Annotated in this window: 99 protein-coding genes, 3 tRNA genes and 1 pseudogene; 52 read left to right on the forward strand and 51 right to left on the reverse strand. The window is 72.4% G+C overall.

What is annotated here, in order from left to right:
• Positions 1-378 precede the first annotated feature (378 nt).
• Entirely contained in the window at positions 379-1,413 is a 1,035-nt protein-coding gene (locus ACFV9O_RS11220) for an ArsR/SmtB family transcription factor (RefSeq protein WP_385415419.1), read from the forward strand.
• On the opposite strand, the gene ACFV9O_RS11225 is transcribed toward ACFV9O_RS11220, so the two are convergent.
• Together ACFV9O_RS11225 and ACFV9O_RS11230 are read right to left on the reverse strand one after the other, a co-directional pair.
• Positions 1,379-2,536, reverse strand: a complete 1,158-nt coding sequence (locus ACFV9O_RS11225) for an alkaline phosphatase PhoX (protein ID WP_385415422.1) — start codon at positions 2,534-2,536, stop codon at positions 1,379-1,381. The two genes, ACFV9O_RS11220 and ACFV9O_RS11225, sit on opposite strands and share 35 nt — an antisense overlap.
• A gap of 309 nt (positions 2,537-2,845) precedes the next feature.
• Entirely contained in the window at positions 2,846-3,409 is a 564-nt protein-coding gene (locus ACFV9O_RS11230; protein ID WP_385415424.1) for a hypothetical protein, read from the reverse strand.
• Positions 3,410-3,537: 128 nt separating this feature from the next.
• On the opposite strand from ACFV9O_RS11230, the gene ACFV9O_RS11235 reads away from it, so the two are divergent.
• Positions 3,538-3,945 carry a VOC family protein gene (locus ACFV9O_RS11235; protein ID WP_385415426.1) on the forward strand — a complete coding sequence of 136 codons (408 nt, stop codon included), beginning with the start codon at positions 3,538-3,540 and terminating at the stop codon, positions 3,943-3,945.
• Between the two features lie 4 nt (positions 3,946-3,949).
• Here ACFV9O_RS11235 and ACFV9O_RS11240 read toward each other — a convergent pair whose 3' ends face one another.
• Complete coding sequence (locus ACFV9O_RS11240) at positions 3,950-4,897, reverse strand: oxidoreductase (protein WP_385415428.1); 948 nt, start codon at positions 4,895-4,897, stop codon at positions 3,950-3,952.
• A gap of 125 nt (positions 4,898-5,022) precedes the next feature.
• Entirely contained in the window at positions 5,023-5,802 is a 780-nt protein-coding gene (locus ACFV9O_RS11245) for an AraC family transcriptional regulator (RefSeq protein WP_385415700.1), read from the reverse strand.
• A 232-nt stretch (positions 5,803-6,034) separates the two neighbouring features.
• On the opposite strand from ACFV9O_RS11245, the gene ACFV9O_RS11250 reads away from it, so the two are divergent.
• Together ACFV9O_RS11250 and ACFV9O_RS11255 are read left to right on the forward strand one after the other, a co-directional pair.
• Positions 6,035-6,532, forward strand: coding sequence for a pyridoxamine 5'-phosphate oxidase family protein (locus ACFV9O_RS11250; protein ID WP_385415431.1), 498 nt, complete (start codon positions 6,035-6,037; stop codon positions 6,530-6,532).
• A gap of 2 nt (positions 6,533-6,534) precedes the next feature.
• Complete coding sequence (locus ACFV9O_RS11255) at positions 6,535-7,230, forward strand: alpha/beta fold hydrolase (RefSeq protein WP_385415703.1); 696 nt, start codon at positions 6,535-6,537, stop codon at positions 7,228-7,230.
• Here the strand turns inward: ACFV9O_RS11255 and ACFV9O_RS11260 are convergent.
• The 4 genes from ACFV9O_RS11260 to ACFV9O_RS11275 are packed head-to-tail and all read right to left on the reverse strand — an operon-like array spanning position 7,224 to position 12,117.
• The gene (locus ACFV9O_RS11260; protein WP_385415433.1) at positions 7,224-7,748 is read right to left on the reverse strand and encodes a DinB family protein; all 525 of its coding nucleotides are present in this window, start codon (positions 7,746-7,748) and stop codon (positions 7,224-7,226) included. The genes ACFV9O_RS11255 and ACFV9O_RS11260 overlap by 7 nt on opposite strands.
• 43 nt (positions 7,749-7,791) lie before the next feature.
• Entirely contained in the window at positions 7,792-8,130 is a 339-nt protein-coding gene (gene nirD, locus ACFV9O_RS11265) for a nitrite reductase small subunit NirD (RefSeq protein WP_385415435.1), read from the reverse strand.
• Positions 8,127-10,637 (reverse strand): nitrite reductase large subunit NirB, encoded by a 2,511-nt coding sequence (nirB, locus tag ACFV9O_RS11270; protein WP_385415437.1) that lies wholly within the window; start codon positions 10,635-10,637, stop codon positions 8,127-8,129. The genes nirD and nirB overlap by 4 nt, the downstream gene beginning before the upstream one ends.
• Position 10,638: 1 nt before the next feature.
• Positions 10,639-12,117, reverse strand: coding sequence for an FAD-dependent oxidoreductase (locus tag ACFV9O_RS11275; RefSeq protein ID WP_385415439.1), 1,479 nt, complete (start codon positions 12,115-12,117; stop codon positions 10,639-10,641).
• A 234-nt stretch (positions 12,118-12,351) separates the two neighbouring features.
• On the opposite strand from ACFV9O_RS11275, the gene ACFV9O_RS11280 reads away from it, so the two are divergent.
• Both ACFV9O_RS11280 and ACFV9O_RS11285 read left to right on the forward strand, forming a co-directional pair.
• Positions 12,352-12,483: a hypothetical protein gene (locus ACFV9O_RS11280; RefSeq protein WP_385415441.1), complete on the forward strand. Its 132-nt coding sequence runs from the start codon at positions 12,352-12,354 to the stop codon at positions 12,481-12,483.
• Between the two features lie 168 nt (positions 12,484-12,651).
• The gene (locus ACFV9O_RS11285; RefSeq protein WP_385415444.1) at positions 12,652-13,431 is read left to right on the forward strand and encodes a sulfite exporter TauE/SafE family protein; all 780 of its coding nucleotides are present in this window, start codon (positions 12,652-12,654) and stop codon (positions 13,429-13,431) included.
• A gap of 47 nt (positions 13,432-13,478) precedes the next feature.
• Here ACFV9O_RS11285 and ACFV9O_RS11290 read toward each other — a convergent pair whose 3' ends face one another.
• The 4 genes from ACFV9O_RS11290 to soxR all read right to left on the reverse strand — a co-directional run bounded on the left by ACFV9O_RS11290 (position 13,479) and on the right by soxR (position 16,394).
• Positions 13,479-14,129, reverse strand: a complete 651-nt coding sequence (locus ACFV9O_RS11290; RefSeq protein ID WP_385415446.1) for a class F sortase — start codon at positions 14,127-14,129, stop codon at positions 13,479-13,481.
• A 139-nt stretch (positions 14,130-14,268) separates the two neighbouring features.
• Positions 14,269-14,796 carry a hypothetical protein gene (locus tag ACFV9O_RS11295; RefSeq protein ID WP_385415447.1) on the reverse strand — a complete coding sequence of 176 codons (528 nt, stop codon included), beginning with the start codon at positions 14,794-14,796 and terminating at the stop codon, positions 14,269-14,271.
• Between the two features lie 260 nt (positions 14,797-15,056).
• Positions 15,057-15,818 carry an aminotransferase class IV gene (locus tag ACFV9O_RS11300; RefSeq protein WP_385415450.1) on the reverse strand — a complete coding sequence of 254 codons (762 nt, stop codon included), beginning with the start codon at positions 15,816-15,818 and terminating at the stop codon, positions 15,057-15,059.
• A gap of 120 nt (positions 15,819-15,938) precedes the next feature.
• Positions 15,939-16,394 (reverse strand): redox-sensitive transcriptional activator SoxR, encoded by a 456-nt coding sequence (gene soxR / locus ACFV9O_RS11305; protein WP_385415453.1) that lies wholly within the window; start codon positions 16,392-16,394, stop codon positions 15,939-15,941.
• Between the two features lie 54 nt (positions 16,395-16,448).
• On the opposite strand from soxR, the gene ACFV9O_RS11310 reads away from it, so the two are divergent.
• The 4 genes from ACFV9O_RS11310 (at position 16,449) to ACFV9O_RS11325 (ending at position 18,867) form a co-directional block, all read left to right on the forward strand.
• Positions 16,449-17,060 carry an NADPH-dependent FMN reductase gene (locus tag ACFV9O_RS11310; RefSeq protein WP_385415456.1) on the forward strand — a complete coding sequence of 204 codons (612 nt, stop codon included), beginning with the start codon at positions 16,449-16,451 and terminating at the stop codon, positions 17,058-17,060.
• Between the two features lie 228 nt (positions 17,061-17,288).
• Positions 17,289-18,053: a class I SAM-dependent methyltransferase gene (locus ACFV9O_RS11315; RefSeq protein WP_385415459.1), complete on the forward strand. Its 765-nt coding sequence runs from the start codon at positions 17,289-17,291 to the stop codon at positions 18,051-18,053.
• A gap of 47 nt (positions 18,054-18,100) precedes the next feature.
• Complete coding sequence (gene cutA, locus ACFV9O_RS11320; protein WP_385415706.1) at positions 18,101-18,442, forward strand: divalent-cation tolerance protein CutA; 342 nt, start codon at positions 18,101-18,103, stop codon at positions 18,440-18,442.
• Positions 18,439-18,867 carry a gamma-glutamylcyclotransferase gene (locus ACFV9O_RS11325; protein ID WP_385415461.1) on the forward strand — a complete coding sequence of 143 codons (429 nt, stop codon included), beginning with the start codon at positions 18,439-18,441 and terminating at the stop codon, positions 18,865-18,867. The genes cutA and ACFV9O_RS11325 overlap by 4 nt, the downstream gene beginning before the upstream one ends.
• Positions 18,868-18,905: 38 nt before the next feature.
• Here ACFV9O_RS11325 and ACFV9O_RS11330 read toward each other — a convergent pair whose 3' ends face one another.
• Positions 18,906-21,056: a molybdopterin oxidoreductase family protein gene (locus ACFV9O_RS11330; RefSeq protein ID WP_385415463.1), complete on the reverse strand. Its 2,151-nt coding sequence runs from the start codon at positions 21,054-21,056 to the stop codon at positions 18,906-18,908.
• Positions 21,057-21,186: 130 nt separating this feature from the next.
• Positions 21,187-21,903, reverse strand: a complete 717-nt coding sequence (locus ACFV9O_RS11335; RefSeq protein WP_385415465.1) for a vancomycin high temperature exclusion protein — start codon at positions 21,901-21,903, stop codon at positions 21,187-21,189.
• 247 nt (positions 21,904-22,150) lie between these two features.
• Here ACFV9O_RS11335 and ACFV9O_RS11340 point away from each other — a divergent pair, with 247 nt between their 5' ends.
• The 5 genes from ACFV9O_RS11340 to dnaG all read left to right on the forward strand — a co-directional run bounded on the left by ACFV9O_RS11340 (position 22,151) and on the right by dnaG (position 28,975).
• Positions 22,151-22,852 carry a hypothetical protein gene (locus ACFV9O_RS11340; RefSeq protein WP_385415468.1) on the forward strand — a complete coding sequence of 234 codons (702 nt, stop codon included), beginning with the start codon at positions 22,151-22,153 and terminating at the stop codon, positions 22,850-22,852.
• A 163-nt stretch (positions 22,853-23,015) separates the two neighbouring features.
• Entirely contained in the window at positions 23,016-23,981 is a 966-nt protein-coding gene (locus tag ACFV9O_RS11345) for a sirohydrochlorin chelatase (RefSeq protein WP_385415471.1), read from the forward strand.
• Between the two features lie 36 nt (positions 23,982-24,017).
• The gene (locus ACFV9O_RS11350; RefSeq protein WP_385415473.1) at positions 24,018-25,376 is read left to right on the forward strand and encodes a deoxyguanosinetriphosphate triphosphohydrolase; all 1,359 of its coding nucleotides are present in this window, start codon (positions 24,018-24,020) and stop codon (positions 25,374-25,376) included.
• Positions 25,377-25,792: 416 nt separating this feature from the next.
• Entirely contained in the window at positions 25,793-27,061 is a 1,269-nt protein-coding gene (locus ACFV9O_RS11355) for an NAD(P)/FAD-dependent oxidoreductase (protein WP_385415476.1), read from the forward strand.
• Between the two features lie 9 nt (positions 27,062-27,070).
• Positions 27,071-28,975 (forward strand): DNA primase, encoded by a 1,905-nt coding sequence (dnaG, locus tag ACFV9O_RS11360; RefSeq protein ID WP_385415479.1) that lies wholly within the window; start codon positions 27,071-27,073, stop codon positions 28,973-28,975.
• A 4-nt stretch (positions 28,976-28,979) separates the two neighbouring features.
• On the opposite strand, the gene ACFV9O_RS11365 is transcribed toward dnaG, so the two are convergent.
• On the reverse strand, positions 28,980-29,969 hold the full coding sequence (locus ACFV9O_RS11365; protein WP_385415482.1) for a nucleotidyl transferase AbiEii/AbiGii toxin family protein: 990 nt from the start codon (positions 29,967-29,969) through the stop codon (positions 28,980-28,982).
• Between the two features lie 241 nt (positions 29,970-30,210).
• Between ACFV9O_RS11365 and ACFV9O_RS11370 the strand changes: the two genes are divergently transcribed.
• A complete protein-coding gene (locus ACFV9O_RS11370; RefSeq protein ID WP_385415485.1) occupies positions 30,211-31,461 on the forward strand; it encodes an RNA polymerase sigma factor in 1,251 nt (416 codons plus the stop codon).
• On the opposite strand, the gene ACFV9O_RS11375 is transcribed toward ACFV9O_RS11370, so the two are convergent.
• From ACFV9O_RS11375 to ACFV9O_RS11395, 5 genes are all read right to left on the reverse strand, one after another.
• Complete coding sequence (locus tag ACFV9O_RS11375; RefSeq protein WP_385415488.1) at positions 31,449-31,739, reverse strand: hypothetical protein; 291 nt, start codon at positions 31,737-31,739, stop codon at positions 31,449-31,451. The two genes, ACFV9O_RS11370 and ACFV9O_RS11375, sit on opposite strands and share 13 nt — an antisense overlap.
• A 78-nt stretch (positions 31,740-31,817) precedes the next feature.
• Positions 31,818-33,743 carry an ABC transporter ATP-binding protein gene (locus ACFV9O_RS11380; protein ID WP_385415492.1) on the reverse strand — a complete coding sequence of 642 codons (1,926 nt, stop codon included), beginning with the start codon at positions 33,741-33,743 and terminating at the stop codon, positions 31,818-31,820.
• Positions 33,743-35,476 carry an ABC transporter ATP-binding protein gene (locus ACFV9O_RS11385; protein ID WP_385415493.1) on the reverse strand — a complete coding sequence of 578 codons (1,734 nt, stop codon included), beginning with the start codon at positions 35,474-35,476 and terminating at the stop codon, positions 33,743-33,745. The genes ACFV9O_RS11380 and ACFV9O_RS11385 overlap by 1 nt, the downstream gene beginning before the upstream one ends.
• A gap of 162 nt (positions 35,477-35,638) precedes the next feature.
• A complete protein-coding gene (locus ACFV9O_RS11390; RefSeq protein ID WP_385415496.1) occupies positions 35,639-37,078 on the reverse strand; it encodes an FGGY family carbohydrate kinase in 1,440 nt (479 codons plus the stop codon).
• Positions 37,079-37,253: 175 nt separating this feature from the next.
• On the reverse strand, positions 37,254-37,556 hold the full coding sequence (locus tag ACFV9O_RS11395) for a YtxH domain-containing protein (protein WP_385415498.1): 303 nt from the start codon (positions 37,554-37,556) through the stop codon (positions 37,254-37,256).
• Positions 37,557-37,725: 169 nt separating this feature from the next.
• Here ACFV9O_RS11395 and ACFV9O_RS11400 point away from each other — a divergent pair.
• The 16 genes from ACFV9O_RS11400 (at position 37,726) to ACFV9O_RS11475 (ending at position 59,365) form a co-directional block, all read left to right on the forward strand.
• Positions 37,726-37,798 (forward strand) — tRNA-Asn (locus tag ACFV9O_RS11400).
• Positions 37,799-37,803: 5 nt separating this feature from the next.
• Positions 37,804-37,876, forward strand: a tRNA-Asn gene (locus ACFV9O_RS11405).
• A 177-nt stretch (positions 37,877-38,053) separates the two neighbouring features.
• Positions 38,054-38,130: transfer RNA gene (locus ACFV9O_RS11410), tRNA-Ile, on the forward strand.
• Between the two features lie 730 nt (positions 38,131-38,860).
• Entirely contained in the window at positions 38,861-39,391 is a 531-nt protein-coding gene (locus tag ACFV9O_RS11415; protein ID WP_385415500.1) for a hypothetical protein, read from the forward strand.
• Positions 39,391-40,422, forward strand: a complete 1,032-nt coding sequence (pstC, locus tag ACFV9O_RS11420) for a phosphate ABC transporter permease subunit PstC (RefSeq protein ID WP_385415502.1) — start codon at positions 39,391-39,393, stop codon at positions 40,420-40,422. Before ACFV9O_RS11415 ends, pstC begins: the two co-directional genes overlap by 1 nt.
• Before the next feature lies 1 nt (position 40,423).
• A complete protein-coding gene (gene pstA / locus ACFV9O_RS11425) occupies positions 40,424-41,707 on the forward strand; it encodes a phosphate ABC transporter permease PstA (RefSeq protein ID WP_385415504.1) in 1,284 nt (427 codons plus the stop codon).
• A 127-nt stretch (positions 41,708-41,834) separates the two neighbouring features.
• Positions 41,835-43,556 carry a phosphate ABC transporter substrate-binding protein PstS gene (gene pstS, locus ACFV9O_RS11430; protein ID WP_385415507.1) on the forward strand — a complete coding sequence of 574 codons (1,722 nt, stop codon included), beginning with the start codon at positions 41,835-41,837 and terminating at the stop codon, positions 43,554-43,556.
• Positions 43,553-46,123 (forward strand): hypothetical protein, encoded by a 2,571-nt coding sequence (locus tag ACFV9O_RS11435; RefSeq protein WP_385415509.1) that lies wholly within the window; start codon positions 43,553-43,555, stop codon positions 46,121-46,123. The genes pstS and ACFV9O_RS11435 overlap by 4 nt, the downstream gene beginning before the upstream one ends.
• A 96-nt stretch (positions 46,124-46,219) precedes the next feature.
• Entirely contained in the window at positions 46,220-47,218 is a 999-nt protein-coding gene (locus ACFV9O_RS11440; protein WP_385415512.1) for a hypothetical protein, read from the forward strand.
• 133 nt (positions 47,219-47,351) lie between these two features.
• Positions 47,352-48,926, forward strand: a complete 1,575-nt coding sequence (locus ACFV9O_RS11445) for an Ig-like domain repeat protein (protein ID WP_385415514.1) — start codon at positions 47,352-47,354, stop codon at positions 48,924-48,926.
• A gap of 125 nt (positions 48,927-49,051) precedes the next feature.
• A complete protein-coding gene (locus ACFV9O_RS11450; RefSeq protein WP_385415516.1) occupies positions 49,052-50,980 on the forward strand; it encodes a WxL protein peptidoglycan domain-containing protein in 1,929 nt (642 codons plus the stop codon).
• A 51-nt stretch (positions 50,981-51,031) separates the two neighbouring features.
• On the forward strand, positions 51,032-51,925 hold the full coding sequence (locus tag ACFV9O_RS11455; RefSeq protein ID WP_385415519.1) for a hypothetical protein: 894 nt from the start codon (positions 51,032-51,034) through the stop codon (positions 51,923-51,925).
• A 109-nt stretch (positions 51,926-52,034) separates the two neighbouring features.
• The gene (locus ACFV9O_RS11460; RefSeq protein ID WP_385415522.1) at positions 52,035-53,015 is read left to right on the forward strand and encodes a sortase domain-bontaining protein; all 981 of its coding nucleotides are present in this window, start codon (positions 52,035-52,037) and stop codon (positions 53,013-53,015) included.
• A gap of 62 nt (positions 53,016-53,077) precedes the next feature.
• Positions 53,078-53,899 (forward strand): phosphate ABC transporter ATP-binding protein, encoded by an 822-nt coding sequence (locus ACFV9O_RS11465; protein WP_385415709.1) that lies wholly within the window; start codon positions 53,078-53,080, stop codon positions 53,897-53,899.
• Positions 53,900-54,196: 297 nt separating this feature from the next.
• Positions 54,197-55,498 carry an MFS transporter gene (locus tag ACFV9O_RS11470; protein ID WP_385415523.1) on the forward strand — a complete coding sequence of 434 codons (1,302 nt, stop codon included), beginning with the start codon at positions 54,197-54,199 and terminating at the stop codon, positions 55,496-55,498.
• Between the two features lie 186 nt (positions 55,499-55,684).
• Complete coding sequence (locus ACFV9O_RS11475; protein ID WP_385415525.1) at positions 55,685-59,365, forward strand: S8 family serine peptidase; 3,681 nt, start codon at positions 55,685-55,687, stop codon at positions 59,363-59,365.
• Between the two features lie 73 nt (positions 59,366-59,438).
• Here ACFV9O_RS11475 and ACFV9O_RS11480 read toward each other — a convergent pair whose 3' ends face one another.
• From ACFV9O_RS11480 to ACFV9O_RS11495, 4 genes are all read right to left on the reverse strand, one after another.
• On the reverse strand, positions 59,439-59,684 hold the full coding sequence (locus ACFV9O_RS11480) for a hypothetical protein (RefSeq protein WP_385415528.1): 246 nt from the start codon (positions 59,682-59,684) through the stop codon (positions 59,439-59,441).
• Complete coding sequence (locus ACFV9O_RS11485) at positions 59,668-59,919, reverse strand: DUF6400 family protein (protein ID WP_385415531.1); 252 nt, start codon at positions 59,917-59,919, stop codon at positions 59,668-59,670. The genes ACFV9O_RS11480 and ACFV9O_RS11485 overlap by 17 nt, the downstream gene beginning before the upstream one ends.
• 111 nt (positions 59,920-60,030) lie before the next feature.
• Positions 60,031-61,590, reverse strand: coding sequence for a carboxyl transferase domain-containing protein (locus ACFV9O_RS11490; protein ID WP_385415533.1), 1,560 nt, complete (start codon positions 61,588-61,590; stop codon positions 60,031-60,033).
• On the reverse strand, positions 61,583-63,055 hold the full coding sequence (locus ACFV9O_RS11495; RefSeq protein ID WP_385415535.1) for an acyl-CoA synthetase: 1,473 nt from the start codon (positions 63,053-63,055) through the stop codon (positions 61,583-61,585). Before ACFV9O_RS11495 ends, ACFV9O_RS11490 begins: the two co-directional genes overlap by 8 nt.
• Before the next feature lie 336 nt (positions 63,056-63,391).
• Between ACFV9O_RS11495 and ACFV9O_RS11500 the strand changes: the two genes are divergently transcribed.
• On the forward strand, positions 63,392-63,661 hold the full coding sequence (locus ACFV9O_RS11500; RefSeq protein WP_385415538.1) for a hypothetical protein: 270 nt from the start codon (positions 63,392-63,394) through the stop codon (positions 63,659-63,661).
• Here ACFV9O_RS11500 and ACFV9O_RS11505 read toward each other — a convergent pair.
• Positions 63,658-64,881 (reverse strand): nitrate/nitrite transporter, encoded by a 1,224-nt coding sequence (locus ACFV9O_RS11505; RefSeq protein ID WP_385415540.1) that lies wholly within the window; start codon positions 64,879-64,881, stop codon positions 63,658-63,660. The genes ACFV9O_RS11500 and ACFV9O_RS11505 overlap by 4 nt on opposite strands.
• Positions 64,882-64,936: 55 nt before the next feature.
• Entirely contained in the window at positions 64,937-65,569 is a 633-nt protein-coding gene (locus ACFV9O_RS11510) for a hypothetical protein (protein WP_385415541.1), read from the reverse strand.
• A 70-nt stretch (positions 65,570-65,639) separates the two neighbouring features.
• Between ACFV9O_RS11510 and ACFV9O_RS11515 the strand changes: the two genes are divergently transcribed.
• Positions 65,640-66,068: an Lrp/AsnC family transcriptional regulator gene (locus tag ACFV9O_RS11515; RefSeq protein ID WP_385415544.1), complete on the forward strand. Its 429-nt coding sequence runs from the start codon at positions 65,640-65,642 to the stop codon at positions 66,066-66,068.
• Between the two features lie 248 nt (positions 66,069-66,316).
• Here ACFV9O_RS11515 and ACFV9O_RS11520 read toward each other — a convergent pair whose 3' ends face one another.
• The 3 genes from ACFV9O_RS11520 to ACFV9O_RS11530 form a co-directional block, all read right to left on the reverse strand.
• Entirely contained in the window at positions 66,317-67,849 is a 1,533-nt protein-coding gene (locus ACFV9O_RS11520) for a GAF domain-containing protein (RefSeq protein ID WP_385415546.1), read from the reverse strand.
• A 73-nt stretch (positions 67,850-67,922) separates the two neighbouring features.
• Positions 67,923-68,960: a rod shape-determining protein gene (locus ACFV9O_RS11525; protein WP_385415549.1), complete on the reverse strand. Its 1,038-nt coding sequence runs from the start codon at positions 68,958-68,960 to the stop codon at positions 67,923-67,925.
• Between the two features lie 284 nt (positions 68,961-69,244).
• Complete coding sequence (locus tag ACFV9O_RS11530) at positions 69,245-69,793, reverse strand: hypothetical protein (protein WP_385415552.1); 549 nt, start codon at positions 69,791-69,793, stop codon at positions 69,245-69,247.
• Between the two features lie 174 nt (positions 69,794-69,967).
• Between ACFV9O_RS11530 and ACFV9O_RS11535 the strand changes: the two genes are divergently transcribed.
• On the forward strand, positions 69,968-70,681 hold the full coding sequence (locus ACFV9O_RS11535; RefSeq protein ID WP_385415554.1) for a hypothetical protein: 714 nt from the start codon (positions 69,968-69,970) through the stop codon (positions 70,679-70,681).
• A gap of 500 nt (positions 70,682-71,181) precedes the next feature.
• On the opposite strand, the gene ACFV9O_RS11540 is transcribed toward ACFV9O_RS11535, so the two are convergent.
• Entirely contained in the window at positions 71,182-71,625 is a 444-nt protein-coding gene (locus ACFV9O_RS11540; protein WP_385415557.1) for a MarR family winged helix-turn-helix transcriptional regulator, read from the reverse strand.
• 91 nt (positions 71,626-71,716) lie between these two features.
• On the opposite strand from ACFV9O_RS11540, the gene ACFV9O_RS11545 reads away from it, so the two are divergent.
• From ACFV9O_RS11545 to ACFV9O_RS11560, 4 genes are all read left to right on the forward strand, one after another.
• Positions 71,717-72,742, forward strand: coding sequence for an NADP-dependent oxidoreductase (locus ACFV9O_RS11545; protein ID WP_385415559.1), 1,026 nt, complete (start codon positions 71,717-71,719; stop codon positions 72,740-72,742).
• Positions 72,743-72,805: 63 nt separating this feature from the next.
• Positions 72,806-73,228, forward strand: coding sequence for an organic hydroperoxide resistance protein (locus tag ACFV9O_RS11550; RefSeq protein ID WP_385415562.1), 423 nt, complete (start codon positions 72,806-72,808; stop codon positions 73,226-73,228).
• Between the two features lie 492 nt (positions 73,229-73,720).
• Complete coding sequence (locus ACFV9O_RS11555; RefSeq protein WP_385415565.1) at positions 73,721-74,575, forward strand: EI24 domain-containing protein; 855 nt, start codon at positions 73,721-73,723, stop codon at positions 74,573-74,575.
• A gap of 23 nt (positions 74,576-74,598) precedes the next feature.
• Positions 74,599-74,847: a hypothetical protein gene (locus tag ACFV9O_RS11560; protein ID WP_385415566.1), complete on the forward strand. Its 249-nt coding sequence runs from the start codon at positions 74,599-74,601 to the stop codon at positions 74,845-74,847.
• Here ACFV9O_RS11560 and ACFV9O_RS11565 read toward each other — a convergent pair.
• From ACFV9O_RS11565 to ACFV9O_RS11575, 3 genes and pseudogenes are all read right to left on the reverse strand, one after another.
• Complete coding sequence (locus ACFV9O_RS11565) at positions 74,813-75,784, reverse strand: carbon-nitrogen hydrolase family protein (RefSeq protein ID WP_385415569.1); 972 nt, start codon at positions 75,782-75,784, stop codon at positions 74,813-74,815. The two genes, ACFV9O_RS11560 and ACFV9O_RS11565, sit on opposite strands and share 35 nt — an antisense overlap.
• A 23-nt stretch (positions 75,785-75,807) precedes the next feature.
• Positions 75,808-77,016 (reverse strand): pyroglutamyl peptidase, encoded by a 1,209-nt coding sequence (locus ACFV9O_RS11570; RefSeq protein WP_385415712.1) that lies wholly within the window; start codon positions 77,014-77,016, stop codon positions 75,808-75,810.
• Between the two features lie 121 nt (positions 77,017-77,137).
• Positions 77,138-77,703: pseudogene (locus tag ACFV9O_RS11575) on the reverse strand (TetR/AcrR family transcriptional regulator).
• Positions 77,704-77,734: 31 nt separating this feature from the next.
• On the opposite strand from ACFV9O_RS11575, the gene ACFV9O_RS11580 reads away from it, so the two are divergent.
• The gene (locus ACFV9O_RS11580; RefSeq protein WP_385415572.1) at positions 77,735-78,085 is read left to right on the forward strand and encodes a fibronectin type III-like domain-contianing protein; all 351 of its coding nucleotides are present in this window, start codon (positions 77,735-77,737) and stop codon (positions 78,083-78,085) included.
• Positions 78,086-78,171: 86 nt separating this feature from the next.
• Here the strand turns inward: ACFV9O_RS11580 and ACFV9O_RS11585 are convergent, their stop codons facing one another.
• Positions 78,172-79,092, reverse strand: coding sequence for an SGNH/GDSL hydrolase family protein (locus ACFV9O_RS11585; protein WP_385415575.1), 921 nt, complete (start codon positions 79,090-79,092; stop codon positions 78,172-78,174).
• A gap of 248 nt (positions 79,093-79,340) precedes the next feature.
• Between ACFV9O_RS11585 and ACFV9O_RS11590 the strand changes: the two genes are divergently transcribed.
• On the forward strand, positions 79,341-79,835 hold the full coding sequence (locus ACFV9O_RS11590; RefSeq protein WP_385415578.1) for a DUF3145 domain-containing protein: 495 nt from the start codon (positions 79,341-79,343) through the stop codon (positions 79,833-79,835).
• A gap of 290 nt (positions 79,836-80,125) precedes the next feature.
• On the opposite strand, the gene ACFV9O_RS11595 is transcribed toward ACFV9O_RS11590, so the two are convergent.
• The 6 genes from ACFV9O_RS11595 to ACFV9O_RS11620 all read right to left on the reverse strand — a co-directional run bounded on the left by ACFV9O_RS11595 (position 80,126) and on the right by ACFV9O_RS11620 (position 85,425).
• Positions 80,126-80,398 carry a hypothetical protein gene (locus tag ACFV9O_RS11595; protein ID WP_385415580.1) on the reverse strand — a complete coding sequence of 91 codons (273 nt, stop codon included), beginning with the start codon at positions 80,396-80,398 and terminating at the stop codon, positions 80,126-80,128.
• A gap of 88 nt (positions 80,399-80,486) precedes the next feature.
• Positions 80,487-81,749: a beta-ketoacyl-ACP synthase II gene (gene fabF / locus ACFV9O_RS11600; protein ID WP_385415583.1), complete on the reverse strand. Its 1,263-nt coding sequence runs from the start codon at positions 81,747-81,749 to the stop codon at positions 80,487-80,489.
• 80 nt (positions 81,750-81,829) lie between these two features.
• Positions 81,830-82,078 (reverse strand): acyl carrier protein, encoded by a 249-nt coding sequence (locus ACFV9O_RS11605; protein ID WP_018103325.1) that lies wholly within the window; start codon positions 82,076-82,078, stop codon positions 81,830-81,832.
• 95 nt (positions 82,079-82,173) lie between these two features.
• Positions 82,174-83,205, reverse strand: coding sequence for a ketoacyl-ACP synthase III (locus tag ACFV9O_RS11610; protein ID WP_385415586.1), 1,032 nt, complete (start codon positions 83,203-83,205; stop codon positions 82,174-82,176).
• A gap of 16 nt (positions 83,206-83,221) precedes the next feature.
• On the reverse strand, positions 83,222-84,139 hold the full coding sequence (locus tag ACFV9O_RS11615; RefSeq protein WP_385415589.1) for an ACP S-malonyltransferase: 918 nt from the start codon (positions 84,137-84,139) through the stop codon (positions 83,222-83,224).
• Between the two features lie 89 nt (positions 84,140-84,228).
• Complete coding sequence (locus ACFV9O_RS11620; RefSeq protein ID WP_385415592.1) at positions 84,229-85,425, reverse strand: PucR family transcriptional regulator; 1,197 nt, start codon at positions 85,423-85,425, stop codon at positions 84,229-84,231.
• Positions 85,426-86,019: 594 nt separating this feature from the next.
• On the opposite strand from ACFV9O_RS11620, the gene ACFV9O_RS11625 reads away from it, so the two are divergent.
• The 6 genes from ACFV9O_RS11625 to ACFV9O_RS11650 all read left to right on the forward strand — a co-directional run bounded on the left by ACFV9O_RS11625 (position 86,020) and on the right by ACFV9O_RS11650 (position 92,325).
• Positions 86,020-86,676 carry a pirin family protein gene (locus ACFV9O_RS11625; RefSeq protein WP_385415595.1) on the forward strand — a complete coding sequence of 219 codons (657 nt, stop codon included), beginning with the start codon at positions 86,020-86,022 and terminating at the stop codon, positions 86,674-86,676.
• A 77-nt stretch (positions 86,677-86,753) separates the two neighbouring features.
• Positions 86,754-87,908, forward strand: coding sequence for a lipid II:glycine glycyltransferase FemX (locus ACFV9O_RS11630; RefSeq protein ID WP_385415598.1), 1,155 nt, complete (start codon positions 86,754-86,756; stop codon positions 87,906-87,908).
• The gene (gene murJ, locus ACFV9O_RS11635) at positions 87,905-89,530 is read left to right on the forward strand and encodes a murein biosynthesis integral membrane protein MurJ (RefSeq protein WP_385415600.1); all 1,626 of its coding nucleotides are present in this window, start codon (positions 87,905-87,907) and stop codon (positions 89,528-89,530) included. The genes ACFV9O_RS11630 and murJ overlap by 4 nt, the downstream gene beginning before the upstream one ends.
• A 25-nt stretch (positions 89,531-89,555) precedes the next feature.
• Complete coding sequence (locus ACFV9O_RS11640) at positions 89,556-90,239, forward strand: response regulator (protein ID WP_385415603.1); 684 nt, start codon at positions 89,556-89,558, stop codon at positions 90,237-90,239.
• Complete coding sequence (locus tag ACFV9O_RS11645; protein ID WP_385415606.1) at positions 90,236-91,711, forward strand: sensor histidine kinase; 1,476 nt, start codon at positions 90,236-90,238, stop codon at positions 91,709-91,711. The genes ACFV9O_RS11640 and ACFV9O_RS11645 overlap by 4 nt, the downstream gene beginning before the upstream one ends.
• A complete protein-coding gene (locus ACFV9O_RS11650) occupies positions 91,708-92,325 on the forward strand; it encodes a hypothetical protein (protein WP_385415609.1) in 618 nt (205 codons plus the stop codon). The genes ACFV9O_RS11645 and ACFV9O_RS11650 overlap by 4 nt, the downstream gene beginning before the upstream one ends.
• A 272-nt stretch (positions 92,326-92,597) precedes the next feature.
• Here the strand turns inward: ACFV9O_RS11650 and ACFV9O_RS11655 are convergent, their stop codons facing one another.
• Both ACFV9O_RS11655 and ACFV9O_RS11660 read right to left on the reverse strand, forming a co-directional pair.
• Positions 92,598-93,419 (reverse strand): serine hydrolase domain-containing protein, encoded by an 822-nt coding sequence (locus ACFV9O_RS11655; RefSeq protein WP_385415612.1) that lies wholly within the window; start codon positions 93,417-93,419, stop codon positions 92,598-92,600.
• A 10-nt stretch (positions 93,420-93,429) separates the two neighbouring features.
• Positions 93,430-93,894 carry a GNAT family N-acetyltransferase gene (locus tag ACFV9O_RS11660; protein WP_385415615.1) on the reverse strand — a complete coding sequence of 155 codons (465 nt, stop codon included), beginning with the start codon at positions 93,892-93,894 and terminating at the stop codon, positions 93,430-93,432.
• Between the two features lie 84 nt (positions 93,895-93,978).
• Between ACFV9O_RS11660 and ACFV9O_RS11665 the strand changes: the two genes are divergently transcribed.
• On the forward strand, positions 93,979-94,434 hold the full coding sequence (locus tag ACFV9O_RS11665; protein WP_385415618.1) for a MerR family transcriptional regulator: 456 nt from the start codon (positions 93,979-93,981) through the stop codon (positions 94,432-94,434).
• A 5-nt stretch (positions 94,435-94,439) separates the two neighbouring features.
• The gene (locus tag ACFV9O_RS11670) at positions 94,440-95,480 is read left to right on the forward strand and encodes an aldo/keto reductase (protein WP_385415621.1); all 1,041 of its coding nucleotides are present in this window, start codon (positions 94,440-94,442) and stop codon (positions 95,478-95,480) included.
• A gap of 148 nt (positions 95,481-95,628) precedes the next feature.
• Here ACFV9O_RS11670 and ACFV9O_RS11675 read toward each other — a convergent pair whose 3' ends face one another.
• The 7 genes from ACFV9O_RS11675 to ACFV9O_RS11705 all read right to left on the reverse strand — a co-directional run bounded on the left by ACFV9O_RS11675 (position 95,629) and on the right by ACFV9O_RS11705 (position 103,143).
• A complete protein-coding gene (locus ACFV9O_RS11675; RefSeq protein ID WP_385415623.1) occupies positions 95,629-96,831 on the reverse strand; it encodes an acyltransferase in 1,203 nt (400 codons plus the stop codon).
• A complete protein-coding gene (locus tag ACFV9O_RS11680; RefSeq protein WP_385415626.1) occupies positions 96,828-97,823 on the reverse strand; it encodes an alpha/beta hydrolase in 996 nt (331 codons plus the stop codon). Before ACFV9O_RS11680 ends, ACFV9O_RS11675 begins: the two co-directional genes overlap by 4 nt.
• 104 nt (positions 97,824-97,927) lie before the next feature.
• Complete coding sequence (locus ACFV9O_RS11685) at positions 97,928-98,608, reverse strand: response regulator (RefSeq protein ID WP_385415629.1); 681 nt, start codon at positions 98,606-98,608, stop codon at positions 97,928-97,930.
• A complete protein-coding gene (locus tag ACFV9O_RS11690) occupies positions 98,605-99,885 on the reverse strand; it encodes a sensor histidine kinase (protein ID WP_385415632.1) in 1,281 nt (426 codons plus the stop codon). Before ACFV9O_RS11690 ends, ACFV9O_RS11685 begins: the two co-directional genes overlap by 4 nt.
• A gap of 190 nt (positions 99,886-100,075) precedes the next feature.
• Complete coding sequence (locus ACFV9O_RS11695; protein ID WP_385415635.1) at positions 100,076-100,954, reverse strand: DUF4429 domain-containing protein; 879 nt, start codon at positions 100,952-100,954, stop codon at positions 100,076-100,078.
• Positions 100,955-101,046: 92 nt separating this feature from the next.
• Positions 101,047-102,258 carry an alpha/beta hydrolase gene (locus tag ACFV9O_RS11700; RefSeq protein WP_385415638.1) on the reverse strand — a complete coding sequence of 404 codons (1,212 nt, stop codon included), beginning with the start codon at positions 102,256-102,258 and terminating at the stop codon, positions 101,047-101,049.
• Positions 102,259-102,387: 129 nt separating this feature from the next.
• A complete protein-coding gene (locus ACFV9O_RS11705; RefSeq protein WP_385415641.1) occupies positions 102,388-103,143 on the reverse strand; it encodes a TetR/AcrR family transcriptional regulator in 756 nt (251 codons plus the stop codon).
• A 127-nt stretch (positions 103,144-103,270) separates the two neighbouring features.
• On the opposite strand from ACFV9O_RS11705, the gene ACFV9O_RS11710 reads away from it, so the two are divergent.
• A complete protein-coding gene (locus ACFV9O_RS11710) occupies positions 103,271-104,875 on the forward strand; it encodes an MFS transporter (RefSeq protein ID WP_385415644.1) in 1,605 nt (534 codons plus the stop codon).
• 190 nt (positions 104,876-105,065) lie between these two features.
• A complete protein-coding gene (locus ACFV9O_RS11715; RefSeq protein WP_385415647.1) occupies positions 105,066-105,431 on the forward strand; it encodes a peptidase inhibitor family I36 protein in 366 nt (121 codons plus the stop codon).
• Here the strand turns inward: ACFV9O_RS11715 and ACFV9O_RS11720 are convergent.
• Both ACFV9O_RS11720 and aceE read right to left on the reverse strand, forming a co-directional pair.
• Positions 105,412-106,197 carry a potassium channel family protein gene (locus ACFV9O_RS11720; RefSeq protein ID WP_385415650.1) on the reverse strand — a complete coding sequence of 262 codons (786 nt, stop codon included), beginning with the start codon at positions 106,195-106,197 and terminating at the stop codon, positions 105,412-105,414. The genes ACFV9O_RS11715 and ACFV9O_RS11720 overlap by 20 nt on opposite strands.
• Before the next feature lie 37 nt (positions 106,198-106,234).
• Entirely contained in the window at positions 106,235-108,982 is a 2,748-nt protein-coding gene (gene aceE / locus ACFV9O_RS11725; protein ID WP_385415653.1) for a pyruvate dehydrogenase (acetyl-transferring), homodimeric type, read from the reverse strand.
• Positions 108,983-109,338: 356 nt separating this feature from the next.
• On the opposite strand from aceE, the gene ACFV9O_RS11730 reads away from it, so the two are divergent.
• Entirely contained in the window at positions 109,339-109,776 is a 438-nt protein-coding gene (locus ACFV9O_RS11730; RefSeq protein WP_385415660.1) for a DUF3052 domain-containing protein, read from the forward strand.
• Positions 109,777-109,919 lie beyond the last annotated feature (143 nt).

A 109,919-nucleotide genomic window follows, 5' to 3' on the forward strand; every position in this document is an offset into this window, starting at 1 on the left:
CACGGATGGCCTACATGTTCGACCGTTATCCCTCTGAGGACTCCCCGCGGCTCGGGGGGGGGGGAGCGGGTCTCCCCCGGGAGGGCAGGCTTCCCGACCCCCCCCGGCTCCCCCCCCCCCCCCCGCCCCCGCCCCATTACCGATGCCGGACACGGAGCCGCAACCTCCGCCGACCGCCGCCGGGCGTGGAAAGCCCCCCACGGTCTTTACCTCGCCCCTCGGTACCCGAAGGTTTCGTGCCCGACGTCGTACAGCTTTTCGGTTCGCTGTGGTCCTCCGCACTGCGTTTCAACTGTGGCTGAAACTCCGTGGTGACGGCCTGTGATTGCGTGCATACTCAGGGACCGGGACGATTGCGGATGCAACAGTGGGGGTTCCGTGCTGCGTATCCATTTCACCGGCGAGGACCTTGCGAGGGTACGGATGGCGGCAAGACCGGACGTTTTGTGGGAGACCATTCTCAGTTTTCACCGTTTACGGGACCGGCGCGGTGCCACGGTCTACGGGGAATGGCGCACGGAAACCCGCGCCCGGTTGAACGGTGAAACACGCCTGCTGGCCGCGCTGGTGCCGCCGCGCGGCTATTTCCCGGACTTTCTGACCCCGCCCGAGGGACTCGACGGCCTCGACGAGGGCCTCGAAGCGGTGCGTACGACACCCGCGCGGCGGCTGCGCGCCGAGCTCGCGCTGCTCGCCGCCGACAGCCCGCACCCCGGGCTGCCGGGCCGGCTCGCCGGGCTCGACGAGGGGGCGGCCGAGCCGATGGCACGGCTCGTCGGTGCCCTGCGCAGCTACCACCGGGCCGCCGTGGAGCCGTACTGGACGCAGATCCAGGCCGCGGTGGAGGCCGACCGGGCGGCCCGCGGCCGGGCGCTGCTCGACGGCGGGGCGGACGAACTGCTCGACTCGCTGCCGCCGATGCTGCGCTGGCGTGCGCCGGTCCTGGAGGCGGACTACCCCGTCGACCGGGACGTCCGTCTGGAGGGGCGCGGGCTGCTGCTGCAGCCGTCGTACTTCTGCCGCGGCACGCCGGTCGTGCGGCGGGACCCGGAGCTGCCGCCCGTGCTGGTCTATCCCGTCACGCACACGGGCGCCCCGCCGGCCGCCGACGCCGAGCGCGACCAGGTCTCGCTCGGACGGCTCGTCGGCCACACCCGCTCGGCGGTCCTGCGGTCGATAGGCAACGGCTGTACGACGAGCGAACTCGCCCGCAGGGCCGGGGTGTCGCTGGCCTCCGCCAGCCAGCACGCCTGCGTCCTGCGGGAGGCCGGTCTTGTGGTCACCCTGCGGAACGGCAACGCCGTGCTGCACACGATGACCCCGCTGGGCACCGCCCTGCTCAGGGGCGGCGCCCAGCGGGACCGGGAGCCCGTGGCGCTTATGCGCGGAACGGCCCCGTCACCTCGTAGGTGATGCCGCCCGACGAACTGCCGCTCGTGCCGCGCTGGCTGGAGAAGTACAGCCGCTGCCCGTTCGGGGAGAAGGCCGGTCCGGTGATCTCGGAGCCGGACTGGCCGGTGATCCGCAGGAACGGCGCGACGACGTCGTCCGGGGTGATGATGCAGATCTCCATGTTGCCGCCGTCCTCGGCGACGTACAGGTCACCGGAGGAGGCGCCGGTGATGTTGTCCACGCCGGTCAGCGGGGCACCGCCACCGGGGACCAGGGAGTCGTCGTAGGCCAGTTCGTAGGTGCTGTTGGAGAGGTTGAGCTGCCAGACGCGGTTGTCGCCCTTGGTCGTGAACCAGACGGTGTTGTTGGCGTAGTGGCAGCCCTCGCCGCCGTTGAACTTCTTCGAGCCGGAGACCTGGCTGCGGGTCGCCGTCGGGGAGCCGTCCGGATCGGGCACGTTCTGCCAGGTGAACGAGCCGGAGGTGCCGGTCCCGGCGACCATCACCTGCAGGGTGCCGGAGGAGAGGTTGCCCCAGGTGGTGGGGATGAACCGGTAGAAGCAGCCGTTGGACTCGTCCTCGGTCAGGTAGATCACCTGCCGCACCGGGTCGGCGGCCGCCGCCTCGTGCTTGAACCTGCCCATGGCGTCGCGGCGCGTGGCGGTGCCGCCCCACGGGTTGGTCTCGTAGACGTAGCCGAGGCTGACCTCCTCGCACGACAGCCAGGTGTTCCACGGAGTGGCGCCGCCGGCACAGTTCTGCCGGGTGTTGGACAGGATGCGGTAGGCACCGGTGACGGTGCCGGACGAGTTGAACTTCACGGCACTGGCGCCGCCGCCGGGGTTGATCTCCGAGTTGGACACATAGATCCAGCCCGTGCCGTCGGCGAAACAGGCGCCGCCGTCAGGGGCGTTGTGCCAGGTGTAGGAGCTGCCGGACACCGTCTGACCGGAGCGGGCGATCACTCGGCTGGTGAAGCCGCTGGGCAGCATGATGCCGTTCGCGTCCGCCGCGCCGAGCGGCCCGTAGGGGCTCGGGCCCGGCTGCGCCGGGGCCGCGTAGGCCGCCCCCTGCATCAGCGTTCCGCCGAAGGCGGCGGCCGTGCCGCCGATGACCGCACCGCGTAGGAAGCTGCGTCGTTCCACTGTCACTCCAGGGGTGTCGTGACCGTCCCGCCCGCCGGCCGGCGAGCGGGGCCGCGCGCCAACGGACCCTAGGAGTACGGAATTGACAGGGCCTCAACGAACGATGAAGCGGAAACGTCCGGTGGGCCAGGGGAGCGGGCCGGGAGGGCTGCCGGGGCGTGGCCGGTGGAGGTGCCGGCTCGACCGCATGCCGATCACCACATCGGCCGCCGCTCATCTCGGGTGGCGACGTTCCCGTCCCCCTGGCCGGGGTGGGACCGCGGGGTGCGTTCGGTGATCCCGGACCGCTCGTTGCCCCGGACGGCGCGGTCAGCTCTCCAGTTGCTTCTTGAGGTCCGCGAGGCGTTCCTTCCAGAACGCCTTGTACGCCGCCACCGCGTCGGCGTCCGGCAGCTTGGTGTGGCCCAGGCCGATCTGGGTCTTCTGCTCGCCCTTCGCCGTCAGATAGACCGAGATCCGGCTGGTGCCGCCGTCCCAGTCCGCCGTCACGGACCTGCCCGGGCGGTGGGTGCGGAGGGCGAACTCGCCGTCGGGGAGCCAGCGGGCGCGCAGGGCGTCGTCGACGAACCAGTCGGTGACGCGCTCCGCGGGGGCGTTGACCGTCTTGCTGCCCGAGGCCTGCCAGTCGCCGTCGCAGGCCTGGCCGACGGCGCGCATGCCGCGCTCCTGCTCGTAGCCGACGATGATCGACTGGGCGTACCAGCCGGGCACGCCATGGGTCTCGACGAGATGCCGGGCGATGGCGGTGTGGCCGTGCGCGGTGGCTCCCCAGGCGTCGAGCAGGGCGAACCAGCCGTCCCAGTCCTTGCCGGTGGACGTGCGCAGCGCCTCGCCCGACAGCTTCTCGGTGATCTTCCTGCCCGCACCGCTCATGGACCGACGGTACCTCGCGGGCCGAGTGATGAGGCGAGCGATGAGCAGCGATGAGTTCCGGGCGGCTCGTCGGTCTACCCCACGACAAGCGACGCCCCACGCACGACGACGAGAGAAGAGAACGCGAAATGCCCCAGATGATCTTCGTGAACCTGCCGGTGAAGGACCTCGAGAAGTCGAAGACCTTCTGGACCAGGCTCGGCTACTCCTTCAGCCCGCAGTTCACCGACGAGAACGCCGCCTGTCTGGTGTTCAGCGACACCATTTTCGCCATGCTCCACACCGGGCCCCACTTCAAGGAGTTCACCAGGAAGGACGTCGCGGACGCCTCCGCCACCACCGAGGTGATCATCGCGCTCAGCGCCGGGAGCCGGGAGAAGGTCGACGAGCTGGCCGACGGGGCCCTCGAGGCCGGCGGGTCGCCGGCCAACGAGACCCAGGACTACGGCTTCATGTACCTCCGCTCCTTCCAGGACCCGGACGACCACATCTGGGAGGTCACGTGGATGGACCCGAAGGCCGTCGAGGGCCAGTAGGGCGTCAGCCCTTGAGCGCGTCGTACGTGACACCGGTGAGCTGCTCGGACGCCACCCAGAGCCGCTCGCCGGCCACGTCGTTCAGGGTCCACTTGGCCCGCCAGGACGGGGCGGGTGCGCCCCGCCAGCCCTGGAAGCGCGGCCCGGTGAACGAGTCGGGCCGCACACCGGGCGCGGTCGCGGCGTACAGGGTGGGCAGCGCGCCCATCTCGGCGGACTGGGCGAAGACCCGGTTGCCGAGTTCGGCGAGCCGCTCGGCGACCCGTCGGCCCTCCATCCTGACTCCCGCGGTCTGGAGGTTCGTCGCCGCGTAGCCCGGGTGCGCGGCCGCGGCGACGACGTCCGAGCCCGCGGCCTTCAGCCGCCGCGCCAGCTCGTGGATGAACAGCAGGTTCGCCGACTTCGAGCGCCCGTACGCCACCCAGCGGCGGTAGCGGCGCTCGCTGTTGAGGTCCCCCATGTCGATGTTGGCCAGCGCGTGCATCCCGCTGGAGACGGTCACGACGCGGGCTCCCGGCGTGTTCAGCAGCGCGGGCAGCAGAAGTCCGGTGAGGGCGAAGTGCCCCAGGTGGTTGACCCCGAACTGGGTCTCGAAGCCGTCGGCGGTCGTGCTGTACGGCAGCGCCATCACGCCCGCGTTGTTGACGAGCAGGTCCAGCGTGTCCTGCTCGTACGACTCCGCGAACCGCCGTACGGAGGCGAGGTCGGCCAGGTCCAGCTGCCGGCACTCCACGTCCGCGCCGGGCACCTGCCGCTCGATGAGCGTCTCGGCCTCCTTGCCGCGGGCCTCGCTGCGGCACGCGAGGACCACCCGCGCGCCGCGGCGGGCCAGTTCGCGGGCCGTGACGAGTCCGATGCCGCTGTTGGCCCCCGTGACCACGGCGGTGCGCCCGCTCTGGTCCGGGATGTCCTGCGTCGTCCAGCCGGTCGTCCTCGAGGTCGTCGTCGGCATGCGGTGCTCCTCCGCCACTCGTCCGTACTCGTCCCGTACTCATCGGTAGACGTGTTCCCGCCAGCGTACGCCCGACCGTACGTATGCGTATGGTTGAGTCCGGGTCCGAGTCCGGGGCGGGGCGATCAACGAGTCCGTGCCGCGCGCTGATACGTCCCCGGCGTCACGCCGTAGTACCGCACGAACCACCGGTGGAAGTGCGACTGGTCCGCGAACCCCGCCTCGGCCGCCGCCTGTGCCGCCGTCACCCCGCCCGCCAGCAGCTCCCGGCCCCGCCGCAGCCGCAGCAGCCGCTGGTAGTCGCCCGGCGTCATCCCGTACTCGGCGCGGAACGCCCGGTACAGCGCGAACCGGCTCAGCCCCGCAGCGCCGGCCAGCTCCTGCGCGGGGACCTGCTCCCCGAACCGCTCCCGCAGCAGGTCGCGGGCCCGGCGCGCGGCGCGAGCGCGGGCACCGCCCGGCGCATCGGCGGCGACCCGGACCGGCCCGGAGGCGCCGCGGCGCACCATCGCCGTCACGGCGGCCGTCAGCCGCTCGTCCCGCACGAGCGGATCCGCCCCGCCGGCCAGTGCGGTGTGCAGCCGCAGCAGCGTGCCGCGCAGCACCGGATCGTGCAGCACCGGGTCCGCGAACAGCGGCATCGACCCCCGCCCGCCGGTCGCGTCCGCGAGCACCTCGCGCACCAGCTGCGGTCCGATGTGCACCATCCGGTACTGGTAGCCGAGGTCGGCCGCGGCCCGCCCGTCGTGCGGGTCGTCGGGGTTGAACGCCATCAGCAGCCCTGCGGCGCTGGTGTGCGCGCCGCCGCGGCAGCTGAACTGCTGGGCGCCGGCCTCGGTGAGGCCGAAGGAGTAGGCGTCGTGGCTGTGCCGCGCGTACACGTGCGCGGAGAAGTGCGCGTGCATGGCTTCCAGCGGGCGGTCCGGGTCCCGCCAGTAGCGAGCCCAGTCGCCATGCGCTCCGGTCGTCACGCTTCCAGTGTCCCCGGACTCGGGTGTCGCTGTTCTGCGGTGTTCCCGCACTCCGGTGTCCCTCGGTCCTCCGGCGTTCCCGGATGGTCCTCCGGTGTTCCCGGACCCGGCGAGGCCGGGGGCCCGGGCCTAGGATCTGTGGGAGCGGGGGACGAGGGAGGCTGACATGGCCGGCACCGGCCCGACGGACCTGCCGCAGGGCGACGTACGACTGCTCCACAGCGACATGGCCCGGCACCTGCTCGCCTCCACCGAGCTGGCCCGCTTCGCCTACGTGGCACGGGACGGGACGCCGCGCGTCATGCCGATGATGTTCCACTGGACGGGCGAGGAACTCGTCTTCGCGACCTTCGCCGGCGCCCACAAGATCGTCTCCCTGCGGGCCCGCCCCGCCGTCGCCGTCACCATCGACACCCCTGGGCCGCCGCCCGAGGTACTGCTCCTGCGCGGGCCGGTGGAGGTCACCGAGGTGGACGGGATCGTGCCGGAGTACGCGCTGGCGCACAGCCGCTACTACGGCCCCGAGCAGGGCGCGCGCAACGTCGCCGAGGTCGACGTCCCGGGCGTGCGCATGGCGCGCATCGCGCTGCGGCCCACCTGGGTGGGAGTCCTCGACTTCGTCCGGCGCCTCCCCGCCGCGGCCCCGGGCAGTGACCAGCGGTGACCATGTCCACCTTCGTGCTGATCCCCGGCGCCGACGGCCGGGCCTGGTACTGGCATCGCGTCGTCCCCGAGCTGCGGGCCCGGGGCCATGAGGCGATCACCGTCGACCTGCCGGCACAGGACTCGGCGGGCCTGGCCGAGCACGCCGACGCCGTGGCCGAGGCGATCGGCGGGCGGGCGCCCGGGACGGACGCAGGGGCCGGAGTCGTCCTGGTGGCCCAGTCCCTGGCCGGCTTCATCGCGCCGCTGGTCTGCGAACGGGTGCCGGTGGACCGGCTGGTGCTGCTCAACGCCATGGTCCCGGCGCCGGGCGAGTCGGCGGCGGAGTGGTGGGCCGCCACCGGCCACGCCGAGGCCAGGGCCGACCTCCTGACCCGCATGGGCCGCGGCGCGGACGCCGGCTTCGACGTACGGACGGACTTCTTCCACGACGTGCCGCCCGAGATCACCGAAGAGGCCCTGTCGGCGGACGAAGCCGGGCCGCCCGCCGCCCTGTTCAGCCGGCCCTGGCCCCTGAAGCGGTGGCCCGACGTCCCCACCCGCTTCCTGCAGGGTCGCGACGACCGGTTCTTCCCGGTCGGCTTCCAGCGCCGCGTCGTCCGCGAACGCCTCGGCCTCGGCATCGAGGAGATCCCCGGCGGCCACCTCGTCGCCCTCAGCCGGCCGGTGGAACTCGTCCGCGCCCTGCTGGGTCAGTAGTAGCCCTTCTCGCCGTCGAGCAGCTCCCGGATCGAGTCCATGTGCCCCGCGTGCCGGGCGGTCTCCTCGACCATGTGGAGGAGCATCCAGCGCAGCGACGCGGCAGCGGAGTCGAAGTCCGGGTGCTTGCCCACCTCGTCCAGGGAGTGGGACGCGATGATCTTGTCCGACACCGCGCACTGACGCGCGTACTCCTCAAGGAGCTGCGCGAGCGGAACGTCCTCGACCATCATGTCGGCGTCCTCGGGACCGTCACCCCGCCGCTCGGCGAACTGCGGCCCGTCGGCGGGCCGGCCGAGGAACAGCACCTCGAACCAGGTCTGCTCGGTCCAGCGCAGATGGGAGACGATGCCCGCCATCGTCATCAGCGGCGAGTCCGGAAGCACCGACCGGTGCGCGTCCGCCTCGGAGAGGCCTTCGCACTTCCAGTGGACGATCGCGCGCTGCATGTCGAGCCAGCCCAGAAGCTGCGTCCGCTCGTCGGCCGTGAAAGGAGGGCGTATGCGGGGAGGCGTCATGGGCGCCGACCGTAGCGGAGCCCGGCGCGCGGACGCATGGCATTTACGCGGCCACCCGTTCCGTACACCGGATCGGATACGCCCGCACCGACACCTCGTCGTCGTCCAGGCACCGGCCCGTCTCCAGGTCGAAGCGCTGCTTCAGCAGCGGCGACGCGACGAAGGGCCGGCCCGAGACGGAGCCCAGCAGCCCCCGGGAGAGCACCTGGGCGCCGGTGAACGGGTCGCGGTTGTCGATCGCGTACGGGCGGCCCGAGCGGTCCAGGAAGACAGCGGCCTGGCGGCCGTCGGGAAGCAGTGCCGCAAGGCCCCGGCCGGGGGTGAGCCGGGAGAGCTCGCAGACCGGGAACCAGGTTCCCGCCAGCTCGAGTTGGAGCGTCATCGCGTCAGGGTCCCTTCCAGGGTCAGAACGGTCAGGTCCGGCTTGATCTGGTCCCGCTCGGGGACGAACTTCACGGACGGGTCCGGCGCGTCCGGCGCGTTCACGAACGACACGAAGCGGCGCAGCCGGTCCGGGTCGTCGAGGGTCTCGGCCCACTCGTCGCGGTAGCCGGCCACGTGCTCGGCCATGAGCGCCTCCAGCTCGTCGCACAGTCCGAGCGAGTCGTGCACGACGACGTCCCTGAGGTGATCGAGCCCGCCCTCCAGGCGCTCCAGCCACACCGAGGTGCGCTCCAGCCGGTCCGCCGTGCGGATGTAGAACATCAGGAAACGGTCGATGAGGCGGACGAGTTCGGCGTCCGACAGGTCCTGGGCGAGCAGGTCCGCGTGCCGGGGCGTGGCGCCGCCGTTGCCGCCGACGTACAGGTTCCAGCCGCTCGCGGTGGCGATCACGCCGAAGTCCTTCGACTGCGCCTCCGCGCATTCGCGGGCACAGCCGGAGACCGCCGACTTCAGCTTGTGCGGGGCGCGCAGGCCCCGGTAGCGCAGCTCCAGGTCGATGGCCATGCGGACGCTGTCCTGGACGCCGTAGCGGCACCAGGTCTGCCCCACACAGGACTTGACCGTGCGCAGCGCCTTCCCGTACGCGTGCCCCGACTCGAAGCCCGCGTCGACCAGACGCGTCCAGATCGCCGGGAGCTGCTCCACGCGGGCGCCGAACATGTCGATCCGCTGGCCGCCCGTGATCTTCGTGTAGAGGCCGAAGTCCCGTGCCACCTCCCCGATCACGATCAGCTTGTCGGGCGTGATCTCACCGCCGGGGATGCGGGGCACGATCGAGTACGAGCCGTTGCGCTGCAGGTTCGCCAGGAAGTGGTCGTTGGTGTCCTGCAGGGCGGCCTGCTCGCCGTCGAGGATGTAGCCGTTGCCCAGGCTGGCCAGGATCGAGCCCACAGCCGGCTTGCAGACCTCGCAGCCGTCGCCGCCGCGCGCCTCCTCGCGGCCGTGGGAGTCGAGCAGTTCCGCGTACGAGGTCAGACGCAGGGTGCGGATGATCTCGTACAGCTCACTGCGGGTGAACGGGAAGCAGCCGCACAGTCCCTTGTCCGTGGACTGCGGCAGCAACTGGCCGATGACCTTGACGCAACTGCCGCAGCCCGTCCCGGCCTTGGTGCACTTCTTCACCTCGGGGAGCGAGGTGTGCTCGCAGATCGCGCCCTTGGTGACGTTGTGGCAGGAGCAGATGACGGCGTCGTCGGGGAGGGCGGACGGGCCGAGCGCGACGGGCGCGCCCGCGCCGGCGGGCAGCACGAGCTGCTCGGGCGGGACCGGCGGGACGGAGCCGGTGAGCGGGCGGAGCATCCCGTACGCGTCGGCGTCGCCGACCAGGACGCCGCCGAGCAGGGCGCCCTCCGGGCTGACGACCAGCTTCTTGTAGACGCCGGCGCGGGAGTCGGAGTAGACGACGTCCAGGCAGCCCTCGGCCGTGCCGTGCGCGTCGCCGAACGACGCCACGTCCACACCGAGGAGCTTCAGCTTCGTCGACATGTCGGCACCGGTGAAGGAGCTTTCGGCGGTCTCGCCGGCGAGGGCGTCGGCGACGGTCCTCGCCATCTCGTAGCCGGGCGCGACCAGCCCGTACACCCGGCCGTCCGCCGCGAGCGCGCACTCGCCGATCGCGTACACGTCCGGGTCGGACGTACGGCACCGTTCGTCGACCACGATCCCGCCGCGCTCGCCGACCGCCAGGCCCATGTCGCGGGCGAGCTGGTCACGCGGGCGCACCCCGGCCGAGAAGACGACGAGGTCGGTGGAGAGCGTGGAGCCGTCGGAGAGCTTCATGCCGGTGACGACGGAGTCGGTGGTGACGATCTCCTGGGTGCCGACGCCCGTGTGCACGGTCAGCCCCATGCCCGCGATGGTGCGCAGCAGTGCCGCGCCGCCGCCGTCGTCGACCTGCACCGGCATCAGCCGGGGCGCGAACTCCACGATGTGCGTGTCCAGTCCGATGCCCTTGAGCGCGCCCGCCGCCTCCAGCCCGAGCAGCCCGCCGCCCACCACGACTCCGGTGCGGGAGGTCTTCGCGTACTCCTCGATCGCGAGCAGGTCCTCGATCGTCCGGTACACGAAGCAGCCCTCGGCGTCCCGGCCGGGCACGGGCGGCACGAACGGGTACGAGCCGGTGGCGAGCACGAGCGTGTCGTACGTGAACGTCCGCCCGGTGCGCGACGTGACCGTGCGGGCGGCGCGGTCGATGCGCTCGGCCGGGTCGTCGAGATGGAGCTCGATGCCGTGCCGGTCCATGAAGCCGTCCTCGACGAGGGAGAGCTCGTCCGGGGTGCGGCCCGAGAAGTACGAGGTGAGCTGGACCCGGTCGTACGCCGGCCGCGGCTCCTCGCACAGCACGACGACCCGCGCGCGCTGCGTGACGCCCTGCTCGGCGAGGGCCTCCAGGAAGCGCTGGCCGACCATCCCGTGGCCGACGAGCACGATCGTGGGGGTGGTCATCTCAGAGTCCTCCATCGGTGGTGAGCAGGTGGAGCAGTGGTGCGTCCGGAAGGGGGTCGTCGCCCTCCCAGGCCAGGGCGAGCGCGCCGACGGTGGCGAGATCCCCGAGGAGTACGCCGCCGACGAGCCGGTCTCCGCGGACGACGACCTTGCGGTACGCGCCGCGGGTGGCGTCGGCCAGTTGCACGACGTCGTCGCCGGGCTGCGGGGACGGGTCGCCGAACGCGGCGACGTCGAAGGTGCCGGCGCCGGAGAGGGTGAGGCGGGTGAGGGCGCGGGTGCCGGTGTAGCGGGGGCCTTGCGGGGCCCCGGGTCCCGGGGTTGCTCCCGGCTCGTGCCCGGTGCCCGGCTGCCCGTCGGGCGTGGGGGTGTCGGGGAGTGGCGGTACCGCCGGGTGGGTCGGTGCAGGGGCTTCGGAGCGGCCTGGTACCGCCGGGTGGGGCGGTGTGTCCGTCCTCGAACGCCGGACGGGCTCCGAGAAGCCGGTGCCGGACGTGGCCAAGGTCGTGTGCCCGGAACCGGGCGACGGGAACCGGCCGGAGCCGGGACTGGGGGCGGTCGGCGTCGCGGGGACGAGCTCCGAGGTCAGGACCGCCGCCAGGACGTCGGCCTGTTCCACGGCCGCGGTGGCCAGGCCGTAGACGGTGCCCGCGTGTTCGGCGCAGTCGCCGATGGCGTGGATGTACGGGTCCGACGTACGCAGCAGGTCGTCGACGACGATCCCCTGGCGCACCTCCAGGCCCGCGTCCACCGCGAGCCCGGTGCGGGGACGGACCCCGCAGGCGAGGACCACGCACTCCGCGTCGAGGACGAAGCCGTCGGCGAGTTCGACGCCCGTGACCGCTCCGTCGTGCTGGCGCAGACCCCGGACGCGGCACTCCGTGTGGACCTCCACGCCCAGGTCCTCCAGATGCCGCCGGACCAGGGCGCCCGCCGCCGGGTCGAGGTGGCGGTCCATCAGGTCGGTGCCCTGGTGGGCCATGACCACGTCCGCGCCGCGCTCCGCCAGGGCCCGGGCCGCCGAGACACCGAGCAGGCCACCGCCGACGACCACGGCACGGGTGCCGGGGCGGGCCGCGGCCGCGAGGGCCAGACAGTCGTCGAGGGTGCGGAACGGGTGGACGCCGTCCGGCAGTTCCCGGCCGACGCCGCGCAGGGGCGGCAGCACCGGGTTCGAGCCGGTCGCCAGGACCAGCCGGTCGTATGCCACCGATGTGCCGTCCGCGCAGTGCACCACCCGCCGCACCCGGTCGATCGAGGCGGCCCGCACCCCGCGCCGCACCTCGCCGCCGCCGTGCACGGGCGGCAGGGCGATCACCTCGGGTGCGTACCGCCCGGCGAGGACATCGGCGAGCAGCACCCGGTTGTAGGGGGTGTGCGGCTCCTCGCCGAGCAGCGTGACATCGCTCGCCGGGGCCAGTCGGCGCGCCAGCCGCGCGCCCGCCAGGCCGGCGCCGATCACCACGATCCTCGAATCCATGTACGCAGCCTGTGGCCTGGGTGTTACCCGATGGCATCCCGGTTGTTTCCCGTGCGGAACACTGCCCTCAGCGCACGGCCGGCCGATGTGTGAGGGGTGCGGTCGTCCGCATGGCTTTTAACCCGTGGTCAGGCCTTCCTCGAGGCCGCCTCAAGGATCTCCTCGACCCCGCTGAACAGGCCCTTTTCCGTTCCTGCCTTCGACCCGCCGGCTCCGCGGGCGCTGCGCAGTCTCGTGCCCGGACTCGCCGACCACGACGTGTATCTGTGCGGGCCGCCCGGGATGACGGACGCGGCGACGGCGGCGCTGGTGCGGGCGGGGGTGCCGGAGAGCCACATCCATAGGGAGTGCTTCAGCTTCGCGTAGCTGCCTGGTCGCGCACTCGCGCGGGGGCCGGTGTGTCCCGCCCGCCCCGCCGCGGGTCCCGCGCCCCGCCCGCCCCCGACCGGCTGCCCGTCGGCGGAACCTCAGACGTGGCTCAACTCTCCCGGGAATGATGGACGGCGCACGCATCTGATCCGTAGGGTCGCGGGCATGCCCGACATATCGCTGACCACGCTCGTCTTCCTGTGCCTCGCCGCCGCGGCGGCCGGCTGGATCGATGCGGTGGTCGGCGGCGGAGGGCTGCTGCTCCTGCCCGCGCTGCTGCTCGGGATGCCGCACGTGCCCGCCGCGCACATCCTCGGCACCAACAAGGCAGTGGCCATCGTCGGCACCACGGGTGCGGCGGTGACGTACGTCCGCAAGGCTCCGGTCCAGGTGAAGACCGCGGTACGGATCGGGCTCGCCGCCCTCGCCGGCTCCATGGCCGGGGCCTTCTTCGCGGCGGGCATCAGCAGCGAGGTGCTCCGCCCGGTGATCATGGTGGTGCTGCTGGCCGTCGCGGCGTTCGTGATGCTGCGCCCGTCCTTCGGCTCCGACCAGGACCGCGGCCCGGTCACCCGCGCGCGGATCGTCACCGCGATCGTCCTCGTCGGCGGCGGGATCGGCTTCTACGACGGGCTGTTCGGCCCCGGCACGGGCACGTTCCTGGTGCTGGCGCTCACCGCGGTGCTCCACCTGGACCTGGTCACGGCCTCCGCGACCGCAAAGATCGTCAACGTCTGCACCAACGCCGGGGCGCTCGCGATGTTCGCGTACCAGGGCAGTGTGCTGTGGAAGCCGGCCGTGCTGATGGCGGTGTTCAATCTGGCGGGCGGCATGGTCGGCGCGCGGATGGCCCTCAGGAACGGGTCGGAGTTCGTCCGCCGGGTGCTGCTGGTGGTCGTCTTCTCCCTGGTCGCGAAGCTCGCCTTCGACCAGTGGTCCGGCTAGGGCCTGTCCTTCGGATCGGGCACTGGCGGAGGCGTTGCCCGACGCGCTCAGCCGCGCCGCTCGCGGACACCGATGAGATGCGCGTACGCCACGACGTTCCCCCGGTATCCGGACCTGCTGTCGAAGCCGCCGCCGCAGGTGATCACGCGGAGCTCGGCGCGGTCCGCGGGGCCGTACACCTTGCCGTCCGGGAAGTCCTCGTTCTCGTACACCTCGACGGCGTCGACCGTGAACACCGCGGTGCGGCCGTCCTTGCGGAGGACCTCGATCCGGTGGCCCCTCTGCAGCGTGCCCAGGTCGTAGAAGACCGCCGGGCCCCGGTCGTTGTCGACGTGCCCGGCCACGATCGCGGCGCCGCGCGCGCCCGGGGACGTGCCGCCCCGGTACCAGCCGGCCAGGTTGGACTTACCCGCGGGCGGCACCTCGAGGCTGTCGTCGGGGGAGAGGCCGAGCGGCATGACCGGGGCGTCCACGCGTATGCGGGGGATACGGAAGCGGACCGGCTCGGACGGCGGCAGCGGGTCGGCCGCCGCGTCCGTGTGCTGACCGGCGGCGAAGGCCTGGGCGGCGGACGGCACGGGCGGGGTGACGGTCGTCCGGGCGCCGTTCTGGACCAGCCAGGTGCCGACGCACACGGCGACGACCAGCAGCAAGCCCGTTCCCTTTCGCCTGCCCCGGCTCGCGCTCCTGTCCTGCATCAGAAGTCCTTCGATCGCGGATTCCGGATGCCGGTCCGGATTCCGGATCCGGACCGGGAGATGGTTCCCCGCCCCCGTCAGCCGGACGCATGACGGGGGCGGGGACGGCGGTCACGAGGACGGTGGAGGCCGAGCCTCGTCAGCTCACCTGCGCGCCGCTCGCCCGACGGCGCAGGCGCCAGGTCCCGCCGGCGGCGGCTGCGGCCAGAACGGCCACCCCCGCCGCGATCTGGGTGGTGTCGGGCCCGACGCTGCCGCCGGTACCCGTCTTCACATGGCCGGTCGGCTGCTGCCCGTGGGACTGGACGACCAGGTCCCCGGTGGCCTCCTTGCCGTTGTCGCACAGAACGCCGATGCCGTAGTTGCCGGGCTTCGCGTTCTTCGGCACTTTGAACCGGCCGACCACGACCTCCTTGTGGGTTCCGGGTGCCGCCTTGAAGCCACCCGCGCCGAGCGACTGGGCGTCACCCGTGCCGTGGCCGTCCTTGCCGCAAGCGGCGCTGCTCACGGTGACGGTTGCGCCGGGCGACACGATCGAGGGCGTGATCTCCAAGGGCTCGAAGCTGTCCGCGTACGCCGACGGGGCGGCGGCGAGCGCGCCGAGACAGACGGCGGCTGCCAGCACGGGGCCGGACAGGCCGGCCGGCGGGCGGGCAGTGGTGCGCATGTCGTCCTCCGGGAGCGATGGCGTCCTCTTCATCTCCGAGGTAACGGCCAGCCCGCCGCCCACGCCTGCTGATGGACGATCAGATTCGCCCGCACATCACCGCGTGTCGCCCTTGCCGCGGGGCGTCGCCGCAGGTCACGGCCGGTGCGCTGGGCCATTGGCTGCGCCGTACGGGCGGCCGCGCCGAAAGGGTGACGGCCGACACGCCGGGCGGGCCCGAGGTGGCGTCGCGGCGTGTCGCCCCGCGTGTCGCGCGGCTGTCAGATCGCGTCCCAGGGGACCCCTTCGAACGCCTCCCGCACCCGCTTCATCAGCGATTCCTCCACCGCGAACTCCGTCGAGTCGATCCGCCGCACCGGCGCGAAACCCTGCGAGTTCATGTGGAAGGCCGCTTCGTACGACGGGAGGTCCGCCAGCCGCACCTCGCGCCGCACCGACGGCAGCCGCGGCTCCAGCAGCGCCATCGTGATCCCGCGCAGCGCGGGCGCGTCCGGCCAGACCACCGAAGCGCCGTCCCAGAAGGCCACATTGGTGATGGCGCCCTCCGAGATCACGCCGCCGGGACCGGTCAGCAGGGCCTCGTCGAAGCCCGCGCGGGCAGCCGCTTCCCTGTAGTACCCCTGCGCGAAGCCGCCGAGGTGCTTGATGTGGGCGACGGGCCGCTGGTACGGGACCGACATCAGGCTCCGCGGCGTCTCGGCCATCGTCTGCGGATCGCGGACGGTCACCGCGACGGCCGTCTCGTAGACGTAGACACGCACGGAGGCGTCGCGCCGGCCGGTCGCGGCGAGGGCCTGACGTACGAGCGCACGGACGCGGTCCCCGTCCAGCTCCCTCTCGAACAGCTCCCGCGTCGCGCCGTCCAGCCGCTCCAGATGCAGCGCGAGCCCACGCACCCGCCCCTCGCGCACCTGCATCGCGGTGAAGTGGCCGTAGCCGCTCTGGAGCACGGAAAGCCCGGCGGGGTCCGCCTCGGTGGCCGGGCGTCCGTCGATCTCGATGTATGGGCCGGTCGGAGTCATGTGCCCAACGGTAGGCGGGATCGGCGGCCCGTAAGGCGGAAGGGCCGGAGACGGTGCTGTGGAGCCGCGGAACCGGCGCGACGGAGCGGCGGTGGCGGCGCGACGGAACAGCGGCGGCGATCAGTCCTCGATCAGGCGGCGCGGCCCCGGACCGTGCGACGACAGCTCGTCGCCCGGGTTGGACAGGACGCACCGGTCCAGCGAGAGACAGCCGCAGCCGATGCACTCGGTGAGGTTGTCCCGGAGCCGCTGGAGCGTACGGATCCGCAGATCGAGGTCGTCGCGCCAGCACTCCGAGATCCGCGCCCAGTCCTCCCGCGTGGGCGTACGGTCCTCCGGCAGCAGCCCGAGCACCTCGCGGATCGTGGCGAGCGGGATGCCGAGCCGCTGCGAGGTCCGGATGAACGCGACGCGGCGCAGCGTGTCCCGGCCGTAGCGCCGCTGGTTGCCGGTCGTGCGGCGGCTCCTGATCAGCCCCTCGCGTTCGTAGAAGCGCAGCGCGGAGGGGGCGACGCCGCTGCGCTCCGCCAGCTCACCGATGGTGGCTTCCTTGGCGTCCCAGGCGAGATGGGTCATGCCCTCCAGCGTAGCGCTTGACCTCAACCATGGTTTAAGTACCAGGCTCGGGGCATGGACCTCACCACACCTGCGCAGACCGTCCCGGCCGGGCCCCTCGGGCTCGCCGTCGTCATCGGCAGCAACCGCGAAGGCCGCTTCGGCCCCGTCGTCGCCGACTGGTTCCTGTCCCGGGCCGCCGATCGCGACGACTTCACCGTCGAGGTCGTCGACCTCGCCGACGTCGATCTGCCCACGTCCTTGTCGTACGCCCCCGACGACCGCGTCAAGGCCGAACTCGCGAAGGTCACGCCCCGGCTCGCCGACGCGGACGCCTTCATCGTGGTCACCCCCGAGTACAACCACTCCTTCCCCGCGGCCCTCAAGAACCTCGTCGACTGGCACTACACCCAGTGGCAGGCCAAGCCCGTCGGCTTCGTCTCGTACGGCGGCATGTCGGGCGGACTGCGCGCGGTGGAACAACTGCGGCAGGTCTTCGCCGAGATGCACGCCGTCACCGTCCGCGACACCGTCTCCTTCCACAACGCCCGCATCCACTTCGACGACGAAGGACGCCACAAGGACCCCACCGGACCCGACGCGGCCGCGAAGACGATGCTCGACCAGCTCGCCTGGTGGGGCACCGCACTGCGGGACGCCAGGACCCGGCACCCCTACGCGGGCTGAGGACCTCCGGAAAGTCGCCTCGGAGGAGGCGGGAACGCCCCCGGGACGGCCTTCGAAGGGTGCCTGGAGGGTCATGTCCCGGCACGTGCGGGTGCCGGGATTCCCGCCCTCCCACCACGCCCTCAGGCGCCTGCCGACGCCCGCCGGCGCACCCCCGCCAACCCCTCCTGAGCTGGGCTTTCGTGTCACGCGGACCTACCATCTCCCCATCGGGAAGAGGGGACTTGGATGAACCGCGACATACGCACGGTAGACGACGTACTGAGGCTCCTGGACGGCTTGTTCGCGCCGGAGGCCGACCGCTGGACCGCAGGCGCGGCCTCCTGGTGGGACGGCTTCTACGCGGACCGTTCCAAGCCGGTGCCGTTCTTCGTGGCGAAGCCGGACGAGAACCTGGCCTCGTACGCGGAGCGCAGCCTGATCACCCCGGGCCGCGCCCTCGACCTGGGCTGCGGCCCGGGCCGCAACGCGCTCCACCTCGCCTCCCTCGGCTTCGACGTGGACGCCGTCGACCTCTCCCCGGCGGCCATCGCCTGGGCCGGCGACCGGGCGCGCGAGGCGGGGGCCGACGGCGTCCGCTTCCACTGCGGCGACGCCTTCGAGCTGACCGCGGCCGAACTCTGCGGTCCGTACGACCTGATCTACGACTCCGGCTGCTTCCACCATCTGCCGCCGCACCGCCGCATCAGCTACCTCGCCCTCATCGAGCGGGTCCTCGCGCCCGGCGGCCACTTCGCCCTGACCTGCTTCGCGGCCGGCGCGATGGGCTCCGAACTCCCCGACTCCGACTTCTACCGCGAGTCCCGCCTCCACGGCGGACTCGCCTACACGGCGGAGTCCTTGCGCCGGATCTTCTCCGACCTGACGGAGGTCGAACTGCGCCGCATGCACGACGAACAAGACGAGTCCCCGCACTTCGGCGAGCCCTTCCTCTGGACGGCCCTGTTCCGCCGGGCCGCCCCCGAGACGGAGCCGGTCGCCCAGGTGTATTGATCACGAGCGTTGTTGACATTCACAGAGAGGAGTTGCTCGTGACCCTGATGACCCGGGCCCTGACGGTCCTGACCACCACCGACAGCGCGGCGAAGGCCGAGGAGCTGGCGCGCGGCGCGGTGGAGGCGCGGCTGGCCGCCTGCGCGCAGATCTCCGCGCCCGTCACGTCCGTCTACCGCTGGCAGAACGCCATCGAGACGAGTGAGGAGTGGCAGATCCTCTTCAAGACGACGGAGGCCCGCTACGACGCGCTCGAGGCGCATCTCCGGGACCGGCACGACTACGAGACCCCGGAGATCATCGCCACGCCGGTGGTGCGGGGGAGTGCCGCGTACCTGGAGTGGATCGAGGCGGAGACGACCGCACCGACATCACCGGAGGGGGCGTGAGGGAGCCGGCGGGCGGGCAGTTGCCGTTCTTCGTCTACGGCACGCTGCGCGCGGGCGAGCACAACCACGACCTCTTCCTGCGCGGCCGCACCTCTTCGGAGGAGCCCGCCGTGCTGCGGGGTGCGCTGCTGTACGAGGGGCCCGGGTACCCGTACGCCGTCGAGGGCGGCGACGGCACCGTCACCGGCGAGCTCGTCACGGCGGCGCCGGGGCACTACCGGGAGCTGACAGCGGTACTGGACCACCTGGAGGAGTACGTCGGGCCGGGAGACCCGCGGAACCTGTACGTCCGGGTCGAGCGCGACGTCCACACGGCGAAGGGCGCGGTGCGGGCGTGGGTGTACGTGGCGGCGGAGAGGGTGGCCGCCGGGCTGCGGGCACACGGGACGGTGATCCCGGGGGGCGACTGGTCGGCGGTGCGCTGAGGTGACCGGTACCGTCCGGTCGGCCCGTGTGTCCGTCCTCAATCGCCGGACGGGCTCGGAAGGAGGCCCGCCCGCTCCAGTCGCACCGCGCACACCTTGAACTCCGGCATCCGCGACACCGGGTCGAGCGCCGGATTGGTCAGCGTGTTCGCCCGTCCGGCGCCCGCCCAGTGGAACGGCATGAACACCGTGTCCGGCCGGATCGTGTCCGTCACCCGGGCCGGTGCCACCGCCCGCCCCCGTCGCGACACCACCACGACCGGCTCGCCGTCCGCCACCCCCACCCGCGCCGCGAGATGCGGATGCAGCTCGACGAACGGCCCCGGCGCGGCGGCGTTCAGCTCGGCGACGCGGCGGGTCTGCGCCCCGGACTGGTACTGCGCCACGACCCGCCCGGTCGTCAGCACGACGGGGAAGTCCGCGTCCGTCTCCTCCCCGGCCTCCCGGTGCACGACGGGCACGAACCGCGCCCGCCCGTCCGGTGTCGCGAACCGTTCCAGGAACAGCCGCGGGGTCCCCGGATGCGGCTCCCGTACGGGGCCGCTCGCCGGCGCCGCGTCCGGGCACGGCCAGAAGACGCCGTTCTCCTCCTCCAACCGCCGGTAGCTGATGCCCGAGTAGTCCGCGGGCCCACCCGCCGAGGCCCGGCGCAGCTCCCCGAACACCTCCTCCGGGTCCGTCGGGAACCCCTTCTCGTGCCCCAGCAGCCCGGCCAGCCCGTGCAGGAGCTCCAGGTCGCTGCGTACCCCCTCCGGAGGCGTGATCGCGCGCCGTCGCAGCAGCACCCGGCCCTCCAGGTTCGTCGTGGTCCCCGTCTCCTCCGCCCACTGGGTCACCGGGAACACCACGTCCGCCAGTTCCGCCGTCTCCGACAGCACCACGTCCGCGACGGCGAGGAAGTCGAGCGCGCGGATGCGCTCCTCCACATGCGCGGCGCGCGGCGCGGACACCACCGGGTTGGAGCCCATCAGGAGCAGCGCCTTCACGTCCCGGCCCAGTGCGTCGAGGAGTTCGTACGCACTGCGCCCCGGGCCCGGCAGCGAGTCGGGGTCGACGCCCCACACCCCTGCGACGTGGGCCCGCGCCGCCGGGTCGTCGAGTTTGCGGTAGCCGGGCAACTGGTCGGCCTTCTGGCCGTGCTCGCGCCCGCCCTGCCCGTTGCCCTGCCCGGTGAGGCAGCCGTATCCGGCCAGCGGCCTGCCCGCGTTCCCGGTCGCGAGGGCGAGGTTGATCCAGGCGCCGACCGTGTCCGTGCCCTTCGACTGCTGCTCGGGGCCGCGGGCCGTGAGCACCATCGCCGTGGGTGCGTCGCAGAACATGCCCACGGCGGCGCGCAGTTGCGGCACCCCGACGCCGGTGATCCGTTCGACCAGCTCGGGCCAGTGGGCCATCGCGGCCGCCCTGGCCTCCTCCCAGCCCGTCGTGCGCTCCCGGATGAACTCCTCGTCCGTCCGCCCCTGCGCCACCACCAGGTGCAGCAGCCCGAGCGCGAGCGCGAGATCGGTGCCGGGGCGCGGCGCGAGATGGAGGTCGGCCTGCTCGGCCGTCTTCGTACGGCGCGGGTCGACGACGATCAGCGTGCCGCCGTTCTCCTTCAGCTCCCTGAGGTAGCGCAGCGCCGGCGGCATCGTCTCGGCGAGGTTGGAGCCGACGAGGATGACGCAGCCGGTGCGCGGGACGTCCTCCAGCGGGAACGGCAGCCCCCGGTCGAGTCCGAACGCCCTGTGGTGTGCGGCGGCGGCCGACGACATGCAGAAGCGGCCGTTGTAGTCGATCTGCGAGGTGCCGAGCACGACCCGGGCGAACTTCCCGAGCGCGTACGCCTTCTCGTTGGTCAGACCGCCGCCGCCGAACACGCCGACGGCGTCGGCGCCGTGGACCGTGCGGGTCCGCCGGAGCCCTTCGGCGGTGACGCGGAGGGCCTCCTCCCAGGTGGCCGGTTCGAGCCTGCCTGTGGCGGGGCGTCGGACCAGGGGCCCGGTCAGCCGTACCCGGGAGGAGAGCACCGCGGGTGCCGTACGTCCCTTGCCGCACAGGGCGCCCCGGTTCACGGGGAAGTCGTCGCGCTCGACGACCTCGACCGTGGTCCCGGTTCCGCGCAGGTTCATGCCGCACTGCAGAGAGCAGTACGGGCAGTGGGTGGGGACGAGCGCGGGGGCGACGGCGGCGGGGGCTGGTGCTCGGGACATGGCACTCAGCGTGCGTCGTCCGTGTTACGGCGGTGGTCGCCTCCTATTACGGCTCCGGTACGCGGCCCTCCGCCCGGACCGCGGTCCGGGGTGAGCCGGCCGGCGCGGACCGCGGTGCTGGCGGAGCTGCTCAGCGTGCGGCGGCCGAGGCGAGCGCCTCCGTGACGCCCCGCTCCTGCTGCCCGAGGAACCGCGGGTCCGGCTCAAAGGCCGCGTCCAGTGCCGCCTTGCCCGCCGCGAACATCTCCCGCGCCCCGCCGTAGTACCAGGTCGCGTCGTGCGGCTCGGCGACCCCGACGCCGTACGACTCCACTCCCGCCGCGTCGCACAGGGCGATCGCCCGCCTGATGTGGAAGCCCTGCGTCACGAGCACCGCCCGGTCGACCCCGAAGATCTTCTTGGCGCGCACGCACGAGTCCCAGGTGTCGAAGCCCGCGTAGTCGCTGACGATGCGCCCGTCCGGGACGCCCCGCTCGGTGAGGTAGGCGCGCATGGCGTCGGGCTCGTCGTACTCGGCCCGGCTGTTGTCCCCGGTCACGAGCACGACCTTGACCTTCCCGGTCCGGTACAGCTCGGCGGCCGTGTCGAGCCGGTGCGCGAGGTACGGGGTCGGGCGGCCCTTCCACAGCCCGGCGCCGAAGACGACGGCCACGTCGCGCGCGGGCACGCCGTCGACGGTGCGGATGCGGCTGTCGGCGACCGCGTGCGTCCAGGTCGCCGGTGCCAGGGCGAGCACGCACCCGAGCATCACGGCCTGCACGGCGCGCCGCTGCCCGCGCCTGCTGCCCGGCAGGAGCGAGAGCTTCCGCAGCCTCGGCGGCTTCAGCGGCTTCTGCGGCTTGCGCATCGAATGTGACCCCCTGGCCCGGTGGTTGTGCCCCGACTCACCTCATCCGACGCCGCGGCGGGCGGAACGGTTCAGCGCTGCACATGGATGTGATCAAGAGAACTGCTCCGACGGCGCGGCCACGTTTCATGTCACCCCTTCGAGGGGTACTTCGGTGGCGCGGACACGCGGAACCACCCTGTGTCCGGGCCGCCTTGGGCTGCGGAATCGGTGCGAAGGGGACCGGCAGATCCGGCATCATTGGCTCATGATCACTGCGTCTGCCCGGAACAACGCCGAATGGTGCGACGCGATGTGCCGCGCGCACGGGACCCCGGGGGTGTTCGGTGAGCGCGCCTGGACCAGCGAGCGGCGCACCCCGCCGCTGTACCCGGACGCCGTGACCCTGTCGCCGTACGCCACGGCCCGCGAGGTGCTGGACGAGATCGATCGCGAGGCGCCCGGCTGCTCGGTCAAGGACAGCTTCGGGCGCCTCGATCTGTCGGCCGACGGCTTCGAGGTGCTCTTCGAGGCACGCTGGATCCACCGCCCCGCCACCCTCGCGGCCCCCGTCGCCCCGGATGACGTCCACTGGCGGCCGGTCCGCAGCGCCCGCGGTCTGGCCGCCTGGGAGGAGGCGTGGTCCGGCGGCGACGAGAGCCTCGCCGGCCTCTTCCGCCCCGAACTCCTCGCCGACCGCGCCACGACGGTCCTCGCCGGTACGACGGACGACGGGGCCCGTACCGTCGCCGGAGCCGTGGTGAGCCGCAGCGACTCCGTCATCGGCGTCTCCAACGTCTTCGCCGCCGACGACGACCTCGACCGCGCCTGGTCCGGCTGCCTCGCCACCGTCGCCCGCCTCTGGCCGGGCCTCCCGCTCGTCGGCTACGAACACGGCGACGCCCTCGACGCGGCGTCCCGGCAGGGCTGCGTGCCGGGCGCGACCCTGCAGGTCTGGCTGGCGAGCTGACGCGGGCGGGCGCGCGGGCGCGGGCGCTCACGCGGGCGCACGCGGGGGCCGGGTCCGACGGCCGGGCCGCCTGACAACGCCGGCGCCGGGCCGGTGAGGCCATGGAAAACACCCGTCACCCCGGCGCAACGACCTGGCAACCTCCGCCCGCCAGGATCGGTCCATGACGGAGTCGGCACACCCTCGCGAGTCCCTGGCCCCGAACCCGCTGCCCCTCGACAGCACGACACAGCTGCTCGGCCGCATCACGGCACAGCTCGGGGCACAGCTCAGTCATGTCCAGCTCAATGGAGTGCGCAGACCCATGAGTTCTCCGAGTACGACCACCGACGACCTGCTCATATCCGGGACCCGGGAACCGGCCGCCCCCGCCCGGTCCGCCGCCCCCGCCCTCGTCGCCGTCGCGCACGGCAGCCGCGACCCGCGTGCCCCGCGCACCGTGACCCGGCTGCTCGACCGCGTACGCGAGCTGCGTCCCGGCCTCGACGTCCGCCTCGGGCACATCGAGCTCGACGAGCCGCTGCTCCCCGACACCCTCGCCGCCCTCACCGCACACGGCGACCGCGAGGCCGTCCTCGTACCGCTGCTGCTCGGCCGCGGCTACCACGTGAAGCGGGACATCCCCGCCGCCGTCGCCGCCGCACCACGGCTGCACGCCCGGATCGCGCGGCCGCTCGGCCCGCACCCCCTGCTCGCCGAGGCGCTGTACTCCAGGCTCGCCGAGGCCGGATGGCGCAGCGCGGACAACGGCAGCCGCAGCGCCGGAGTGGTGCTTGCCGCGGCCGGTTCCCGCGACCCCGAGTCGGCCGCCGACGCCCGCCGCACCGCCGCCCTGCTGAGCGAACGCCTCGGCGGGGTGCCCGTCGTCCCCGCGTACGCCTCCGCCGTCTCGCCCACCGTCTCCGACGCGGTGCGCGCGCTGGCGGCCCGGGGCCGCCACCGTGTCGCCGTCGCCTCCTACTTCACCGCGCCCGGACGGTTCGCGTCGGCGGCCGCGGCCGCCGCCCCCTGGACCTCGGCCGCCCCGCTCGGCGCGCACCCCGCGATGGCGCGGCTCGTGCTGCAGCGGTACGACGAGACCGCCGCCACGCCGTCCGTGACGAACCGGCGCCAACTGGTCACCGCCTGAGCGACGCTGTCGGCGTCTGCGGTTACCGTCGGGTGCATGGAAGGCACCACGGGCAGCAGCACCCATCCCGACAACCACGGCATCCACGGCGTCGAGCAGTTCTACGACGCCGCGGCCACCGCGCGCTGGGCCGCCGAGCCCGACAAACGGCCGGGGCGCACCGCCTTCCAGCGCGACCGCGCGCGCGTGGTGCACTCCGGGGCGCTCCGCCGCCTGGCCGGCAAGACCCAGGTGGTGACCCCCGGCTCGCGCAGCGCGGCCTGGGACCCGAGCGCCCGCACGCGCCTGACGCACTCCCTGGAATGCGCCCAGGTCGGCCGTGAGCTGGGTGCGGCGCTCGGCTGCGACCCCGACCTGGTGGAGGCCGCGTGCCTCGCGCATGACATGGGCCATCCGCCCTTCGGGCACAACGGCGAGCAGGCGCTCAACGACGTGGCCAAGGACTGCGGCGGCTTCGAGGGCAACGCCCAGTCCCTGCGGCTGCTCACCCGTATCGAGCCCAAGCGCTTCGTCCGCGCCCCCGCTGTGACATCAGCCGCTGCCGCGGCGGGGGACGAGCTGGTCAGCGTCGGCCTGAACCTCACCCGCGCGGTGCTCGACGCCGCCACCAAGTACCCGTGGGCGCGCGGCGGCCACCCCACCGACCCGGCCTCGCCGAAGTTCGGGGTGTACGAGGACGACATCCCCGTCTTCGCCTGGGTGCGGGAAGGCGCCCCGGCCCACCGCAAGTGCTTCGAGGCGCAGGTCATGGACTGGTCGGACGACGTGGCCTATTCGGTCCACGACTTCGAGGACGGCCTCCACGCCGGGCACATCGATCCGAACGCGCTGCTGTCCGAGCACGAGCGCCGGGAGATCTGGGCGGTGGCCATCGGCCGCTACGTGTCCGAGGACACCGATCCGCAGGCGCTCGCCGATGCCCTCGACCGTCTCGTCGACGAGGAGTGGTGGCCGCACGGCTACGACGGCTCGGCCGTCGCCCAGGCCCGCCTCAAGGACGCGACGAGCCAGCTGATCGGCCGGTTCTGCCTGGCGGCCGAGGGTGCGACCCGTCAGGCGTACGGGACGGGCCGGCTCACCCGGTACGCCGCGGAGCTGGTCGTCCCGGAGGAGGCCCACCTCGAGTGCGCCGTCCTCAAGGCGGTCGCCGACCGCTACGTCATGCAGCGCGCGGAGCAGGAGGCGCTCCGCGCCGAGCAGCGCATCGTCGTCGCCGAGCTCGCTGACGCCCTGGTCACCCGCGCCCCGGAGGGCCTGGACCCGCAGTTCCGAGCGCTGTTCGACGCGGCGGCCGACGACCGGGCACGCAAGCGGGTGATCGTCGACCAGATCGCCTCGCTCACGGACGCCTCGGCCCGCACGCTCCACGCCCGCCTGACCTCGCACCGGCCCTAGCCGGGGGGTGTCTTGTGGATCTTGCCGGGCGCGCGCGCCCTGGCACGCACTCCCCCAGAGCTTCGCCTGGGGGTACCCCCAGCTGCGTTGTCGTAGGTCACCGACTCACCCGTAGCCCTTCGGGCACGGGAGGTGCCCCCACCGCGTCGATTTCTCCCCCTTCCTTCGGCGGGGGGACCCCCACCTCCGCCTTGCGATCGCACGCACCGGACCCCGCTCCCTGATCCGGCCTGATCCACAAGACACCCCCTGGCCCCCGGACCGCCCCGGGCGTGCCGCGCACGCCGGTTGCGTGAGATGGCCGGAACCGACACGCCCACCCGGACACCCCCTCTTCCCCCATCACGCTCCGTGCGGGAGGCTCCCAGAAGGCGGCGTAGCGTGCAGGAGAAGCGGAAACCAAGAGGAGGCATCACGTGGTCGACGCGCATCGGACATTCGTCATCGTGGGCGGGGGACTCGCCGGGGCCAAGGCCGCGGAAACCCTCCGCGCCGAGGGATTCACCGGCAGGGTGATCCTGATCGGCGACGAACGCGACCACCCGTACGAGCGCCCGCCGCTCTCCAAGGGCTATCTGACCGGGAAGGAGGAGCGCGACAGCGTCTTCGTCCACGAGCCGGCCTGGTACGCCCAGAACGACGTCGAGCTGCACCTCGGCCAGCCCGTCACCTCCATCGACCGCGAGAGCCGGTCCGTACGGCTCGGTGACGGCACCACCGTCCGCTACGACAAGCTGCTGCTCGCCACCGGCGCCGAGCCCCGGCGCCTCGACGTCCCCGGCACCGGACTGGCCGGCGTCCACCATCTGCGGCGCCTCGCCCACGCCGACCGGCTGCGGCAGGTCCTCGCCGGCCTCGGTCGTGACAACGGCCATCTGGTGATCGCCGGAGCCGGCTGGATCGGCCTGGAGGTCGCCGCCGCCGCCCGTGGCTACGGCGCGGAGGTCACCATCATCGAGCCCGAGCCCACCCCGCTCCACCAGGTCATCGGCCCCGAGCTGGGCCAGATCTTCGCCGACCTCCACCGGGAGCACGGCGTCCGCTTCCGCTTCGGCGTCCGCCTCACCGAGATCGTCGGCCAGGACGGCATGGTCCTCGCCGCCCGCACCGACGACGGCGAGGAGCACCCCGCCCACAGCGTCCTCGCCGCCATCGGAGCCGCCCCGCGCACCGGCCTCGCCGAATCCGCCGGACTCGCCCTCGTCGACCGCGCCCACGGCGGCGGCGTCGCCGTCGACGCCTCCCTGCGCACCTCCGACCCCGAGATCTACGCGGCCGGTGACGTCGCCGCCGTGCACCACCCGCTCCTCGACATCCGGCTCCGCGTCGAGCACTGGGCGAACGCACTGAACGGCGGCCCCGCCGCCGCCCGCGCGATGCTCGGCCAGGACGTCTCGTACGACCGGATCCCGTACTTCTTCTCCGACCAGTACGACCTCGGCATGGAGTACTCGGGCTGGGCGCCGCCCGGCTCGTACGACCAGGTCGTGCTCCGCGGCGACGTCGGCAAGCGGCAGTTCATCGCCTTCTGGCTCAAGGACCGCAAGGTTCTCGCCGGAATGAACGTCAACGTGTGGGACGTCACGGAGACCGTCCAGGAGCTCATCCGCTCCGGGGCGCCCGTGGACACCGAAGCACTGGCGAACCCCGCCACTGCGCTCAGTGCTGTCACTCCCGCCCCGTAGAATCGGCTCGTGGCAGGCAGGATCAACGATGACGACGTGAAGGCGGTACGGGACGCGGTCCCGATCGACTCCGTCGTGTCCGAGTACCTCCAGCTGCGCAACGCGGGCGGTGGCAACCTCAAGGGCCTGTGCCCCTTCCACGACGAGAAGTCCCCCTCCTTCCAGGTCAGTCCGAGCAAGGGTCTCTTCCACTGCTTCGGCTGCCAGGAGGGCGGGGACACCATCACGTTCGTGATGAAGGTCGACCACCTGTCGTTCTCCGAGGCGGTCGAGCGGCTCGCGGCCAAGGCCGGCATCACGCTGCGCTACGAGGAGGGCGGGTACAACCCGAGCCACCAGCGGGGCGAGCGGATCCGCCTGATCGAGGCCCACCAGATGGCGGCCCAGTTCTACATCGAGCAGCTGGAGACCGGTGCGGAGGCCGAGATCGGCCGGAAGTTCCTCGCCGAGCGCGGCTTCGACCAGGCGGCGGCCCAGCACTTCGGCGTCGGCTACAGCCCGGCGGGCTGGGACCACCTCACCCGCCATCTGCGCGGGAAGGGCTTCTCCGACAAGGAGCTCGTCCTGTCCGGGCTCTCCCAGGACGGCCGCCGCGGCCCCATCGACCGCTTCCGCGGCCGGCTGATGTGGCCCATCCGCGACATCTCCGGCGATGTCGTCGGCTTCGGCGCGCGCAAGCTCCGCGACGACGACAACGGCCCGAAGTACCTGAACACCCCCGACACGGCGATCTACAAGAAGTCCCAGGTGCTGTACGGCATCGACCTGGCGAAGAAGGAGATCGCCAAGTCCAGCCGGGCCGTCGTCGTCGAGGGCTACACCGACGTCATGGCCTGCCACCTCGCCGGGGTGACCACGGCGATCGCGACCTGCGGCACCGCCTTCGGCACCGATCACATCAAGATCCTCCGCAGGCTGCTGATGGACAACGGCAGCGCGAAGGTGATCTTCACCTTCGACGGTGACGCGGCCGGCCAGAAGGCCGCCCTGCGCGCCTTCGAGGACGACCAGAAGTTCGCCGCCGAGACCTTCATCGCCGTCGCGCCCGACGGCATGGACCCGTGCGAGCTGCGCCTCGCCAAGGGCGACGAGGCGGTGCGGGAGCTGGCCGAGCCGCGCAACCAGCTCTTCGAGTTCGCGATCCGGCAGATCGTGAAGAACTACGACCTGGAGACCCCGGTCGGCCGGGCCGCCGCGCTCGACGAGGCCGCGCCGATCGTCGCCCGGATCAAGAACAGCGCCTCGCAGCACGAGGTCGCCGTCCAGCTCGCGGGCCTCCTCGGCATCCTCGACACCCAGTTCGTGGTGAAGCGGGTCGCCCAGCTGGCGAGGTGGGCCCGCGACCGCGGCGGCCAGGGCCCGGCGCCCGCGCGCCAGGCGCCTGCGTACGACACCCGGAGCCCCGCCGCCGCGCAGCCCAGCGGCCCCGCGATCAACCTCCGCAGCCCCGCCCACCGCACCGAGCGCGAGCTGCTCAAGCTCGCCCTCCAGCACCCCGAGCTGGTCTCCCCGGCCTTCGACGCGTACGGGGCCGACGAGTTCACCGCCCCGCCCTACGCCGCCGTGCGCCAGGCCGTCGCCGACGCGGGCGGCGCCGAGCAGGGCGTCCCCGACGCGCCGGCCTACCTCGCCCGGGTCCGCGACGCCGCACCCAACGACACGGTCCGCGCGATGATCACCGAGCTCGCCGTGGAGGCCGTCCACGCCCGGACGGTCGACGAGACCTACGCGGGCGTCCAGCTCGTCCAGGTCCGCCTCCGCGCGGTCGACCGCCGCATCCGCGACGTCCAGGGCACCCTCGCCCGCCTCGGCACCCACGCGGACCCGGAGCACGCCGCGGCCGTGCAGAACGAACTGTGGGTGCTCCAGCAGTACGGGCAGTCGCTGCGGAACAGGGGCGCGGAAGCCCTCTGAGGCCTCAGCGGCCTTCGAAGGTCGGGCCCAGCGCCGCGATCAGCCGGTCGTGGTGCGCCCGGCAGTCACCGGCGAGGTGAGGGTACTCGGCGCGGAAGTCTGCCCACTCGCTCTCGCAGTCGAGGTCCCGGAAGTGGCTCAGCGCCACGGGATTCGAGGCGTACCAGGCCGCGTCGTAGGGCTTGAAGACCGCCTCCAGCAGCTCGTACCGCAAGGGGTGACGCTCGGCGAGCAGCACCGCGTCGTACAGGTCCTTGCCCTGCGGATGGAGGTCGGTGAACAGCCAGAGCAGCTTCCAGGCCAGTGACAGCTCCGGCGTGGCCGCCCACAGCAGGGACCCTGACCCCACGTCGGTGGGCTCCGGCGGGACCGGCATCAACTCGTTGAAGACGAAGTCCAGTTGCACGAGGCCGCCGGGCACGCCGGGTGCCGTCCAGGGCAGCACCATGCGGCGGCCCGGCACCCGGTCGTACGTCCAGATGTACTCGGACCGTGCACCGCGCGCGGAGATCCGGACCCGGCCGCCGCGGTGCTCCGCCGTACGCTCGGCAGCCTCCGCGATCGCGTCGAGCATCCGCTGCGTACGGCCCTGCTCGATGCGCCAGTCCGGCGGTACGACCACGAAGTCCAGATCGCCCGGCTCCCGGGCGGCGTCGCCGAACCAGGCATCGAGCAGCACGCTGCCGCGCAGCACCAGGCAGTCGACCCACCCCGAGGCCGCGATCGCGGCCAGCACCGAGTGCAGCGCCTCACGGCGGGCCGTCCGCCAGGCGGTGGCCCCGGGGCGGCCGTCGAAGGTCGGCTCCGACGCCCGGTAGGCATCGCTGAAGTGCAGGAGCGCCGGATCAAAGATCCGTTCCTGTTGCATGCCCTGCCCGGTGAACGTCATGAGCGTGCTGGGTGGTTCCAGCCTGCGCCGCCGACGCTCCGCCTCCGGCTCCTCCGGGTCGTTCGGACCCCTGGGAATGTCGCGCCGCTCCCATGCCGTGCTCATGGCCCACCCCCTGGGGCCGATCGTCCCAGACCGCCGCCGCACCGCGCACGCGAGTAACCGCCACCCACGCGTGGGGCGACCCCGGCCCCGTGACCACCCGGTCATGGACCGGCCTCGCTGTGCTGTTCCGGGGGCGACCCCCGGACTCCCGGCCCCGTAACCACCCGGTCACGGACCGGACTCAAAAAGTCACCGCACGCCCCTCGTGGCAGTGATGTGTCGTACCCCACACTGGGGTGCGGTGCCTGAGTCCTCGGAGCGCGGCCGGCCCACGGAAGGTGGGCCACTCACCCCCGCGGATCCGCTCATCGTGTACGGGACGGACAGCGGCCCGGCCGCCGTCCCCGTCCCGCTGCCGCCTGCCCCCCAACCGGCAGCGCTCACCCTGGAGGTCGCCACCGTGCAGACCCAGACCCTGACAGAAGCAGATGCGGTCACGGCCGTTCCGCCGCAGAGCCGGGCCGCGCACCATCCCGAGAACGAGCCGCCATCGACGCCGGAGGCCGAGGCGGTGCCGGATCTGTCCGAGGTGCCCGACCTTCCCGAGCCGCCGCGGGGCGGCCGTGCGGAGGCCGGTTCGGGTCCCTCGTCGGATCTCTTCCGGCAGTACCTCCGCGAGATCGGCCGGATTCCGCTCCTCACCGCCGTCGAGGAAGTGGAGCTCGCCCGCCGTGTCGAGGCCGGCCTGTTCGCCGAGGAGAAGCTCACCTGCACCCCGGACCTCGACTCACAGCTCGCCGTCGACCTCGACAAGCTCGTCGTCATGGGCCGGATGGCCAAGCGCCGGCTCATCGAGGCCAATCTCCGCCTCGTCGTCTCCGTCGCCAAGCGGTACGTGGGCCGCGGGCTGACCATGCTCGACCTCGTCCAGGAGGGCAACCTCGGGCTGATCCGGGCCGTGGAGAAGTTCGACTACGCGCGCGGCTACAAGTTCTCGACGTACGCGACCTGGTGGATCCGCCAGGCCATGTCGCGGGCCCTCGCCGACCAGGCCCGGACCATCCGCGTCCCCGTCCATGTCGTCGAGCTCATCAACCGTGTCGTGCGTGTCCAGCGCCGCATGCTCCAGGAGCGCGGCTACGAGCCGACGCCCGAAGAGGTCGCCGCCCAGCTCGACCTGGCGCCCGAGCGGGTCGGCGAAGTCCTGCGCCTCGCCCAGGAGCCGGTGTCGCTGCACGCGCCCGTCGGTGAGGAGGACGACGTCGCGCTCGGCGACCTCATCGAGGACGGCGACGCCGCGTCGCCCGTCGAGTCCGCGGCGTTCCTCCTGCTGCGCGAGCACCTCGAAGCGGTTCTCTCCACCCTCGGCGAGCGCGAGCGCAAGGTGGTCCAGCTCCGGTACGGGCTGGCCGACGGGCGGCCCCGCACCCTGGAGGAGATCGGACGGATCTTCGGCGTGACACGCGAACGCATCCGCCAGATCGAGTCCAAGACCCTCAGCAAGCTGCGGGACCACGCCTTCGCGGACCAGCTGCGCGGCTACCTGGACTGAGTGTCGCCGCCGCCCGGGGCCCCGGGCGACCCCGGCGTCTCCCCCTGCCGCCGCCGGCGCGCGTCGACGCTCGCGCCGAAGGCGGCGCCGAGGGCCATGCCGATCGCGATGCCCGCCGCGAGGTTGTCCATCAGCATCCCGAGGGAGACGCCGAAGGCCACGCCCAGGGACATCCCCAGCCCCATCGCCCGGCTTCCTCCGCCGCGTCCCCCGTTGCCGCTGTCGCCCGTGCTGCCGCCGTCATCCGCGTCGGCCGCGTTGCCCACGTCCTTGTCCATGCTCCGGTCTTCCCCGTTGTCCCCGTTACCCGGAGCGGGCCCGGCGGCGTGTCCGCCGGGCCCGAACTCCCCTGCATCTCAGTCGACTTCGACCACGGCCTGCGCGAACTGCGCCGCGTACAGCCGGGCGTACGCGCCCTCCGCCGCCAGCAGCTCCTCGTGCATGCCCTGTTCGACGATCGACCCGTTCTCCATCACCAGGATCACATCCGCGTCCCGGATGGTGGAGAGCCGGTGCGCGATCACGAAGCTCGTCCTGCCGTGGGCGAGGCGCGCCATCGCCTTCTGGATCAGCACCTCGGTACGGGTGTCGACCGAGCTCGTCGCCTCGTCGAGCACCAGGATCACCGGGTCGGACAGGAACGCCCGCGCAATGGTGATGAGCTGCTTCTCGCCGGCGCTGACGCCCGAGCCCTCGTCGTCGATGACGGTGTCGTAGCCGTCGGGCAGGGTACGGATGAAGCGGTCGGCGTGCGCCGCCAGCGCCGCCTCCTCGATCTGCTCCCGCGTGACCTTGCCCTGCACGCCGTACGCGATGTTCTCGGCGATCGTGCCGCCGAACAGCCAGGTGTCCTGCAGCACCATGCCGATCCCGGCACGCAGGTCGTCCCGCGACATGGTCGCGATGTCGATCCCGTCGAGGGTGACCCGGCCCCCCGTGACCTCGTAGAACCGCATCAGCAGATTCACGAGCGTGGTCTTGCCGGCGCCCGTCGGGCCGACGATCGCGACCGTGTGACCCGGCTCGACCTTCAGGGACAGATCCTCGATGAGCGGCTTCTCCGGGTCGTAGCGGAACGCCACCTTCTCCAGCGCGACCGCGCCCCGCAGCTTCTCCGGGCGGACCGCACCCACCGGGTCGGGCTCCTGCTCGTCCGCGTCCAGCAGCTCGAAGATCCGCTCGGCCGACGCGACACCGGACTGCACGAGGTTCGCCATCGACGCGACCTGCGTCAGCGGCATCGAGAACTGCCGCGAGTACTGGATGAAGGCCTGCACATCACCGATCGACAGCGTGCCCGACGCGACCCGGAGACCGCCGACCACGGCCACGAGCACATAGTTGATGTTCGAGATGAAGAACATCACGGGCTGCATGATCCCGCTGTTGAACTGCGCCCGGAACCCGGCCTCGTAGAGGGCGTCGTTCTGCTCGGCGAAGTCCTTCGCGGACTCCTCCTGACGTCCGAAGACCTTCACCAGCGCATGGCCGGTGTACATCTCCTCGATGTGCGCGTTGAGCCGTCCCGTGGACTTCCACTGCTGCACGAACTGCGGCTGCGAGCGCTTGCCGACCTTCGCCGCGACGAACATGGACAGCGGCACCGTCACCAGCGCGACCAGCGCCAGCAGCGGTGAGATCCAGAACATCATCGCCAGCACGCCCACGATGGTCAGCAGCGAGTTGATCAGCTGGCCCATCGACTGCTGCATGGTCTGCGAGATGTTGTCGATGTCGTTCGTCGCGCGGCTCAGCACCTCACCGCGCTTGGCCTTGTCGAAGTACGACAGCGGCAGCCGTGACAGCTTCGTCTGTACGTCCTCGCGCATCCGGTACACGGTCCGGTTGATCACCCGGATCGACGCCCGCGTCGCGACCAGCATCAACAGCCCTGCGGCCACGTACACCACGAGCGCCACCAGCAGGACGTTCCCGACCGCGGCGAAGTCGATGCCGTGGCCCGGCGTGAAGTCGACGCCGGACAGCACGTCCGCGAGCCCGTCGTCGCCCCGCTCGCGCAGGCCGTCGACGGCCTGCTCCTTGGTCGTGCCGTCCGGCAGCTGACGCCCGACGACCCCCGCGAAGACGAGGTCGGTCGCGTTGCCGAGGATCTTCGGCCCGACCACCGAAAGACCCACGCTCAGCACACAGGCCACCAGCATCAGCCACAGGGTGGGCCGGTCGGGAGCGAGCTGCCGCAGCAGCCGCTTGCCCGAGCCCTTGAAGTCCATGGACCGCTCGCCCGACTGGCCCATCATCATGCGTCCGCCAGGACCCGCCATCAGGCAGCCTCCGCCTCGGTCAGCTGGGAGAGCACGATCTCCCGGTAGGTCTCGTTGCTCTCCATCAGCTCGTGATGGCGGCCGGTGCCCACGACACGGCCCTCGTCGAGGACCACGATCCGGTCGGCCTCACGGATGGTCGAAACCCGCTGGGCGACGATCACGACGGTCGACTCGGCCGTCTCCTGTGCCAGCGCGCCGCGCAGCGCCGCGTCCGTCGCGTAGTCCAGGGCCGAGAAGGAGTCGTCGAAGAGATAGATCTCCGGCCGCTGCACCAGCGTCCGGGCGATCGCGAGCCGCTGCCGCTGCCCGCCCGAGACATTGGTGCCGCCCTGCGCGATCGGGGCGTTCAGCCCGCCGCCGAGCGCGCGGACGAAGTCGGCGGCCTGGGCGACCTCCAGCGCCTGCCACAGGTCCTCGTCGGTCGCGTCGGGATTCCCGTACCGCAGGTTCGAGCCGACCGTGCCGGAGAAGAGGTACGGCTTCTGCGGCACGAGCCCGACGGTCCGCGCCATCAGCGCCGGCTCCAGCTCCCGTACGTCGACGCCGTCGACGAGCACCTCGCCGCCGGTCACGTCGAACAGCCGCGGGACGAGCCCGAGGAGTGTCGACTTGCCGCTGCCCGTGGACCCGATGATCGCGGTCGTCTCGCCCGGCCGGGCCACCAGCTCCACGTCCCGCAGGACCGGCTCCTCGGCACCCGGGTAGCGGAAGTGCGCTCCCCGCACCTCCAGATGACCGCGGCGCGCCAGCTCCCGCACGGGCCGCGCCGGCGGTACGACGCTGGAGCGGGTGGCCAGGACCTCCTCGATCCGCTCGGCGCACACCTCGGCGCGCGGCACCATCATGAACATGAAGGTGGCCATCATCACGGCCATGACTATCTGCATCAGATAGGCGAGGAACGCGGTGAGCGCGCCGATCTGCATCCCGCCGCTGTCGATGCGGTGCGCACCGAACCAGACCACCGCGATGCTCGACACGTTCACGACGGTCATGACGACCGGGAACATCAGCGCCATGAGCCGGCCGGTCGCCATCGAGACGTCGGTCAGCTCGGTGTTCGCCCCGCGGAACCGCTTCTCCTCGTACGGGTCCTTCACGAACGCCCTGATCACCCGGTTGCCGGTGATCTGCTCCCGCAGCACCCGGTTCACCGTGTCGAGCCGCTCCTGCATCGTCCGGAACAGCGGCCGCATCTTCTTCACGATCAGCGCCACCGCGATGCCCAGCACCGGCACGACCGCGAGCAGCACCGCCGACAGCGGAACGTCCTGGCCGAGCGCCAGGACGATGCCGCCCACGCACATGATCGGCGCGGAGACCATGAGCGTGAACGCCATGAGCACCAGCATCTGCACCTGCTGGACGTCGTTGGTCGTACGCGTGATGAGCGAGGGCGCGCCGAACTGCCCGACCTCGCGGGCCGAGAACGACTGCACGCGGTCGAAGACGGCGGCCCGTACGTCGCGGCCGAGTGCGGCCGCGGTCCTGGCGCCGTAGTAGACGGCCCCGATGTTGCAGACGACCTGGACGACGCTGACGGCGACCATCAGCGCGCCGAACGACAGGATGTATCCGGTGTCGCCCTGGATGACACCGTTGTCGATGATGTCGGCGTTCAGGGTGGGCAGATAGAGGGTGGCGCTGGTCTGCAGCAGTTGCAACGCCACCAGCAGGGCGAGGGGTTTCCGGTACGGACGCAGGAACGTCCGGAGCAGTCGTATGAGCACGCCAAGGTCTCTCGGTCGGCAAATTCGTGGAGTCGCCCCAATCTTGCGATACTCCACGACCCGCTGCCCAAGGGATTTCGCCAAGCTCCGGTCAAGAACGCGCCCCCACGAGAGGCGTGCACGCCCGGCCTCCTCGCATCCGGGGCCCCTCCGTCGGGCGCCTCAGGAGCCGAAGGCGCCCGGGTGCACCTGGTCCCGCGTCGCGACGTACTGCTGCCGCACCGCCTGGCCCACCGGCATCTCCTCGCCCGGCTCGAAGATCTGCGCCGCCGCGCCCTGCCAGGCCGGCGGGGTGTGCGGGGCGAGCTTGCCCTGCGCCACCCCGAGCGCCCAGGCCGCCTGCCGGGCGGCGCCCAGCGCCGCGTAGTCGGCGGGCTGCGGGACGACGACCTGCGCGGCGAAGATCGCCGGCGCCGCGGCCTGCACCGCGGGCAGCTCCGCGGCCTGCCCCAGCAGGAACACCCGGCGGACGTCCACGCCCCGCCCGCGCAGCACGTCCAGCGCGTCGGCGAGCCCGCACAGCATGCCCTCGAAGGCCGCGCGCGCCAGATGCTCACGCTTCATCGACTCGCGGCGAAGGCCCGTGAGGGTGCCCGCGGTGTGCGGGAGGTGCGGGGTGCGCTCGCCCTCCAGATAGGGGAGCAGGACGAGACCGGAGGCGCCCGGGGTCGACTTCATCGCCAGCGCGGACAGTTCGGCGAGGTCCTCGATGCCCAGCAGCTCGGCGGTGCCCCGCAGGGCCCGTACGGCGTTGAGGGTGTGGACGACCGGCAGATGCATGCCGGTGGCGTCCGCGAAGGACGTGATCATTCCGGACGGGTCGGCGAGTGCCTCGTGGTGCACGGCCATCACGGAACCGGAGGCCCCGAGCGACACCACCGCGTCCCCGGGCCCGAGCCCGAGCCCGAACGCGGCGGCCATCGTCTCGCCGGTGCCCGCGGAGATCAGCAGCCCCTCCGGGGTGGTCCCCGCGGCGTCGGCAGGACCCAGCACCTCGGGCAGCGCGGCCTGATTCCCGAGCGCCAGCTCCACCAGATCCGGGCGGTACGCGCCCGTGCCCGCCGACCAGTACCCGGTCGACGACGCCGCGCCCCGGTCGGTCGTCCGGCGCGCGGGCCTGCCCAGCAACTGCCACACCAGCCAGTCGTGGGGCTGCATCACAAACGCGGTGCGCCGGGCCGACTCGGGCTCGCTCCGCGCCAGCCAGCGCAGCTTCGCGACGGGCAGCCCCGACTGCGGCACGCATCCGACGGCCTCGGCCCAGGCCTGCCGCCCGCCGAACGCCTCGATCAGATCCGCGGCCGCGACCTGTGCCCGCTTGTCGTTCCCGACCAGCGCGGGCCGCACCGGTGCCCCCGAGGCGTCGAGCGGGATCAGCCCGTACTGCTGCGCGGACACGCCGATGGCCTGCACACCCTCCAGCAGCCCGCCGGCAGCGGCCTCACCGAGCGACAGCAGCCATGCCTGTGGATCGACGTCGCTCGCTTTCGCCTCGACCGGGTGTGGTGCGTACCCCTGGCGCAGCACGGCGCCCGTGTCCATGTCGCAGACGACGATGCGAGTGAAGGCGGACGAACTGTCCAGCCCGGCGACTATCCCCATGCCGTTAGATTCTGCCGCACTCGGGGGCCTGCCACGGCCCGGGCACGGTCACAGCGGCGCCGGCCCCGCCGCGCGGTCCGCCGCCGGATCTCCCGCCGGCGCCGGCGGCGCTCATGGGCCGGTGCCGCGCAGGCGACCGGAGCCGCGTCCGGCCGAGGCCGGCGCATGACCGACGTCACGTGTTGCTCGTGCCCCAGTCGTCCTCGGCGCCGCCCTGGCTCCGCTCCCGCAGGGACCGCACCCGCTCGGCCACCGAGTCGGGCACATGGTCCCCGACCTTGTCGCTCACCGCGTGGTACGCCTTGCCGGCCATCTCGCGGCTCGTCTGCGCGGCGGACTCCGCGGCGTTGCGCACGGCCGGGTTCTGCGCGAACTCCCGGGCGGACTTCTTCAGCTGCTCGTAACGCTCGCGCCCGGCCCGGGTGCCGAGCACGTAACCGACGGCCAGTCCGGCGATGAACGTGATCCGGTATCGCATCGCTGCCACCCTTCGCCGGCGTCGTCCCCGACGCCGGGATCTGAGGTCACGAGGTCACGGGGGGAACCGATTGGCGGAGCACCCCCCTGCTTGCGCTAATGTATGTGTCGCAGCGAGCGAGCGCCGCCTGGGAAACCCGAGGTAGGTACGTTCGGTGCACACGCAGCAATCCCCTGTAGCTCAATTGGCAGAGCAGCCGGCTGTTAACCGGCAGGTTACTGGTTCGAGTCCAGTCGGGGGAGCGCGATCCCCTGTAGCTCAATTGGCAGAGCATTCGGCTGTTAACCGGAGGGTTGCTGGTTCGAGTCCAGCCGGGGGAGCGGACGGAAAAAGGACCCCACGGGGTCCTTTTTCCATGTGATCCCCGGCTTCCGGAACCGCGCGGGCGGCCGTGCAGTCCTCATGGTCAGAGCGACGCCGACCATCCGAGGCAGGAGATCGTATGAGCGGCTATGCTGCGGCAGACGGCGCGCACAAATGTGCGCGACGCGCCGTAAGGGGCGGTAGCTCAGCCGGTTAGAGCAGCGGACTCATAATCCGTCGGCCGTGGGTTCGAGTCCCACCCGCCCCACCACAGGCCAGTGGTGAAGAAACGTTCCGACCGGCGTCTCCGCCGGTCGGGCCGATCACGAGGCCGCACCGTGACGCCCTGTCGGACGACAGTAGCCGCTCCCCGGTCGAGCGCCGGGGACGTGACGTCGCAGGGCCGGGCGTGTTCCCTCCTCCGGAGCAACTCGCCGGTTCGGTGCCCGTCGGGGCCCGGTGCCGGTACCGGGGCCTGGGGGGCTCGCCCCTCAACTGCCGCCGCTCGGTCGACGATGGCGCCGGCCGTGACGTCGGCAACGGCTCCGGTGACCTCGCCGAGTGGTTCCGGCCTGCGGCAGGGGTCGGCTGACCTGCGAATATCACAGAAGGTGACGAGCCCCACAGGGGCCCCTGACGGCTTGCGCGCGGGCCATGCGGGCCGGGGCGATGAGGGTGGCCGAGAGGGCCGTCCGGCCGCTCGCGCGTCCGCTCGCCGATCACGTCGTCGGCGTGATCGAGGAGCAGGCCGCGTGGGAGGTGCAGTCCACTGACACGCTGACACGCCGTCACCGGACCTCCGGGAGCCGCGCAGCGTCATCAATGTCTTGATCACGATTACCTTGGGTTCGTCTGAGCCTCTCATTCATTTTCCCTCCGTTCGGCCTTCACCTTTCTGTGCACACAGCCCCTTCACAACCCGCGACCGTCGGGTGCGCTTGGGGAGATCTTCCGACCTGTGGCGATAAGCGCAGAGGTGGAAGCGGAAGGGGGTGGTTTCGATGATTCGGGCACGTTTCCTGTATGTGGTGCGCGTATCGCCGCAGAGACCCGACGGCGGAGAGAGGCCCGTCGGCTGGCGGCTGGTCGGCGCGAACAACCGTGAACTGGGGCGCAGCGCCGAGGCGTTCGACAGGCTCACGGCGTGTCAGGCCGCGGTGGACGAGCTGCGCGAGAAGGTCGCGGGGGCCCGCGCGCTCATGAGCATGCCGGACGCGGCGCACAGCTGGACGTGGCGCGTGCAGATCGAGGGGCGGACCCTCGCCGTCGCCGGGCGGACCTATCTGCGCCATCGGGAGTGCCAGTTCAATCTCGGCCAGTTCCTGGCCGCCGTCCCCGTGGCCCAGCTGCCCGAGGGGATGCCGAACCGGCCGCGGCTGCGCGGGATGCAGCTGCCCGGTCCCGCGCGTCCCGGGGCGGGGTCTACGCGGGCAGAGCCGGAGGACGAGGGCCACGCCGTCGCCCAGGCCCACGTCCACGCCCCGGCCCAACCCCGTGAACGTGTCCGTGCCAGGGCCGGGGCGGGTGCCTGATGACCGTCGCCATGCCCGGGGCCGGACAGGTGTCCGGGCCGGGTCCCGATCCCGTGGACGCACCGCGTGCGGTGCGGGGCAGGGGCGCGCCCGTGGACCGCGTCTTCCGTGGGGCGGCGCGGGGCAGCGGGGCCGTGGTCCTGGCCGTCATGCTCCTGGTCGGGGTCTTCCTGACCTACCGTGCGTCCGAGGCGCTCGGCGTCGCCAAGTTCGGTTTCCTCACCACCTCCGCGTGGGAGCCGGACTCGCGCAACTTCGGCATCGCCGCGGTGCTCGTCGGCACGGTGCTCATCGGCCTCGTGGCGATCAGCATCGCGCTGCCGCTGGCGCTGGGTACCGCGCTGTACATCTCGGAGTACGCACCGCGGAGACTGCGGTCGTTCCTCGTCAGCCTCGTGGACCTCATGGCCGCCGTGCCGAGCGTGGTGTACGGACTGTGCGGCGCCTTCTTCCTGCAGGGGTACATCGTCGGGCTCTCCCGCTGGATCTCCACGTACTTCTCGTGGATCCCCGTCTTCGCGGTCGACGGGTCCGACCCGACCGACCCGCTGCAGACGACGACGGTCTACACGTCCTCCACCTTCATCGCCGGCATCGTCGTGGCGCTCATGGTCACCCCGATCGCCTGCTCGGTGATGCGGGAGACGTTCTCGCAGGCGCCTCCGGGCGAGCGCGAGGGAGCCTTCGCGCTCGGGGCGACGAGGTGGGGAATGATCCGCGCCGTCGTCCTGCCGTTCGGCTGGGGCGGCGTGATCGGTGGGACCATGCTGGGCCTCGGCCGGGCGCTCGGCGAGACCATCGCCGTCTACATGATCATCTCGCCGGTCTTCGTCGTGCAGTGGCACGTCCTGCAGAACGGCGCCAACTCCGTGTCCGCGCTGATCGCGCTGCGCTACGGCGCGGCGAGCGAGTTCGGTATGTCGGCCCTGATGGCCGCGGGACTGGCGCTGTTCCTCATGACGCTGATCGTGAACTTCATCGCGTCCTCGATCGCGGCCCGCGGCCGCTCGGGCAGCGGGGCGGAGGCCTGAGATGACCGAACTCCTCAAGGACGCGCCCGCGTCGGCGACCGTACGGCCCGCGGCCGGCGCAGCGGACGACGCGGCCCCCGAAGTCCGCAGGAACACCTCGACCGTGCATGCGTCGGACCGCCTCACCCTGGCCGGTGCGGCCGTGGGCTCGCTGGCGCTGACGGTCCTCCTCTTCGTGTGGATCGCCCCGTTCGACTCGATCCTGGGCTTCGTGGTCCTCGCGTACGTCCTCTTCCTCGGCCTGTACGCGGCGCTGGTCTCCTTCGACGAGAGCGGCGTGACCGTACGGGACAAGGTCGCGGCGGTGCTGTGGCTGAGCCTCGCCCTGTTCCTGCTGGCGGCGCTGCTCCTGGTGGTGGGGTACACCCTGTGGCGCGGTCGGCCCGCCCTGGTGCACCTCAACTTCTTCACCGAGGACATGTCGCGCACCGGACCGCTGGAGCCGCTCACCCAGGGCGGTGTCGTCCACGCGATCATCGGCACCCTGGAGCAGATGGCCATCTCGCTGGTGATCACCGTGCCGCTCGGGCTGGCGTGCGCGGTGTTCCTCAACGAAGTGCCGGGCAGGTACGCCCGGTTCGTACGGACCATCGTCGAGGCGATGACCGCGCTGCCGTCGATCGTGGCCGGACTCTTCATCTACGCCACGGTCATCCTCATCCTCGGCGTCGACAAGTCCGGGTTCGCCGCCGCCCTGGCGCTCGGCGTGATGATGCTGCCCATCATCATCCGCGCCGCCGACGTGGTCATCCGGCTGGTGCCGGGGTCGCTGCGCGAGGCGTCGTACGCCCTGGGCGCGAGCCAGTGGCGCACGGTGTGGACCGTGGTGCTGCCCACCGCACGCTCCGGGCTCACCACCGCGGTAATCCTGGGCACCGCTCGCGGGATCGGCGAGACCTCACCGGTGCTGCTCACCTCCGGTCTCGCGGCGGGCGTGAATGCCAACCCGTTCAGCGGTCCGCAGGTCTCGCTGCCGCTGGCGACCTTCGGTCTTGTGGGGTCTCCCCAGCCCAGCCTGATCGCCCGCGGGTTCGGCGCCGCCGCGCTGCTGATGGTCCTCGTGCTGCTGCTGTTCGTGGTGGCCCGGGTGGTCGGCGGGCGCGCTCCCGGCGAGCTCACCCGCAACCAGCAGCACCGGCGCGTGGTGGCCTCGCGCCGCGACGCCGAGCGCATGGGCAGGCGCGCACGGCTCAGGGCGCAGGCGGCCGGGGTGCCGGGGGGCTTCCCTGACGCGGCCGCACCACCGGCCGGCCCGTCCGAAGCCCCCGCCCGGCCGCCGGAGTGACCGAACGCCGGGTGCTCGCCCCCGCACCGCCGTGCACCGCCCCCCGCACCGCCGTGCACCCCCCCGCACCGCCGTGCACCCCCCCGCACCGCCCCGTACCGACCTCACCGACCAGGAGTCACCAGCCATGCCCGGATCGCCTCCGGCAACGACAGCACGCCTCCTCCCGAGGGTCGTGACCGCCTTCGCTCTCGTGGCCGCCCTCCTGCTCGGCGCCGCGATGCCGGGCGCCGAGCCCGCCGTCGCCGCCACGTACGTCCCGATCTCGGGTGCCGGATCCACCTGGAGCCAGAACGCCCTCGACCAGTGGAAGGGCAACGTCAAGCAGTACGGCATGACGGTCAACTACAACCCCACCGGGTCCTCCGACGGCCGTAACCAGTTCCGCAACGGCACCGTGGACTACGCCGTCTCCGAGATCCCGTACGGCATCAAGGACTCCGGCGTCGTCGACTCGCCGCCGTCCCGCAAGTACGCCTACATGCCGATCGTGGCCGGCGGAACCTCGTTCATGTACAACCTCACGATCGGCAACAAGCGCGTGACCAACCTCCGGCTGTCCGGAGACGTCGTCGCCAAGATCTTCACCGGGCAGATCAAGAGCTGGAACGATCCGGCGATCAAGGCCGACAACCCGGCGCTCGCCTCGGCGCTGCCCGCCCGCCGGGTCGTGCCCGTGGTGCGCTCGGACGGCTCCGGCACCACCGCGCAGTTCACCAAGTGGCTCAGCGTGCAGTACGGATCCGTGTGGGACGCCTACTGCCGCAAGGCGGGCCGCCAGACTCCGTGCGGGGAGACGTCGACCTTCCCGGTCCTTCCGGGCAGCGGCTTCGTCGGCCAGGCGGGCTCGAACGGAGTGTCCGGCTACGTCTCCGAGGAGGGCAACGTCGGCACCATCACCTACGTCGAGTACTCCTTCGCGGTGTACACCACCGGATTCCCGGTGGCCAAGGTGCTCAACAAGGCCGGGTACTACACCGAGCCGACCGCCAGGAACGTGGCGGTGGCCCTCACAAAGGCGCAGATCGAGGAGAACCCGTCCTCGCCGAAGTATCTGACGCAGAAGCTCGAAGCCGTCTACAACGACACGGACAAGCGCACCTACCCGCTGTCGAGCTACAGCTACATGATCATCCCGACCAAGGCGGAGTCCAACTTCAACGCCCAGAAGGGCAAGACCCTCGGCGCCTTCGCGTACTACTTCCTCTGCCAGGGGCAGCAGCGGGTCGACAGTCTCGGCTACTCGCCACTCCCGATCAACCTCGTGACGGCCGGGCTCCAGCAGGTCCGCAAGATCCCCGGCGTGGCCCCCGAGAACATCGACATCAAGAACTGCCGCAACCCCACCTTCTCCAGCGACGGCACCAACACGCTGGCCAAGACGGCGCCCTACCCGCCCGCGTGCGACAAGCAGGGCCCGACCCAGTGCTCCACCGGCACGGGCGGCGCCAAGGCCCCGACCACCGTCAACGGCTCGGGCTCCGGCTCCGGCGGCGGTTCGTCCGGGTCCGCCCAGGGCACCACGGGCGGCGGCAGCACCGCTTCCGGCGGCTCGACCGCCGGTACGGGCGGCAAGGGAGCGGGCGGTACGACGTCCGGCACCGGCAGTGGCGGGGCCACGGGCGGCCCCGGTGGAGCCACGATCGACCCGGACACGGGCCAGGTCATCGGGGACAACGGCGCGGCGGCCGGCGGCAGCGGTGACGCCTTCGCCGTACCCGTCACGACCTCCCGCGGCATCGGCGGCGGGACCCAGACCGCGCTCATGGCGGTGGCGGGCGTGCTGCTGGTGGTGCTCACCGTCGGACCGCCGCTGCTCAACCGGCGGCTGAAGCGGGGCACGTCATGATCGCCGCGCTCCGCCGCTTCGTCAGGACGTCGGCCGCCGTCGCGCTCGTCCTGCTCTCCGTGATCGGTGCCGCCGTGCTCGCCTCGGCCCCGCGGCCCGCCGACGCCGCCGACCGGGCGGCCCTGGCCGCCGCCGGGGAGGGCTCCGCGGTGACCGTCTCCGGACAGGGCCCCTACGCGGACCTGAAGGTGACCGTCGGCCAGACCCGGAACCTGGTCAACCAGGCGGTGAGGATCACCTGGCAGGGCGGCGCCCCGACGGTCTCGGACACCACCTATGCCGCCAACTACCTCCAGATCATGCAGTGCTGGGGCGACAAGGCCACCGGACCCGACCCCGAGCAGTGCCAGTTCGGAGGCTCGTCCGCGCAGGACGTCGGCGGCACCGCCGGAGCGTTCACCAACACCCGGCAGCTGACCTACGGCGGACTCAGGGACCCGTCCCAGCAGCTTCCTCCGGCGAGCGGCACCGGCATCTCGTACGTCGCGTTCAGATCCGTGAGCGGCGATGTGAGCCCGGAGGGGAACTGGAACGACTTCTACGACGTGAGCACCACGAACGAGGTCCCGCACGCCCGCACCGGTCCCGACGGCAAGGGCGAGGTGTACTTCGAGGCCCAATCGGCACTGGAGGCGCCGGGCCTTGGCTGCGGTGAGGTGCCGGCCGGAGCCTCGAACGGGGCGCCGGGCCGGTCCTGCTGGCTGGTCGTCGTGCCGCGCGGCGAGATTGAGGTCGACGGCAGTTCGTACCGTGCGCAGCCGAGCGGACTGCTGCAGTCGTCGCCGCTCACCGCGAGCAACTGGAAGCATCGTCTCGTCGTGCCGCTGAGCTTCGAACGGATCGGCAACTTCTGCCCGATCGGCGCCGACGAACGGGCCGTCCTCAGTCACGAGATCGCCAAAGAGGCCATCGAACGCTGGCAGCCGGCCCTGTGCCGGACCGGCAGCAGGACGATCTACGGCTACTCACCGGTGACCGACGACACCGCCCGCGCCCATCTGGTCTCCGACAAGCCCGGCATGGTCTTCCTGGGCCGCCCGGCCACCGGCGACCAGGTGCCCGCAGGACCGAAGCCCGTCTACGCGCCCGTGGCACTGTCCGGACTGACCATCGGCTTCTTCATCGAGAGCCAGTCCGGCTTCAGCGCGCCCGCCGAGGTCAGGGCACGCGACGGAGCACGGCTGACCAGTCTCCACCTCACCCCGAGGCTCGTCACCAAGCTGCTCACCGAGTCCTACCAGGACGGCAACTCGCGCTTCGCTCCGAGCACCGCCGAGAACCCCTTCAACCTCGCCTACGACCCCGAGTTCCGCAAGCACAACCCCGCCTACAAGGACCTCGAGTTCCGCGGCAGCCTCGGCGACGCGCTCGTGCCCGAGGCCGTGTCCGACGCGGCGTGGCAGCTGTGGAACTGGGTCGACCAGGACCCGGCCGCCCGCGAGTTCCTGAACGGGACCCCCGACAACCAGGGCCGGCACGGCGACCCCGCTCTCTCGGGAATGAAGGTCAACCCGCACTACAAGGGCATCGAGCTGCCGCGGAACGACTTCCCCAAGAGCGACCCGTTCTGTCAGCAGTTCGCCGACCACCCGGACAACCCCCTCTGCATCCAGGACAAGCACCCGTACGCCCACAACATGCACGAGGCCGCCCATGCCGCCGCACGCGGCGACACCCTGGCGCGGGCCAACTGGGACGGCACCGCCACGCCCCCCGGCTACAAGAAGACGCCCCCGCAGCCCGCGGGCAGGCGGGCGGTCCTCGCCGTGACCGACACGGCGTCGGCGAGCCGCTACGGGCTGGTGACGGCGAAACTCCAGAACGCCGCAGGCCGCTTCGCCGGCCCCGACGAGGCCGGACTGCTCGCCGGCCAGGCCGCGATGAAGCCCAGCGGCGTCGCCGGAGTGCTGAGCCCCGACCCGGCGACGAAGGCCCGGAACGCCTACCCACTCACCCTCCTCACGTACGCCGCGACCGTGCCCGAGCGGCTCGCCAAGAAGGAGGGCCAGGACTACGCGGCGCTCCTGAAGTACGCGGCGGGTGCGGGCCAGCAGCCGGGTGTGGCGGCCGGAACCCTTCCCGAGGGGTACGTCCCGCTGCCGCAGAGCCTGCGCGCGCAGACCCGTGCCGCGGCCGACGCCATCGCGTCCAGGGCGGGCACCTCGTCCGCCGGACCCGGCGGCGACGCGGGCGGCTCCGGTTCCGCGGGCGGCTCGGACACGTCCGGCGGCGGTACGGCAGGCAGCGGCGCCGACACGAGCGGAGGCGCCGGGGCGGCCGGTGGGCAGCCGGCCGCGGCGGCAGGCGCGGGGGCGTCCCCGTCCGCGGCCACGCAGCCGTCCGGGAAGCCGTCGTCGGGCGCGCCCGCCGCCGCCTCCGAAGAGCCGCTCATCCGCACTCCGGCCTGGGCGCTCGGCGCTCTGCGCTACGCCCTTCTGATCGCCCTCGTCGTCGGGCTCGCCGCCGCGGCCGGCGGCCACCTGCTGCCCAGGGTGGTGCCGCGCCTCGCGGCCGGTCTCGCGGCCCGGCGCGCCGGGGCCGACCGGCCCGGAAACCAAGGGAGGTGATGCCCGAACCCGAAACCTCGACAGGTCCGCGCCAACGAACTGTCAGAACACGCGCCGGGCACCACCCGGCGAAAGCCTATCCGAGAGGTAACGCACGTGAACAAGAGAAAGACAGCCATCGCCGCCGTCGGCATCGCCGGTCTTCTCACCGGCACCGTCTGCGCCAGCCAGGCCGTCGCCGACCCCTCCGGTCCGCCGCCCTACCGCCAGCTCTCCGGTGTCGGCTCCGACACCACGCAGGACGTGATGAACGGCCTGGCCAACACCATCACCATCGGCGGCCAGAAGGTCATCGGCTCGTACGACGCCACCGGCTCGGCCCAGATCACCACCAAGGACCCCGCCAGCACCCCGGGCTGCACCATCAACCGCCCGAACGGGTCGGGCGCCGGGCGCACCGCGCTGCTGAACTCGCTGCAGGCGGACAACAAGTGCCTCGACTTCTCCCGGTCCTCCAGCCTCAACCTGGGCGCCGCGAACCCCGGACTGACCTACGTCCCGTTCGCCGTGGACGCGGTGAGCTACTCGATCACGCCCACCAGCACGGTGCCGCGCAAGCTCACGCTGAACGACCTCAAGGCCATCTACCACTGCGACCCCAACTACGTGGGCACCGCTCCCAACTACAGCCTGACCGTGTACCTGCCGCAGGCCGGCTCCGGTACGCGCAGCTTCTGGCAGTCCACGATGGGCATCACCGAGGCCGACGTGGTCGCCGGCGTCTATCCCTGCATCAAGGACACCAAGGGCGGCGCTCCCGTCCAGGAGCACGACGGCCGTGTCCTCGACGACAAGTCGATCGTCCCCTTCTCCATCGCGCAGTACAACTCGCAGGCCACGCAGACCATCGCGGACCTCCGCGGCCGCGCGATCCTCGGCACCATCGACGGTCTCGCGCCGAACACCCTCAACAGCAACTTCGGTGTGAAGCGCGACGTCTACAACGTCATCCCGACCAGCAAGATCGGGACGGCTCCTTGGAGCACCGTCTTCGTCGGCCCGGACGCCCTCATCTGCAAGCAGCCCGCCGTGATCAACACCTACGGCTTCGCGACCAACGCGAACTGCGGCGACACCAGCAAGCAGACGCCCTGACGCCTCGACGGCGCGCCTGCCCGGCGCCCCTTCCGTAGCGCTCCTCAGCACTCCTCTGCTGTGACCCAACCCCCCCATGCCTGACCCAACGCTTTCGTCCCTTCCGAATCCTTCGAAGAAGGAGAGCACGACTGTGTGGAAGAACACGCTCTCGCGGAGCCTGGCGGGCGGCCTTGCGAGCCTGGTGGCCGTGCTGGCGGGCGGCCTGCTCCTGGCCCCCTCGGCACACGCCGCCGAGATCGGCACCGCGGCGGTCACCCCGGCGACCGGCTCCGACACCTCCAGCATGTCGCTGACCACGTCGGGCCCCTGCCCGGACAGCGCCACCAACGTCATCGTCTCGGTGACCGGTTCGGGCTTCCCGGCCGGCGGCCAGAACGTGGTCGGCAACTCGCCGATCGGCACGTACGGATCGACCCCGGAGGGCGGGCTCGTCATCCCGCTGTCCCAGACGATGCGCGACTACGCCAACACGGCCGGATTCACCACCCTGACGGGCAAGTACACCTTCCTCGTGACCTGCCGTACGGCCTTCAACGGCACCAGCCTCGGTGACTTCCCGGCCTCGGTCTGGTTCACGTCCAACACGGCGTACCAGAACACCGATCCGGCCGCGGTCACGGACACCACCACCTCCCTCGCCGTCTCCCCGGCCGCCCCGGTGGACGCGGGCACCCCGGTGACGCTGACCGCGAACGTCGGCCCGGCCGGCGCCGCGGGCACGGTGCAGTTCCGCGACAACGGCGCGGCGCTGGGCAACCCGGTGACCGTCGCCGGCGGCCAGGCCCAGCTCACCACGAGCAGCCTGGGCGCGGGCACCCACTCCCTGACGGCCGTGTTCACGCCGTCGAGCGCCGCCTACAACGGGTCCACGTCGACCGCGGTCTCGTACACGGTCAACACCGCTCCGGCGACGGCGACCACGACCGCGCTGGCCGTCTCGCCCTCCGGCACCGCCGCGCAGTACAGCCCGGTCGGCATGACGGCATCGGTGGCGCCGGCCTCGGCGGCCGGTTCGGTCAAGTTCCAGGACACCGTGGGCGGTACGACGACCACGCTGGCCACGGTGCCGGTCGCCGCCGGTCAGGCGTCCTTCACCACCAGCAGCCTGGCCCCCGGTGACCACTCGTTCTCGGCGATCTTCGTCCCGGCCGACACCGCGGCGTACCTGGGCTCCGACTCCGGCGCGGTCCCCTATGTCATCGGCGCCTTCGCCGGTGTCACCGCCTCGCAGGACATCACCACGACCGTCGAGGCCGGTGCGCTGGTCATCAGCGTCGACAACCCGCACGTCACCCTGCCCTCCCCGCAGCTCAACGCCAACGGCGACCTGCTGTCCACCACGGGCGCCATCAACCCGGTCACGCTGACCGACACCCGCGCCGGAAACCCCGGCTGGTCCGTCAGCGGTCAGGTGACCGACTTCTCCGACGGCGGTACGCACAAGATCAACGGTCAGAACATCGGCTGGACGCCGAAGGTGATCGACAAGGGCGCGTCCCAGACCGTCACGGCCGGCGGTGCGGTCGCGGCGGCCAATGGTGTCGCCCCCGCGGACGCGGGCACGGCCGGACTCAAGTCCTCCCGTTCCCTCGCCACGGGCACCGGCCTGGGCACGGCCCACGTCGGCGCCGACCTGGCCCTCAACGCGCCGACCTCGACCGTGGCCGGCACCTACACGGCCACGCTCACCCTGACGGCCATCTGACCCCGTCGGATGGTTCCGGGCGGCCCCACCCCCAGGTACTGCCGCCCCCGGCCGGGACGGGCAGCGATGCCCGTCCCGGTCACACCTCCGCTCCAGCCGTTCCGCGCCCGATCGGACGACTCGACATGATCACCACCTCAGCCCGCCGTATCGCCGCCGTCCTCGCCGCCTGCCTCCTCGCCGTACTTCCGGCCACTGCCGATGCCGCGCCGGCCGCCACCGCGCCGGCCGCCACCGCGCCGGCCGCCACCGCGCCGGCCGCCACCGCGGTCCCGGCCACCCGGCAGAGCGACGGCGGACAGGGGCGCACCACGTTCGGCGTCCAGCCGTCCGCCGCCAGGAAGCCCGACGCGCGGCCGAACTTCTCGTACGGGGCGACCCCGGGCGCCGTCGTCAAGGACCACATCGCCGTCTTCAACTACGGCAACAAGCCGCTCACGCTCCGGGTGTACGCGGGCGACGCCTTCACCACCGCCGACGGCGGCTTCGACCTGTTCGCGGCGGACCACAAGCCGACCGACGTCGGCTCCTGGGTCAGGCTCGGCAAGAACGTGCTGAGCGTGCCCCGCCGCTCCCACGTGATCGTCCCCTTCACGATGACCGTTCCGCGCACCGCCACCCCCGGAGACCACACCGGCGGCATCGTCGCGTCGCTGTCGGCGGTGCGGACGGACGGGAAGGGCAGCAACGTCGCGGTCGACCAGCGGGTCGGCGCCCGGATCTACCTGCGGATCTCCGGCGAACTGAAGCCGCAGCTCGCGGTCGAGGACCTCCGCACGACCTACCACGGAACCGCCAACCCCTTCGACGCCGGCTCCGCGACGGTGACGTACACCGTGCGCAACACGGGCAACGTCCGGCTGGCGGCCCGTCAGGCGGTCCACGTGCGCGACGCGTTCGGCGGCGAGGCGGAGGTGGCGAAGGTCCGCGGCATCGCCGAGCTGCTGCCCGGCGCCGCCCTGAGGATCACGACCTCGGCCGACGGTGTCCTCCCCGCGGTACGAGACACCACCACGGTCACCGTCGACCCCGAGCCGGTGCGCGGGGACGTCAGGCACCGCATCCTGCCGCGCGTCACCCGCACCGCCGCGTTCGCGGCAGTGCCGTGGGCGCTGCTGATCGTGCTGCTGGTCGTCGCCGTGGCCCTGACGCTGTATCTCGTACGCAGGCGCCGGCGCCGCGGACCTCGGCCCGGCCGCCTCGCCGAGCAGCGCAGGACCGGTGCCGGTGCCGGTGCGAGCCAGGGCCTCGCCGCGTCGGCCGTGAGCCTGGCGGTGGTCCTGCTGGCCGCGGGCGCCGTCGTCGCGGGCACATCCGCCGAAGCGCGGGCGGCGGAGAGCGGGGGACTGGCCGTCACCCCCGCGCGGGGGAGCGACACCCAGCCCATCACCCTCACGGCGGCCGGACCCTGCCCGGCGAAGACGTCGAACGTCATCGCCCGCGTCTTCGGAGCGGGCTTCCCGCGCGGCGGGCAGATCGTCGTCGGCAACGCGCCGCTCGCCACCTATCCCAAGGCGCCCGGTGGCGGCCTGTCGATCCCGCTGATCTACACGATGCGGGACTACGCCAGCACGGCGGGCTTCACCACGCTGCGCGGCACCTACACCTTCACGGTCAGCTGCCTCAAGGGCGCCTTCGACCTGAGGAGCCTGCGGGACTTCACGGGATCGCTCCGGTTCACCGCGAAGGACGCGTACCAGGACGGTACGCGCGTCGCGGCCGTGGAGGGAACGGCCCCGGGCGCCGGGGCGCCGGGGCAGTCCGGACAGCCCGTACCGCCGAGCGTGTCGGGGGGCGGTACGGGCGCAGGTACGGAGAACGCGGCGGCCGGGAGCGCGGCGGGCCCGGCGGGCGCAGGCCCGGCGGCGCCCTCCGGGCCGGTGGCGGCCGCCGCGGTGGCCGACGACGCCGCTCCCCAGGACTCCGGCACGTCCTTCGTCGCCTGGTCGGCGGGCGGGTTCGCCGTCGCCCTGCTGGCTCTCCTCGCCGGTGTCGCCCACTGGGTGCGGGGCCGCCGGGCGCGTACGACCGCCGAGCCCGGACCGGGCGGCTGAACACCACCACCACACCTACGTCCTGATCCACTGTCGAGGGAGAAAAGCACCATGCCGAGCACACGCACCACCCGGCCGACCGCCGTCCTGATCGGCTCGCTGATAGCGGCGTCCGGCGCGGCGGGGCTGCTTGCCGCGACCACCGCGACCGCCGCGTACGCCGAGCCCGCCGGCTCGATGGAGGTGGCCCCGCCCACCGGCACGGACGTCAGCCTCATCACACTGACCACCTCGGCCGCCTGCCCGCAGGCGGCGACCAACCTCATCGTCTCGGTGAAGGGTGCGGGCTTCCCGGCCGAGGGCCAGAACGTGGTGAGCAACTCGCCCATCAGCACGTACGGATCGTCGCCCGGCGGCGGCATCATGGTGCCGCTGACGTTCACGATGCGGGACTACGCCAACACGGCCGGGTTCACGACCCTGCAGGGCCGTTACGACTTCACGCTGACCTGCCGCACCGCCTTCAACGGCACCAGCCTCGGCGACTTCTCCGTGCCGATCTGGTTCACCTCCAACACGGCGTACCGGAACACCGACCCGGCCGGTCCCTCCACGCCGCCCCCGTCCTCCTCGTCGCCCACGCCCAGTACGACGCCGACGGACACCGTCACGCCCACCGACTCCGCGACGCCGACGGACACCGCGTCCCCGACGGACACGGCCTCGCCCACGGACACCGCATCGCCGACCGACACCGCGAGCCCGACCGACACCGCGACCCCCGGCGGCGGCTCCCAGGGCATCACCACCCAGATCAGCGGCGGTGCGAGCGGCTCGGGTGACTCGGGCGGTCCGGGCGGCGGCAAGGGCTCCCTCGCGGCGACCGGCGCCGACGCGGCCGTGCTGGGCGCGGTCTCCGCCGCCCTGGTCGCTGCCGGTGTCACCGTCGTCCGCCGGGCCCGTCGGCGCGAGGAGTTCCCCGTCACCGACACCCCGAACGTCTGAGCCGGGGAGAGACACCGACCATGCACCTGATCACCGTCACCGTCACCGGCACGGCGAAGCGCGCCGGATACGCCGCGGGCTCCACCACCTCGACCTCGCGGAGGACCGGATGACGGCACCGGGCGCCGTGGCCGAGGCCGACACCGTGGCCCAGGGCGACCGGCCGCCACCGGCCGGCGGCCGAAGCGCCGGCGATCCGCCGGCTCCGGAGCCCGGCCGGGCGCGTCAGTCGCGCCCGGCCGCCGGCCCCGGACTGCGCGTCGCCAGTGCCGCGCTGGGCATCCTGGCCGCTCTGCTGCTCGGGTTCGTCGTCGATGCCGGTCTCGTGGGCCAGATACGCCACGCCCGCGACCGGCAGGTCGACTACGCGGACTTCCGCAGCGACCTGGCCAACGGGGTGGCCCCGGTCGGCCGTTCCGAGGGCGGTGGCCTGGCCGCCGCTCCGGGGGATCCGGTGGCGCTCCTGGAGGTCCCCGCGCTCCACCTGCGCGAGGTCGTCGGCGAGGGCACCACGGCGGAGGACCTGGCCCGGGGGCCCGGCCACCGCCGGGACACGACCCTGCCGGGCCAGGCCGGAGTCAGCGTCATCATGGGCCGCCAGGCCACCTACGGGGGGCCGTTCGGCCACCTGGGCGAGCTGAACACGGGGGACACGTTCACCGTGACCACGGGCCAGGGCAGGCACACCTACCGGGTCATCGGTCCGCGGCGGGCCGGCGACCCCCAGCCGCCCGCACTCGCCGCGGGACGGGGCCGGCTCACCCTCATCACCGCCGACGGCACCCCGTTCATGCCCCGCGGCATTCTGCGGGTCGACGCGGACCTGGTCTCGGACGTCCAGCCCACACCGGCTCCCTCCCTCCCGCCGGGCGCCCTGCCGGAGGACGAGAAGCCGATGGCCACGCAGCAGGCTGCCTGGCTGTCGCTGGTGCTGTGGGGCCAGGGCCTCGTGCTCGCGGCCGGCGCCCTGGCCTGGGCGCACGCCCGCTGGGGGCGGCCGCACACCTGGGTGGTCGGGGTGCCCCTGCTCGGTGCCCTGGGCCTGGCCGTCGCCGACCAGGCGCTGCTGCTGCTCCCCAACCTGCTGTGACCGAGTCTTCCGAGATTTCCGAAGGACATGCCGTGACCGAACAGACCACCCTCCCGCTGCCGGTGCACCCGGACGGGGCCGCCGGAGCCGCCGGAGCCACCGGAGCCGCCGGCGCCGCGCTCGACGCCCGGCGGATCTCGGCCTGGTTCAGCGACCACAAAGTCCTCGACCGTGTGTCGCTGACCATGCCCGCGAGTCTGGTCACGGCCCTCATCGGCCCCTCCGGCTGCGGCAAGTCGACCTTCCTGCGGATCCTCAACCGCATGCACGAACTCATCCCCTCCGCATCGCTCGCGGGTGAGGTGCTGGTCGACGGCCAGGACATCTACGCGCCCGGGCAGCGGCTGACCGAGGCGCGGCGCCAGGTCGGCATGGTCTTCCAGAAGCCCAACCCCTTCCCGGCGATGTCCATCTACGACAACGTCACCGCGGGCCTGAAGCTCACCGGGACCCGCATGGGCGGTGCGGCCAAGGACGACCTCGTCGAGGAATGCCTGACCAAGGCGGGCCTCTGGAAGGAGGTCCGCGACCGGCTGCGCCAGCCCGGCGGCGCGCTCTCCGGCGGTCAGCAGCAACGCCTGTGCATCGCCCGGTCGCTGGCCGTGCGACCCAAGGTGCTGCTGATGGACGAGCCGTGCTCGGCGCTGGACCCCACGTCCACGCGTCGCATCGAGGAGACGATCCGCGAACTGGCGCACGAGGTGACGATCGTGATCGTCACGCACAACATGCAGCAGGCGGCAAGGGTTTCGGACCAGTGCGCGTTCTTCCTCGCGGAGCAGGGGACGCCGGGGGTGATCGTGGAGCACGGCCCCACGTCGGCGATGTTCACCGCCCCCGCGGACCCGCGCACGGCCGACTACGTCGAGGGCCGCTTCGGCTAGGGCCGCGGCCTTCCCCTACCCGCCCCTTCCCGAACCGGGGGCAAGCCCCCAGACCCCGTGAGGGCTCTGTCTCCGGTCCGCCGACCGGACGGTACCGGATACGTCCCGGGGGTCTGGGGGCCTGCCCCCACGCGGTGGAGCCGCAGGTCGCCACAGCCGGGGAAGAGGAGGGGTGGGGAAAGGCCCCGCGCAGCGGTGTCGCCCGGCACCGCGTCGTAAGGGGCCCATGCCCATGCGTCCCTATACTTCGCCCATGCCGCCCATAGCTCACCGCCCCCGCCCCGCGGCCGTCGTCGTATGACCGACACCGGCACGCCAACCGGCACCCCCACCCCCACCCCCACGCGCAAGCGCCGTAGCCCCAGCCGGATCCTCGTCGATCTCACGCCGCTGCGGACCTCCGCCGACTACCGGCGGCTGTGGCTCGGGAACACCGTTTCGTGGATCGGGCAGGGGATGACCACCCTGGCGATCTCGCTCCAGGTGTACGACATCACCCGGTCCACCTTCTCCGTCGGGCTCGTCGGGCTCTTCTCGCTCGTACCCCTGATCGTCTTCGGGCTGTACGGCGGAGCCGTCGCCGACACCGTCGACCGGCGCAAGCTCGGGCTGTACAGCGCGAGCGGGTCCGCCGCGCTGTCGGCAGCGCTCGCCTGCGCCGCGTTCGCGGGGTTCCACCACGTCTGGTTCCTGTACGGCGTCGTCGCCCTGCAGGCCGTGTGCGCCGCTCTCAGCTCGCCCGCGCGGACCACGATGATCCCGCGGCTGCTGCCGCCCGAGCAGCTGCCCGCGGCCAATGCGCTGAGCTCCATGACGACGACGTCGGGGATGCTGATCGGGCCGATGCTCGGCGGGCTGATCGTCGGATACGGCGGCTACCAGACCGCGTACTTCATCGACGCCGTCGCCTTCGGCGCCGCGCTGTACGCCATGTGGCGGCTGCCCGCCATGCTGCCCGACCGGGACGGCGACGGCACGGCGAGGAAGCGGGCGTCGGTCCTCGACGGGCTGCGCTTCCTCGCCACCCGCCCGAACATCCGCATGACGTTCTTCTCCGACTTCTGCGCGATGATCCTGGCGCACCCACGGGCGCTGTTCCCCGCCGTCGCCGTGCTCTGGTACGGCGGTGACGCGCGCACCACCGGGCTCCTCGTCGCCGCGCCCGCCGTCGGGGCCCTGCTCGGCGGGGTGTTCTCGGGCTGGCTGGGGCGGGTCCGGCGGCACGGGGCGGCGATCCTGCTCGCCGTGGCCGCCTGGGGGACGGCGATCGCCGTGTTCGGGCTGACCAGGAACCTCTGGCTCGGGCTGTTCTTCCTCGCCCTGGCGGGCTGCGCCGACACCGTGTCCATGGTGTTCCGGCACACGATGCTCCAGGCTGCCGCGCCCGACGAGATGCGCGGGCGCCTGCAGGGCGTGTTCATCGTCGTCGTCGCGGGCGGGCCGCGCCTCGGGGACTTCCTCGCCGGGTCCGTCGCCGGACTGACCTCCCCCGCGGTGGCCGTCACCGGCGGCGGGCTCGCCTGCGTGCTGGCGATCGGTCTGCTCGCCCTGCGCGCACGGGGGTTCGTACGGTACGACGCGCGCGAGCCGACGCCGTAGGCGCACACCCGCAGCACACGCCCGCGGCACAAACTGCGACACACGTCCAGCCACACGCGGGCGACTGGCAGGTAACCGCCATGGCAGGTAACCGCCAACATCCGGTCGCCCGAAGCGACTTCCGCTCACCCACACTCTTCGCAACGCCCGGAGCCACCCCTTCACCGGGCGTACGAGGAGACATTCATGACCAGAGCACCCGCGAGGAGGAGAGCACGGCTGCTGGCGGCCGGGCTCTCCCTCGTACTGCTCCCGGCCGGACAGGCCCTCGGCGCGGAGACCCCCGACAGCCCCAAGGGCGCTGTCGCCCCTGCGGAATCGGCCGCCCGCCACACCGTCACCCTCATCACCGGCGACGAGGTCACCGTCACCGACCTCGGCGGCGGCCGCAAAGCCGTCGCCGTGGAGCGTCCCAAGGGCGCCACGGGTGCCGTACGCAGCGAGGTGGCGAACGGCCGCGTCACCGTCGTACCCGACGAGGCCCGGCCCTACCTCCACTCCGGGGTCCTCGACAAGCGGCTGTTCGACGTCACCGGGCTCATCGAGCAGGGCCTCGGCGAGGGCGAACCGCTCCCGCTGATCGTCACCCACGCCAAGGGCAGCCGTGCCGCGACCCCGCGCGGCGGGGACACGGTGCGGTCCCTGCCCAGCATCGGCGGCGTGGCGATGAAGGCCGAGCCGGGGATCCTCTGGGACGCGGTGGCCACCACGCGCCGCACCTTCTCCGGCGGCATCGAGAAGATCTGGCTCGACGGCCGCGTCGAGGCCGACATGGCCGAGTCCAACGCCCAGATCGGCACCCCCGACGCCTGGGAGGCCGGACTCACCGGCAAGGGCGTCAAGGTGGCCGTCCTCGACACGGGCGTCGACGCGGGCCACCCCGACCTCGCCGGACGCGTCGGCGAGTCGAAGAGCTTCATCGAGGGCCAGGAGGTCGCGGACCACCACGGCCACGGCACCCACGTCGCCTCCACCGTCGGCGGCAGCGGCGCGGGCTCCGACGGCGAGGAGAAGGGCGTCGCGCCCGGCGCCGACCTCGCCGTCGGCAAGGTCCTCGACAACGACGGCAACGGCACCGAGTCGCAGATCATCGCCGGCATGGAGTGGGCCGCCAAGGACATCGACGCCAAGATCGTGTCGATGAGCCTCGGTTCGCGTGAGGGGAGCGACGGCACCGACCCGATGGCCGAGGCCGTCAACACGCTGTCCGCCCAGACCGGTGCCCTGTTCGTCATCGCCGCGGGCAACTCCGGCGCCCCCGGCACCATCGGCTCGCCCGGCGCCGCCGACTCCGCGCTGACGATCGGCGCCGTCGACTCCGCCGACCGGGCCGCCTACTTCACCAGCCAGGGCCCGCGCTACCGCGACTACGCCCTCAAGCCGGACCTGTCCGCGCCCGGCGTCGGCATCCTCGCCGCCCGCTCCCAGCTGACCCCCGGCGACGGCCTGTACACCTCGATGAGCGGCACGTCCATGGCCACCCCGCACGTCGCGGGCGTCGCCGCGCTGCTGGCCGAGGAGCACCCCGACTGGACGGGCGCGCAGCTCAAGGACGCGCTGATGTCGTCGTCGAAGCCGCTCGAGGCGTCGCCGTACGCGCTCGGCGCCGGCCGTGTCGACGTACCGGCCGCGACCCGCGCCCGCGTCACCGCGACGGGATCCGCCGACCTCGGCTTCCACAGCTGGCCGTACGAGGCCAACCAGCCGGTCACCAAGACCGTGACGTACACCAACCACACCGACGCGCCCGTCACGCTGACGCTCGCCGTCGAGGGGCTGCCCGCCGGTGCCGCCACGCTCGCCGACACCACGCTCACCGTGCCCGCGCACGGCACCGCGCAGACCACCGTCACCGGCGACGGCGCGAAGGCCGCCGTCGGAAACAACGGCGGCCGCATCACCGCCACCGCGGCCGACGGCACGGTCGCCGCACGCACCGCCCTCGGCCTGGTCAAGGAGGAGGAGCGGTACACCCTCACGGTCCACGTGAAGGACCGCGACGGCGCCCCGACGGCCGCCTACCTGGGGGTGCAGAAGCTCGAGGAGGGCGTGGACCCGTTCCCCGAGCTGGTCGGCGAGTCCGGCACGCTCGAACTGCGCCTGAAGCCCGGCACGTACACCGTCGACACCCTCCTCGACGTGCGCGGCTCCCACGGCAAGGACTCCCTGGGCCTCGGCTTCATGACCGCCCCCGAGATCGTCCTCGACCGGGACCGCGAGATCACCCTCGACGGACGGCAGCTGCGCGAGATCCGTGCCGAGGTCGAGAAGCACACCGAGACCCGGCAACTCGTCATGGAGTTCGACCGGAAGGCGAACGGATCACACTACGGCGGCCACGTCCTGGTCCCGATGACGTACGACTCGATCTTCGCCGCGCCCACCGCGAAGCCCGCCACCGGCACCTTCGAGTACCGGACCGTGTGGCGGCTCGGCAAGCCGATGGTGGAGGCGAGCGTCGGCGGCACCCGGCTCTCCGGGGCCACTCCCCAGGGCGGTACCGCCCTGCTCGACGGCCAGTTCCGCCTCGGGCTCGTCGACGCGGGCACCGGCACCGCCGCCGAGTACGAGGGCAAGGACGTCGCCGGCAAGGCCGTCCTGATCCGCCGCACGGCGGACGCCAACACGGCGCAGCTGGCACAGAACGCCCAGGACGCGGGCGCCAAGGCCCTCTTCGTCACCGACGACGAGCCCGGCCGGCTGATGTCCTGGTTCGGCACGGCGGCGTGGGAGGACCGGCCGCTCGCCGTCGCCACCGTCAACTCCGCGGACGGGGCGCTGCTCTCGGCCGCCGCAGCGCGCGGCACGCGACTCGACCTGACGGCCACGCGCTACACCCCCTTCACGTACGACCTCTCCGAGGTGCACCGGGGCGCGATCGGCAAGGACCTCGTCTTCCGTCCGGACGACGGCGAACTCGCCACCGTGAACTCCACGTTCCACATGCCGACGGGGAAGAAGGAAGAGGGCGGCGAGTTCCGCTACGCGATCACCGACACCTTCCCGATCGGCTGGGGCTTCAAGGAGCGGATCGCGTTCCCGACCGCGCGCACCGAGTACGTCTCCACCGGCACCGGCCAGCTCTGGCACGAGTCCGTCGACCTCGGCGATTCTCTCGAGGAGCGCGGCGGCCTCATCCCCTACCGGGGCGGCAGCCGCGTGGACCGCGAGTGGTTCAAGCCGGTCTGGCACTCGTGGCTGGGCACCGGACTCGGCTGGGGCCAGACGCGCGTCGGCAACACCCTGCGCTTCAACACCCCCGGCTGGGGCGACTCGGGACCGGACCACACCGGCTTCGGCAACGTGTGGAGCGACGACTCGATGACCCAGTTCACCGAGGTGTTCGTCAACGGCACCAGCGTCGACCGCAGGATGAGCTCCGGCGCCTACGCCTGGGACGCCCCGGCGGAGGAGGCCGACTACCGGGTCGTCACGGACACCACGCTCGAGCCGGAGCGGTGGCGGCTGTCGACGAAGGGCCACTCCGAGTGGACCTTCCGGTCCACGGAGACCCCGCAGGACAGGGAGACCTACCTGCCGATGATCAACCTCGGTTTCGACCTGGACACCGACATCAACGGCAACGTCCGCGCCGGAAGCCGCCTGCCCGTCGGGATCTTCGCCGAGTACGTGAAGGGCGCGGCGGACACCGGCACCATCGGCGGCGGCGCCATCGAGGTCTCGTACGACGACGGCGAGACCTGGAAGAAGGTCGCACTCGACCGGGTACACGGCAAGTCCGTGGCATGGGAGGCGGACCTGTGGGTGCCGAAGGGCGCGCAGTACATCTCGCTGCGGGCCTCGGCGACCGACGACCGGGGCGGCACCGTGAAGCAGGAGATCATCCGGGCGGTCGGCGTGAAGTGACACGCTGATCCCCCCGGAGCGGAGGCCCGGTACGGCGAAGCGGCGCCGTACCGGGCCGTTCAGCGTCCGAGGCTCAGCAGGCGGGCGCGTCGTCCGCGGGGCGGCCGGTGCGGCGCCGGGTGTCGAGCGACCACATGTGGGTGCAGCCCGGGCACTGGAGGTGGACGACGGTCCCCTTGTTGGAGATCAGATATCGCCAGTGCACCCGGCAGTTGCGCCGGTCGGCGCAGGTGGCACAGTCCCGTGCGTCGTCGCAGTTGGGGCACGGCACCCAGGCGCGGCGGGCGATGTCCGCCTGCGGATCAATGGGCAGCCGCACGGCCGGGCTCCCCTCCGGGCAGGACACCGGCGGCCACCAGCATGTCGTACGTGCGCTGCTGCTCGGCGTCGAGGCCGGAGTACAGGAGCGCGTAGGCCTCGTCCTCGCCCCGCAGCACGGCGACCGGGTCCCAGTCGGGTCCGAGCGCGGCCACGACCTCCGCACGGCGCCGGGCCTCCTCGAAGGTCAGGTCGATCGTGAAAGGTATGGGACCGGAAGCGTGGTCCTGGTCCATGGCGAGACCTCCGGTGGTGCTGGTCGGGGTCTGCCACGTCTACCAGAGGGTCGGGACGGGCGTGAAGCGCCAGAGTTCGGCTGTGACGCACTTCATGAGCGCTTTGCCCTTTTACTCCTTAGTCGTCACGATTCCGCGTACGACGCCCAGGTCCACCAGGTCCTGCGGCCGCAGCCGCAGCTGGTCGGCGGTCGCGGGAGCGTCGGACGGGGTGCGCTTGAGGATGGCCGCGGCGAGCTCCGGGGCGATGACGGAGAAGTAGCTGTCGGGCGTGGCCCAGGTGTTGCCCGGAGCGGCCAGGGCCAGAGCGCCGCCCGACCCGCCCTCCCCGATCACCAGCGTCGTCACCGGCACCCGCGCCTCGGCCACGGCCGCGAACGCCTCGGCGATGGCCGCGCCCGCCCCGTCCCGCTCGGCCTCGGCGTCATTGGCCGCGCCCGGCGTGTCCACGAGCGTCAGCACGGGAAGGCCCAGCCGGTCCGCGAGCCGGATCAGCCGGGCGGCCGTCCGGTACCCGGCGGGCCGTGTCGCCGTACCCGTCTGCGCGGCGTACGCGACCGACCGCCCGCCCCGCAGCCCGAACCCGCACAGCATCCCGGGGTCGGTCCCGCCGCACCGGTCCCCGAGGACGGCGAGCCGCTCGTCGAAGTACGCGTCGAGATAGGCCCCGGCCCGCGGCCGCCGGGCCGAACGGGCCTGCTGCACGGCATCCCAGCCGGTCGGCGCCACGGCGGTGCCGCCCAGGGCGGCGGGCGGGGGCGCGGGAGCGGGGGAGGGGGCGGAGGCAGACGAACCGCCGGTCAGGAGTGCCAGCCACAGCGCCAGCGTGGAGCGCAGCTCCTCCGGCCGGACGATCGCGTCGACGTGCCCCGCGGCCAGCTGGCCCTCCGCCGTGTACGCGGACGGGTCGGCGTCCGGTGGGCGGACGCGGGAGCCCGCGAAGCCGATCTGGGCGCCGGGCAGGGCCAGGATCACGTCCGCACCAGCGCCGAGGGTGGCCCAGCCGCCGCCCGTCGTGGGGTCGCGGACGACGGCGACCTGGGGGAGCCCGGCCGCGCGGACGAGGGCCGAGGCGCGGGCGACGCGGTGGAGCTGGGTGAGGGCGACCATGCCCTCCTGCATCCGGCTGCCGCCGGTCGCGATCATCGACACCAGCGGGAGCCGCGCGGCGCGCGCGTGCGCGTACGCCGCCTCCAGCCGGTCCCCGGTCCGCTCGCCCAGCGACCCGCCCATGAAGCGGAACTCGAACGAGACGACCACGGCACGCCGCCCCCCGATCTCCGCGGTGCCCCAGACGACCGACTCCTCCTCGCCGGTACGGGCCACCGCCCGCGCCCGCGCAGCGCCGTACCCGACCCACCCGAGCGGCCCGTCGCCGAGGGCCGCATCACCGGACGCGTCCGGTGATGCGGGACCGGCGCCGCGCCCTTCGGCGGGCGTGCCCGGTGCGGCCCCGTCCGCCGCACCCGCCCTGCCGGCCCTGGGCGCGGCCTCGGGCTCGGACCCTTGGGTCGGCGCCGACCAGGCCGTCGCGCCCGTCGCGCCCGCCGAGGGCACGGGACCAGGCCCCGGGCCCGCCTCCACGGACGAGCGCCGCGAGGACGGACCGTGTTCCGTGAACTCGTCCGCGATGAGCGCGATCGCCTCGCGCGCGGGCAGTCCGTCAGACACCGGCCCGGCCGTCCGTCAGTGCCCGCTTCATGATCTTGCCCATGTCGTTGCGGGGCAGGGCCTCCAGGAAGCGGACCGTGCGCGGGCGTTTGTGCGGGGCCAGTTGCGCGGCCACATGGCCGGCCAGCTCGTCGGCCGACGGCGGCCGCGCCGGATCCGCCGGCACCACCCACGCCACCACCCGCTCGCCCAGATCCTCGTCCGGCTCCCCGGTCACCGCCGCCTCGCGCACCCCGGGGTGCTCCAGCAGCGCGTTCTCGATCTCGCCGGCGCCGATCTTGTAGCCGCCGCTCTTGATCAGGTCCGTCGCCCGGCGGCCCACGATCCGTACGTAGCCGTCCGCGTCCCGGACCGCCATGTCCCCCGTGCGGAACCAGTCCCCGTCGAACGCCGCCGCCGTCGCGTCCGGCCGGTTCAGATACTCCGTGAAGAGGTTCGGGCCGCGCACCTGGATCTCGCCGACCGTCTCGCCGTCGTACGCGGTGATCTCGGAGCCGTCGTCCTCGACGAGCCGCAGCTCGACCCCCGGCAGCGGCAGGCCCACCGACCCGGCGCGGGGCTCCCCGTCCACGCGCACACTCGTGTTCATCAGCGTCTCGGTCATCCCGTACCGCTCGACGACCCGCCGCCCCGTCGCCGCGAAGATCCGCTCATGGTCGTGGACCGGCAGCGCCGCCGAGCCCGACACCAGCAGCCGCGCACCGGCGAGCGCCTTCGCCGACTCCGGGTCGCCCTCCACCGCTTCGGCCAGCCGGTGGTACATCGTCGGCACGCCGAACAGCATCGTCCCGCCCGCTCCGAGTTCCCGCGCCACGCCCTCCGGCGAGAACCGTCCGAGGTGCCGCACCGCCCCGCCCCGCCGCAGCGGCCCCAGGACCCCCAGGATCAGCCCGTGCACATGGAACAGCGGCAGGGCATGCACGAGGACGTCGTCACCGGTCCACGCCCACGCCGCCTCCAGCGCGTCCAGCGTCGCCGCGACAGCCCGCCGGGGCAGCACGGCACCCTTCGGCGGGCCCGTCGTGCCCGAGGTGTAGACGATCAACGCGGGTGCACCCGGGTCCGGCTCGGCCGGGAGCGGGACCTCCGGCTGCCCGGACCCCGCCGACACCGGGATGTCCAGACGAGCCAAGGCGCTCAGCACCGGCGGAAGTTCGTCCCCCGGCCCCGCCAGCACCAGCGACGGCGCGCTGTCCCCGACGATGTGCGCCAGCTCCCGCTCGCCGGTCTTCGGGTTGAGCGGCACCGCGGGTACCCCCGCGAGCAGCGCGGCGACCACCCCGACCGCGGTCTCCAGCGACGGCGTGGCCCACACCGCGACCCGCCCCGCTCCCGCGATCCGTCCGGCCAGCGACCCTGCCGCCTCGGCGAGTTCGCCGTACGTCAGCGCACGGTCCCCGAAGCGCAGCGCGGGCCGGTCGGAACCCTCGCCGCCCGCGGCCAGGGCCGGGAAGAGAGCACTCACTCGTCATCCTCCTCAAGTCACGCGTGCACGGGGCTGTTCATCCTTGCCCGCAGCCAGCACCATTCTCCCCGCTGCTCGCTACTCGTGCGTAACAAACGTTGAGGGGGACGCCGCCGTGGCCGTACCGCGCGCAGGACTGATCATGCTCCTCGCCGCCCTTGCCATGCTCCTCGCCCCACCCGCCCAGGCCCAGGCGCAGCCCCGAGCCGCCGCCCGCACGCCCGTCGTCCTCGTCGCGGCACCGGCACCGTCGCCCACTGGGTCTCCCTCGGCGGCCCCAACCACGGCACCTCCGTCGCCCGGGCCTGCGCCGTCCGGGACCAGGCCTGCCGCGACATGACCCCCGGCTCGTACGTCCGGACGAACCTCGCGTCCGGCGACGAGACCCCTGGCGAGGTGAGCTACGCGACGTGGTGGTCCGACTGCGACGAGATGATCAACCCGGACAGCAGCGTCCCGCTGACCGGCGCCACGAACAACGCCGCCCGCTGCCTCGACCACAACGCCCTGCTCGGCGACGACGCCGTCTCCCAGGGCGTCCGCGCGTTCCTGCAGAGCCAGGCCCAGGCCCAGGTCCAGGTCCAGGTCCCGGCCCCTGGTCTCTAGGCCCTCGCCGCCGCCTGTGCCGACCGGATCTCGTCGGCGCCCGGGCGGATGTTCCGCATCCGCCCGTAGGCGTACACACAGCCCGCCAGCGCCAGGTCCGACAGCAGCATGAAGCCGATCGAGTACGAGCCCTTCGCGCTGTACACCGCACCCATCACCAGCGGCGGCACGAACCCGCCGAGCCCGCCCGCCGCGCCGACCATCCCGGTCACGCTGCCCACCTGCGGCTGCGGGGTCACCTGGGCGACCAGCGCGAAGACACTGCCGCTCGCGGTGCCGAGCCCGGCGGCCATGCACAGGAACGCGAGCGTGCCGACCGGTGCGAGCTGCGGGTCGAAAGCCTGCACGATCGCCCACAGCGCCACGAAGCCCAGCGCGGCCGCCGTCACCAGCGCCGGGTGAATACGGTCCGACAGCCAGCCGCCGACCGGCCTGAAGATCACCGTCATCAGCGCGAACCCGGCCGCTTTCGTGCCCGCCTCCGTCGGCGAGAGCTCGTACCAGGTCTTCAGATACGTCGGCAGATAGACGCCGAACGCCACGATCCCGCCGAAGCCGATCGCGTACAGCGCGCACAGCTCCCACGTCACCCGCAGCCGCCCGGCCTGCCCCAGCCGTGCCGCCAGCGAGGACGTCGGCACCGGCCGGCCCGGCCGGTCGGTGATCAGGGCGGCGGCGAGCAGCGCGTACACGGCGAGCGCGATCGCGACGACGTAGAAGGGCATGTCCTCGCCGAGCTTCGCGATCCGCGGCGTGAAGAACCCGGACAGCGCGACGCCGCCCATGCCCATGCCGAACACGCCGATGGCGAAGCCCCGGTGGACCGGCGGGAACCAGGAGTTGACCAGCGGAACCCCGATCGCGAACGTCGTACCGCCGAGGCCGAGCAGAAAGCCCACGACGAGCATCGCGCCGTACGAGTTCTTCGCCGGGATCAGCAGCAGCACGGGCACGATCGTCAGTGCCGACACCAGTGGGAACATCAGCTTCGCGCCGTACCGGTCGGTGAGCGCGCCCGCCGGGATCCGCCCCAGCGACCCCACCAGGACCGGCACCGCCACCAGCAGCGACTGCTCGAACGAGCTCAGACCGAGCCGGTCCTTGTAATCGCCCGACAGCGGCGCGATCAGATTCCATGCCCAGAAGGTGAGCGTGAAACCGACCGTGGCGAGGACGAGATTGCGGTACGCGGCGGAGGAGGGCTTGTCTGCGGCTTCCACGACACCAGTCAAGAGCGACGCCGGCGCGCGGGCCCGTCGTGCTGAGCCGTACGGTTCACGGCAGCGGGAGAGCGACCTTCACGGCGTACACGGCCACCAGGCCGTACCCCACCCGGAACGTCCAGGCCCGCGCCCGCGCGCCGATCCGCGAACCCGCGAAACCGCTCACGGCGACGAGCACCTGCTGCCACACGAACGACGCGGCGAACACCCCGGCCACGAACACCGCCCCGGCCGTGCCTCCGCTGAGGGCGGCGCCCTGGGCGGTGGTGAGGGCCGCGAAGTACAGCGCGGTGGTGGGGTTCACGAGGGTCAGCGCGGCGAACCGGGTGAAGGTCCGCACGGCCCCGCCGGACCCCGCCGCCGTGGTCGCCGTCGTCGCGGCGGCGTCGACCGCCCGACGCGAGGCCCACAGCCCCCGGACCGCGATCACCATCAGCACGGCTGCCGACACGAGCCGCACCCACGCCTCGACCCCCGAGAGCACGGACGCGACGAGCGGGCCGAGGGCCGTCGCCACCGCCGCGTACGCCATGTCGACCACCGCCACCGCGGCGGCCGCGGCGACGGCGCCGCGGCGCTCGCGCATCCCCTCCTGGATCAGCAGGACCCCCACCGCACCCAGCGGCATCGCCACACCTAGGCCGGCGGCCGCACCGGCGACCGCGGTCGTCCATGTCTCGCTCATGGCGCTCACGATCGGACCGCGCCCGCGGCCCGCGCGGCCGGATTAGGGTCCGCACTGCGACAATCGCGGTATGGACCGCCTCGACAGTGAAATCCTCGGCGTGTTGCAGGAGGATGCGCGGATCTCCTACCGCGATCTGGGTGTACGGGTCGGGCTGAGCGCGAACGCGGCGGCCGACCGGGTGCGGCGGATGCGCCGCGTGGGCGTGATCCGCGGATTCACGACTTTGGTCGACCCGGCGGCGGCAGGGGCCCGCGAGGGCCTCGTCGTCTTCATCGACATCACGCTGCGCCTGGACACGACGAACGAGGAGTTCGAGGACGCGGTGCGCCGCTTCCCCGGCATCACGGAGGTCGTCCACGTCACGGGCGCCCACGACTACCTCGTCCGCGCCCGCGCAGCCGACCCTGCGGCGCTGGACACCCTCCTCCGCCGCCTCAAACGCGAAGCGGGCGTCGCGCAGTCCAGCACCCGCATCGCCTTGCGCACGGCCCGGTAGGCGCGCTCCGGGGCGCGTGTCCCCTGGGTTGCCCGGCACCCAGGCGTGCCGTCCCGGCCACGACCACCCAGCCCGTCCGGCGTTCGAGGACGGGCACACCGGCTCACCGTGCGGTACCGCGCACGCTTCAAGCCCGTCCGGCGTTCGAGGACGGGCACACCGGCCCACCGTGCGTTGCCGGTACGGGCACACCGGCCCACCGTGCCCCGCACACCGCGACCCGGGGCAGTCGCGGGGGTCCGGGGCCGTCATCCCCCGGTCCACGTCGTCGTCGTCCCCGCGCCGCCGTCATCCCGCACCCCGTTGTCCGTCACCGTCAGCCGCACCCCCGGACCCCCGTCCGGAAGCGTCACCGTCGCGTCGACCTCCACGTCGATCGCGGTCACCCCGGCCCGCCGGTGCGCCGCCGCGAGCGCGCCCCGCAGGGTCGCCAGTAGCTGATCGGCGTGCGGCTCCTGCACGAGCGCGTCCACCGCCCCCGTGAAGTGCACGGACGGCTGGAAGCCGAGCAGTACCGCCGCCCCGCCCGTCTCCCTCAGCACCCGCCCCCGGAACGACGTCGGCGCCTCCGCCGGCGGCTGCTGCAGCGCGAAGATCGCGGTGCGGACCTCCTGGATCGTGGAGTCCAGCTCGTCCACGGCCCGCCCGAGCAGCTCGTCCTCGCCGGACCCCACCCCCGCCGCCCGCCGCCTGGTCGACTCCAGCATCATCTCGGTGGCGAAGAGCCGCTGGACGACGAGGTCGTGCAGATCGCGGGCGATCCGGTCGCGGTCCTCGTACACCGCGAGCTGCTCCCGGTTGTGCTGCGCGTCCGCGAGGACCAGCGCCAGCGCCGCCTGGGAGGCGAACTGCGAGGCCAGCAGCCGGTCCACGGCCGTGTACGGGCGGCCGCCGCGCCGCCGCGGCAGCGCGAGCGTGCCGATGAGCCTTCCGCCGCTCTGCAGCGGCAGCATCATCGAGGGCCCGAAGCGGTGCCGTACATGCGTCGTCATCCGGGGATCGGTCGCGGAGTCCTCGATGAACACCGGCTCGCCGCCGAGGAGTTGGACGAGCACGTCCGACCCCGGCTCGATCGTCGTACCGATCAGGTCGCCGGGGTCGTCCAGCGTGGAGGCCGCGACGACCTCCATCCCGCCGTCCTCCGTGGGCTGGAGGACCACCCCGGCGGAGGCGTCCGCGAGTATCCGCGCCCGCTCGGCCACGGTCATCAGCGCATCCGCGGCGGTCTCCCCGGTGAGCAGCGCCGTCGTCACCGCCGCCGCGCCCTCGATCCAGCGCTCGCGCTGACGCGCCGCCTCGTACAGCCGGGCGTTGCCGATCGCGATGCCGGCCTGGGAGGCGAGGACGCGCAGCAGGGCCAGGTCGTCGTCCGTGAAGGGGCCGGAGCGCTTCTCGGTGAGGTAGAGGTTGCCGAACACCTCCGTGTGCACCCGGATCGGTGCGCCGAGGAACGAGTGCATCTCGGGATGGCCCTCCGGCACACCGCACGAGCGCGGGTCGGCCGTCAGGTCGTCGATCCGCAGCGGCCGTGGGTCCTCGATCAGCGCGCCGATGAGTCCGCTGTGCCCGTCCGGGAGGGGGCCGATGCGCTCCCGCTCCTCGTCGGTCAGTCCGGTGGTGAACAGTTCGGTGATCCGGCCGCGCTCGGGGTCGACGACGCCGAGCGCCCCGTACCGGGCGCCGATCAGCCTGGTCGCCCAGTCCACGATGTGCTGGAGGGTGGCACGCAGCTCGAGGTCGGTGCCGACGCTCAGGACCGCCTCCAGCAGCATGGGCAGCATCGCCGGAGCCCTCCCCGCCGCTTCCCCGCCGGTTCCGCCGCCGGCCCCGCTCCGACCAGGAGGCATCCCGGCGTCAGGCGGTGAGCGGATCGAGGATCATAGTGTGGATACGGCCCTCCAGCATCTCCCCGAGCCCGAGCACCGCGCACACGTCGGGCCGCTCGGCGATGTGCACCGGCATTCCGGTCCTGTCGCGCAGCATCTGGTCGAGTCCCGGCAGCAGCGCGCTGCCGCCGACCATCATGATCCCGCGGTCGACAAGGTCGGCGACCAGGTCGGGCGGGCATTCGCGCAGGATCTTCCCGATGCCGTCGAGGACGGCGGTGAGCGGGGTGTGGATGGCGTCGCGCACGGCGGCGGTGTCGACCTTCACCGAACGGGCGAGCCCGGTGGCGACATCGCGGCCGTGGATCTCGGTGACAGCCGGCCCGCTGAGGGTGAGGCCGTTGCCGCTGAGGGCGAGCTGGAGGGGGCGTACGGACTGGCTGGGCAGCATCAGCTCGTGCTGGTGCCGCAGGTGCTGGATCACGGCGTGGTCGACGGCGTCACCGCCGACGGGGATCCGTACGGCGGTGACGATCGAGCCGAGCGAGAGGACGGCGACCTGGGTGGTGGCTGCCCCGCACACCATGATCATGGTGGCGGTCGGCTGCTCCACCGGCAGCCCGCAGCCGACGGCCGCCGCGATCAGTGTGTCGACGAGTTCGACGCGCCGGGCGCCGAGCCCGACGAGTGTCTCCACGGTGGCGCGCTGCGCCAGTGGATCGGCGTCGTGCGGGGTACAGGCTGCGGCTCGCAGCCGGGGCTTGCGGCGCAGCTGGCGGCGGAGCTTCTCGCCGAGCAGATGGCGCAGCATGCGCTGGGCCATCTCGATGTCGACGACGGTGCCGCCGCTGACGGGGCGCATGACCCGGATGTAGTCGGGCGTCCGCCCGGTCATCTTCTGTGCGAACTCGCCGACGGCGATGAGCGCTCCGTTGCGGGTGTTGACGGCGGCCACGCTCGGCTGGTCGACGACGAGCCCGACGCCCTTGACGAAGACGCGGGTCCTCGCGGCGCCCAGGTCGACAGCGACATGGCAACGGCGCAACTGCTCAAGACTGACGGTCATGGCAGGTCCTCCCGGGAGCGGTTCTCTTCGCATCCTGCGATCGCCCGCGGCCCGGCGCGCGCTGGGCTGAGCCGGTCGGGGGTGATGGAGGGGTGGGTACTTGACGTCACATCAGCCACTGCAGCAACCCCCAGGTGGCTGTGTTGTCGCGGGGGGCGACCTCCGGACCTCCGGCAGGGAGGTGTCGGCGGCCGCGTCACATCAGCCGCTGCAGCAACCCCCACGTGGCTGTGTTCTCCCGGGGCGACCCCCGGACCCCCAGCAGGGAGGTGTCGGCGGTCGCGTCACATCAGCCGCTGCAGCAACCCCCACGTGAATTCCGCGACGCACGGCTTTCCGCCGGGCAGCGTGATGGCCAGCCGCCAGCGCGTCGGGGCCGTGCCCTCCATCGGGCGTACGGGGGCGAAGGCCCTGGCCACCTCGTCGACCGTGCAGGACCAGGGGCGCAGATCGTCCTCCGTGCGCAGCTCGGGACCCGCCGCCCCCGGCGCCCGGACCAGCCATTCGTTCCAGACCGCCCCGCCCGGTGCCGTCAGCACCTCGAAGCGGAGGTCGGGCCAGAGCGGCACCGGCCACAGGAGCGCGTCGCAGTCCAGGTCGCCGATGCGGCGGCGGGCCGTGGACTCGGGTTCGCCGAGCACGGAACGGTAGCGGGCGAGGGAGCCCCGGGTGCGCGGGGAGCGGACCATCGCCTGCCAGCGGCGGTTCGCCTCCCTCATGTCCGCGATCGACGCGCCCAGTTGGTGGCGGGCGTCCTCGACGAGGTCCGGCTGGTGGTCGGCCATCCGGCGGAGCAGGACGAGCTGGAAATCGAGCGGCCCGAAGCTGTTCATGCACCCATCCTGCCCGTCTCCTGCCCGCTTTCTGTCCGCTTCCGGCCCGCCGCCGAGGGACCCGTGGGGACGGGCCGTCGCCAGGCGCCCCGCCAGGGAATCCTCGATTCCACACAAGATCCTCACAGACCCGGCTACCTCTGTTGTCCGGAGCCTGCGTACGCTGCGGGCGCCATGGACTACTGCCACCAGTGCCGTCGGCACCTCAACGGGGCTCTGGCGTGCGCCGGATGCGGTACCCCTGCGGAGGAGCTCAGGCATCACAGCCCTGCCGCGCCCGCGCCCGCGCCTGCCGATGACGTCGTCGTCGAGCTCGGCGGTGCGTACGACGAGGACCGGCCGCCGGCCGGGCGCCGCCGCGCGCCCGCCCAGGGGCGGCGTAGCCGCCGGGCGGCCGGCACGCGCAGACGCCGCAAACGCGGGCGCAAGGTGCTGATCGGGACGGTCGGTCTGGCGCTGGCGGCGGGTGCGCTGAGTCTGGCGGAACTCGCGCGGGAGGCGGCGTGGGACGACGGCGCGTCCGTGGAGGTCCGCGAGGAGGAGTCCATCGCGGTCGACGAGATACCCGACCCGACCGCCAGCGACGAACCGGCGGAGGGTCCCAGCGAGGTGAGCGAGCCGGTCACCACGTCCTCGTCCGCGGCCCGGCCGGGCACGTCCGGTGCGGGGCGCGGGAGTGCGCGGCCCACGGTGGCCGCGTCGTCGTCGCAGGCCGCGCCGTCCGCGACCTCGTCCGCGACGGGGCCGGCGCCGAGCAGTGACGGTTCCCCGTCGGGCACCGGCGCCCCCGGGAACCCGTCGCAGTCGTCGGCACCGCCGCCCCCCGCGCCTACGCCCACGCCCTCGCCGACCGAGACGTGCACGTGGTTCCTGTTCTTCTGCACGTGAGGGCCACCTGCGCCCCCAGAGCCCTGGGGTTGAGCCCGGTACCGCCGGGCGGGCTGGTGTGTCCGTCCTCCAGCGCCGGACGGGCTGAGTGCGCCCCGTACCGCCGGGCGGGCCGGTGTGTCCGTCCTCCAGCGCCGGTTGGGCTGAGTGCGCCCGGTACTGCCAGGCGGGCCGGTGTGTCCGTCCTCAAGCGCCGACGGGCCGAGTGCGCCCCCGTACCGCGGAGTGGGCCGGTGTGTCTGTGCTCAAGCGCCGGACTGGCTGACCACGCCCGGTACCGCCGGGCGGGCCGGTGTGTCCGTGCTCAAGCGCCGACGGGCTGAGTGCGCCCGGTACTGCCAGGCGGGCCGGTGTGTCCGTCCTCAAGCGCCGGACGGGCCGAGTGTGCCCGGTACCGCCGGGCGTCCCGCGGTGTCCGTCCTCCTCAAGCGCCGGACGGCTCCAAGAGGAGCCTCGCCGGCGTTCTGATCGCGGGGGTCGGGGGCGGAGCCCCCGGACACCTACGCGCCCCGCTCCCCCAGCATCCGCTTCAGCAGGTCCCGCAGCACCGTCCGCTCCTCCGTCGACAGTTCCGCCAGCGGCTCGCGCGCGAAGCGCAGGGATTCCCGCAGCCGGCGCGCCGTCTCGCGGCCCTCGTCCGTCGCCGCGGCGATCTTGACACGGCGGTCGGCCGGGTCCGGGCGGCGCTCGACGAGGCCGCGGGCCTCGAGCCGGTCGACTATCCCCGTCACGTTCGACGGCTCGCACTTCAGCGTCTGCGCGATCCGGCGCATCGGCGTCGCCTCCAGCGACAGCAGCCCGAGCACCCGTGCCTGGGCGCCGGTGAGGGAGTGCCGGCTCGCGGCCTCCTCGTACTCGTCGTGGTAGCGGGCCACGACGGTGCCGATGAGATCGACGACCTCCAGGGTCAGCGGGTCGGTGCCGGTACGAGGTGCGGTGGCCATGCCCTCAGCATACCGTGATACTTGACAACCTGAAATATTCAGACGCATGGTTGTTTCAGTACGTGAAGTTTTTCTAGGAGGCACCGCACCCATGTCCACGTCCGCTCTTCCCTCGTCCGGCCGTGAATGGCACCTCGTCGCCCGCCCGCAGGGCTGGCCCAAGCCGGAGGACGTCGCCCTGCGCGAGGCCCCGGTGACCGAGCCCGGCGAGGGCCGGATCCTCGTCCGCAACCTCCACTTCTCGGTCGACCCGTACATGCGCGGCCGGATGAACGACGTGAAGTCGTACGTTCCGCCGTTCCAGCTGGACAAGCCCATGGAGGGCGGCGCGATCGGCGAGGTCATCGCCTCGAACGCGGAGGGCTTCGCGGTCGGCGACCACGTCCTGCACGGCCTCGGCTGGCGCGAGTACGCGGACGTGCCCGCCCAGCACGCCACGAAGGTCGACGCCTCCCTCGCCCCTCTCTCCGCGTACCTCGGCGTGCTCGGCATGACCGGCCTCACGGCGTACGCCGGCCTCTTCGAGGTCGCGTCCTTCAAGGAGGGCGACGCGGTCTTCGTCTCCGGCGCCGCCGGTGCCGTCGGCAGCCAGGTCGGCCAGATGGCGAAGCTGAAGGGCGCTTCGCGCGTCATCGGCTCGGCCGGCTCCGACGAGAAGGTCAAGCTCCTCGTCGAGGAGTACGGCTTCGACGCCGCGTTCAACTACAAGAACGGCCCCGTGGCCGAGCAGCTCAAGGCGGCCGCCCCCGACGGCATCGACGTCTACTTCGACAACGTCGGCGGCGAGCACCTGGAGGCCGCGATCTCCTCGTTCAACGTCCACGGCCGCGCCACCATCTGCGGAATGATCGCCCAGTACAACGCGACCGAGCCCACCCCCGCGCCGCGCAATCTCGCCCTGGTCATCGGCAAGCGCCTGCGCCTGCAGGGCATGCTCGTCAATGACCACGCGGCGCTCCAGCCGCAGTTCGTCCAGGAGGTCGCGGGCTGGCTGCGCTCCGGCGAGCTCAAGTACAACGAGACCGTCGTCGAGGGCATCGAGCACGGCTTCGACGCCTTCCTGGGTCTGCTGCGTGGCGAGAACACGGGAAAGATGATCGTTTCGCTCACCCGGTAGGCTCACCCCAGCCGTCGCGGTCGTGGGCGCGAGCCGCGGCGAACCACAGAAGGAAACAGCTTCATGTCGATTCAGCAGTCCGATGTCCTGTACACCGCTGTCGCCACCGCGGAGAACGGCCGTGACGGCCGCGTCGCCACCGACGACGGCAAGCTCGACGTCGTCGTCAACCCGCCGAAGGAGATGGGCGGTTCCGGCGCCGGTACGAACCCGGAGCAGCTCTTCGCCGCCGGTTACAGCGCCTGCTTCCAGGGCGCGCTCGGTGTGGTCGCCCGCCAGGAGAAGGCCGACATCTCCGGCTCGACGGTCACCGCCGAGGTGGGCATCGGCAAGAACGACGAGGGCTTCGGTCTCATCGTCAGGATCTCCGCGGTGATCCCGAACGCGGACGCCGCCACCGCGAAGGACCTGCTCGAGAAGGCCCACCAGGTGTGCCCGTACTCCAAGGCCACCCGCGGCAACATCACGGTCGAGCTCGCGGTCTGACCCGTACGCAGGGAGGGCCGCACCCCCGCCGGGGTGCGGCCCTTCCGCACGCCCGCCTCAGCGGGCCGGCAGCGCCCGTCCGACCTGGGCGAACCCACCCGTCGGGTGGTCACGGAACAGCAGCTCCGTACCGAACGGCACCACTGGGGCGCCCTGCGCCGACCTCCCGCTCACGACGGCCGCCCGGCCCGCCGCATCGCGCGGCCCGGCTTGAGGCGCGGGTCGCGCGTGGCCGCCGCGGGCCGGTTCTCGATGAGCTCGCCATCCGCTCCTGGTCGCGGGCCTCCTTGGCCGTCTCCGGGGCCGTGACGGTCACCAGATACGCTCGTGGCCGCCCGCGGAACGCCCGGCGATCTCGGAAGCGTTCGGTACGCAGGGTCTATCCGTTCAACTCCGTGACAACAAGGGGGACTTGTGGGGCACCCGGGGCGCCCGGGCCCGGCCGCACGGCCCCTGACCGGCGCATTCCGGCCCCCCGATAGGGTGGGCGGCATGCGTGATCTCCGGGTGGGCTTCGGCTATCTGATGAAGGGCCAGCGGTGGGTCGGCCGGCACGGCCGGTGGTTCGGTTTCGGGCTGCTGCCCGGGCTGATCGCCCTGGTGCTGTACGCCGGCGCGCTCATCGGGCTCGGCTACGGCTCCGACGACCTGGTGGGCTGGGCGACGCCGTTCGCCGACGGCTGGTCGTCGCCGTGGCTCGGTCTGTTCCGCGGCTTCCTCACGGGACTGGTCTTCGGCTTCGGCCTGTTCCTCGCCGTGATCACCTTCACCGCCGTGACCCTGCTGATCGGGCAGCCGTTCTACGAGTCGCTGTCCGAGCAGGTCGACCGCGCCGAGGGCGGCGACGTGCCAGAGTCCGGGCTGCCGCTCTGGCGGGAGCTGTGGATCTCGGCCCGGGACAGCGTCCGGGTGCTGCTGCGGGTCGCCCTGTACGGCGTAGTGCTCTTCGCGCTCGGCTTCGTCCCGGTCGTCGGGCAGACCGTGGTCCCCGCGATCGGCTTCTGCGTCTCCGGCTTCTTCCTCGCCCATGAGCTCACCGCGGTGGCGCTGCAGCGGCGCGGTGTCGAGCTGAAGGAACGTCTCGCGCTGCTGCGTGGCCGCCGCGCGCTCGCCCTCGGCTTCGGCGTCCCGCTCACGCTCGCCTTCCTCGTCCCCCTCGTCGCCGTCTTCCTGATGCCGGGCGCGGTCGCGGGCGCGACGCTGCTGGTCCGGGACCTGACCGCGCCCCGGCCCGAGCCGGAGCCCGCGCACCGGGCGCCGGACCCGAACGTTGGCCCGGGCCCGTCACCGTCGTCGCCACCGCCGTCGTCGCTGTACGGTTTCAGCAAGAACGAGGCCCGGTCCTAGGGCCCGAGGCCCGTGTCGTCGACGTGTACGTCAATTTCGGCATGGGCTACGAGGCCGGTTCCGAGGGCAGCCCGGAGCCCCTCCCGGCGCACACGTGGCTCGACGCCTTCTGCCTGGCCGTCCTCTCCGGCACGGCCGAACGGCACGGCGAGGCCTTCCCCTTCGCCCGCGAGGCGCCCCAGCAGGGCCAGGCACGGCGTCCCGCCGCCGAGCTCATCAACGGCTTCATGGCGTACGTCATCGGGGACACGGGAGACGAGGACGCGAGCTAGCCGCCGTCCAGGGAGGAGAAGCTTGCCGCCATCGTTGCCGCGATCTCCCGGGTCTGGGACCTCGACGACGAGATCGGCCTGGCCCTGACCGCCACGCCCGCCGTCGGGGCTGGAACATCCGGGTCACGTCCCCCTGCCTGCCGCCCCGTCTCCTCCAGGCGGCCGAACCCCTTTGGGCGAGCCCCTCCACCCGAGCCCCTCCAGCCGGGAGCCGCCGGCCGAGCGGCAGCTCCGCGACCGCGAGCCCGGGCGCGTCGCTGCCCGCCGTGGCAAGCAGCGTGCCGTCCGGGCCCCAGACCGCGCTGCCCCCTGCGCACTCACCCGCCTCCGTGCTCGGCCCCACCAGGTTGCCGAGCACCACCCACAGCCCGTTGTCCCGCGCACGGACCGGATACACCGACTCGAAGGAGTCGTTGCCGACGTCGAGCGCCGAACTCGCCACGTACACCTGGCAGCCGTCGGCACCGGCGCGCCCGGCGACCTCCGGGAAACGGTTGTCGTAGCAGACGGCGAGCGCGAACCGGACCCCGTCCAGGGTGAAGCGGCCGTCCGCGGAGCCGGCTGCGAAGACGTCGTTCTCCGCGCCGTGCAGATGCCGCTTGTCGTAGCGGGCGATCAGCGCGCCGTCCGGGCCGATGACCAGTGACGCGATGGCGGGCCGGCCGCCGTCCGTCGGTGCCGCGCAGTTGACCACGGCTGCCGTGGAGGTGGCGCGGCAGGCCTCCCGCACCCGCGCCAGTCGCGGGTCGTCGGGCGCCGGCCACAGGCCGGGGTCCGCGGCGAGCAGGCCCAGTTCGTACCCGGTGGCCGCCAGCTCGCCGAAGACGACCAGCCGGGCACGGCGAGCGGCGGCCTCGTGGATCAGGCCGGCCATGGAGCGGACGTTGGCCGGTATGTCACCCGGAACGGGAGCGAACTGAGCAGCTGCGACGATCACGCGTCCATCATGGCCGGTGTGCGTCAGCGGTTCGCCGCCGCCACCTGCACGATCGCCCGCACCTGCGCGATGATGTCCAGCCGGTTGCGTACGAAGTCGGGATCGGTCACCGTGCCCGTCGCCGGGTCGGTGTTGCCCGTGCCGAACTGCAGGACCGGGGTGTGGACATGGCCGGCCGGCAGCGCCTCGTGCAGTCCGAGGCGGTCGCGCAGCAGGGTGGCCCGGTAGGCGATCTCGTTGGAGAGATAGTTGCCGCCGCCTCCGGCGCGGGCCGTCGAGCCGGGCGTCGGGCCGTCGGGGCGGACCACCGGGTCGGTGCCGCCCGCCGGGATCTCGGTGACCGACGTGTTGTCGTAGACCGGGAAGCGGCCCGTGCGCGCGGCGGCGATGGCCGCGTACGGGAGCGTCGTCGACGTCCACTGCGGCTGCGAGGCCGGGTCGGTCACCGGCACGGTCTCGGTCCGCGACAGATTCTCGTTGTCCGGGAAGCCGCCCCGCCAGGCGCCGTTGGTGCGCTCGATGTCGAACCTGCCGACGCGGCCCTGGCTGACGGTGGTGACCAGGTCGGCCTCGGGCAGCCGGTGGCGCAGGGTCCGCTCGACCGTGCCCGCCGCGAAGTCGGTCCAGCGGACGGGGAAGACGGCCGTCTCGATCCTGGCCGCGCCCCCGTCCGCCGTACGGATCCAGGTGCCGTCCAGGGCGAGGGCGGTGGCCCCGCTCGGGTTGCTGATGCGGATGTCGCGATCCAGCGTGAAGGGGTCGAAGCCGGTCAGCACGATCCGCTTGAAGCCGTTGCCGTCAGGGCCCTTGCCGCGTGGGAAGCCGAGCGTGTCCTGGCCGCGCGAGGTCTGCTCCAGCCGGTCGAGCAGCCGGGTCCGCGCGGCTTCGGACAGCCCGAAGCCGGGCTGCCACTGCCGCAGTTCGCGGGTCATGCCGAGCCGCGCCCAGTACAGCGGCCGGTCGTCGTCCCGGCTCAGATCGCCCCGTACGGCGCCCCTGCCCTGAGCCCGGTCGACGGCCCGCCGCCACAGCCCGGAGCCGTGCCGGTCCACGGCACGCCACGCCTCGGCGTACGAATCCGCGGCCCCCAGCGCCTTCGCGAACTCCGGTGCCACCGCGTCGAATCCGCTGCGCCGCAGGATCTCCTGCGGTACGGCCCCCTCCAGCCGCTTCTCCTCCACGGTGGCGACGCCCGGCACGTCCGCTGCGCCCGCCGGCGCCGTACCGAGCATCGTGCAGGCCACCGCCGAGACGAGCAGCACTCCCAGTGTCCGCCGCACGCCGCATCCCTTCCCTGGACGACCACTCCGAAGTGGCCAGTATCGGGAAGGAGTTGGGCTGTGAACAGAGGGACTAACGGGGCTCGAGCAGTTTCAGGAAGTCCCGGAACGCCGTCGGCATGTCCACCGACTCCGGGTCCAGCACCACTGGTACTGCAGTCCGTCCATGACCGCGGTCAGCAGTGGAGCCACCCGCTCCGGGGTGAGTCCGCCCGGCAGCCGGTCGCCGTACTCGGCGCGGAGGACGGCCGCCATCTCCGTACGCACCTGCTCGTAGCGGCGGGTGAAGAACTCCCTGGCCGGATGGTCCTCGGTGACGCTCTCGCCGAGCAGCGCGGAGAAGGTCTGCACGATGCCCGGGCGCATCGCGTTGTACTCCACCAGGGAGGCGAGCAGTTCGACACGCCAGCTGCCGGGGGAGTGCCGCGCGCCGCTCGTGTCCCACTGGTCGCGCTCCTCCAGGACAGCGACGAGGAGCGCCTCCTTGGTGGGGAAGTAGTGCAGGAGCCCCTGCTGGGTGAGGCCGACGCGCTCCGCGACCGCGCCCAGCGACGAACCCCGGTAGCCGCGTTCGGCGATCACTTCGAGGGCGGCGCGCAGGATTTCCGCGCGTCTCTCCTCGCTCCTGGCCCTGGCCATCGGACGTCGCCCCGTTCCTTCTTTCGAGTGCTTGCCAGCAGGACCGTACTGGGAGTACCAGTCCCTGGAGGCGACACCGGCGACCGCCAAGGTCCGCGTCCGCAACAGCGGCTCACGCCCCGGCCGCGAGACCGTCCAGATCTATCTCGCCCCCGCTCCCGCCGAGGACGGCGAACAGCGCCCGCGGCGCTGGCTGGCCGGTTTCGCGTCCGTGACGGCCGCCCCCGGCGAGAGTGTGGAGGTCGAGATCCCGCTGCCCCGGCGCGCCTTCGAGATCTGGGACGAGGAAGGCGGATCCTGGAGTTTCGTCTCCGGCTCGTACGAGGTCCAGGCGTCCCACTGCCTCGACGACCGCCGTCTGGCCGCCACCCTGGAGGTCTGAGGCGCATGTGACGGCCCCGGGGCGGCACCTGACAACCGCCCCGGGGCCCGCCGCCCCCGCCGCCCCGGCGTCCCGGACGGGACCCGTCAGGCGGGCGGCTCCGCGGCCGTCACGTTCCGGTACGCGATCTCCGCGAGCCTGCTCTGACCGTCCCTGCTCGGATGGAACCAGTCCCAGTGGCTCAACTGCTCACCCGTGAAACGGAAGGCGAAGACGTCCCCGCCGTCGTACCGGCAGCGCGGATCCTTCGCGCAGACGCTCTTCAGCGCCTCGTTGTACGCGACGACCCGGTCGTGGACCTGAGCCCGGCGCAGCCGTGCGTCCTCGCTCATGTCGTCCGCGTCGCCCAGCATCGAGGCGCAGATGCCCAGCTTCCACACCTGCTTGCCGAACGGATTGCCGCGGCCCGTCGACCACAGCCGCTTCAGGTCCGGCACGCTCGACACGTACACCTGGGCCGTGGGGGCCGTGCGCCGCAGGGTGCTCATCGCGGCAGCGAACGCCTCCGTGAAGTCCGCGACCGGCGTCATGAGACCGGGCGAGTCCCGGCAGGCGTCGTTGGCGCCCACCATCACCGCGACCAGGCCGGGTCTGCGGGCCGCCGCCTCCGCCATCTGTCCGGGCAGATCCGCCATGCGGGCCCCGGTCCGGGCGTGGTTCCAGCTCCGCCCGGCCACCGCGGCCGGCCCGAGGAGGCGCTGCGCGAGGCTGCGCACCTGTGTGTCGGTGCCGGTCGCCCACGACACCTCCGGACAGTCGGCGAGTACGTCACAGGCGTCGAAGCCGCGCGTGATGGAGTCGCCGACTGCGGCCACCGACGACGGGCTGCGGTCCCAGACGGGGGTGGGGGAGGGGCGCGGCCGCTTCTGCGGGTGACTCTGCGTGGTGGGCGTGCCGGAGGTGCACCCCGTCAGTGCCGCGAGCCCGACGAGTGCCGCCGCCGTCAATGCGGCGACGGCGGTGGGCGGTCGAAGAATCGTTCGCCCACTCCGCCGGTTTTCACGCATCCTGCCCTCCCCGTTGGCGTCCTCGCGGGTGAAACCTTCGTGCGTACGGGCCCCCGGCCGCACGGTACGACACACCTCGGCCCCCGCCGCACGGTAGCTTTTCCCCCGTCGAACCTGAGGCACCTGGCCCACCCGGCTCCGGTAAATTACATCACGTCACATGCTGTCCGTTTTGCGGAGTTTCACTCCTGATGCTGTTTACTGAGGCCGCTGGGAAAGGCGAACCTCGTCCCACACTGGAGGTCCCGGTGACGACACGCGGCGTTCTGTACGTCCACTCCGCACCCCGCGCTCTGTGCCCGCACGTCGAATGGGCGGTCGCGGGTGTACTCGGCGTGCGGGTCCAGCTCGACTGGATCCGCCAGCCGGCGTCGCCGGGCACCTGGAGAGCCGAGTTCTCCTGGCAGGGCGAACCCGGAACGGCCTCGAAGCTGGCGTCCGCGCTGCGCGGCTGGCAGATGCTCCGCTTCGAGGTCACCGCGGAACCCTGCCCCACCGCCGAGGGCGAGCGCTACAGCGCCACCCCCGAGCTCGGCATCTTCCACGCCGTCACCGGCATCCACGGCGACATCCTCATCCCGGAGGACCGCCTCCGCGCCGCCCTCGCCCGTTCGGCGCAGGGCGAGACGGACCTCGAGGCGGAAATCTCCCGCCTCCTCGGCAAGCCCTGGGACGACGAACTGGAGCCCTTCCGCTACGCGGGCGAGGGCGCCCCCGTGCGCTGGCTCCACCAGGTGGTCTGAGCGGGTTCCGCGTTCGGGAGCCCTCGGGCGCCCTTGGAACGCCTCGGAAGGCTTCGGAAGATGGATTCCGCCCCAACGGGCACGCAGGGGGCGTGCCGTGAGGTGGGGTGTGTGAATGCGTGAACGTACGGCGGCCGGGTCGGCCGCCGTTCTGCTGTCCGGGACGGCACTGGGCGCGGCCTCGGTGCTGCTGGCCGGACCCGTCTTCGGAGGGATGGCCGAGGCACAGGTCGTGTGCGGGACGTCCTGGCCGTCCGGCGGGGGCGGCGACGGCGGTGGCCCCGCCGACGTCATCGGCGGGCGGCGCGGGCGAGGTCCGGGACGCGGCCGAGATGGCCGCCGGGTCCGCCCGTGGCGCACGCCTGGACAAGACCGACGGCAAAGGTGACACCCGAGGCCGCCGTGGTCTCCGTGGCGCCCGTGGTCGTCGCCGTGACGGAGGACGACGAGCGCGGCACCCGTGCCCTGCTCGCCTTCGACGACCGTGGCGCACCCACCGCGACCGTGCCGGTCTCCGGGCGCGACGGGCCGCCCTGCGCTGAGCGGCTCGCCGCTCCGGGCACGACGAGGCCCCCGCCGGAGATTCCGGCGGGGGCCTCGGGTTCAGCTCATCGGCTGATCAGTCGTCAGCCGGCCAGTCGTGGGGCGCGATCAGACCGTACGGAACGCCAGCACCACGTTGTGGCCGCCGAAGCCGAACGAGTTGTTGATCGCCGCGATCGTGCCCTCGGGCAGCGTGCGCGGTTCGTCGCGGACGATGTCCGCGTCGACCGACTCGTCGAGGTCGTCGACGTTGATCGTCGGCGGGGCCAGCCGGTGGTGGAGCGCCAGGACCGTCGCGACGGTCTCGATGCCGCCCGCGCCGCCCAGCAGATGACCCGTCATCGACTTCGTGGCCGAGACCGCGACATGGTCGAGGTCGTCGCCCAGGACACTGCGCAGCGCCTTGATCTCGGCGACATCACCCTGCGGGGTGGACGTCGCGTGCGCGTTGAGGTGCACGACCTCGGACGGCTTGAGGTCCGTCGAGTCGAGCAGGTTCTGCAGCGCGGCGGCGATACCGCGGCCCGTCGGCTCGGGCTGCGCGATGTGGTGGCTGTCGGCCGACAGGCCCTGGCCCAGCACCTCGCAGTACACCTTCGCGCCCCGCGCGGCGGCGTGCTCCGCCGACTCCAGGACGACCACGCCGGCACCCTCGCCGAGGACGAAGCCGTCACGGGACTTGTCGTACGGACGCGAGGCCTTCTCGGGCTCGTCGTTGTTCTTGGACATCGCCATCATGTTGGCGAACGCCGCGACCGGAAGCGGGTGGATCGCCGCCTCGGTGCCGCCCGCGATCACGACGTCGGCGCGGCCGGTACGGATCATCTCGACGGCGTAGCCGATCGCCTCGGCGCCCGACGCGCACGCGGAGACCGGGGTGTGCACGCCCGCCTGGGCGTTCACCTCCAGGCCGACGTTCGCGGAGGGGCCGTTGGGCATCAGCATGGGCACGGTGTGCGGGGAGACGCGGCGTACGCCCTTCTCCTTCAGCACGTCGTACTGGTCGAGCAGCGTCGTGACGCCGCCGATGCCGGAGGCGATGACCGTCCCGAGCCGCTCGGGGGCGACCTTCTCGTCCTCGCCGGCCGGCGCGGCATAGCCGGCGTCGGCCCATGCCTCACGGGCGGCGATGAGGGCGAACTGGGCCGAGCGGTCCAGCTTGCGCGCCAGCGGCCGGGGCAGGACCTCGCCCGGGTCCACCGCCGCCGGGGCGGCGATACGGACGGGCAGGTCGGCGAAGCGTTCGCCCTCGAGGGGCTTGACGCCGGAGCGTCCCGCGATCAGACCTTCCCAGGTCGATGCGGAGTCGCCACCCAGCGGTGTGGTTGCGCCGATACCGGTGACGACCACGGTGCGATTGGTCGAGCTCACAGGAATTCTTTCTCCACGGTCTATGAGGGTTCGTGAATCAGCGGCGCCACCGCTGGGTGGCGTACCTGATCAGTCGGGGATCAGTCCTGGTGCTTCAGGATGTAGTCGGCGGCGTCGCCGACCGTCTTGAGGTTCTTGACGTCCTCGTCCGGGATCTTGACGTCGAAGCGCTCTTCGGCGGCGACGACGACCTCGACCATGGACAGCGAGTCGACGTCCAGGTCGTCGGTGAAGGACTTGTCCAGCTGGACGTCCTCCGTCGGGATACCGGCGATCTCGTTCACGATCTCGGCGAGACCTTCGACGATCTCTTCCTGAGTGGCGGCCATGTGGCGCTCCTTCGGTGTGTAGCAGAGGGTTGATCTGGCGTTGTCCGGAGGACCGTAGGACCCGGGAACCGGAGTCCGGAAGATCCGGATGCTGCCTAGGGGAGGGTAACGACCGTCGCGGCGTAGACGAGACCCGCCCCGAAGCCGATGACGAGCGCGGTGTCGCCGCTCTTCGCCTGCCCGGTCGCCAGAAGCCGCTCCATCGCGAGCGGAATCGAGGCGGCCGAGGTGTTGCCGGTGGTCTCCACGTCGCGGGCGACCGTGACGTGCTCCGGCAGTTTGAGAGTCTTCACCATCGAGTCGATGATCCGCATGTTGGCCTGGTGCGGAATGAAGACGTCCAGGTCGTCCGCGGTGATCCCGGCCGCGTCGAGCGCCTGCTGGGCGACCTTCGCCATCTCGAAGACGGCCCAGCGGAACACCGCCTGGCCCTCCTGGGTGATGGCGGGGAACTTGACCTCGCCCTTCGCGTCGAGCGGCAGTTGCGCCACATCGCCGGTGCGGAAGTGGTCCCACGGCACGGTCTGCTTGATCGTCCCGGCCTTGTCGCCCTCGGAGCCCCAGACCGTCGGACCGATGTTCGGCTCCTGGGAGGGACCCACGACGACCGCGCCCGCGCCGTCGCCGAACAGGAAGGCCGTCGCGCGGTCCTCCAGGTCGGTCAGGTCGCTGAGCCGCTCGACGCCGATGACCAGGACGTACTCGGCGGAGCCCTCCACCACCATGCCCTTGGCGAGGGTGAGGCCGTAGCCGAAGCCGGCACAGCCCGCCGAGATGTCGAAGGCCGCGGCCTTGTTCGTGCCGAGCTTGTCGGCGATCTCCGTGGCGATGGCCGGGGTCTGGCTGAAGTGCGAGACGGTCGAGACGACCACGGCGCCGATCTGCTCGGCGGTGATCCCGGCGTCGGCGATCGCCTTGCCGGACGCCTCGATCGACATCGCGGCGACGGTTTCCTCGTCGTTCGCCCAGTGACGGGTCGCGATGCCCGACCGGGAGCGGATCCACTCGTCGGAGGAGTCGATCTTCTCGAGGATCACCTCGTTCGGCACGACCCGGGTCGGGCGGTAACCGCCGACGCCCATGATCCGTGCGTACGGGGCGCCCTGGCTGGGCTTGATCTTCGACATGCGCTACGGCTCCTTGTCAGGCTGCTGTGTGCTCGGCGATCAGCGTGCGGGCCGCGTCGAGGTCGTCGGGGGTCTTCAGCGCGAGGGTCGCGACGCCCGGCAGGGCGCGCTTCGCCAGACCGGTGAGGGTACCGCCGGGGCACACCTCCACCAGGGCGGTGACGCCCAGCTCCTTGAACGTCTCCATGCACAGGTCCCAGCGGACCGGGTTCGCGACCTGGCCCACGAGCCGGGAGACGACGTCCGCGCCGGTGGCCACGGTGCGGCCGTCCTTGTTGGAGACGTACGGCACCTTCGGGTCGGCAACGGCGAGGGCCTTCGCGGCCACGTCGAGCTTCTCCACCGCGGGCGCCATGTGGTGCGTGTGGAACGCGCCGGCGACCTGCAGCGCCACGACACGCCGCACACCCTCGGGCTTGTCCGCCTCCAGCGCGGCGAGCTGCTCCATGGTGCCGGCGGCCACGATCTGGCCCGCGCCGTTGACGTTCGCCGGGGTCAGAGCCAGCTTCTCCAGATGCGGGACGGTGACGTCGGGGTCACCGCCGAGCAGCGCCGACATACCGGTCTTCGTGACCGCGGCGGCCTCGGCCATCGCCAGTCCGCGGGTACGTACGAAACCCAGCGCGGCGGTGTCGTCGAGGACACCCGCGAACGCGGCGGCCGTGATCTCACCGACGCTGTGGCCCGCGACGGCACCGGGCGCGATGTCGCCCAGCGCGGACGCCGACAGCAGACCGGCCGCGACGAGCAGCGGCTGCGCCACGGCGGTGTCGCGGATCTCGTCCGCGTCGGCCTTCGTGCCGTAGTGGGCGAGGTCGAGTCCGATGGCGTCGGACCAGGCCGCGATGCGGTCGGAGGCGCCGGGGAGTTCGAGCCAGGGGGTCAGGAAGCCGGGCGTCTGAGCGCCTTGGCCGGGAGCGACGAGTACGAGCACCCTCACACTCTCTCTTGTGGACGGTCCGGGCCGCCCGTGGGGACAGGGACCAAGAACCGTCAGGGGAATTGTTGGTGTCCGACAAAAGACTAGGACTGCGGATCGCCGTCTACCAGACGCCCGAGGATGAGTGCGATCCGGAGAGTGAACGCCGAGCGGACATCGGAGGGTGACCAGCCGGTGACGTCAGTCACACGTCGAAGCCGGTAGCGAACGGTGTTGGGGTGGACGAAGAGCATCCGTGCGGCACCCTCGAGACTGCTGGCCTGCTCCAGATAGACACTCAGGGTTTCCAGGAGCGCCGAGCCGGCTTCCTCCAGCGGTCTGTAGATCTCCTCCACCAGCTGCTCGCGGGCTGCAGGGTCGCCCGCGATGGCGCGCTCCGGCAGCAGATCATCCGCCAGAACCGGCCGCGGGGCGTCCTGCCAGGCGGAACACGCCTTCAGCCCGGCGGCCGCGGCCTGCGCGGAGCGTGTCGCCGCCAGCAGGTCGGGCACGACGGGTCCCGCGACGACGGGGCCCGCGGCGTACGGGCCGATCAGGGCCTTGGCAACCTGCAGCGGATTGTCGTTGCCGCCCGCGATGACGACGAGTCGGTCGCCGAGCACACCGGTCAGCACCTGGAGCTTGGCGTGCCGGGCCGCGCGGCGGATGGCCTCCACGGTGAGCTCGCTGTCCCCGTCCGGGGCGGTGCCCAGCACCACGCACACATGCTCCGGGGAGTTCCAGCCGAGCGCCGCGGCCCTGCTGACGGCGCCCTCGTCGGCCTCGCCCGACAGCACCGCGTTCACGACGAGAGACTCGAGCCGGGCGTCCCAGGCGCCGCGGGCCTCGGCGGCCTGCGCGTACACCTGCGCGGTCGCGAAGGCGATCTCCCGGGCGTACACGAGCAGCGCCTCGCGCAGGATCGACTCGTCGCCGGGCGCGGCGACCTCCTCGATCGCCGACTCCATGACCTCGATCGTGGTCCGCACCATCTCCACGGTCTGGCGGAGCGTGATCGCACGGGTCAGCTCGCGCGGCGCCGTGCCGAAGACGTCGGTCGAGATCGCCTGCGGGGTCTCGGGGTGCCGGAACCACTCGGTGAACGCGGCGATACCGGCCTGGGCGACCAGACCGATCCACGACCGGTTCTCCGGGGGCATCGCCCGGTACCACGGCAGCGTCTCGTCCATGCGGGCGATGGCGTTCGCGGCCAGGCGCCCGGACGACTGCTCCAGGCGCTTCAGGGTCGCGGAGTGCGGGTGGGCGGCGTTGGCGGGCAGAGCCGGTTCGGGATGGGGCACGGGGACAAGAGTGCCTTATCGGGAGCCCCGCCCGGGGTGCCGGGTCCCGGGGCTCCGCCCTGGACCCCTTTTTCCGGGGGGCGGCCCCCGGGCGTCCGGTTCCGGTACCGGCGGGCGGGCTCGGTGGGGTGGCCGCTACCGGGTGGTCGCCCGGGGTGTCCGTCCTCAAGCGCCGGACGGGCTTGAGCTTGCCCCCGAACCGGCAGGTTGGCCCGGGTGTTCGACCTCAAGCGCCGGACCGGCTTGATGGGTGGCCGGTTGCGGGGTGCTCCCCCCCAACGCCCGTCAGGGCGTAGGGGGAGGGGTCCGGGGCGGAGCCCCGAAATCCGGGGGTTGGGGGGCGGAGCCCCCGCAGGACGGGGTCCGGGGCGGAGCCCCAGCGGGGGTCTGGGGGCGGAGCCCCCGGTTCGGGAAGGGGCGGGGAGGGGAGAAGGGCCCGCCGCAGGCGCCCGCGCGCGTGGCCGGGCGGGCCGGGTCACGGAGGCCCGACCAGGACCGGATCCGCCGGGACCGGATCAGACGGGACCGGACCGGGCGGGACCGGACCGGGCGGACCGGTCACGGTGGACCCGGGGCGGGCCCTACCGTAGAGGCGTGATTTCCGTACGGCGCGCCGGAGGGCGCTACCGCGGTGGGGACGAAGCCGCCGGGATCGAGTCGTGGCACGCCTTCTCCTTCGGGCGTTTCTACGACCCCGACAATCTGCGCTTCGGCGCGATCCTGGCCTGCAACGAGGAGCGCCTCGCCCCCGGCGCCGGGTTCGACGAGCACCCGCACAGCCACACCGAGATCGTCACGTGGGTCGTCGAGGGCGAGCTGACGCACCGGGACTCGGCCGGGCACGCCACCGTCGTACGGCCCGGCGACGTGCAGCGGCTCAGCTCGGCGGCCGGCGTGCGCCACGTCGAACGCAACGACGGCGACGCACCGCTGACGTTCGTGCAGATGTGGCTCGCCCCGAACGACCCGGGCGGGGACCCCTCGTACGAGATCGTGCGCGGCATCGCCGACTCGACCCCGTACGCACTCCCGGAGGCCGGCGCGCTGCTGCACGTACGGCGCCTCGCGACGGACGAGCGGACCGCGATACCGGACGCGCCCTTCGTGTACGTGCACGTCGTACGCGGTGTGGTGCGGCTCGCCGGCGACGACCTGGGTCCCGGGGACGCCGCGCGGATCACGGACGCCGAGGGACTCGAACTGGCCGCCGCCGTCGCCGCCGAGGTGCTCATCTGGGAGCTGTCGGGCTGAGCGCGCTCCGCGTCCGCCACTCCTCCCAGGACAGATTCCACTCGCCGAAGCCGTTGCCCGGCGCCACCGTGCCCTTCGTGTCCGCGCCAACCCGCCTGGCACCCCTCACCCCCGAGGTCTACCAGGCCTTCCTGGCCTCGCAGGCAGGAGCGGCCCTCGGCGCCGGTTTCCTGCAGTGCCCGTCCTGGGCGCAGGTCAAGCAGGGATGGCGTGCGCAACTGCTCGGCTGGGGCCCGGAGCCGGAGGCCGGGCGGCTGACCGGCGTCGCGCTCGTGCTGCTGCGGCAGTTCCCCGGCACCCGCAAGTACTTCGCGTACCTCCCGGAAGGGCCCGTCGCCGACTGGACGGACCCGGACATGGACGGCTGGCTCGACCCGCTGCTGCACCATCTGCGCGCTGCGAGCGCCTTCGCCGTGCGCATCGGCCCCTCGCCCGCGTACCGCCGCTGGAACGCCGACCGCCTCAAGTCGCTCACCGGCCCCGGCCGGCGCCTGACCGACGTCCTCGCCTGCGAGGTCGACCCGCTCGGCACGGCGGTCGCGGAGCGGCTGCGGGCGCGCGGCTGGCGCAGATGCGGCGGCGACGGCACCGGGGACGACGGGGACGCGCAGCCCCGCCTTGTCTTCCGGGTGCCGCTCGCCGGACGCACCCCCGACGACCTGTGGACCGGGCTCAACCAGGAGTGGCGCCGCAACGTCCGCCGGGCCCGGAAGGCGGGCGTGGAGGTCGTCGTCGGCAGCACGGCCGAACTCCCCGAGTTCTACCGGCTGCTCCGGATCACCGAGGAGCGCGACGGCTTCCGGCTCGGCCGCTCGCTCCCGTACTACGAGCGCCAGTACGCGGCGCTCAACGCCGAGGAGCCGGGCCGGATGAAGCTGTACCTCGCCCGCCACGAGGGCGAGATCCTCGCCGCCCACACCATGGTCACGGTGGGCCGGCGGGTCTGGTACCAGACCGGCGCCTCCGCCGACCACCGCCGCGAGGTCCGCCCATCCAACGCCCTGCAGTGGCGGATGCTGCTCGACGCCCACGCGCTCGGCGCCGACGTGTACGACATGCGCGGGGTACCCTCCACACTCGACCCCGACGAACGTGCATTCGGACTGCTGCGCTGGAAGCTCGGTACCGGAGGTCAGATCGTCGAGACGCTGGGGGAATGGGAGAGGCCGTTGGGCGGGACCGCCAACCACACGCTGTACCGCGCCTTCCAGGCGTACCTGGCCCGCCGATGAGCGCGACATCCGTCGCCCCGCGGGCCGAGGGCAGAGCGCCGTCCGCGCTGCGCAGCAGTGCCGTCATGGCCGCCGGGTCCGTCGTCTCCCGCGCCACCGGATTCGTCCGCTCCGCCGTGGTCGCCGCGGCGCTCGGCATCGGCCTCGTCGCCGACGGGTACGCGGTCGGCAACTCCGTCCCCACCATCGTCTACATGCTGCTCATCGGCGGCGCGCTGAACGCCGTGTTCGTGCCCGAGCTGGTCAAGGCGGCCAAGGAGCACGAGGACGGCGGCGCCGCGTACACCGACCGGCTGCTCACCGTCTGCGCCGTCGCCCTGCTGGTGATCACCGCGGGCGCGGTCTGGGCGGCGCCCGCGATCGTCGACGCCTACACCGACTACACGGGCGCGCAGGCGTCCATGACCATCGCCTTCGCCCGCTCCTGTCTGCCGCAGATCTTCTTCCTCGGGCTGTTCACCCTGCTCGGACAAGTCCTCAACGCGCGCGGCCGGTTCGGGGCGATGTCGTGGACACCCGTCCTCAACAACGTCGTCGTCATCGCGGTGTTCGGGCTGTACCTGGCCACGGCCGACGGAGGCACCCTCACCTCCGGCGAGACCGCGCTGCTCGGCTGGGGCACGACCGCGGGCATCGCCGTCCAGGCGCTCGCCCTCGTCCCCGCCCTGCGCGCGGCCCGCTTCCGCTGGCGGCCCCGCTTCGACTGGCGTGGCAGCGGGCTGACCCGGCCGCTGCGGTCGGCCGGGTGGCTGGTGCTGCTGGTGCTCACCAACCAGCTCGCGTTCTGGGTCACGACCCGGCTGGCGACGGCCGCGCGCCTCGGCGGCGGCCCCGGGTTCAGCGCGTACAACTACGCCTATGTGCTGTGGGTCGTACCCCACGGCATCGTCACCGTCTCCCTGGTCACGGCGCTGATGCCGCGTATGAGCGCGGCCGCGGCGGACGCGGACACCGCCGGCGTACGGCGCGATGTCTCGTACGCCCTGCGCAGCAGCTCGGCCGCCGTCGTTCCCGCCGCGTGCATGCTGCTCGCCCTCGCCCAGCCGGTGATGGCCCTCGTCTACGGGTACGGCAGGACCGACGCCGGCGACACGGCGGCGATGGCGGGCATCCTGATGGCGTTCGCCCCCGGGCTGATCGCCCTGTCCGGCCAGTACGTCCTCTCCCGCTCCTTCTACGCGCTCTCCGACACCCGCACCCCGTTCCTGCTCAACCTCGTGATCGCGGGCCTCAACGCGGGCCTCTCCGTGACCGCGTACCTGCTGCTGCCCGTGCGCTGGGCGGTCACGGGCATGGCCGGGGCGTACTCGCTGGCGCTGTGCGCGGGGTGGGCGCTGACGGCGTACGTCCTGAACCGCCGGCTGTCCGCCGGGGAGCGCCGCGCGCGGCTGTGGCGCTCGGCGGCCGTCGGCGCCCATGCCCGGCTGCTGCTCGCCGCGGTCCCGGCCGCCGTGCTCGGTCATCTCGCCGCCCGCTTCGCCTCCCCGGCAGGTGCCGCGGCGGCGACGGCTGCCGGTGCGCCGGTCATCGTGCTGACCTTCGCGCTGCTCGCCCGTCCGCTGCGGCTCACCGAACTGGACACATTGCTCTCCGGCGTACGCCGACGCCTCGCCCGGCGCTGACACACCCTCGGGAGACCCTGCACCCATGCCCCGTGTGCTCCTCATCGAAGACGACCCGTCCGTACGCGAAGGGGTCGAGCTCGGCCTGCGACGCCGGGGCCACGACGTACGGTCCGCCGCCACCGGTGAGGCCGGACTGGCCGCGCTCGGCGAGTTCCGGCCTGACCTGGTGCTGCTGGACCTGATGCTGCCCGGCATGAACGGCGTGCAGGTCTGCCGGCGGGTGCGCGAGAACAGCCAGTTGCCGATCATCATGCTCACCGCGCGCGGCGACGACTTCGACGTCGTCGTCGGGCTGGAGGCGGGCGCCGACGACTACATCGTCAAACCGGCCCGTACCGAAGTGATAGAGGCCCGGATCAGGGCCGTGCTGCGCCGGATCGAGGAGCCGGGCGGCGGGCGGCCCGCGGTCGAGTTCCACGGCGAGCTCGCCATCGACCGGGCGGGGCTCACCGTCGCCAAGGCGGGGCAGCGGCTCGCGCTCGCGCCGTCCGAGCTGAAGCTGCTGCTGCACCTGTCCGCGTTCCCGGAGCAGGTGTTCAGCAGACAGCAGCTGCTGGAGCACGTGTGGGAGCACAACTACCACGCCGACGCACGGCTGGTCGACGCGTGCGTACGGCGCCTGCGCAACAAGATCGAGGACGAGGCCGGGCGTCCCCGCTACATACAGACCCTGCGGGGCTTCGGCTACCGCTTCGGACCGCTGTGACAGGCGCCGGGGGCCGGCGCCGCATCGCCGCGTTCGGGCTGCGCACCCGCCTCGTCCTCGCCTTCCTGCTGGTCGCCGTGGTCAGCTCCGGGACCACGGCCGCCCTCACCTACCGCGAGGCGCGCAACGCCGTCCTCGTCACCGCGCAGGACACCGCGGTCGCGTCGTTCCGCGAACAGGTCCAGCAGCTCGGCCTCTCGCTGCCCGTGGAGGGCGGCCCGTCGCTGCGGGACGTGCTGCGCGACATCGCCCGCAGGGGCAAACCGCATCCGTGGGTCGTCTTCGCCGAGTACGGCTCGCTGCGGGCCTCGTCCGGCACCAGCCCCACCTCCGGCGTGATCACCCCCGAGCTGCGCCGTGCGGCCCACAGGCAGCCGAACGGGAGCTTCGAGCGGGTCGTCAAGGACGGCGTCCCGTACCTGACCATCGCCATGCCCGCGGTGTTCAAGGCCGGCGCCAACGGCGTACTGTCCAGCGGACTCGTCCTGTTCGCCGTGATGCGGATGGACGACGAGCAGGCCAATGTCGAGGCCCTGGTCACCGCGGCCAGGGACGGCGCCCTGCCGGGCCTCGCGATCGCGCTCGTCCCGGCCCTGTTCTCCGCCCGCAGCGTGCTGCGCCCGGTGCGCGAACTGCGCAAGGCCGCCGGCAACATGGGCAGCGGTCGCCTCGACACCCGCATCCAGGTCCGGGGCAGCGACGAACTCGCGGATCTGGCCCGTACGTTCAACGAGTCCGCGGCCGAGCTCGAGCATTCCGTGCACGAGCTCCGGCAGGCCGAGGCGCGCGCCCGGCGCTTCGCCTCCGACGTCTCGCACGAACTGCGCACCCCACTCGCCGGGATGCTCGCCGTCACCGAGGTCCTCGACGAGGACGCGGACGGCCTGGACCCCGACACCGCCCGGGCCGTCCGGCTGATCAGCTCCGAGACCGGGAAGCTCGCCGTGCTCGTCGAGGACCTGATGGAGATCTCCCGCTTCGACGCGCGTGCGGCCGAGCTCAACACCGACGAGGTCGACGCGGCCGAGACCATCCGCAAGACCCTGGAGAACCGGCACTGGACCGACGGCCGGGTCCGCACCGAACTGCCCGACGGCATCCGCGCCCGCCTCGACCCGCGCCGTTTCGACATCGTCGTCGCCAACCTCGTCGGCAACGCGCTGCGGCACGGCGCCGCGCCCGTCACCGTACGGCTGCGCACCGAGGCGCGCGCGGACGGCGCGCACGTGCTGGTCACCGAGGTCGAGGACACCGGCCCCGGCATACGGGACGACGTCCTCCCGCACATCTTCGACCGCTTCTACAAGGCCGACGCCGCGCGTACCCGCTCGGTGGGCAGCGGTCTCGGACTCGCGATCACCCAGGAGAACGTGCGACTGCACGGCGGCACCGTCCGCGCCGCGAACGCCGCCGGCGGCGGAGCGCTCTTCACCGTGGAGATGCCCCTGTACCCGCGGGAGACGGCCCCATGAGACGACCGCGCGCCGCCGCGGCGGCGCTGAGCGCCCTGGCCGCCGCGGCCCTCACCGGCTGCGGCATCCAGGAGACCGACGTCATCGAGGCGGGCGGCCCGGCCACGATCCAGGTCTTCCCGAACAGCGGGGGCGGCCTGGTGCTGTTCTTCCGGACCCCGCAGAAAGAACTGACCCCCGTGATCCGGTACCTGGAGGGGGAGAACCCCGCGAGCCCCGGGAATCCGGACGCCGGGTCGGAGGATGCCGAGAACCCGGGGAATCGGACCGCCGAGGCGGTCACGGCGCTGTTCCGCGGCCCGCAGGGGAAGGAACGCGCGGCCGGACTCACCGACGGCCTGCCCGCGATGGGCCCGCAGGCTCCGGTCGTCCGCGTGATGCCGCCGGAGCAGGGCGGCGTCGAGGTCACCCTGCCGATCGCGCTCGGCGGCCTCGACGACCTCGGGATGCGTCAGCTGGTCTGCACGATCGCGTTCTCCCAGGACGCCGAAGGGCTGACCCCGGTGCACTTGAGGGGGACGGACGGCGCGCTGGAGCAGGCCAACTGCGACGCCGACATCGATCTCGGCCTCCAGCCCCGGCCGAGTCCGACCACCCTGCCCTCGCGGTCCTAGACCCTGACCGGCCGATCCTGCCGGGCTCGCGTGCCCTGGCACCGCACCTCGCTGCGTTGTCGTCGGTCACCAACTCGCCCGTAGCCCTTCGGGCACGGGAGGTGCCCCCACCGCGTCGTTTTCTCCCCCTGCCTTCGGCGGGGGCCTCACCTCCGCCGTGCGATGCGCCCCCTGGGCCCTGCGGGCCTGGGGAGACCACATGCACCAGACCCCGCTCCCTGATCCGGCCTGATCGACCGGACAGGACCTGGGGGTTGTCTTCCGGACAGGCCCTAGCGGGAGCCCCGCAGCTCCGCCAGCACCGCGTCCGTGAACGGCGGCCACGCCTCGATCGCCCACGGCCCGAAGGCCCGGTCGGTCAGCGCCACACACGCAGCCCCCGCCTCCGGGTCGATCCACAGGAACGTGCCGGACTGGCCGAAGTGCCCGAAGGTACGCGGCGAGGACATCGCCCCCGTCCAGTGCGGGGACTTGCCGTCGCGGATCTCGAAGCCCAGACCCCAGTCGTTGGGCTTCTGGTGCCCGTATCCCGGCAGGATGCCCGAGAGCCCGGGGTGGACCACGGACATCGCCTCCAGCACGGTCCGCGCGTCGAGCAGCCGCGGCGCCTGCACCTCCGCCGCGAACCTCACCAGGTCGTCGACCGTCGAGACACCGTCCTTCGCGGGCGAGCCGTCGAGCGTCGTCGACGTCATGCCCAGCGGCTCCAGCACGGCCTGGCGCAGATACTCCGCGAACGGGATGTCGGTCGCCTTCGCGATGTGGTCGCCGAGCACCTCGAAGCCGGCGTTCGAGTACAGCCGGCGCGTACCGGGCGCGGCCGTCACCCGGTGCTCGTCGAACGCGAGACCGCTGGTGTGCGCGAGCAGATGCCGGACCGTGGACCCCTCGGGCCCGGCCGGCTCGTCCAGCTCCACCGCGCCCTCCTCGTACGCGACGAGGACCGCGTACGCGGCGAGCGGCTTGGTGACCGAGGCCAGCGGGAAGCGGTGCGCCGTGGGGCCGTACGCCCCGGCGACGGTGCCGTCCGCGCGGACGACGGCGGCGGCAGCGGTGGGGACGGGCCAGTTCTCGGTCAACGCCAGGCTCTGCATGCCTACGACCCTAAAGGGTCAGCCGCATCGCCGGATCGGGGGTCCTGACGAAGCCGAGCGACGCGTACAGGGGCTCGCCCTCCTGCGAGGCCCGCAGATCGATCCTGCGGACGCCGTGCTCCTGGAACCAGGCGAGCAGCCCCTCCATGCAGGCGCGCGAGTGGCCCCGCCGGCGCCGGTCGGCGTCGGTGGCGACGCTGAAGACGTAGCCGGTGGTGCCGGCGGGGTTGCCGGGGCCGCCGAGCCGGTACTCGATCGTCCCCACCGCGCAGGCGGCGAGCCCGCCGGGCCGGTCGACCACGAAGGCCGTCAGGTTCCCGTCCGGATCCGCGAGCCGCTTGCGCAGGGACTCGACGGCGGCGGGCTGCCAGCTGGTGTCGGGGTTCGGCGCGGCAACCAACGAGTCGTGCATGACGGTACGCAGGCGCACCAGCTCTTCGGCGTCGTCCGGACGTGCGCGGCGTGCGAGGCTCATGAGGGGGAGGCTAGCCAGCGCATCGCGGAAAGCCGACAGTTTTCGCTTGCTTGGAGTGCACTCCAACCTTCTAGCGTGGAGGTCATGACGGTGCTGGAGACCACATCCGCGACAACCGACATCTGCGTCGCCGCGCCCCCCGTCCATCCGCGGCCCGAGGGGCAGGACCACTACACGATCAGCGAGGTCGTCGCCTGGACCGGACTCAGCGCGCACACGCTGCGCTGGTACGAGCGCATCGGGCTGATGCCGCACATCGACCGCTCCCACACCGGCCAGCGGCGCTTCCGCAACCGCGACCTGGACTGGCTGGACTTCGTCGGCAAGCTGCGGCGCACCGGGATGCCGGTCGCCGACATGGTCCGGTACGCGGAGCTCGTGCGTGAGGGCGACCACACCTTCGAGGAGCGGCAGGAGCTGCTGGAGGCCACGCGCCGTGCCGTACGCGCGCGGATCGCGGAGCTCCAGGACACGCTGGCCGTGCTCGACTACAAGATCAGCTATTACGCGGACGCCCACCGGGCGTCGGAGAGGGCCTGAGCCCCATGACGAACGGAACGAACGGCACGAACGGCAGGAGCGGCGAGATCGACAAGGTACGGCTCGGTACGGACGGCCCCGAGGTCGGGGTGCAGGGCCTCGGCTGCATGGGCATGAGCGAGTTCTACGGCGACACCGACGAGGCCGCGGCCCGCGACACCCTCGACGCGGCGCTGGAGGCGGGGGTCACGCTCTTCGACACGGCGGACGTGTACGGGCGCGGCGCGAACGAGGAGTTCCTGCGGCCCTTCGTGACGGCCCACCGGGACGAGATCACGCTCGCCACGAAGTTCTCGATCATACGGACGGACGACCCGCAGTACCGGGGCATCCGCAACGACCCCGCGTACATCCGCGAGGCGGTCGAGGGCAGCATGCGCAGGCTCGGCGTCGACGTCATCGACCTCTACTACATGCACCGGCGCGATCCCGGCGTGCCGCTCGCCGACTCGGTCGGCGCGATGGCCGAGCTCGTCGCGGCGGGCAAGGTCAGGTACCTCGGGCTGAGCGAGGTCACCGGCGCGGAGCTGCGCGAGGCGCACGCCGTGCACCCGATCACCGCCCTGCAGTCCGAGTGGTCGCTCTTCAGCCGTGACGTGGAGCGCAGCGCGGTCGGGGCGGCGGCGGAGCTGGGCGTCGGTCTCGTGCCGTACTCGCCGCTCGGGCGCGGCTTCCTGACCGGGGCGTTCGCGGACGCGGGCAAGGAGCTGTCCGAGGGCGACTTCCGCCGCTACCAGCCGCGCATGGTCGGGGACGCCGCCGTGGCGAACGCGGCGCTGCTCGAGCCGCTGAAGAAGATCGCGGCGGCCCACGGGGCGACGGCGGCGCAGATCGCGCTCGCATGGGTCCAGCAGCGGGCCCGGGTCCACGGCGTGACGGTCGTCCCGATCCCCGGCACCCGCAAGCGCACCCGCATCGAGGAGAACGCCGCCGCGACCCGCATCACGCTGACCGAGCCGGAACTGGCCCTGCTCGAGCCGATCGCGGGCCAGGTGGTGGGCCACCGCTACCTGGACATGTCCTCCACTGCGGCGGCCCGCGAGTAGCCTCCGGCGGGGTGTGGCCGGTGGGTGGCGCCCACCGGCCCTCCCCTGGATGCGGCTGGATGCGGCGCGAAGCCGCCGCAGGGGCTCGGGGGGTCGGCCCCCGGCACCTGCCCCGGGGGCTGGGGGGACGGACCCGCAGGCACACGTGTCACGCCAACCCCAGGGCGAACGCCGCGAACCCCGCCGCCAGCAGCCCCGCCACCGCCCGGCGCGCCGTCGTCGCCCGCGTCCACGGGGACTCGAAGCCCCGGGCGTACCGCCCGATGAGCACCAGCAGCCCCGCGAACAGCGGCGGCCAGGCCGGCCGGGCCAGGACCCACCCCAGGGAGTCCGGGGCGGTCGTCAGGCCCGGCACCGCGCCCGCGTACGACGCGGGGACCGCGGCCGCGAGCATCGCGGTCTGGTGCCAGCACAGGATCGTCATCGCCGACAGATTGACGACCACGACCGGCGCCCACATCGCGGGCCGCTCCAGCAACCGTCCCAGCCGCTCGCGCAGCAGCACCGCCGCACCGCTCTGCGCCGCCGCAAGCGCCAGGACCAGCAGCGACGGCGGATGGGAGTTCGTGCGGGCCTCCCCGGGCACGCCGACCATCGACGCGGGGTAGTGGAAGAGGACGAGCAACGCCGCGAACAGCACCGTCCCGCCGGCCAGCAGCAGCACCGCGCCCCGCTTCCCGATGCGCTTCTCGCCCCAGGAGACGCCGAGTTGGTATGCGAAGAGCCAGCCGGGAAGGATGTTGAGCACGCTCAGCCAGGACGGCATGCCGTCCGCGTACGGCCCGTACCGCAGGAGGTCGACGACGGCGACCGAGCCGAGCAGCGGCGCCGCGGCCCACCCGCCCAGGCGTCGCGCGGCGCGCACGCACAGCGGGGTGAGGGCGGTGACGACGACGTACACGCCCACGAACCACAGCGGCTGGACCACGAGGGTCGAGGCGGTGTGCAGGGTCTCGGCGGGCACCCCGGCGGCCGACAGCGCCGCGATCAGCACGGCCCACACCGCCGTCACCCCGAGCACGGGCCGCCCCAGCCGGGCGACACGGCCCCCCAGCCACTGCGCGGTGCTGCCGGTCCTGCGGTGGTACGACAGCACGGACGCGTAACCGCCCACCAGGAAGAAGATGCCCAGCATCTGGAGCACCCAGCTGACGGGCGCGAAGAAACCGAAGGCGGACAGCGGGCTGGCGTTGTGGATCGCGCCGTCCTCGTCGAGCGTGAAGCCGCCGAGCATCCAGTGCCCGGTCGGCACGGCGAGCAGCGCGAGGGCGCGCAGGCCGTCGATCGCGCGGTCGCGGTGGGCCTGCGTCGAGGACTCGATCTTCGCGGTGAGTGCGGCGAGCGTCTTCATCGGGCCTCTCCCCGGGCGATGGCGGCGAAGGTACGGAGCGACGCGGTGCCGGGCGCGAAGTAGCCGGTGTGGCCCTCGGCGTCGCCGGCGGGCACGTAACGGGCGCCGAACTCCGGCGCGGCGGGGTCGTTTCCGTGGCCGAGCCCCGCGAACTCGACGTTCGGGACCTTGGAGATCCAGTCGGAAGGGGCCTTGGCGGCCCACACCCGGGCATCCGTGCGCAGATCCGCGACACTGTCCGCGCGCATCCCGGGGGAGCCGAAGGCGACGATGTCCGACGCGTCGGCCCCGTGCGCCGCGAGCCCGCACACGACGGAGCCGTAGCTGTGGCAGAACAGGGCGGGCTTCGGGGCGCCCGCAGCGGCGAGGCCCTGGGTGAGGCGGACCAGCCGTTCCGCGCCCGCCTCCGCGAGCTCACCGGTGGCGGCGTCGATGCCGACGCCGACGGGCGTGGTGTAGCCGGCCCACGCGACCACGGCGGTGAGGCCGTTCGCCGCCTCGTACAGCGACCGCGCCATCGCGCTCGTACGGTCGAAGGTCCCGGCGTCGATGTCCGAGCCAGGCACGACCACGGCGACATGGCGGGCGCGGTCGAGGTCGCCGTGGACCTCTACCAGCTGCCCCCGGCCGCGCGGGTCGTACGCGAGGATCTGCCGGCCGTCCGCACCGGCCCGCAGGGCGCGGGCGTTGGCCTCGTACCGCAGGGCGACAGGGACGCCGTCCAGATTGCCGACCACCCTCGGATGACGCTCGACCAGCGCATGCCGCTGACCGGCCGTCAGCGAGGCGAAGAAGGAAGCGACGTCATCCGGTGACGCGCTCGCCGGGTCCGGCAGCTCGCGCCCGAGCGAGCGGTCGGCCCGCCACTCGGCGGTCCCCGGGGGCGGCCCGGTGACGGGCGTCTGGGCGGTCCCCGAGGCCCACCCGGCCGTCCCCGCGACGACGGCCGTCGCGAGCGCCGCGGCGACCAGAGTCCTCCTGAACCGTCGCATGATCCCCTCTTCCTCCTCCGACTGCGTGGCGGGGAGGAAGGTAGGAAGACGGTGCCTGAGGAGGCGTCACACCGGGGAGCCAACTGCCCGGTGATACCTGGGTACTACTGGTCTCCAGGGGTCACGAGTCCGGACTCGTACGCGAAGATCACCGCCTGCGCGCGGTCACGCAGGCCGAGCTTGGCCAGGATGCGGCCGATGTGGGTCTTCACGGTCTGCTCGGCGAGGACGAGGTGCTCGGCTATCTCCTGGTTGGACAGGCCGCGCGCGATCAGTTCGAGGACCTCGGTCTCGCGCGGGGTGAGGCCGTTGAGCCGGAGGGAGGCGCGGTCCTTGCGCCGGGCCGGGCGCTTGTCGACGAGGTCGGCGATCAGGCGCCGTGTCACGGAGGGTGCGAGCAGGGCCTCGCCCGCGGCCACGATCCGTACCGCCGAGATCAGGTCGGCGGGCGGCGCGTCCTTGAGCAGGAACCCCGACGCGCCCGCGCGCAGCGCCTCGTACACGTAGTCGTCGATGTCGAAGGTGGTCAGCATCAGCACCTTCGGCACGTGGACGATCCCCGGCGGCGGGGTCAGGATCTGCCGTGCTGCCGCCAGCCCGTCCACCTCCGGCATCCGTACGTCCATCAGCACCACATCGGGGTGGGCGGAGTACGCCAGGTCCACGCCCTGCCGGCCGTCCGGTGCCTCGCCGACGACGTCGATGTCCGCCTGCGCGGACAGCAGCGCGGCGAAGCCCGCGCGCACCATGGCCTGGTCGTCGACGATGATCACGCGAATGGTCAACGGGGGTCCTTCACATCGTCCGGCACGGTCGTCAGCGGCATGCGCGCGGCGACCCGGAAGCCGCCGTCAGGCAGCGGCCCGGTGTCCAGGCTGCCGCCGGTCAACCGTACGCGCTCCCGCATCCCGACCAGCCCGTGGCCGGTGCCGGTGGTCTCCAGCGCCGGAACGGGCTCGGCCGCGGGGCCGTTGACCACCAGCACCGTCAGATACCCGTCGTCCGCGGTCACCGACACGCGGGTTGCCGCGCCCGGCGCATGCCGGACCACGTTCGCGAGCGCCTCCTGCACGATGCGGTACGCGGACAGGTCCACGGCCTGCGGAAGGTCACCCAGCCCGGCGGGGAGCGACAGCTCGGCCGGCACCCCGGCCCGTACCGTCGCCTCGACCAGATGCTGCACCCGCCCGAGCCCCGGCTGCGGCGCACGCTCGCCCTCCGAGCCGTCGCTGCGCAGCACCGCCAGCAGCCGGCGCATCTCCGCGAGCGACTCCCGTGCGCTGGAGGCGATCGTGGCGAACTCCTCCTGGGCGGCCTCCGGCAGCCCGCTGATCCGGTACGGCGCCGAGTCCGCCTGCACCGTGATCACCGACATGTGGTGGGCCACCACGTCGTGCAGCTCGCGGGCGATCCGGGCCCGTTCCTCCAGCAGCGTGCGCTGCGCCCGCTCGGCCTCGCTGATGGTCTCCTGCTCGGCCAGCCTCCGCTGTACGTCGCCGCGTTCGCGCAGGGCCCCGCCGATGACCAGGACGACGCCGCTCAGCACGAAGAGCAGCACATGGGTGCCGTTGCCGCGATCCGGCGCGAGCTGCCCCAGTACGTATCCGACCCCACCGGTGAGAAGCCAGACCGTCACGAGCGTGCGCCGTGGCTCCCGCAGGGCGAGCGCCAGCATCAGGAAGAGGTAGCCGACGATGATCGGCGGCGGCCAGGGCCAGGCCGTGTTGTCGCGTGCGTCCAGACCCGCCAGGTTCAAGGCGCAGACGATGTCGACGGGGAAGACGATCCACCAGGCCTGCAGCGGGCGGTGCGCGATCAGCAGCAGCGGCGCGGCGGAACCGGTGGCGATCGCCCCTGCGAGTCCGGCGTTCATGCCGTACACGTCGGTGAGAACGGCGATCGTCGACGGCAGCAGCGAGGCGGTGAGCGCGAGCACGACCACGTACGGCAGCGCGCGCCTCCACCGCTTCGGCGAGTCGGCGAGCAGCGCGGTGGGTGCGTGCGAGGGGTGCGCGAGACCACGGAGGGCCTCGCGGACGGGGAGCAGGGCAGTCCAGGACATGGCCCGACCAGCGTAGGCGCCGCCCCGGCGCGGTACGTCATACCGCGGAGCCGGGCGCGACGTCATACCGGGGTATGACGCCCCGGCAGAGCCGGCCCGTCCGGCGTGTGCGGACGGACAAACCGGGCATCGCCCCGGCGCGGGGCAACAACGCACTGTGGACCGGGGCCCAGGGGGCGCGGCGCGCCCCCTACAGCTCCGCCAGGAGCTCCGCCTTCTTCGCTCGGAACTCCTCGTCCGTCACCAGCCCCGCACTGTGCAGCTCCCCCAAGTGCCGTATCCGCTCCGCGACCGCCGCCGGGTCACTCGGGACCGCCCCGGCCGCGGCCGACACCGCGGCCGGCACCGCCGCGGGGGCCGCCCCGCGGATCGCTTCGAGGACCGCCGCCGCGAAGGGGAGGGACTCGTGGACCGGGCCGTAGCCGAGGCCGAAGACGACCGCGGCCGGATCCTGGTCGGCCTGTGCGCTCGACGATCCGGCGCGCGGCAGCAGCCGCAGATAGCCGTCCAGGACATCGGGGGAGCGCCACTCGACGCCCACCAGGTCGGAGACCGCGAAACTCTGGTCGCCCGCCTTCCACTTGGCGGACGAGGCGCCCGTCCAGAACCAGCGGAACGACACCTTGTCCCCGTCGAACGTCGCCTTCCCGTCGTACGCCTTGAACTGCAGCGGCGCGGCGACCGACGAGACCAGGTACGAGGCCGCGGGCACCGCGTCCTCGACGGAGAGGACGGGAAGCGCGGCGCGCAGCTCGTCCGCGTAGTACTCGGCGAGCGTCTCGCGCTCCGCGGGCAGCACCAGCCGGTACGGGTCGCAGCCTTCCTTCAGCTGGCCCGCGGCCGCGTCCATCAGCGGATCGGCGCCCGGTCTCGGCACCGCGTGCAGCACGAACGTGCCGCGTTTGCCCGGGGAGAGGGTCACCGACTCCAGCGCTTCGAGGGGAATGCGCCGTTCGCCCAACGCCTGGAACAGCTTGGGCGTGCCGCGGGTCCCCCGTGCGAAGCGGATGAGTACGGAGTCCGGTTCGAACTCCCAGGTGGCATGAATTCCGGCCAGCACATCACCCATGCGCCTCATCGTAGGCGGCGTGCGCCCGCGCGTCGCCCATCGGGGCAATCCCCGGCGTGCACCCGGTACGCCCGCGCACGCCTCTTCGCGCGTCAGACCGCTGCCGTACCGTCGACGCCGGTGAGGCAGGCAGCATCGCCGTCCGCGCAGCTCAGCGTGTCGTAAGAACCGACGCCTATCTCGGCGAAGTTGCTGAGGCTCTCCGTGCCCGGCTCGAAATAGCCGGTGTGGCCGACCGCTCCGGCCGCCGAGAGCACCCGCGCGCCGAAGCCGGGGGCCACCGGATCGGCGCCGTGGCCGAGTCCGCCGACCTCCATGTACGGCACGTCCTGGATCCAGTCGTCGCTGTCCCGCATCGCCCACACCCGGGCGTCCGTCCTCAGCTGCGCGGCGCTCTCCGTCCGCATGCCGGGGCTGCCGGCGACGGCCAGGTCGCCGACCCGGCCGGGCAGTTCGCGGGCGGCGACCCCGCACACCACGGAGCCGTAGCTGTGGCAGAAGAGCGACACCGGGGCGGTGCCGGGCAGCGCGCGGGTCATCTCCACCAGCCGGTCGGCACCGCTCGCGGCGAGCCTTCCGGTCGAGGCGTCGAGGCCCACTCCGGCCGGGGACGTGTAGTCGGCCCAGGCGATGACGGCGGTGCGGGTACGCGGCGACGCGGCACGCTCGGCCATGTACAGCGACTCGGCCATCCCGGCCGGTGCCGTGAACTTGCGCTCGGTCTTCTCGAAGGTGAGGAGATTGGTGTCGACTCCAGGGACGATCACCGACACCCGCTGGGCGTGGTCGAGATCGCCGAGCACCTCGGCCGCCCGGCCCTTGCCGGTCGGGTCGAAGGCGAGGATCTGCCGGCCGGGGCGCATGAGCGACTCGAGCCGGTGCATCCGGCGGCCCGCCTCGCGTCTGCCGTCCTCGGAGAGCCGGATGTCGCGCATCCGCCACGCCTCGACCTGACGAGCCTGGGAGAGGGCGACCTGGTTGGCGCGGTAGCGCAACGTGACCGGGACCCCGTTGAGGTTTCCCACGACGAGGGGGTGACGCTTCGCCAGCCTGGCGGCGTTCCTGGTGCCGATGGAGGCGAAGAATCCGGCCAGCAGCGCGGGCGGCGACTCCGGGTCGGGGAGCGCACGGGTGCCGATCCGGTCCTTCTCCCAGGAGGCGAGTGCCGCTTCCCTCGGCTCGCCGGGACCACGCTGATGCCGGACGGCGGTCCAGCCGGTGGTCGCGAGCAGCACGAACACGACGGCGAGAGCGAGCAGGGCGCGCCAGACGTTGAGTGTGGGGGAGGAGTCGAAAGCAGTCACTGAGGAGACAGCGTAGGGGCCGCCCGGCGATGGCCGCGAAGACCGTGAGGGACATCACGCGTCCGGAGGGCAGGGAACGGCGCGCGGCTACTTTCCGTAGGCGCCGCTCGCGCCCCGCCGAGCCGGCGCCTAATCCCGCGAGCCGCTCGTGCCCGCCGCAGCGCCGCCCGTGCCATCCGCGCCGCCGGCACCACCCGCCGCGCCGGCGTCCGCCCCGCCTGCGTCCGCCGCACCCGAGCCCGCCGCCCTCGAACCGGGCGTGCGCCAGTTCGTCGCGAGTGCCGGGCCGAGGTGGTCCAGATAGCTCTCGGTCAGTGCCCGGATGGTGTCCATGCTCGCGTCCTCGCCCTGGCCCCAGAGCCGGCCGGTCACCCGCATCACCCCGGTGAAGGCGGCGACGGCGACCCGCGGACGGGGGTCGGCGTCGATGTCGAGGCCCTCGCGGTCGGCGATCAACCGGGCGACCTCCTCGTCCAGTTCGGCGGAGCGGCGCAGATGGACGGCGAGCAGCGCGGGCGTCGACTCGATCATCTGGTACGCCCGCATGTAGAGCTCGACCGGGACGACCGCTTCGATGACCTCGCCGATGGTGTCCCAGGCGATGTGCGCCGCGTTGCGCATCGCGTCGAACGGGCCCTCGTCGGCGGGCCGTTGCCGCAGCTCCGCGACGAAGTGGGACTCGACGAGCTCCTGGACGGCGAAGGTCACCTCTTCCTTGCTGGCGAAGTACCGGAAGAAGGTGCGCTGGGACACCTCGACGGCGTCCACGATCTCGTCGACCGTCGTGTGCTCGTACCCCTGCGTCGTGAAGAGCTCGAGCGCGGCCCGCACCAGGGCGTCGCGGGTGCGCTGCTTCTTCAGCTCACGCAGTCCGGTTCCCGTCACCTCGTGGCCTGCTCTCCGCCGTCTCTTCGATGCTTTTCCCAGCTCAGGGTATCTGTGAGCTACATGACAGTTACCGACTCATGAATTGCTTTGTCAACTGTCAGTCGCTGACATTAGCCTCGGGCGCATGACTAGTCAGACCACAGTCGACAAGGCGCCGGCGGACCATCTTCCCGTACCGGCGCCGGCCAAGGGGCTTCGCGGCCACCCCTGGCTGACGCTCTTCTCCGTGGCCATCGGCGTGATGATGGTCGCGCTGGACGGCACGATCGTCGCGATCGCCAATCCGGCCATCCAGAAGGACCTGGGCGCCTCGCTCGCGGACGTCCAGTGGATCACCAACGGTTATCTGCTGGCGCTCGCCGTCGCGCTGATCACCGCGGGCAAGCTCGGTGACCGCTTCGGCCACCGCCAGACCTTCCTCATCGGCGTCGCGGGCTTCGCCGCGGCCTCCGGGGCCATCGGCCTCGCCGACTCCATCGCCCTGGTGATCGTCTTCCGCGTGCTCCAGGGCCTCTTCGGCGCCCTGCTGATGCCGGCCGCGCTCGGCCTGCTGCGCGCCACCTTCCCCGCCGAGAAGCTGAACATGGCGATCGGCATCTGGGGCATGGTCATCGGCGCGTCGACGGCCGGCGGCCCGATCCTCGGCGGTGTGCTCGTCGAGCACGTCAGCTGGCAGTCCGTCTTCTTCATCAATGTGCCGGTCGGCGTCGTCGCGCTGGTCCTCGGGCTGGTCATCCTCAAGGACCACCGCGCCGAGAACGCGCCGAGGTCCTTCGACATCCCCGGCATCGTGCTGCTGTCCGGCGCGATGTTCGCCCTCATCTGGCCACTGATCAAGGCCGGCGAGTGGGGCTGGGGCTCGGCGAACACGCTGGGCTGGCTGGCCGGGGCGCTGGTCCTGTTCGTGCTGTTCGCCGTCTGGGAGAGCAAGGTCAAGGAGCCGCTCATCCCGCTGCGGCTGTTCCGCTCCGTCCCCGTCTCGGCGGGCACGGTACTGATGGTGCTGATGGCCTTCGCCTTCATGGGCGGCCTGTTCTTCGTCACCTTCTACCTGGCGAACGTGCACGGCATGAGCGCCGTCGACAGCGGTCTGCACCTGCTGCCGCTCACCGCGATGATGATCGTCTCCTCGCCGCTCGCAGGAGCGCTCATCACCAAGTTCGGCCCGCGCATCCCGCTGGTCGGCGGCATGGTGTGCACGGCGGTCGCGATGTTCGGGATGACCACCCTTTCGACGGACACCGGCACGCTGCCGATGTCCGTCTGGCTGGCTCTCCTCGGCCTCGGCCTGGCCCCGGTCATGGTCGGCGCCACCGAGGTCATCGTGGGCAACTCGCCGCTGGAGCTGTCCGGCGTGGCCGGTGGCCTGCAGCAGGCCGCCATGCAGGTCGGCGGCAGCCTGGGCACGGCGGTGCTGGGTGCGGTCATGTCGGCCAAGGTCAGCTCGGACCTCGCCGGGAACTGGGCGGACGCGAAGCTCCCGCCGCTCACGCCCGAGCAGCTGGGCATGGCGAAGGAGGCGGTCGAGGTCGGTATCGCCCCGGTCACCCCGCAGACCCCGAAGCCGGTCGTGGAGCAGATCACCGGCGTCGCGCAGGACACCTTCATGTCGGGGATGCACATGGCCTTCACGGTCGCGGGCATCGTCGCGGTGGCCGCCGCCGGAGTCGCCCTCTTCACCAAGCGCGGTGAGAACGCGGAGGCGGGTGCGGGCGCGGCCCACATCTGAGGCCGGCCTCCGACGTCGACCACGGGCGTCGGACCCCGACGTCAACCTCCGATGTACGACAGCCCCGCCGGGCGGTTCCGGCGGGGCTGTCGCCTATCAGGGTGGTCCGCCCCGGCGGGTCTTCCGCGCCCACGTCCGTACCGGTCAGGCTGCGGCCAGTGATCCACAACGACACGGGGGTTGATCCGCCATGCGTACGTCCGTCCTCACCGCCACCCTTGCCCTGACCACGGCACTCCTGCCCGCCGCCGCCTCCGCCGCGACCGGGCCCGCGCTCGGCGCCTGCGGCCCCGGGGAGCTGTGCCTCTGGCAGAAGCCGGACTTCAAGGGGACCGTGCAGACCCATGAGCTGTCCGGGCTCGACATCGACTCCTGCGTACCGCTCCCCGCCGGCACCACCGCCCAGGCCCTCGCCAACCGCACCGGACGCCCCGTCACCACCTACCAGTCGGCGGAGTGCGCGGAGACCGGCGAGTTCGAGACGTACCCGGGCGGTGGCACCTGGGTGCCGCAGTCCCCGTACAAGGTGCGGGCGTTCAAGGTGTGGGAGAACTAGGAGCCTGCGCGGGCATCTCGGGCGTGGCCGTCGGGACCACCGGCGCCCCCGACAGCCGCGCCACCTCCGCCCGCAGCTCCCTGACCTCCATGGCCAGGGCCTCGAGGAGCGCCGTCTGCCGGCGCTCCTCGGCGTCGTCCCGGTCGAAGCGGGCGATGAACCACGCCGCGATGTTCGCGGTCACCACACCGAGCAGGGCGATACCGGAGAGCATCAGCCCGACCGCGAGCACCCGCCCGAGGCCGGTCGTCGGCGCGTGGTCCCCGTACCCGACCGTCGTCATCGTCGTGAACGACCACCACACGGCGTCGCCCAGCGTTCTGATGTTCCCGTCGGGCGCGTTCCGTTCGACGTGCAGCACCGCGAGCGAGCCGAACATCATCAGTCCGACGACCGCTCCCGCCACATACGTGGTCAGCGTGATCTGCGGGGCCATCCGGGCGCGCCGCCCGACGAGCAGCAGGGTGGCGACCACGCGCAGCAGCCGCAGCGGCTGCACCAGCGGCAGGAGCACCGCCAGCAGATCCAGTGGATGCTTGCGGACGAACAGCCACTTGCACGGCGCGAGCACCAGCCGTGCGAGATAGTCGACGGCGAAGGCGCCCCACACCACCCACTCCACGAGCGCGCAGAGATCGTGCACCCAGGACCGGGCGTCCGGAGCCACGATCGGCACGGCGTAGGCGGCGCCGAACGCGATGGCGAGCCCCAGCAGCGGCCCCTGCGTACGCGCTTCCCAGCGCATCTGCGCGGTTCGTTCCTTCATGAGCGCATCGTAAACGGGGGTACGAAGGCACGAAGAGCTAGGCGTCGCCGCCCGCCGCGCCCGGAGCCGCCGCCGCCACCTCGAGCAGCTGGTAGCGGTCCACGGCCTGCTTCAGCACCGAGCGGTCCACCTTGCCGTCCCTCGCCAGCTCGGTGAGCACCGCGAGGACGATCGACTGGGCGTCGATGTGGAAGTAGCGACGGGCCGCGCCCCGCGTGTCCGCGAAGCCGAAGCCGTCCGCGCCCAGCGAGGTGTAACGCCCCGGCACCCAGCGGGAGATCTGGTCCGGCACCGACCGCATCCAGTCGGAGACGGCCACGAACGGTCCCTCGGCGCCGCCGAGCTTCTGCGTCACGTACGGCACGCGCTGGTCCTCCTCCGGGTGGAGCAGGTTGTGCTCGTCCACCGCCACGGCCTCGCGCCGCAGCTCGTTCCAGGACGTCGCCGACCACACGTCGGCGCGTACGTTCCACTCCTCGGCGAGGATCCGCTGCGCTTCGACGGCCCATGGCACCGCGACACCGGACGCCATGATCTGCGCCGGGATCTCGCCCGCCTCGCCCGCCTTGAAGCGGTGGATGCCCTTGAGGATGCCCTCCACGTCCACGTCGGCCGGCTCCGCGGGGTGCTGGATCGGCTCGTTGTAGACGGTCAGGTAGTAGAAGACGTCCTCGCCGTGCGGGTGCTCGGCGTCGGAGCCGTACATCCGCCGCAGACCGTCCTTGACGATGTGCGCGATCTCGAAGCCGAAGGCCGGGTCGTAGGCGACACAGCCCGGGTTCGTGGAGGCCAGCAGCTGGGAGTGGCCGTCCGCGTGCTGCAGACCCTCACCGGTGAGGGTCGTACGGCCCGCGGTCGCACCCAGGACGAAGCCGCGCGCGAGCTGGTCGGCCATCTGCCAGAACTGGTCGCCGGTCCGCTGGAAACCGAACATCGAGTAGAAGACGTACACCGGGATCAGCGGCTCGCCGTGCGTCGCGTACGCCGAGCCCGCGGCGATCAGCGAGGACGTGCAGCCCGCCTCCGAGATGCCGTCGTGCAGCATCTGACCGGTCGGGGATTCCTTGTACGCGAGGAGCAGCTCGCGGTCCACGGCCTCGTACTGCTGGCCCAGCGGGTTGTAGATCTTCGCGCTCGGGAAGAACGAGTCCATGCCGAAGGTGCGGTACTCGTCGGGCGCGATCAGCACGAACCGCCGGCCGATCTCCTTGTCCCGCATGAGGTCCTTCAGTAGTCGCACGAACGCCATGGTCGTGGCGATCGACTGCTGTCCGGAGCCCTTCTTCACGGCTGCGTACGTCTTGTCGTCCGGCAGGACGAGCGGCTTCGACCGCACGACCCGGGTCGGGACGTACCCGCCCAGCGACTTGCGGCGGTCGTGCATGTACTGGATCTCCTCCGACTCGCGGCCCGGGTGGTAGTACGGCGGCAGGCCGGACTCCAGCTCCTTGTCGCTGATCGGGAGGTGCAGCCGGTCGCGGAAGCCCTTGAGGTCGTCGACCGTCAGCTTCTTCATCTGGTGGGTCGCGTTGCGGCCCTCGAAGTTCGGGCCGAGCGTCCAGCCCTTGACCGTCTGGGCGAGGATCACGGTCGGCTGGCCCTTGTGGGCGCGGGCCGCCGAGTAGGCCGCGAAGATCTTCCGGTGGTCGTGGCCGCCGCGGCCCAGGTGCAGGATCTGGTCGTCGGTCATGTTCTCGACCATGGCGCGCAGCCGGTGGTCCTCGCCGAAGAAGTGCTGACGGATGTACGCACCGGTCTCCGTGGCGTAGGTCTGGAACTGGCCGTCCGGCGTCGTGTTGAGCTTGTTGACCAGGATGCCGTCGCGGTCCTGCGCGAGCAGCGGGTCCCAGGTGCGGTCCCAGATCAGCTTGATGACGTTCCAGCCGGCACCCCGGAAGATCGACTCCAGCTCCTGGATGATCTTGCCGTTGCCGCGCACCGGGCCGTCGAGGCGCTGCAGATTGCAGTTGACCACGAAGGTCAGGTTGTCCAGGCCCTCACGGGCGGCGATGGACAGCTGGCCGAGCGACTCGGGCTCGTCCATCTCGCCGTCGCCGAGGAACGCCCACACGTGCGACTTGGAGGTGTCGGCGATCCCGCGCGCCTCCATGTAGCGGTTCATCCGCGCCTGGTAGATCGCCCCGATCGGGCCGAGACCCATCGACACGGTCGGGAACTCCCAGAAGCCCGGCATGAGCCGCGGGTGGGGGTACGACGACAGCCCGTTCGGGTACTTCGACTTCTCCTGACGGAACGCGTCGAGCTGGGTCTCGTTCAGCCGGTCCAGCATGAACGCGCGGGCGTAGACGCCGGGCGACGCGTGGCCCTGGAAGAAGATCTGGTCGCCGCCGTCGCCCTCGTCCTTGCCCCGGAAGAAGTGGTTGAAGCCCACGTCGTAGAGCGACGCGGAGGAGGCGAAGGTGGCGATGTGGCCGCCGACGCCGATGCCGGGACGCTGGGCGCGGGACACCATCACCGCGGCGTTCCAGCGGGTCGCGTTGAGGATCTTGCGCTCGGTCTCCTCGTTGCCGGGGAAGAACGGCTCGTCCTTGGTCGCGATCGTGTTCACGTAGTCCGTGCTGCGCATCTCGGGCACGGCCACGCGCTTCTCGCGGGCGCGCTCGATCAGACGCAGCATGAGGTAACGGGCTCGCTCACGGCCGCGCTCGTCGACGGCGGCGTCCAGGGAGTCGAGCCACTCCCGGGTCTCCTCCGGATCGAAATCCGGGACCTGGCTCGGCAGGCCGCCAATGATGATCGGGGTGCGATCGGATCCGGAAGCCACGCTGTTCCTTCGCTGCTCGGTTGCGGGGGGTCTGTGAAGTTCTCGGTGATTGCGCCGTTCCCCATCGTGTACCCCGGGGAGCAATTACGTCATCTCTACCGATGGGTAACCAACCGCCCCCGATTGGCGGACCGGCGCCACCGAAGCGTACAAAGGTGGCGAAGGGGGTGGGGTGTTTCGCCGCTCCGGACGCAGGACTGCCTGGAGTTGCGGCGGGACGGCCGTAAACGTCACCGTTTCGGCGGTCTCGGCGGCAGGGTACTTGCGCGATCCGTCCCGCCCGTGTGGACTACGGCCAATGCCTCGCGTACGCGCGCGGCTGAAGCATTTTCCGAAACAAGATCAGGAGGCAAGCCGTGAGCGCGACCGCGGACCACGCGGAGGAGCGGACCAACCCAGCTGCAAGGCTGGGGTTCGAGCCCGGACAGGTGGTCCAGGAGATCGGCTACGACGACGACGTCGAGCTGGAGCTCCGTGAGGCTATCGAGGCCGTCACCGGCCAGGAGATCGTCGACGAGGAGTACGACGACGTGGCGGACGTCGTCCTGCTCTGGTTCCGTGACGAGGACGGCGACCTTACGGACGCACTGGTGGACGCCATCGGGCTGGTCGATGACGGCGGAACGGTCTGGCTGATGACGCCGAAGACCGGCCGTGACGGCTATGTCGAGCCCAGCGACATCAACGAGGCCGCCCAGACCGCAGGCCTCTCGCAGACCAAGAGCATCAACGCCGGCAAGGACTGGACCGGCAGCAGGCTGGTCACGCCCAAGACGGCGAAGTCCAAGCGCTGAGCACCAGCTGTCCCGGGGCCCAAGGGGAAAAAAACCCGGAGGGGGGACAGGGGGGGAGGGGGGGGGAAAAGATGTCAGCCGAAAAAGAGGAGGAAGGGGGAGGAGGGGAACGATGGGAACAAAAAAACAACACACCCACCACC

This window comes from Streptomyces sp. NPDC059909, assembly GCF_042730885.1.
GTDB lineage: Bacteria > Actinomycetota > Actinomycetes > Streptomycetales > Streptomycetaceae > Streptomyces.

Coding starts and splice junctions, on each gene's coding strand:
- ACFV9O_RS11245 (WP_385415700.1), bottom strand. CDS start 5,802: ATGCACGCGCACTTCTCCGCGCACGTGTACGCGCGGCACAGCCACGAC.
- pstC (WP_385415502.1), top strand. CDS start 39,391: ATGACCGTCGCCATGCCCGGGGCCGGACAGGTGTCCGGGCCGGGTCCC.
- ACFV9O_RS11550 (WP_385415562.1), top strand. CDS start 72,806: ATGTCGATTCAGCAGTCCGATGTCCTGTACACCGCTGTCGCCACCGCG.
- ACFV9O_RS11525 (WP_385415549.1), bottom strand. CDS start 68,960: ATGACCGTCAGTCTTGAGCAGTTGCGCCGTTGCCATGTCGCTGTCGAC.
- murJ (WP_385415600.1), top strand. CDS start 87,905: ATGAGCGCGACATCCGTCGCCCCGCGGGCCGAGGGCAGAGCGCCGTCC.
- ACFV9O_RS11300 (WP_385415450.1), bottom strand. CDS start 15,818: ATGACTCCGACCGGCCCATACATCGAGATCGACGGACGCCCGGCCACC.
- ACFV9O_RS11545 (WP_385415559.1), top strand. CDS start 71,717: ATGTCCACGTCCGCTCTTCCCTCGTCCGGCCGTGAATGGCACCTCGTC.
- ACFV9O_RS11345 (WP_385415471.1), top strand. CDS start 23,016: ATGACGGAGTCGGCACACCCTCGCGAGTCCCTGGCCCCGAACCCGCTG.
- ACFV9O_RS11350 (WP_385415473.1), top strand. CDS start 24,018: ATGGAAGGCACCACGGGCAGCAGCACCCATCCCGACAACCACGGCATC.
- ACFV9O_RS11675 (WP_385415623.1), bottom strand. CDS start 96,831: ATGAAGACGCTCGCCGCACTCACCGCGAAGATCGAGTCCTCGACGCAG.
- ACFV9O_RS11540 (WP_385415557.1), bottom strand. CDS start 71,625: ATGGCCACCGCACCTCGTACCGGCACCGACCCGCTGACCCTGGAGGTC.
- ACFV9O_RS11295 (WP_385415447.1), bottom strand. CDS start 14,796: ATGCGCACCACTGCCCGCCCGCCGGCCGGCCTGTCCGGCCCCGTGCTG.
- ACFV9O_RS11710 (WP_385415644.1), top strand. CDS start 103,271: ATGACTAGTCAGACCACAGTCGACAAGGCGCCGGCGGACCATCTTCCC.
- ACFV9O_RS11450 (WP_385415516.1), top strand. CDS start 49,052: ATGATCACCACCTCAGCCCGCCGTATCGCCGCCGTCCTCGCCGCCTGC.
- ACFV9O_RS11460 (WP_385415522.1), top strand. CDS start 52,035: ATGACGGCACCGGGCGCCGTGGCCGAGGCCGACACCGTGGCCCAGGGC.
- ACFV9O_RS11605 (WP_018103325.1), bottom strand. CDS start 82,078: ATGGCCGCCACTCAGGAAGAGATCGTCGAAGGTCTCGCCGAGATCGTG.
- ACFV9O_RS11260 (WP_385415433.1), bottom strand. CDS start 7,748: ATGACGCCTCCCCGCATACGCCCTCCTTTCACGGCCGACGAGCGGACG.
- pstA (WP_385415504.1), top strand. CDS start 40,424: ATGACCGAACTCCTCAAGGACGCGCCCGCGTCGGCGACCGTACGGCCC.
- ACFV9O_RS11275 (WP_385415439.1), bottom strand. CDS start 12,117: ATGGATTCGAGGATCGTGGTGATCGGCGCCGGCCTGGCGGGCGCGCGG.
- ACFV9O_RS11570 (WP_385415712.1), bottom strand. CDS start 77,016: ATGCTCGGTACGGCGCCGGCGGGCGCAGCGGACGTGCCGGGCGTCGCC.
- nirD (WP_385415435.1), bottom strand. CDS start 8,130: ATGACGCTCCAACTCGAGCTGGCGGGAACCTGGTTCCCGGTCTGCGAG.
- ACFV9O_RS11690 (WP_385415632.1), bottom strand. CDS start 99,885: ATGTCCTGGACTGCCCTGCTCCCCGTCCGCGAGGCCCTCCGTGGTCTC.
- ACFV9O_RS11455 (WP_385415519.1), top strand. CDS start 51,032: ATGCCGAGCACACGCACCACCCGGCCGACCGCCGTCCTGATCGGCTCG.
- ACFV9O_RS11650 (WP_385415609.1), top strand. CDS start 91,708: ATGAGACGACCGCGCGCCGCCGCGGCGGCGCTGAGCGCCCTGGCCGCC.
- ACFV9O_RS11535 (WP_385415554.1), top strand. CDS start 69,968: ATGGACTACTGCCACCAGTGCCGTCGGCACCTCAACGGGGCTCTGGCG.
- ACFV9O_RS11235 (WP_385415426.1), top strand. CDS start 3,538: ATGCCCCAGATGATCTTCGTGAACCTGCCGGTGAAGGACCTCGAGAAG.
- ACFV9O_RS11255 (WP_385415703.1), top strand. CDS start 6,535: ATGTCCACCTTCGTGCTGATCCCCGGCGCCGACGGCCGGGCCTGGTAC.
- ACFV9O_RS11640 (WP_385415603.1), top strand. CDS start 89,556: ATGCCCCGTGTGCTCCTCATCGAAGACGACCCGTCCGTACGCGAAGGG.
- ACFV9O_RS11555 (WP_385415565.1), top strand. CDS start 73,721: ATGCGTGATCTCCGGGTGGGCTTCGGCTATCTGATGAAGGGCCAGCGG.
- cutA (WP_385415706.1), top strand. CDS start 18,101: ATGACCCGGGCCCTGACGGTCCTGACCACCACCGACAGCGCGGCGAAG.
- ACFV9O_RS11330 (WP_385415463.1), bottom strand. CDS start 21,056: ATGTCCCGAGCACCAGCCCCCGCCGCCGTCGCCCCCGCGCTCGTCCCC.
- ACFV9O_RS11240 (WP_385415428.1), bottom strand. CDS start 4,897: ATGCCGACGACGACCTCGAGGACGACCGGCTGGACGACGCAGGACATC.
- ACFV9O_RS11415 (WP_385415500.1), top strand. CDS start 38,861: ATGATTCGGGCACGTTTCCTGTATGTGGTGCGCGTATCGCCGCAGAGA.
- ACFV9O_RS11390 (WP_385415496.1), bottom strand. CDS start 37,078: ATGGGGATAGTCGCCGGGCTGGACAGTTCGTCCGCCTTCACTCGCATC.
- ACFV9O_RS11720 (WP_385415650.1), bottom strand. CDS start 106,197: ATGAAGGAACGAACCGCGCAGATGCGCTGGGAAGCGCGTACGCAGGGG.
- ACFV9O_RS11515 (WP_385415544.1), top strand. CDS start 65,640: ATGGACCGCCTCGACAGTGAAATCCTCGGCGTGTTGCAGGAGGATGCG.
- ACFV9O_RS11340 (WP_385415468.1), top strand. CDS start 22,151: ATGATCACTGCGTCTGCCCGGAACAACGCCGAATGGTGCGACGCGATG.
- ACFV9O_RS11475 (WP_385415525.1), top strand. CDS start 55,685: ATGACCAGAGCACCCGCGAGGAGGAGAGCACGGCTGCTGGCGGCCGGG.
- ACFV9O_RS11435 (WP_385415509.1), top strand. CDS start 43,553: ATGATCGCCGCGCTCCGCCGCTTCGTCAGGACGTCGGCCGCCGTCGCG.
- ACFV9O_RS11610 (WP_385415586.1), bottom strand. CDS start 83,205: ATGTCGAAGATCAAGCCCAGCCAGGGCGCCCCGTACGCACGGATCATG.
- ACFV9O_RS11530 (WP_385415552.1), bottom strand. CDS start 69,793: ATGAACAGCTTCGGGCCGCTCGATTTCCAGCTCGTCCTGCTCCGCCGG.
- ACFV9O_RS11290 (WP_385415446.1), bottom strand. CDS start 14,129: ATGCAGGACAGGAGCGCGAGCCGGGGCAGGCGAAAGGGAACGGGCTTG.
- ACFV9O_RS11395 (WP_385415498.1), bottom strand. CDS start 37,556: ATGCGATACCGGATCACGTTCATCGCCGGACTGGCCGTCGGTTACGTG.
- ACFV9O_RS11380 (WP_385415492.1), bottom strand. CDS start 33,743: ATGGCGGGTCCTGGCGGACGCATGATGATGGGCCAGTCGGGCGAGCGG.
- ACFV9O_RS11470 (WP_385415523.1), top strand. CDS start 54,197: ATGACCGACACCGGCACGCCAACCGGCACCCCCACCCCCACCCCCACG.
- ACFV9O_RS11230 (WP_385415424.1), bottom strand. CDS start 3,409: ATGAGCGGTGCGGGCAGGAAGATCACCGAGAAGCTGTCGGGCGAGGCG.
- ACFV9O_RS11520 (WP_385415546.1), bottom strand. CDS start 67,849: ATGCTGCCCATGCTGCTGGAGGCGGTCCTGAGCGTCGGCACCGACCTC.
- ACFV9O_RS11585 (WP_385415575.1), bottom strand. CDS start 79,092: ATGCGTGAAAACCGGCGGAGTGGGCGAACGATTCTTCGACCGCCCACC.
- ACFV9O_RS11655 (WP_385415612.1), bottom strand. CDS start 93,419: ATGCAGAGCCTGGCGTTGACCGAGAACTGGCCCGTCCCCACCGCTGCC.
- soxR (WP_385415453.1), bottom strand. CDS start 16,394: ATGACCCATCTCGCCTGGGACGCCAAGGAAGCCACCATCGGTGAGCTG.
- ACFV9O_RS11365 (WP_385415482.1), bottom strand. CDS start 29,969: ATGAGCACGGCATGGGAGCGGCGCGACATTCCCAGGGGTCCGAACGAC.
- ACFV9O_RS11680 (WP_385415626.1), bottom strand. CDS start 97,823: ATGCGACGGTTCAGGAGGACTCTGGTCGCCGCGGCGCTCGCGACGGCC.
- nirB (WP_385415437.1), bottom strand. CDS start 10,637: ATGACCACCCCCACGATCGTGCTCGTCGGCCACGGGATGGTCGGCCAG.
- ACFV9O_RS11310 (WP_385415456.1), top strand. CDS start 16,449: ATGGACCTCACCACACCTGCGCAGACCGTCCCGGCCGGGCCCCTCGGG.
- ACFV9O_RS11715 (WP_385415647.1), top strand. CDS start 105,066: ATGCGTACGTCCGTCCTCACCGCCACCCTTGCCCTGACCACGGCACTC.
- ACFV9O_RS11335 (WP_385415465.1), bottom strand. CDS start 21,903: ATGCGCAAGCCGCAGAAGCCGCTGAAGCCGCCGAGGCTGCGGAAGCTC.
- ACFV9O_RS11670 (WP_385415621.1), top strand. CDS start 94,440: ATGACGAACGGAACGAACGGCACGAACGGCAGGAGCGGCGAGATCGAC.
- ACFV9O_RS11695 (WP_385415635.1), bottom strand. CDS start 100,954: ATGGGTGATGTGCTGGCCGGAATTCATGCCACCTGGGAGTTCGAACCG.
- ACFV9O_RS11375 (WP_385415488.1), bottom strand. CDS start 31,739: ATGGACAAGGACGTGGGCAACGCGGCCGACGCGGATGACGGCGGCAGC.
- pstS (WP_385415507.1), top strand. CDS start 41,835: ATGCCCGGATCGCCTCCGGCAACGACAGCACGCCTCCTCCCGAGGGTC.
- ACFV9O_RS11285 (WP_385415444.1), top strand. CDS start 12,652: ATGCCCGACATATCGCTGACCACGCTCGTCTTCCTGTGCCTCGCCGCC.
- ACFV9O_RS11485 (WP_385415531.1), bottom strand. CDS start 59,919: ATGGACCAGGACCACGCTTCCGGTCCCATACCTTTCACGATCGACCTG.
- ACFV9O_RS11510 (WP_385415541.1), bottom strand. CDS start 65,569: ATGAGCGAGACATGGACGACCGCGGTCGCCGGTGCGGCCGCCGGCCTA.
- ACFV9O_RS11315 (WP_385415459.1), top strand. CDS start 17,289: ATGAACCGCGACATACGCACGGTAGACGACGTACTGAGGCTCCTGGAC.
- ACFV9O_RS11250 (WP_385415431.1), top strand. CDS start 6,035: ATGGCCGGCACCGGCCCGACGGACCTGCCGCAGGGCGACGTACGACTG.
- ACFV9O_RS11660 (WP_385415615.1), bottom strand. CDS start 93,894: ATGAGCCTCGCACGCCGCGCACGTCCGGACGACGCCGAAGAGCTGGTG.
- ACFV9O_RS11500 (WP_385415538.1), top strand. CDS start 63,392: ATGACCCCCGGCTCGTACGTCCGGACGAACCTCGCGTCCGGCGACGAG.
- ACFV9O_RS11665 (WP_385415618.1), top strand. CDS start 93,979: ATGACGGTGCTGGAGACCACATCCGCGACAACCGACATCTGCGTCGCC.